Here is a 115343-nt window from a genome sequence, read left to right as displayed (position 1 = left end):
GAGCCAGTCGAGACCGACCGCACCCAGTCCGGCCGCGACGACGACCACCATTACGAAGACCGGCGCGACCACGATGTCGGAGGCCGACTGCACCCGCAGAATCGGCATCTTCATCCGATGTACGCTGCGCGCCAGCCCGTCGACCGCTTCCTGGAAGGCACTGTGCGCCTTACCCGCCTGACCGAACGCGCGCACTACCTGGATGCCGTCGACGAATTCGATGGCCGCCTCCTGGGTGCGCCGCTCCCAACGGTTGTATACCGCCATTCGATCGCGGCCATCCTGGTCGAGCATCCTGCTGAACAGCACCGCGTAGGCAATCAGCGGCAGCAGTAGCACCAGCGAAAGCCGCCAGTCGACGGAGAAGAGGTAGCCGAGGGTGACCAATGGCACGACGAGCGCGCCGACGAACTCCAGCCGCGCGTGCGCCACCAGGTAGTGCAGCGCCTCCACGTCATCCTGGAGGTACTTCTTCACCTCGGCCGAGGTGCGCTCGCCGAACCAGCCGAGCGGCACCCGGGTCAGCTTGCTCGCGAGCGCCCGCCGCACGGTCAGCTGATACCCCGCGTCGACCAGGTGTGACCAGGTCAGCGCGGTCGCCTGGAGCAGGCCGCGCAGCACGAGCACGAGGACCGCGATCGTGAGCAGCCGCCACACCCGATCGGTGTCGATCGGCGTCGCGAGCAGCTCGCGGCAGGCCTCGACGATCAGGATGAACGGCACCACCGCGCAGACGGAGGCGACCGCGAACACGATGCTCGCCGCGGTCAGTGCCCCCTGCACCGGCGCGAGAATTTCCTTGCGCGCCGCCGCCTCTTGTTTCTTCCCCGCCTTCGCCGCGGTACGCGGTTGCCGGTTCCCCGTCTCCGCCGCGGGCAGCGGCGCGACCTCCACCGTCATATGTTCTCGCCTCTCGACCCTCGTGGGCTGTCCAGCCGGAATCGGCCCTTCGCACACACAGAGGGCCGCGACAGTAGGTAAGGCTAACTTACTTTGGCGCCGGATGGCGGGGACGGTCAGCTCGGCATCGCCCTTCGGTGGCGCGCCCGGTCCCGGGGACGGCCGCGCGACGATCGTCGGCGCGCGACCACGTCGACTATTCCGCGCACCGAACACGGGCACGAATCGTCGGCCCACCGCACTGAAACATCGCCATTTAGTTCATCGGCGAAACCCATTCCGTATCCGCCGTTTTCGGCTTACCGACGAGGCAACGAAGCTTGTGTGAACGGCGAGCAATCCCACCGATGAGCACGCGCGAAGGTAACTAGTTTGCTCCATACCGAAGGCGACCGGACTTCACCGAATTCGTTGCGGTCGCGAATAACCCGATGCTGGAGTCGCGAAATGTTTGTCACTTCCATTATTTCGGCGATCACCGATTGTCGTACCGATCCCGGTGAACTGACCCGCGAACAAGCCCATCGCGCCATGCAGGTGCATCTCTACTGCAGCGTCGAGGTGTGCAAAGTGCGCCGCCGTGCCCGGCAGATTCTGGTCGAGGCCAGGCTGATGGTGCTGGACGAACGGGCCGAACCCTGAGATTCGCGCCGAGTGGAATCTACGTCACACCGCCCGCGTTGTTCAGAGGCATGACAACCACGGCATCCGATCGATCCGCAACGCCAGTCGTCGACCCCGACACCGAACTCGGCGCCAAGGTCGCCGAACGCCTCGAACGCGAACAAGTCATCTGGCTGACAACGGTCGGCTCCACCGGAACACCGCAACCCAACCCCGTCTGGTTCCAATGGCGCGACGGCGAATTCCTGCTGTTCAGCCAGGCCGACAAGCCCAAACTCCGCAACCTGACCCGCAACCCCCGGGTCTCGCTCAACCTCAACAGCACCGAGCACGGCGGTGAAGTCGCCATACTCACCGGAACAGCGCGCATCGATGAGAACGGTGCGAGCGCCGACGAAATCGCCGCGTACACCGAGAAATACAGCAGGGGCATGGTGGATATCTCGATGACGGCGGAACAGTTCTACGCCGAATACTCGGTCGCCGTGCGCATCACCCCCGATCGCCTGCGCGGTTTCTGAGGCAGCCCTGCCACGACAGCTCATCGGCGGCGACTAGGGTCGTTGCCGATGAGACGACGGCAGCAACCGCCGCTGCCGAAGCGGCACGGACTCGACCCAGCCCGGCTCCGGCTACCGGAGGACGGGCAGTGGGCGACCATTCGCGACCATCTGGTCGAGCGGCTGCCCAGGGTGCCCGCCGCCCGCATCGACGAACTGCTGCGCGACGGCGGCATCGTCGACCTGGCCGGACCGATCGCACCGGACGCGCCGTATGTCCCCGGCGGCGCGGTGTGGTTCCACCGCGACCTGCCCGACGAACAGATAGTGCCCTTCGAGATCACCATCGTGCACCGCGACGACGATCTGCTCGTCGTCGACAAACCGCACTTCCTCGCCACCATTCCGCGCGGACAGCACATACTGCAGACCGCGCTGGTGCGGCTGCGCCGCGAACTCGACCTGCCCGATCTCATCCCCGCGCACCGGCTCGACCGGGTGACCGCGGGCCTGGTGCTGTTCATCGTCAACCCTGCCCGCCGCGGCGCCTACCAGACGATGTTCCACAAGCGGACCGTGCGCAAGGAGTACGAGGCCATCGCGCCGTTCGATCCGGAGCTGACGCTGCAGCGCACCGTGCGCAGCCGGATCATCAAGGAAAAACATGTACTCGCCGCGCAGGAGGTGCCCGGCGAACCCAACGCGGAAACCGAGGTCGAACTGCTCGAACACCGCGACGGGCTCGGGCGCTATCGGCTGCGGCCGCACACCGGGCGCACCCATCAGCTGCGGCTGCATATGAACAGCCTCGGCATCCCGATCCTCGGTGACGACTTCTACCCGGTGCTCACCGACAAATCCGTGAACGACTACACACGGCCGCTGCAATTGCTTGCCGCGTCACTCGAATTCGTCGATCCGATCAGCCGCGAACCTCGGCGCTTCGAGACCACCCGCACCCTGCAGGCGTGGACCGACCACGCAGGGTGGGCAGGTTGACCACCAGGGGTGCGTTCTCGCGCGGGCGATAGCGGGCAAGACTGAAAAGGCGAACACCCCAGTAGACCGACCAGGAACGGGTACGCCGAGAACAATGAGCACAATCACGACAGCGCGCAGCGATTCGATGAGTGGTGGTCAGGCGATGGGTTGGCCGATCCGAGCCAACCACCCGTTACCGGCGGCGCCGATCCGTACACTGGGCCGGGTGCTTGCCCAGGACCCCATCGACCCGGCCCCGTCGCGCCCCAAATTCCACGCGTACCTCGATGTGGCCGTCGTCGTTGTCGTCCTGGCCGGCACCAATCTGATCGCCCACTTCACCACCGCGTGGGCCAGCATCGTCACCGTGCCGGTCGCGGCGCTCGTGCTGCTGGCACTGGTGCGCAGGCGCGGACTCGGCTGGTCGGAGCTGGGACTTTCGCCGCGACACTGGCGGCGCGGGACGCTGTACGCGCTCGCCGCGGTAGGCCTGGTGCTCGGCGTTGTCGCCATCGGCGCCGCATTGCCGATCACGCGGCCGTTCTTCCTCGCCGACCGGTACGCGACCATCTCCGGTGCGCTGATCGCCTCGATGATCGTGATCCCGCTGCAAACGGTGATTCCGGAGGAACTGGCGTTCCGCGGCGTTCTGCACGGCACGCTGGACCGCGCCTACGGCGCCCGCGGCGTATTCGCCGTCGGCTCGCTGCTTTTCGGACTGTGGCACGTGGCCTCGTCGCTCGGCCTCACCACCACCAATCGCGGACTCAGCGGATTCCTCGGCGGTGGCTCGCTCGGACAGATCCTCGGCATCATGCTCGCCGTGGTGGCCACCGCGGGCGCGGGCGTCATCTTCACCTGGCTGCGCCACCGCAGCGGCAGCCTGCTCGCACCGATCGCACTGCACTGGTCGATCAACGGTATGGGCGCCCTCGCCGCCGCCATCGTCTGGCACACCACTCTCTCCTGAGCGCAAACGCCTGATCGGCGCCCGGCAATTCATAGCTGAGCCCGAAATGTAGTGTCACAGAACACATTTCTGTCGGTGGCTCGTGCCAAGGTTGCGGTCATGTCGCCAAGCACCGAACACGAAGCACCGATCGAGCTCTTGCGCAACAACCCCGGACTCGCCGCAACACTGTTGTCCGGCACCCCTATCGACGTCCCCGCCGATGGCACCGCGAGCCGGTGGTCCGGCTTGCCGATGCCGTGGTCATCCTGCACGAGGGGGCGCGCAGACTAGCCGTGGTCGTCGAATCCCAAAGCGACCCGCCGCGTCCAGAGAAGCGCAGAGCGTGGGCCTCCTATGTCGCACTCGCCCATTCCGAACACTGTTGTGACGCAGTGCTGGTGGTCATCGCCCCGAATCGCAGCACCGCCCGCAGCTGCCGACAAACCGTTCGAACCGGCCACCCCGGCTTCAATCTCAACCCGATCGTCGTCGGCCCTGACTCCACGCCGGACCCCACCGACCCGGACCTCGCCTCACCTGAACTAACCGTCCTGGCCGCCCTAACCGGCGCACTCGACATGCGAGACCCGGACACTCAGCGCGAGGTTCTCGACACCATCCGCACAATCGACCCCGACCTGCGCTCCACGTACACTCACTTCATCCGCATAGCGACGCCAGCCGACGCCCTGCGCTCCCTGGAGGATCTCATGGCCAGCACCTTCAAAGACGAATTCATCGACTCCTTCATCAACAAGGGGCGAGAGGAAGGGCGCGCAATAGGCCGCGCGGAAGGGCGCAGCGAAGGAGAGGCGCGGTTCCTGATCCACGCGCTCACTAAACACGGCTTGGCAGTGTCCACCGAAGTACAAGAACGCATTACATCCTGCACCGATACCGAACAGCTCGCAGTGTGGTTCGACCGCGCGCTGACCGCCACCTCCATCGAGGAGGTGTTCAACGACTGATGACCTCCACTTTCGACGAGTTCACCGGCCCTGTCGTCGACAAAGCTCGAGCGGAAGCTTGGGAAATCGGCCACGCACAAGGCCAGCTCAAAGGCTGGCGGCGAGCATTGATGATCGTGCTCGAGGCACGCGGCTTGGCGGTGACCGATGAGGTGCGTGAGCGGATTTCATCGTGTACAGACATCGAGCGGATCGGGACCTGGACAGATCGGGCAGTCGAGATCGACTGGGTCGAGGCCGTGTTCGGCGAGTGAAATAGCAGCACCCAGGCCCGCCCACTCGGACGTTCCGGGTGGGCGGGTTCGGTTTGGTTGACGTGGTTGTTGGCGGTTGGCGTTGACCTCGGGGCTTGGGCGGTTTAGTCTCACTGCGATCACACATATGTTCGAGCAAACGTGCGTTCGAATTTGCGTGGCTGTTCGGGCGTGCAAGGGCTCGAGTGTGCTGAGCGCGGTACCACACTGCTCCAGGGAAGGCTCGCGATGGTCGACCGACAGTCGCACGGTAGTTCCGAGATCAGCGCGCTGGCGCAGCGGGTCGCGGTGGCGCGCGGGAAGCTGCCGCTGCAGCACGATGCGGCACTGTTCGAGGTGATGTCCGAGGCCGAGATCGAGGCGGAACGCGAACTCGCGGAATGGGTCAGGGCGCAGCGGCGCGGGCAGCGGCGGCGCGCGGTACGGGACGAACTCACCACGGAGCAGCGCGATCGCAAGTCGGCGGCCGCTATTCGACGGGCCGACGACGCCGACGCACGCTGGCATCGGCGGGCGCTGGCGGCGCGGCGGCGGGTGGCCAATCAGGATGCGCGGCTGGCGCAGCTGTATCGGCGTGCGGAATGGTCCTCGCGCGCGCTCATCGCGGTCGTGGTGCTCGGCATGGTGTGGGCCGGGGTGAACGTGCAGCACAATCTGGTGCCGAGCGGCGACATGTCCGATCCGCTGTACTGGCTGAGTTACGGCATCGAGGCGATGATCTCGATACCGATCATCACCATCATGGTGGTCACCACCACCGCCGCGCGCTGGGGCCGTGAGGTATCCCGCGGCAAGGTGATCTTCTTCGAAACCGCGTTGCTCGGCACCACCATCGCGCTCAACGCGGGCCCGCACCTGGCCGCGGGCGAACCGGGCCGGGCCGCCGAATACGCGATCGCACCGGTGATGGTCGGCGTGGTGATCTGGTTGCACGCCTGGGTTTCCGCACGATACGCGCTGCTCATCGATAGCGTCCCGATCGTCGACGACGCACCGGGCGTACTGACCGGCGAACTCGTCGACACACCACTGCCCACCCACCTCCCGGAGCCCGCCGACCGCCGAGAGCTCCTCGCCGCCAACCGAATCGACCCGGCCTCCGCCTTCTTCGCACCCGAAACCACGCAGCCGAGGCGCCCCGGCGACGGCACCATCCCGGTAGCCCGCTTCGAGCAGATGGAAACCGTTGTACACCACGCCCAACGAGTAACCCGGTCCACCAACGCCCCCATCACCTCACCGATCACGACCGTTGATTCCCCACGGCCACAACGCGATTCCGAGACACCGCCGGATGCGCCCGACACGGCGAGCGCGCTGACCCAACCGCACCGCGGCACCGCGGCCCCCTCCCCGATCGCGTCCGATTGGCACACCCCCACCGCAACCACCAACACGCGCGCCGCGCGGCCACACACAATGCCCGAAGCTCAGCCCAAGGCCGAATACCCAACGGATTCCGGCCACACCACTCGGACCACAAGCGGTCCGAGTTCGCTGAACCCCCATGCCGGGCCGCGGATCAACACTCACGCCACATCGCGAATCGATGCACGGCCGACGGACGACACCGTCGGCCAGCTCGAACTGCAGGTCGACACCGACACCAACGGCGCCGAGCACCTGACCACCGGCCCGGTTCGCACCACAACCGGAACCACCGAGGCGCCGACTGCCGAGTCCGACTCCACCACACGCGAATCCGCACACCCAGCGAATCCCCGGCCCAGGTCCGGCCCCGCTCCACAAGCGACAACCGAGCCCAGCGGCACCGCAATCGATACACCCACTCACCTGTCGTCGACGGCACGTACCGAGACGGACGAAACCCTCCGGGCGACAGCCGAGTTCACACACACCGTACGGGGCGGATCCACACACGCCCCGGCAGGAACCCTTCCCGAGGCGGACAAGACTCTCCGCGCCACGGCAAAGCCCACCCACGTCACGAACGACGAATCCACTCGACCGGCGGCAGCGAATCCAGAGACCGACGAAACTCTCAGGGCAACGGCTGAACCGATCCACACCGCGCACGACGAGCCCACCCGGCCAGCGGCCGCACAAACCGGGGACGACGAAACCCGCCGGGCCACCGCCGAATCGGCACCACCTCAACGCGGGACCCAGGAGACTCTGCGAGCAATGGCCGAGTTCACTCGCGCCGCGATCGATGAGTCCACACGCACCGCGAGCGCGGCTGCTCCGGTACGGACCGATAGGACACTGCGGGCGTTGGCCGAATCCACCCGCACCGCGAGCGACGACCCGGCACCCGTGGCCGCGACCGAGCGCCCGCTTCATGCGGCAGGCGAGTCGGTTCGGCGCGCGGTGCGGGAAACGACCGAATCGCAGGCGGAGACCGGTGCCGCGGACGCCATCCGCGCGGACACCGACGACACCCACCGCGCCACCCGCACGCTGCGCCCGGCGCCGGAGCCGATCGATGACGTGCCGGTGAACTTCTCGCCCGAGGATCTGCTCAGTGACGACGTGGAGGACAACGAGGTGTGGGCGGTGGCGCGGGTCATCGCGGGGCGGCGTCAGTCGCCGATGCCGGTGGAGCAGGTCGCGGAGATTCTGACGCTCGCCGACCAGTCGTGGTCCCCGGCCGGTATCGCGGGCGAGGTCGGGTTGGCGCGGGCCACCGTGGTGCAGATATTGGACGCCGCCAGGAAGGTTTATCGCCCGTACGCCGTCGGCTGACCGTTCTCACGACGCGCGCGACCAGCGCGGGGACATTATTCTGTCCCTCGAAACGGGAGCTGGGGAATCATGAGCCACAACGAGATCGGCCGACCGGATCAGGACGTGCCGCTACGACTGCTGTCGGATGAGTTCCACGACCTGATCGACGCCGCGCTGTTCGCGGTGCGCATGGTCGAAGAGGCATGGCCGATCCGCGATTTCGACGGACTGCTCGAAACGTGGATCCGCGAAACACTCGACTACGAGCGCGACTCGATCGTTTCCGCGGATTCGCAATTGGATGTGTCCGACGATGTGTCCACCGTGATCGCCTTGGCCTTTCATTACACCGAACTGCGCCGCGAACTGTTCTCCGATATGCACCACTACCGGCCGGAGCCGCCGTGGCGCCCGGTCGGCGATCCGTTCCGCCGCCAGTTCGCGGTGCGTGCGGCCTCGCAGGCGCGCGCGGCACAGCCGATGTTCGCGCTGCGGCAGATCAGTTCCGAACAGTGGGAATTCCTCGTCACCGCCGTCGATAAGCACTTGCCCGCGACGGTTTTCGCGCTGCGGATCACCGGCCATGAACCCGAGCACGGGCGAATCGCCGTCTGTTATCCGGACGAGCTCGCGATCCATCCGCTCTGGATAGACCAACTCTGTTATGGCTTCCACGCCCTCGGCTACACCGCGCACGTTTTCCCCGAATCACCGAGATAGGCCGAAGGCCGCCCCCGGATAAGTCCCAGGGACGGCCCTTTTCGTGTCGGCGGCACTCAGTTCACTGACGCACGTACTGCGGCTGCCACCGCGCGTACTGATCCGCGCCACCGCCGGACCCGTTCGGCTTCCGATCACCGTGCCCAGGCCACCATGCCCGGTGCCCCATCAGCGCGGTCACCGCGGGCGTGAAGAACATCGCCATGACGAAGGCCGCGATACCGATGCCGACCGAGATGGCGAACCCCATCTGTGTCAGGACGTTGTTGCCCGCCAGCATCATCGAGGCGAAGGTGCCCGCCAGGATGACGCCCGCCGCGGCGATGGTCGGGCCGGTATGCCGGAATGCCAGCGCGGCGGCCTGTTTCGGCTCGTTGCCCGCCCGCGATTCCTCACGCAACCGCGCGACCATCAGGATGTTGTAGTCCGTGCCGAGCGCGACGACGAACAGGTACATGATCACCGGCAGCGTGAAGATCAGCCCGGATTCGCCCTGGAGCCGCTGGAAGACCAGCACCGCACCGCCGAGTGTCGCCGCGAAGCCCAGGAATACCGAGGCCATCAGGTACCACGGCGCGACCAGGCTGCGCAGCAGCAGAGCGAGCACGATCATGATCAGGATCGCGGCCACCGGGAACACGATCGTGTAGTCGTGCGTCATCGCGTCCTGGAAGTCGGCGAATACCGCGGTCACCCCACCGACCACCGCGGTACTGCCCGCCGGTGCCGCCTGATGCGCGGCGTCGCGCAGCGGACCGCGCACCGTATCGATCGCGGCGTCGGATTCCGGCACCGAGTCCAGGGTGACCCGGAACCCCGCCACCACCTTGTCGCCGGACACCAGCGGTTCCGACACCTGCCCGACCCCCGCCACGGCGGCCAGCGCGCCGCGGAAAGTGGCGAGTTGCTCGCTGGTCAGCTCGTTCGGCGAGCGCAGCAGCACGTCGGTCGGCTGCGTGGTGCCCGCAGGCAGGCCCTTGAGCAGTTCCTTGCTGTAGACGGTGGATTCGGACGCCGACGAGGTGGAGCCCGAGCTGAGATCGAAGGTCGGGTTGAACCCGAACGCGAACACGCCGAGCGCCACGAGCAGGCCGCCCGATACCACCGCGAACGCACCGGGCCGCCGGCCGAGCGCGGCGCCGATCGCCGCGAACCGCGCACCCTTCGGCTCCGCCCGCCACGCCTTCGACGGCCAGAACACCTTGGTGCCCAACAGCGAAACGATCGCCGGGACCAGCGTGAGCCCCGCGAGCAGCGCCACCGCCACCGCGACGGCCAGTGCCGGGCCGAGCGCGCGGAACATACCGAGCGAGGACAGCACCAGCGCCATGAAGGCGATGATCACCGCGGCCGCGGCGGAGGTGATGGCCTCGCCGACCTTGGCGACCGCGCTGACCATGGCGGTCTTCGGATCCTCACCCGCGCGCAGCCGTTCCCGGTACCGGAACATCAGGAACAGGATGTAATCGGTGCCGACGCCGAACAGCACGACGAGCAGGATGGCGTTCACCGAGCTGTCGATCTGCAGGTCGAATGCCTTGGCCAGCATGGCGATCAGGCCGAAGACGGTGCTGGAGATCGCGCCGATGACGACGATGGGCAGCACCGCGATCACCGGACTGCGGAAGATGATCAGCAGTAGCGCGAGGATCAGCACGATGGTGGCGATCATGATGATCGCCATCCCCTTGGCGCTCGATTCCTGCTGATCGAGCAGCTGTGCCGCCTGACCCGTGACGCCCGCCTTCAGGCCGGTGCCGTCGACCTGCCTGTCCACCGCGGCGCGCAGCGCCTTGACCGCGTCGCCCTGGGTGGTGTCCTCCACGCTGGTCGCCTTGGTCATCTGCGCCGCGATGATCTGGATCAGCCGGTTGTCCGAGGGCGGGCCGGTCTGTAATCCGGTGACGTCCTTGATGTTCGCGTCGGTCAGCGTGGCGCCGATCGCCGCGATGGCCGCCGAATCACTCTCGGTGAGCGGCGCGCCGTCGGCGCGTTCGAAGACGACGATCGCCGCGGGCGCCGCACTCTGCGGAAAGGCCTTCTGCTGCAGCTCTATTGCCTGAACAGACTCGTAATGTGAAGGCAGGAAGGCGGATTGATCGGTGGTCGCGGTGAGTTTCGGCGCCGAGGCCACCACCGCGACGGCAATGAACAGCCACAGGCCGATCACTTTCCACGGGTGGTGCACGACCAGCGCGCCGAGTCGGGAAAACATTGGGGAATAAGTCCTTTCGAGGAGCAGTGCCCGCTCAGATGTCCAAGTCCTGCGTGCTCGGCTCTTCCATTAGGTAGACGAGGGGCCGGTAGATCCGCTCCGGAATTCGGTCGCGCAGTTCCTGGGGCGAGTCCGCGACCTCGAGGGTGAAATCGCCCCACTCCGGTGCGCGGTCGGCGAGACCGAGCCACTGCTTCCAGTCGGACCAGTCGGACCAGTCGACCTGTGCCGCATGGTCCTTCCACGAGGAGTGCTGCCGGTGCACCACGTACTTGCCCTTGCGGCTCAGGTAGACGCGGGTCAGATCGGTGCCCGCCTTGGTGTATTCGCGCTGCTCGCCGACCAGGCGACCAACGAAGCGCTGCTTACGCACGCCACCGGGGCCGACCTTGAGCACGATCTCGTGCAGGTCGCCGGCGTCGGCCTCGCCAACGCCCTGGTCGGTTGGCGCCTTACCGAGGTCGATGCCATCTCCCGACTGCTCGTCGACATCGGTGCTGCTCGGAAGGTTCGGATCATTAGTCATGAGCTTCTCGATTCATGAGTGAATGCGCATATAGGCATGGAACTACCAGCAGCGGGCCCCCTCTTCCGGTCCGCTGTCGCTCGGTAGATCTTCAGTTGTGCGGCAACCCGGGCAATCTCAGCGCCCGGCTTCTCCGTCGAGAACCACTATAAGTAGACGTATACGTATAGCGCAAGACCTGACTGGACCGGCCCCGACCACCTCTCGATTTACGGGTGCGCGGGCGGAGCCGTTCGAGCACGGCCGCCCAGACCGAGCAGCAGATAGATCAGGCCGACCGCACCGCCGGCGACGAATCCGCCGAGGTGCCCCTGCCATGACGCGAAGGGCGCGGAGATGACGAGCCAGACCACAAAGTAGATGAGCAGATTCCTGGCGTCCGCGCGTTCCATCCCCATCCGGCGGCTCAGCACGAAGTACGCGGCGGCCAGGCCGTAGATCGCACCGGATGCGCCGATCGCACTGGTGTCGGGCGCCAGCTGGTACACGAGTACACCGCCGCCGAGCGCGGAAAGCAGATACAGCAGCGCGAACCACACGCGCCCGAGCGCGGGCTCGAGCATCCGGCCGAACATGAACAGCCACATCATGTTGAACACGACGTGCAGGACACCGAACCCGGCCGACGGCTCCTGATGCAGGAAGCTACCGGTGATCAGCCGATACCACTCGCCCTGATCGATGCCGACCAGCTCGAAGCCGGGATGCGCCTTGCCGTCGTAGACGTAGAGCTGCCCATCCTTCATCAGCCCGCGCCCCAGCGTGCTGAATTGATCGACGATGCGCGGATAAGCGATCTCCGCGAGATAGACCAGCGCATTGACGGCGATGAGCACATACGTGACGATCGGCACCGCGGCACGCGACCGCACCTGATTCTCGGGATGCACCTTGTCCACTCCACTTTCGCCGATCGGTCCGCCATCCAGCCTAAATGGCGCTGTCGGCTTTGCCGCCCACAGCTCGCGCACGGCCGCAGCGAATGCGGAGGTACGCAGCGGAGGCTGATGATCAGTAGGATCGGCTCCCCGTGGGCACGGAACAGGCGCTGGCGGTAATCCCGGCGGGCACGGCGACGCTCTCGGACCGCCGAACCCAGCGGTCGTGGACGGTCGATCTCGCGCCGTACGAAATCGGCGCGTATCCCGTGACCCGGTCGCGGTACGCACAGGTCACCGGCCTCGCGCCGGGTAGCGCCAGTGATGCTCGGCTGCCCGCCGAGAGCGTGTCGTGGTTCGATGCCATCGAGTTCTGCAACGCCCTGTCCCGCGTCGAGGGATTGACGCCCGTCTACCGTCTCGACGCGGAGGTCGGGTGGGACACCTCGGCCGATGGATACCGGCTGCCGACCGAGGCGGAATGGGAATTCGCCTGCCGCGCAGGCACTACCGGACCGCGCTACGGGGAACTCGACGACATCGGTTGGCACCGTGGCAATTCGGGCGAGCGGGTGCACGAGGTCGGCGGCAAACTGCCGAATGCGTTCGGGCTCTACGACATGCTGGGCAATGTCTGGGAATGGTGCTGGGATATCTACGATCCCGAGGTCTACGGGTCCTATCGGGTGCTGCGCGGCGGCGGCTGGTTCGACGAGCGCTGGAGCTGTCGCGCGTCGGTGCGCCGCCGCTCGCACCCCACTCTCGCTCTCGACGACGTCGGCTTCCGCATCGCGCGCGGCACAGCGAATTATGCGGCCGACGCGTCGACCAGCTGAGCGGCGCTGCGGCGCTTGGCCGTTGCGGTGACCAGGAACGTCAGGCCGAGGCCCAGGCCGATACCGAGCAGGGCGGACGCGCCGAAACCCACCCGGTAGCCGCCGATATCGATGGCGATGCCCGCCATGGTGGCGCCGACGCCGTTACCGAGCGTCATCGCGGCGCCGTGCCAGCCCATCGCCTCGCCGCGGCCGCCCTCCGGCACGATCCGGCTCAGCTGATCGACGGAGGCGACAAGCGTTGGCGCACAGAACAACCCGGCGACGAATCCCGCCGCGCCGAGGAAGACCGGCCCGCTCGCGAACGCCATCGGAAGGGTGACGACACCGAGCCCGGCCAGCAGTACGAACGTCGAAATGCGCCGGTGCAGCGCACCGTAGATGAGACCACCGACCAGCGAACCGAGCCCCCAGAGCGCCAGGACCAGGCCGAGCCACGGCAGCGCGTCGAAATCCCTGAGCGCGGCAACGAAGGTCAGATCGCAGGCCGCGAGCACCGCGATGGCCATATTCGCGCCGACGCACAGCGCGACGAACTCCACCCGGAACCAACTGCGGCGCGATGCCGGACCCGCGGTGTCCTGGCCCGCGTCGGACCGCAGCGGCGGATCGAGCAGCCACACCAGCCCACCGGCGAGCACCAGGCACATCTGGATGGCGAACAGGACCATCGTCGTCGACCAGAGGGTGGCGGCGGCGACGCCGACCACCGGCCCGATCATGAACGACACCTCGACCGATACCGACTCCAAAGCGAGCGCGGACTGGCGGTTCTGTTCCGTCGACGCCGCGATGATGGCCTGGCGCACCACGGAGAACACCGGGATGTCGAAGATTCCGGCGATGGCGGCCAAGATGAGCAGCGGCACGTAGTCGACGAACGGCGCGATCGACCAGCAGACCGCACCGACCACGATGGACGGCAGGATCGTGCGCCGCAGCCCGAATCGGTCGAGCAACCTGCCCCGCCATGGACCGCTCGCCGCGATGCAGAGGGTGACCGCCGTGCTCAGCACACCCGCTTGCACATACGAACCGTGCAGGGTCTGCACCACATGCAAGGCCAGCAGCACCGATCCGGCGAAGAACGGAATCCGCACCAATATCCCGAGCAACAGCACATTTCGCACCGCCGAACTGGACAGCACCTCCCGATACGACCGCACCTACCGAGAATCCCATCCCCGGGCCACTCACCGCCAGCGATTAGTCCCATGAATCCATCGCAGGCCGAAATCCCCAGCGCGCCGCCACCTTTCACCCCCACACCCACTCCCGGACGGTCGATCATCAGGAACTGAGGTCACTCGCCTCTCGCACGATGCCGCCGTCAGTTCCTGATGATCATGCGTCCAGCTGCACTACGGCGTGTCGGATGGGTGTGTCGGGGCGATTCCGGCGCGGGCGAGCAGATAGGCGGTCAGCGGGAGGTAGTGCTCCGGGCGGAGTCCATCGTCGAGCGGGACGGTAACGGCGATCTTGCCCTCCGCGTGGCCCGCGAACAGCGCGGGATCGTTGCAGTCGGCGAAACCGACGGTCTCGATGCCCGCTTCGCCGGCGGCGCCCGCCCATCCGTGGTCGGCGATCACGAAATCCGGCCAGGCGCTGTCGAGTTCGCGCAGCATCACCTGCATCGGCTGCGGATCGTGGGTGTGCTCGAGGCGCCCGTCCTTACTCATCAGCGCGGCAACCCCTGAGGTGTAGGTGATTTCGCGATACTTGGGGCCCGACGAGCCCGGCACGTGATAGGACCACCCGGCGGCCGGGGTCAGCACCGCACAACCCGCCGCGCGCAGCCCGTCCTCGACCGCGCGGTAGACACCCATCAGCCGCTCCGGATGTCCGGTCGCCAGCAGCACCGTCGCCTGTCGCCGCGCCGCCGCCGCGATCCGATCAGCCATGGCATCGAGCGCGTCGAGGGTGCGATCGGGATCGATGGTGTCGATACCCCACGCGTGCCGCGGATCCGGATTCACCCCGCACAACCGCGCCATCATCGCCAAGGTCTCGTCGAACGTCCAATCCTTCAGCTTCAACCCGAATTGGTACCCAGGATCCTTGGCCACCATCCGCCGATAGTGCAGCAGATTCCCCTCACGCGGCGTCGCGACCTCCCCCGCGATCCGCACGCGTATCAGCTGCTCCCGCAGCGCTTCTCGCCGATCCGGACCATCCGATCGCAGTTCGTTCCCCACCACGACACCTCCACTTCGAACCGCGGGCCCCTCCGGACCCACACCCCACCCAACCAGACACTGCCCCACCCGGTCACCCACCGACTCCGTATCCCACCGATCCGATCGATCGCGCTCCGGCACAGGTAGTCACCGCGCCCGTCTAGTCCCTGGGCTTCGCGGGTGCGGATGTCGGCCCGCTGAAATACCGGTCCTATCCGACTGGGAGTGCGGCGCAGTTACCCACGAGCGCTTGGTTGTTGAAGCGGGCGGACAGGAAGCTCGCCGCTTCGGTGAGGAATGGGCGGACGGCCGCGGAGTGGTCCACTCCCTGGTATTCCGAGTACTGGATCGTGGCGCCGCGGCGGCAGTAGTCGCGGGCGAGGTCGCGGACATCGGCGGCCACCACCGTGCCGTCGCCGGTGCCGTCGGAGTTGCCGACGGCGAGCAGCAGCGGCGTGCGCGGTGTCGCGGTATGGCCCATGATCAACTGGCCGAGCAGTGCGTCGAGCGCGGGAACCGTTGTGTAGTCCTGGTATTCGGGGGCGAGCAGCTGCCGGATGCCGATCGGCGGGCGCAGGCCGCTCGGATTGCCGCAGTAATCGGCGGCCGCGCGGATGATCTGCGCGCCTTCCGCGGACAGGTACCGCATCAGATCCAGGCCGTCGGCGTGCGCCATCCCGAGCAGCACCCGCGGAATGAGTACGGAGCTGTCGGGATTGCCGTCCAGATAGGGCAGCAGATGTCCGGCGTTCACCGGAACACCGCCCGCGGCGGCGCCCGCGATGGTCAACTCGGGCGCGTAATCGGGCGCCAGCTCGGCGGCGAACTCGGTCGCGATGGCGCCACCGGAGTAGCCGATCATCCCGACCGGCGTGCTCGCGGGCAGATTCAGCGCCCGCTGCGCGGCACGGATACCGTCGAGCGTGCCGTATCCGGCCTCGCGACCGGCGCCGAAATCGAACGTCGGCCCTTCGTAATCGGACATCACCAGGGTGTATCCGGCCGCGAGCAGCGGCCCGATGATCGCGGCCTCCCCCGAATTCGACACGGTGTCCCGAATCGTGCGCGACGGGGTGCACGGCCAGCCCACCGAGTCGTAAGCCGCCTGGTACGACACGATTTTGGGAACCGGCGTCGGCTGTGCGGGCCGGACGATCGTCGCCACCGTCGCCGAGGCTTTCCCCCGCTCATTGGTGGTGCGGTACAGCACCTGCGTCGCATCGATCGGCGCCGACCCGGCCCGCGGGATCGACACCGTCCGCTGCCGTAGCACCGCTCCGGGCTCCACCCCGGCCAACGACCCGTCCGGCTGATAGAACGGATCGTCCGCCATCGCGATCGGCGGATCGAACACCTTGCGCGACTCCACCTGATCCGCCCGACCGCACCCGGCCACCACCAGGAGACCGACAATCAGGGCGCACCACTTCGAACCCCGCATCGCCATGAGCACCTCTCCACCAACACCGAACGGCCCTGCCTTCGAACCTAGCGCGGCGCGGACACGTATCCGCAACGACCATCCGCACCCCTTGGCACACGAGCGCCCGTGCCGCCCAGCATCTCGTGGACGACCCCGCCAGCATTCGGTACTCATCTGACCGCCTCCGGAAACGACGAAGGCCCGCTTCCCCATCCGGGGAGCGGGCCTTCGGTTTACGACTTGCCGCCGTGGAGCAGGCTTACTTGGCCTTCTCCAGGACCTCGACCAGACGCCAGCGCTTGGTGGCCGACAGCGGGCGGGTCTCCATCAGCTGAACGCGGTCGCCGATGCCGGCGATCTCGTTCTCGTCATGCGCCTTCACCTTGGAGGTGGTGCGGATGATCTTGCCGTAGAGCTTGTGCTTCACGCGGTCCTCGAGCTCGACCACGATCGTCTTCGTCATCTTGTCCGAGACAACGTAGCCGATCCGCACCTTGCGGCTGCCGCGCTGCTCTTCCACTTTCTCGCTCATGCCGCATCTCCCTTGCCAGCGGGTCCGGTGGCCAGGCCGAGCTCACGCTCGCGCATGACCGTGTAGATGCGCGCGATCTCGTGACGGACGACGCGCAGCCGACGGTTGTTGTCCAGCTGACCCGTCGCCATCTGGAAGCGCAGGTTGAACAGCTCTTCCTTCGACTCACGCAGGCGGCCGACGAGCTCTTCTTCGGTGAGCTCGCGGAGCTCTGCGGCCGGTGTTCCGGTAGCCATCAGAACTGCTCCTCCCTGGTCACGATCCTGCACTTCATCGGGAGCTTGTGCATCGCGCGGCGCAGGGCCTCACGAGCGGTCTCCTCATTGGGGTAAGACATTTCGAACATCACGCGACCGGGCTTGACGTTCGCGATCCACCACTCCGGCGAACCCTTACCGGAACCCATGCGGGTTTCGGCAGGCTTCTTGGTGAGCGGGCGATCCGGGTAGATGTTGATCCAGATCTTGCCGCCACGCTTGATGTGGCGGGTCATCGCGATACGCGCCGACTCGATCTGCCGGTTGGTCACGTACGCCGGCTCCAGCGCCTGGATGCCGTACTCGCCGAACGCCACCGAGGTGCCGCCCTTGGCCATGCCGGAACGACTCGGGTGATGCTGCTTGCGGTGCTTGACCTTGCGAGGCATCAGCATTGCGTCAGCCCTCCTGTGTCTCTGCCGGTGCCTCCGCCACAGCAGTGGCGGCGCGCCCGGCCTCGGTGCTGGTCGCCGTGGTGCCGGCGGAGCCGGACCGACGCGGGCGGCTCGGACGCTCGCGGCGCGGACGATCACGATCGCCTGCCGGAGCGGCCGCGGCGGTCAGCTCACGCTTACCACCGACGATGTCGCCCTTGTAGATCCAGACCTTCACGCCGATGCGACCGAAGGTGGTCTTGGCCTCGTAGAGGCCGTAGTCGATGTCCGCGCGCAGCGTGTGCAGCGGGACGCGACCCTCACGGTAGAACTCCGAGCGCGACATTTCGGCGCCACCGAGGCGGCCCGAGCACTGCACGCGGATGCCCTTGACGTTCGGCGAACGCATGGCCGACTGGATGGCCTTGCGCATCGCGCGACGGAACGCCACACGGTTGGACAGCTGCTCGGCCACACCCTGGGCGACGAGCTGCGCATCGGACTCGGGGTTCTTGACCTCGAGGATGTTCAGCTGCACCTGCTTGCCGGTGAGCTTCTCCAGCTCGGCGCGGATGCGGTCGGCCTCGGCGCCGCGGCGGCCGATCACGATGCCGGGACGCGCGGTGTGGATATCCACACGGACGCGATCACGGGTGCGCTCGATCTCGACCTTCGAGATGCCTGCCCGCTCCATGCCGGTGGCGAGGAGCTTGCGGATCTGGACGTCTTCCTTCACGTATTCCGCGTACTGCTTGTCCGCGTACCAACGCGACTTCCAGTCGGTGGTGATACCGAGGCGGAAGCCATGGGGATTGATCTTCTGTCCCATTTACTTTGCCCCTCCCTTCCGGCGGTTACGAGTGGATCCACCGGCGGTGGGGATGCTCTCGACCTCGATGGTGATGTGGCTGGTGCGCTTGCGGATGCGGAACGCACGGCCCTGGGCACGCGGCTGGAACCGCTTCAGGGTGGCACCCTCGTCGACGTAGGCCGTCGAGATGACCAGGGTGGCCGGGTTCAGGCCGAGGTTGTTCTCGGCGTTCGCCGCGGCGCTGGCCACGACCTTGGCAACCGGTTCGCTCGCGGCCTGGGGCGCGAACTTCAGGATCGCCAGGGCGTCCTCGACCCGCTTGCCGCGGACCAGGTCCACGACACGGCGAGCCTTCATCGGGGTCACGCGAACGTGCTTGGCCGTCGCGCGTGCAGTCTGATTCTGAGTCTCAGTCGTCATCGCCGCTTGCTCTTCCGGTCTTCCTTGACGTGGCTCTTGAACGTCCTGGTCGGCGCGAACTCACCGAGCTTGTGCCCAACCATGTTGTCCGAGACGAACACCGGCACATGCTTGCGACCGTCGTGGACGGCGAAGGTGTGGCCGATGAAATCGGGGATGATGGTCGAACGACGCGACCAGGTCTTGATGACCTGCTTCGTGCCCTTCTCGTTCTGCACGTCCACCTTCGCGAGGAGGTGGTCGTCGACGAACGGGCCCTTCTTGAGGCTGCGTGGCATTTCTTACCTCCTCCTTCAGCGCTTGTTCTTGCCGGACTTGCGGCGGCGGACGATGAGCTTGTCGCTCGGGCGGTTGGGCTTGCGGGTGCGGCCTTCCGGCTGACCCCACGGCGAGACCGGGTGGCGACCACCGGAGGTCTTGCCTTCACCACCACCGTGCGGGTGGTCGACCGGGTTCATCACGACACCACGGACCGTGGGGCGACGACCCTTCCAGCGCATACGGCCGGCCTTGCCCCAGTTGATGTTCGACTGCTCGGCGTTGCCGACCTCGCCGACGGTGGCGCGGCAGCGCACGTCGACGCGGCGGATTTCACCGGAGGGCATACGCAGCGTGGCGTAGGGGCCTTCCTTACCGAGCAGCTGGATGCTCATACCGGCCGAGCGGGCCAGCTTGGCGCCGCCGCCCGGACGCAGCTCCACCGCGTGGATGGTGGTACCCGTCGGGATGTTGCGCAGCGGCAGGTTGTTACCCGGCTTGATGTCGGCCGTGGGGCCGGACTCGATCGGGGTGCCCTGTGCGATGCCCTTGGGCGCGATGATGTATCGCTTCTCGCCGTCCACGAAGTGGAGCAGCGCGATGTTCGCGGTGCGGTTGGGGTCGTACTCGATGTGCGCGACCTTGGCCGGGATGCCGTCCTTGTCCAGTCGACGGAAGTCGATCAAACGGTAGGCACGCTTGTGGCCGCCACCGCGGTGACGAGTGGTGATACGACCGTGCGCGTTGCGGCCACCCTTGCTGTGCAGCGGGCGGATCAGCGACTTCTCGGGCGTCGACCGGGTGATCTCGGCGAAGTCGGAAACGCTGGAGCCACGACGGCCCGGCGTAGTCGGCTTGTACTTACGAATTGCCATGAGTTCTTCTCTACTTTCTGGATTCCCAGGCGCTTACGCGACCGGGCCTCCGAAGATCTCGATGGGCTTGCTGTCGGCCGAGATGGTCACGAGCGCGCGCTTGGTGTCCTTGCGCTTGCCGTAACCGAAGCGGGTCCGCTTGCGCTTGCCCTGACGGTTGGCGGTGTTGACGCTGGTGACCTTCACACCGAAGACCTTCTCGACGGCGATCTTGATCTGCGTCTTGTTGGAATCCGGGTGCACGATGAACGTGTAGGTGCCGTCTTCGATCAGTCCGTAGGACTTCTCCGAGATGACCGGCGCCAGCAGGATGTCGCGGGGGTCGGCGATCGTGGTCACTTGCTCTCCTCCTGTGCTGCCTCGGCGGGGCCGTGCACAAAGGTGTTCAAGGCCTCGACACTGAACACCACGTCGTCGCTGTTCAGGACGTCGTAGGTGTTGAGCTGGTCCGGTGCGATCGGCTGCACGTTCTGCAGGTTCGCCACGCTCTTCCACGCGGCCAGATCCGCGCGGCCGACGACGACCAGGAGCTTCTTGCGGTCCGAAATCTCGGCCAGGAAGTTCTTGGCGGTCTTGGTCGACGGGGTCTGCCCGCTGACCAGCTCGGTGATCACGTGGATGCGCTCGTTGCGCGCCCGGTCCGACAGGGCGCCACGCAGTGCGGCGGCCTTCATCTTCTTGGGGGTGCGCTGGCTGTAGTCACGCGGCTGCGGGCCGTGGACGGTGCCACCACCGGCGAACTGCGGCGCGCGGGTCGAGCCCTGACGGGCGCGGCCGGTGCCCTTCTGCCGGTACGGCTTCTTGCCACCACCGGACACCTCGCCACGAGTCTTCGTGGAGTGGGTGCCCTGGCGAGCGGCGGCCAGCTGCGCGATGACGACCTGGTGCATCAGCGCGATGTTGGCGGTCACGTCGAAGATCTCCGCGGGGAGTTCGACGGTGCCCTCGGTCTTGCCGCCCGGTGCCTTCACCGGCAGCGTCAGGTTGGCCTTTTTCTCGAGGCTGGTCATGCGTGCGCACCACCCTTCACGGCGCTCTTGACGATCACGACGTTGCCGCGACGACCCGGGATCGCTCCCTTGATCAGCAGCAGGCCGTTCTCGGCGTCGACCTTGTGAACCGAAAGGTTCTGCGTGGTGACGCGGTCGTTACCCATACGACCCGACATGCGCATGCCCTTGAACACGCGGCCGGGAGTGGCACAGCCACCGATGGAACCCGGGCGACGGTGCACAGCCTGCGCACCGTGCGAGGCGCCCTGACCGGCGAAGCCGTGACGCTTCATGGTGCCGGCGAAGCCCTTGCCCTTGCTGGTTCCGGTCACGTCGACGTAGGCGCCCTCTTCGAACACGTCGGCGTTGATCTCCTGGCCGACCTCGAAAGTGGACGCGTCGGCGACGCGGATCTCGGCGACGTGGCGGCGCGGGGTGACACCGGCCTTGGCGAACTGGCCGGAAGTCGGCTTGTTCACCTTGCGCGGGTCGATGGCGCCGAAAGCGACCTGGACGGCGCTGTAGCCGTCGCGCTCCACGGTGCGGATCTGGGTGATGACGTTCGGTCCGGCCTTGATGACGGTCACGGGAACGACGCGGTTCTTGTCGTCGAACACCTGGGTCATACCGAGCTTGGTGCCCAGGATGCCCGCCGCAGGCCTGTTCTTGTTATCAGTCATGATTCGAGTCCCCGTCACTGAATGTTGACGTCGACGCTGGCCGGGAGGTCGATGCGCATAAGCGCGTCAACCGTCTTCGGCGTGGGGTCGAGGATGTCGATCAGCCGCTTGTGCGTCCGCATCTCGAAGTGCTCGCGCGAGTCCTTGTACTTGTGCGGCGAACGGATGACGCAGTACACGTTCTTTTCAGTGGGCAACGGCACAGGGCCGACCACACGGGCACCGGTACGGGTCACCGTCTCGACGATCTTGCGAGCAGATGCGTCGATCGCCTCGTGGTCATAGGCCTTGAGCCTGATGCGGATCTTTTGTCCCGCCACGCTAAGTGTCCTTTTCTCCGCTTTCCTTCGTGATCCGGAAGCTGGCTTCCGTACCACCCTCATTTGCACAGCCCGAACACACGAAGACGTCTCTCGAATCGAGACCGCGACCGGGGCACGCCCGATCCTCGCCGCTGTTCATCTGTCATGGTTCTCCGGTCCACGCGGTCGGGCGTGTCGCCCGTCTGCTCATTCCTCGGCCCCGGATGAAATCCTTGTCAGGCCTGGAACGTCTGTCCCGGACGTACCCTCGCTGGAACTCCAGCCGGGTACTAGATGGGTACTGCTCGCCTCGCCGGTTCACGCCCTGTCTCATAGGAGATAGGCATGGCCCGTGGCAAGGCAACCCGAACAGTATGCCCGAAGGCCTCTGACACTTCAAATCCGCCCCCCGCTCCCCCGTCCGACCCGGCGATGTGGGCCGACACGACCGTCCGACGTGCGACTATGGCCTCGAACTTACTTTTGAGTAAGATACGGGCATGACGAAAGAGACCGCGACCTACCGCGGCTGGAAGAAGCTGCCGGACAACCGCCTGGGGCACACCCTGTTCTCGCTGGGCATGGTCGCGCGGGTGCCGTACTTCGGCACGGTGCTGCCGAGCGTGGTGCGGCTGGAGCCCGGACTGTGCGAGGTGACCTCGCCGAAGTGGTTCGGCATCCACAACCACCTCGGCACCTACCACGCGATCGCGGCGTGCAACCTGGCCGAGGTGGCGATGGGCATGCTCAGCGAGGCGACCGTGCCCGCGACGCATCGCTGGATTCCGAAGGCGATGAACGTGCAGTACCTGGCCAAGGCCGAGACCGGCCTGCGCGCGGTGGCCAAGCTGCCGGAGATCCCCGACTTCGCCGCGATCACCGAGGGGCAGGACCTGATCGTGCCGGTCTCGGTCTACGACAAGCACGGGCTCGAGGTCGTGCACGCCGACATCACCACCTGGGTGACCCCGAAATAACGTAGGACGTCGAATGTCGATGCGGCGCGGCGCGATACACCGCGCGGTTGGTTGCATCGGCACCGACCGACAGATTTGAATGCCTCTATGAAGAGTGCGGGCCGGGAATTCGATCTCTGCGTGGTCGGGTTGGGTCCGACGGGGCGGGCGCTCGCGCATCGGGCCGTGGCCGCCGGGCTGACCGTCGCCGCGGTCGATCCGCGCCCCGATCGCCTGTGGCATCCCACCTATTCCTGCTGGGTGGACGAACTGCCGCAGTGGTTACCGTCCAGCGCGATCGCCATCCGCATCGAATCGCCGACCGTGTGGACCAAGGCAGAGCACCGCATCGCGCGCCCCTACTGCGTGCTCTCCAAGCCCGGCCTGCACGCGGCACTGCCGCTGGACGACGCGACCGTGGTGACCGGACGGGCCGCCCGCGTCGACGCGCACGAGGTCGAGCTGACCGACGGGACAATCCTCACTGCCGCAACGGTTTTCGACACCCGCGGCCTGCCGGCGCTCGGGCAGCGGCGGGCGGCGAGCGCGCACGGCATCTTCGTCGACGAGCGGACCGCGGCACCGATGATCGCGGACGGTGAAGGGCTGCTGCTCGACTGGCGTCCCGAGAACGGCGCGGGCCCGGACGCACCACCGTCGTTCCTCTACGCGGTGCCGGTCGGCGACGGCACGGTGATCTTCGAGGAGACCAGCCTCGGCCTGCGCGCCGGTATGCCGCAGCACGAACTGCGCAGGCGAACGCTGAACCGGCTGGCCGCGCACGGCATCCGGCTCACCGGCGGCGAACCCACCGAGGCCGCGCACTACCCGCTCGATCAGCCGCCGCCGAAAAGCGGCATCGCGCGGCCGATTCCATTCGGCTCCCGCGGCGGCATGATGCACCCCTGCACCGGATACAGCGTCGCCGACTCGCTCGCCCTGGTCGATACCGCGCTCGCCGCCGTGCGGGACGGCCGTGACCCGATCGCCGAACTGTGGCCCGTACGCGCGCGATTGACCTATTGGATGCGGATGCGCGGCCTGTGGGGCCTCGGCAGGCTGACCACCGATCAGTCGATCGCCATGTTCGACGCCTTCTTCACCGAATCACCGCGCGGACAGCGCGCGCTGCTGTCCGCGCACGACGACTACACCGCGCTCGGCGCCGTGCTGTTCAACACCGTCGCGCACACCTGGCCGTTCCGGTGGCGCTTCGACCTGGTCGGCTGGACCAACCGGAACCGCTGGCTCGGCTACGACTTCGATCACGCGCCGGTTTCGGCGGCCCGCCGGTAGCCGCGCACCGCGGGCCAGGTGAACACGACGATCGCGGCGACGATCCACGCCAGCGTCTTCAGCAGCGGCTCGGCCACCGGACCGCCGTAGGACAGCCCGCGCATCGCCTCCACCGCACAGCTCATCGGCTGGTTGGCCACCACGTCCTGCAGCCAGATCGGATAGGCGACCTTGGGCACGAAGCCGGTGTTGAAGAACATCAGCAGTGTGTTCACCAAACCGACGACGTGCACGACCATGACGCCCTCGGACACCGTCGCCAGCGCGGTGACGAACACCGCGAACGCGGTGCCGAACAGCACCGGGATGCCGACCAGCGCGAGCGCGGCCAGCGGGCCCTGTTCGAACCGGAAGCCGATGGCGTAGCCGACCGCGAGGACGAACAGCGTGGTCACCAGCACGCGAATGGCCTCGGCGAGCACCCGCCCGGTCAGTCCGGCGGCACGGTGGATCGGCATGGTCCAGAATCGGCCGAGCAGTCCGGTGGCCTTCTCGGTTTTGAGTCCGAAGGCGCTCACCACCGCGCCGGTCATGGCCGCGATCAGCGTGATCATCGGGACGGTGCCGAAGACGCTTGGCTTACCGGTGGCCGCGGAGATCGAGTCGCCGAGCACGATGCGGAACATCAGCAGCGTCAGCGCCGGATAGAGCAGCGTCTGAATGGTGGTCGCCGGATCGCGCGCCCACACCATCAGCAGTCGTTTGCACTGCAGCATGCTGTGCAGGACCAGCGTGGACACCGCGCCCTCCGACCGGTGCCGCGCCACGGGCAGCGGTTCGTTGTCGGTGTAGGGGCGCTCCAGCGTCGCCTCGACAGAATTCATGACCGCCTCACGCTCGCCCAGATCGCCAGCGGCGTGAACACGACCGCGAGGCCGCACACCCACACCAGCGGCACCCACAACACCTGCCAGCTCACCCCGTCCGCGGCCATATCGCGCAGTGCGAAGGAGAACTGGGAGATCGGCTGATTGCGCACGAACGGCCGAATCCATTCCGGGAAGCTGCGTTCCGGGACGAAACCGCACGACATCATGCCGAAGATCAGGGTCGGCAGGGTGAGCGCCTGGCTCAAACCCTCCGGGCTCTTGGTGAGGCTGCCGAGCGCGTCGGCGCCGAGCGCGAGCACCGTGCCGATCGCCAGCGCGGAGACGCAGAACAACACCGCCTGACCCCAGCCCGCGACGAACCGGAAGCCGATCACGTGACCGAACGCGAGCGCCGCGATCAGCGAGGTGACCGAGCGGACCAACCCTGCCGCGATCCGCGAGGTCAGTGGCACCAGCGCGCCGATGGGCATGGTCTGCATCCGGGTGCTCAACCCGGTCAGCGCCTCGAACGCGGCGAGCTGCGCATTCGACATCATGGTGAACGACATGGTCTGCAGCACGATGATCGGCATGACGAACTGCGCGTAGTCGATGCCCTGGAACTTCATCACGAAGCGCAGCGGCAGATAGAAACCGAGCGTGAACACCAGCGGCGTGACGATCGCGACGATCAGCTCGCCCTTGGTCACCATCGTCCGGACGATCCGCGCGGTGAGCGCCTGCCACTGGGCGAAGGAGGACAGCTTGGAAACCGGCAGTTCGGCGAACAGCTTCGTCGCGTCGGCACCGGGAGCCAGGGAAGTACTCACTGCCCGCCACCCGAATGCCCGGTGATGGAAAGGAACACATCGTCGAGCGACGGCCTGCGCAGCGCGATATCGGCGAGATCGACGCCGGCGCTGTCGAGCCTGCGCAGCGCCTCGGTCAGTGTGACGGCGCCCTCCGGCGCCGGGATGGATAGGCGGTCGGACGAGTCGAGTTCGGCAATCACCGCGGCGGGCACCAGATCGCCGAGCGCGTAGGCGGCGGTGCGCACCTGCTTCGGATCCAGCGGCACCACCTCGCAGTAGCTGCCGCCGGTCTTCTCCTTGAGCTCGTCGGCGGTGCCCTCGGCGATCACCGTGCCCTTGTCGATGACGATGATGTTGTCGCTGAGCACATCGGCCTCTTCGAGGTACTGCGTGGTCAGCAGGACCGTGATGCCCTGGTTCTTCAACGCGGTCACCAGATCCCACACGCCCTGGCGGCTGCGCGGATCGAGTCCGGTGGTCGGCTCGTCGAGGAAGACCACCTCGGGCCGGACCACCAGGCCGCAGGCGATGTCGACGCGGCGGCGCATACCGCCCGAGTAGTGGCGCACTGCGCGGCGGCCCGCGCTGACCAGGTCGAACTCCTCGAGCAGGGTGTCGGCGCGCTTGCGGGCCGCCGACTTGCTCAGACCCATCAGGCGTCCGAACAGTTCCAGGTTCTCGCGACCGGAGAGGTTTTCGTCGAGCGCGGCGTATTGGCCGGTCATCATGATCGAGCGGCGCACGCCCGCCGGGTCGCGCAGCACGTCGTACCCCGCGACAACGGCGGTGCCGGAATCGGGACGCAGCAGGGTCGACAGGATCTTCACCATGGTCGTCTTGCCCGCACCGTTGGGGCCGAGGATGCCGAGCACGCTGGCCCGTTCGGCGCGGAAGCTCACGCCCTGCAACGCGTGCACGTCGCCGAACGACTTCCGGACATCCGCTACCCAGACCGCGGCGTCTGTCGCGTGCGAATCCGCTTGGTTCAAGCTCGGCATCAACAACTCTCCACTAGTGGCGTGATTGGGCGACCATGTGAGTGATCCGCGGCGCCTGGCGTGATGTTACCGGGCCACGGGTTTTCCACCGGGCTCGCGCACTGTACCCAGCTGAACGCCGACTAATTGTGTCCTTACTCACATTTCGCCCGCGGTATCGCTTCCACCTCGAAATAGCCGCTGGTCGACAAGCCCAGTGGCAGCGATGGGGCGGTGCCGGTGCCTTGTCGGGCCGCCGTGCCGACCATAGTCTGCTCTTCGGGGGACACACTCACTCGTCTGCGGCAGAGCGGCTTTCGCGAAAGCCGCCTGCGCTGGTTCGACATTCGAGAGGTGACCATGGCCGAATCGGCGCAGCCGCACCTGGCGGCGCATGCGGGAGGATCGGGCCGTCCGAACGTGCTCACCTCCTATGATCCGCGCACCGGCGAGATCGTCGGCAACTACGCCGTGATGGGCTCCAACGAGCTCAACCGCACTGTGCGCGCCGCGCGCTCGGCCGAAAAATGGTGGGCCGAACTAGGTTTCAGTGCGCGCAAGCGCTGGTTACTCGACTGGAAGCACAGCATCGCCCGCCGCGCAGGCGAATTGGTGGAGATCCTGTGCGAGGAAACCGGAAAACCGGAGGCGGACGCGGCGATCGAGGTAATGCTCGCGGTCGAGAACCTGGATTGGGCCGCGCGTAACGCGGGCAAGGCGCTGGACCGGCGCAGGCTCGGCTCCACCTGGCTGACCCGCAACCAGCGCGCGTCGGTGGGCTATCTGCCGCTCGGCGTCGTCGGCGTGGTCGGACCGTGGCACAACCCGGTGTTCACCCCGATGGGTTCGATCGCGTACGCGATGGCGGCGGGCAACGCGGTGGTCTTCAAACCGCATGAACTCACCACGGGTGTCGGGGTATGGCTGGCCGAGAGCTGGGCCAGGCTGGCCCCGAATCAGCCGGTGCTGCAAGTGGTTACCGGCGATTCCGGCACCGCGGCCACGCTCTGTCGCGGCCGGGTCGACAAGATCGCCTACGCCGGTTCCGACGCGGGCGCGCGCGAGGTCATCGCGCTGTGTGCGCAGACCATGACGCCGGTGGTGGTCGAGCGAAACGGCAAGGGCACCATGGTCGTTCACGTCGACGCCAAACTCGACGACGCCGCGGAGGCCGCGGTGTTCGGCGCGATGGCCAACGCGGGCCAGAACTCGACCGGCATCCAGCGCGCCTACGTCGCCGATTCGGTCTTCGACCGATTCCTGGAGCTGGTCATCGAGCAGGCGCGAAAGCTGCGGCCCGGCGCGGACAAACGCGCCTCCTACGGTCCGATGATCCTGGAGTCACAGGTCGACGTGGTGCGCAAACAGGTGCGCGATGCGCTGGCCCGCGGCGGCAAGGCGGTGGTCGGCGGGCTCGACTCGATCCGCGAACCCTATATCGAGCCGATCGTGCTCTCGGAGGTGCCCGAGGAGAGCCTGGCCGTCACCGGCGAGGCCATCGGGCCGGTGCTGATCGTGAACCGGGTGGCGAATATGGACGAGGCGGTACTCCGGATCAACGCGACCGGCAACGGCGTCGCGGTCTCGGTCTTCACCCGCGACGTGCACAGCGTCGAGGCGTTCGCCGAACAGCTGCGGGTCGGTGTCGTCACCATCAACTCCTCCACCGCCTACGCGGGCATTCCCGCGCTGCCGGTCGGCGGCGTCGGCGAATACGGCCAGGGGCACCACCACGGCGAGCAGGGATTCAAGGAGTTCAGCCGCACCCTGGCCATCGCGCGCAAGCGGTATCAAGCGCCGGTGAACCTGTCCACCTTCGACCGCCGCCCCCGTCACCTGCGCACCGCGACAACCATTTTCCGGCTCCGCCACGGACGCTGGGGCTGAATCGGCCCGCTTAGTCCAAGAACAAGCTCAGACCCAGTTCTCGATCCAGTACTTCCAGATGAGCGGGGCGTAGGCGGCCAGCGGCGGGACCTTGATATCGGTGCCCGCGAGCGCGGCGGTGGTGCGGCGGCAGTCGAACCAGCAGGTGAACTCGCTGTGCTCCAGCACATCCAGCGGCACTCCGACGCGCGGCAGCACCCAGCCCGCACCCGGCACCTTCAGCATCATGTCGAGGGTGCGCTTGGGCATCAGCTCCATCAGGTGCGGTGCGCCCGCCTCGTCGGCGAACAGGTTGAGCGCGTCCACCGCGCTCTGCCTGCGCGGGTCGACCAGGTGGTAGGTGGTGTTGGGTGAACCAGGCTGGTGGGCAAGATAATCCAGCGCGCGGGCGACGAAATCGACCGGCACCATATTGGTTTCGCCCAGCTTCGGCACCAGCACCGGAAGGATCCGCGGCAGCTGCGCGCCCATGCGCAGCAGCCGGAAGAAGTAGTAGGGGCCGTCGATTCGGTCGATCTCGCCGGTTCTCGAATGCCCGATGACGATCGACGGCCGATAGATGCGCCACGGCAGGGTCGCGTCGCGCACGATGCGCTCCGCCTCGAACTTGGCCCGCTGATACGGGGTGGCGAGCACCTGGCCGCGATCGAACATGTCCTCGGTGTAGAGGCCCTCGGAGGTGCCTGCCACCTCCACCGTCGAAACATGGTGCAGCATCCCGGCTTCCAGCGATTCAGCGACGTCGACCACGTGCCTGGTGCCGCCGCCGCGCTCGGTCAGGTCGTAGCCGGAGGCCAGATGGATGACATGGTCGATCGACCCGCGATGTTCGGCGAGCCAGCTCGCCTCGACACCGAGACCGGGCACACCGAGGTCGCCGCGGACCGGCCGCACCCGATCACCGCCCGCCCATTCGTGCGCGCAGCAGGTGAACCGGTCGGCCGAATCCGCGCCCGGCCGCACCAGCACATGGATGGTGCCCGGACGTTTGAGCAGCTCGGGGATGAGGAACCTACCGACGAACCCCGTCGCCCCGGTTACCAGGTAACTCATAGCCAGACAACATAATGGGTAGCGCGCGACATTACTCCCCCGCCTCACCGCAAACTTCGGGCCGGACCGAAACGGTCGGCGCCGATGGCCGGTGGGGCGTACGGACGAATCAGTCCGCGAAGATGGGCTTGCGCTTCGTGAGCATGGCGGCGGCGCCCTCGAAGAAGTCCGGGGAGCCCAAAAGTTCGGTCTGGCCCGCCTTTTCCGCCGCGAGGGCGGGCTCGAGGGCGGTCAGGGTGGCTTGATTGAGTGCCTTCTTGGTGAGTTCGAGGGCGCGGCGGGGGCCACTGGCGATTTTGGCGGCGGCGGCTTCGACCTTGGCGTCCAGCTCGTCGACGGGGACGACGGCGGTGAACAGTCCTGCCTGCTTGGCGGCGAGGGCGGGCAGACGCTCGCCGAGCAGGGCCATCTCGGCGGCGAGTGGACGGCCCGCGGCGGCGGCGACCATGGCCGCGGCGCCACCGTCGGGCATCAGGCCGATATTGATGAAGGCGAGCAGCAGGTAGGCGTCCTCGCTGGCGTAGACCAGATCGGCGGCCAGCGCCATGCCGACGGCGACGCCCGCGGCCGCGCCCCGCACTCGCGCGATAACCGGAATCGGCGCGTCCACAATGCTTTTCACCAGGCGGTTGGCCACATCCATGGTCATCTCGGCGGTGATGCCGCGCGCGGCCTCCTCGGGGGTGGCCGCCAGATCGGCGCCGGTGCAGAAGTCGCCGCCCTCACCGGTCAGCACGATCACGCGCACCGAGCGGTCCTCGGCGGCGGCGAGGAAGGTGTCGCCGAGCCCGACCATGGTGTCGTAATCGACCGCATTCTTGCGCTTGGGCTTCGTGATGGTGACCCGCAGCACCTTGCCGTCGCGAACGGCGGAGAAGCCCGCAGTACTCGTCGATGAATCGGGATTGCTCATCTGTGCTCCTGGTGTGCGGTTCGACGGGTCCCACGCGATGAATGGTGGTTAACTTTGCGAATTGTGGTTAACTTAGGTTGACTTGTCGGGCGCTGTCAACAAGCGGCGCCATCTCAGAACGGAGAGCTACATGGTCGCGGATCGCAGCGAGGTCCCCCTCGCTCCCGCGCGGCCTGATGCCGGCCAGTCGGTGCGGCGGCGTCCCAAGGATCGCAAGGTACAGATCATCAGGGCGGCCGCACGCGCGTTCAGCGAGCGCGGGTACTACCCGGTCGGCGTCGACGAGATCGCCGCCGAGGTCGGCATCTCGGGGCCCGCGCTGTATCGGCATTTCACCAACAAATACGCGCTGTTGGTCGCCGCCGCCGAAGAAGGCGCCAAACATCTCGTCGTCGTCGCCAAGGCCGCCGACGATCCTGCCGCGACACCCGAAAAGCGGCTCGACGCACTGATCAAGGCGATCGGCGAGCACACCGTCGAGATCAGGCGCGAAGCCGGGCTGTACCGCTGGGAGCGCCGGTATCTGGAGACCGAGGATCGGCTCCGCATCCGCAAGATCTACGACACGCTCAACGCGACCGTCGCCGCGCCGATCGCACTGCTGCGTCCCACCGCGCCGCCCGAGGATGTCGCGATGCTCGCGGCCTCGGTGCTCAGCACCATCGCCAGCGTCTCCGCGCATCGCACCGCGCTGTCCAGTTCGCGGTTGCAGCCGCTCCTGCACGACATGTGCTGGGCGGTGCTGCGCGCCGAGCTGCCGCCCGCACCGCCGCCGCCGGAACCGGGACCGGTCGTGCGCGGCCTTCCGGTCACCTCGAAGCGCGAACAGCTGCTCACCGAGGCGATCAGGATCTTCGGCAGGCAGGGCTATCACGAGGCGAGCATCGAGGAGATCGGCGCCGCGGTCGGCATCAACGCCTCCAGCGTCTACCGCTACTTCACCAGCAAATCCGATCTGCTCGCCGCGGCCTTCCACCGCACCGGCGACCGGGTGGCCGTCGCGATCACCGAGGCGCTCGCCGAGGCGACCAGCCGCGCCGACGCCGTCTCCCGGATCGCCGCACGCCAAGCCAGGCTGACCTTTTCGATGCCGGAGATCATGCCGGTCTACTACGCCGAGTTCAGCAACCTGCCGCAGGCCGAACAGCACAAGCTGCGCACCATCCAGCGCCAGAACGTGCTCGAGTGGGCCAACCTGCTCGACGGCGATCCGGTCGAGGCCCGCTTCCGCGTCCACGCCGCCATCGCCCAGGTAATCGACGTCGGCCGCCTCACCAAATTCGACGCGCGCCCCGAACAGGTCGCCCGTGTCCACGCCCTCATGCTCGCCGTCCTCCTCGGCCCACCCACAGCCTCGAACTGACACCGATCGAGCCGCCGCGCACGAGATCTACCGCGCGGCAGCACAATCCACGCGTAGCGGCACAACTCACGCGCGGCGGATCAGCACGCTGGCGCCATAAGACCCGCTATGTCGGCCGCGACGAGGTGTCGCCGAGCGCAGTCGAATGGCCCACTGTTACGGCGTGTCGGAGGGCCATTCGACTGCGCTCGCGGGGGGCGGGTCAGCCGGTGATGGTGAGGTAGATGAGGGCTACGTTGAGGACCGAGATGATGGCGGCCACCAGCCAGGCGAGGGCAGTGGTGACGCGGTGGTTGACGTCGGCGCCCATGAGTGCGCGGTCGCTGGTGAAGCGGACCAGCGGGATCAGGGCGAAGGGGATGCCGAAAGACAGGACCACCTGCGAAATGATCAGTGCGCGTGTGGGATCGATGCCCGCGGCCAGGATCGCCAGGGCGGGCACCAGGGTGATGACGCGGCGGACGAGCAGCGGGATGTGGCGGCGCAGCAGGCCCTGCATGATCATCGCGCCCGCGTAGGCGCCGACCGAGGTGGAGGCGAGGCCGGAGGCGAGCAGGCCGATGGCGAGCAGCAGGGCGGCGATCGGGCCGAGCGCATCGCCGACGGCGGCGTGCGCGTCCTCCAGCGTCTCGATTTCCTTGCCACGCAACGTATTGGCGGCCATCAGCAGCATGGCCATGTTGACGGTGCCCGCGAGCACCATGGCGATGCCGACGTCGTAGCGGGTGACGCGCAGCAGCCGGGTGCGCAACGGCCCGGCTTCCGGATGCCCGTGCCGGTCCCTGGCGAGGCCGGAATGCAGGTACACCGCGTGCGGCATGACGGTCGCGCCGATCATGGCGGCGGCGAGCAGCACGCTCTCGGTGCCGTCGAACTTCGGCAGCAGGCCGCCGATGGTGCCCGCGGCCGACGGCGGGGAGATCACCACGCTGGCCACGAAGCCGACGGCGATAATGGCGAGCAGCCCGATGATGACCCGCTCGAACGGCTTCTGGCCGCCCCGGTCCTGCACCAGCAGCAGACCCATCGACACGACACCGGTGATGACACCGCCGACAAGCAGCGGCAGCCCGAACAGCAGGTTGAGCGCGATCGCACCGCCCATCACCTCGGCCAGATCCGTTGCCATGGCGACGGTTTCGGCCTGCCCCCAGTAGGCGAGCCGGACCGGGCGGCTCGCCTTGTCCCGCACGGCTTCCGGCAGCGACATGCCGGTGACCAGGCCGAGCTTCGCGGACAGGAACTGCACGAGCCCGGCCATCACGTTGGCCATCACGATGACCCAGACGAGCAGATAGCCGAACTGCGCTCCCGCGCTGATATTCGAGGCGACATTGCCGGGGTCGACATAGGCGATGGCGGCCACGAACGCCGGGCCGAGCAACAAGCTCGCCGCCTTCGCCCGCTGGGTCGTTGATCTGGCGGACTCGGCCAAGCTCGTACTCACGAAACAAGATTTTACGGGTTCCCGAACTTTTTGGTTAGCCCTACCCCCAAAAAAAGAACCGCCCCGTCCGCACTCGAGGTGCGACCGGGGCGGTCGTTGGTTATCGTCCGGCTTATCCAACCAGGTCAGAGACCCAAGCCCTTGGCAAGGACCGGCCACGAGCTCTGGAACTCGTCGCGCCAGTAGCCCCACGAGTGGGTGCCCGACTCACGGAACTTGAAGGTGGCCGGGATGCCGAGCTGGCCCAGCTTGGTCTGCAGGTTGTGGGTGCAGAAGTTGGTGCCCGCCTCGATCACGCCGCCGATCAGGATCTGATTGGCCAGGCCGTAGGCGCCGGGCAGCGCGTACTGACCGTTCATCGTGTCGTACTGGCCGGGCAGGCCGTTGCCCGAGGAGATGTAGAGATCCATGCCGCGCAGGCCCTCGGCGTTCACATACGGATCGTTGGCCACCCAGTCGGGCGAACCCTGCGGGCCCCACATGTTGTCGGTGTTGCCGCCGCCCCAGGTCTCCACGGTGAGCTTCACGAATTCGGAGCCGACCGGATCACTGGTCTGCGCGCAGCCACTGTAGGCGGCGGCCGCCTTGAACAGGCCGGGCTTGGCGATCGGCAGCGCGAGCACGGTGGTGCCCGAGGTGGACAGGCCGGAGATCGCGTTCACGCCGTTGGTGCCGAGCGCGCCGTCGACCAGTGGCGGCAGCTCCTCGGTGAAGAAGGTCTTCCACTTGTTGCGGCCGAGCGTCGGATCGTCCTTGATCCAGTCGGTGTAGTAGCTCCACTTGCCGCCGACCGGCTGGATGACGTTGACGTTCTTGTCCGACAGGAACTTCAGCGCGTCGGTCTTGGCCTGCCACGAGGCGTCGTCCTCACCGCCGCCCGCACCGTTGAGCAGGTACAGGCTCGGGCGCGGCACCGAGGCGTCGGCCGGGCGCTGCACGTCGATGATGACCTTCTGGTCCATCGCCGCCGAGTACACGTACAGGCGGATGTTGCGCGAATCCTTGACCTCGGCCTTGGTGATGCGCGAACCGTCCGGCGCGGTGGGGTTGGCCAGCAGTGCCTTCGAGTCGATGATCGGATCGGCCGAGGCGGTGGTGGCGCCGGTTCCGGAGAAGACAGCCGCGAGCACTGCGGTTGCCGCGATCATCGCCCCGGCACGAGTGCCGCGACGCCGGGTGAGTCGACGCATAAAATTCACACCTTCGCTTCGTATCGAGATTTCGACTGCCGTACCCCCACGGGGAGTGCCGTGGCACCTCGCCCGACCATACGGGTTATGTAGTCGTCACAACAGGGGACACCGTTACTGCATCGTGGCCTGAATCATGCCTTAACCGCGCACCTCAGGCTACGGCCGCCCCTGTTCCCACGACCGATCCGGGCGCGCGGGACCGAGCAGTCCGGTGAGCCGGGGACCGATCTCGTTGAGCGCTTCCGGCGAGGTCATCTGGTCGTGCGCGGCCGTCGTCGAATGTTCGTTGACCGGTCCGTCGACGTAGGGCCGCCACTCGGCCGCGGCCCCGGCGTGACCTTGCGCACTGAAGTACTCCAGCTTGCCGCGGAACATCCCCGGCCGGTGTTCGGCGCTGAGCTCGGCGGAGCGGACGGCGCTGCGATAGGTCCTGCGCAACCGGTCAGGGGTGAGCACCGCCATCGCGGCCGGGATGCTGGCGTGCAGCGCGGCGAGCCCCTGCTCGCTCAGCTCACGCACGTCTCCGTCGCCGAGCAGGACGGCCGCTTCCACGGCACCGATACCGAGTTCGGCCAGTGCGGTGTGGATCACCGCGCGGAAATCGGTGATGTCGATACGCGGGCTGCTGTCCAGCATCACCAGCAGGGCCACCTCGTGTCCGTCGGCCTGCAGCTCGACGGCCACCGCGTGGGCGAGGACACCGCCGAGCGACCAGCCGAGCAGCCGATACGGCCCCTCCGGCTGCACCGAGCGGATCTCGGCGGCGTAGCGGCGTGCCATCCCAGCCAGCGAATCGGGCAGGTAGTTCTCCTCCGACAGCGCGGGCGACTGCAATCCGAGGATCGGCCGCTCCGGCGGCACGTATCGGGTGAGCGCGGCGTAGGTCCAGGACAGTCCGCCCATCGGATGCAGGCAGAACAGCGGTGCGGCGGGCTCGATTTCGTGCGGCACCCTGGTCCGGATCGGCAGCAGCACGCCGAGCGCGGAATTCGAGTCGAGGTCGTAATCGTGGCCTGCGGCCAGCGCCGCGAGTATCCGCTCGCTCATGGCCGCGACGGTGGCTTCGGTGAAGAACCACTGCACCCTGACCTCGGCGCCGGTGAGCAGGCGCAGTCTGCCCGTCGCGCGCGCCGCGGTCAGCGAGTTGCCGCCGAGGGCGAAGAAATCGGTATCCAGCCCCACCGTGGCCGCGTCGGCGCCGACCATCTCGGCGAACACCTCGGCGATGGTGCGCTCCAGCGGCGTGCCCGGCGCGCGGTACGGCCCGCTCGGATGTTCCGGACTCGAGCCGCGAACATCGTTGCGGCCCAGGTACTCCAGGGCGCCGTCGTGCCAGCGGACCAGATCACCGGTGCGGAAGGAGCGCGCACCTTCCCCGTGTGCGACGAAGCGGGTCGCGGTGAGCTCGGGATCGTCGAGGTAGCCGCGCGCCAATTGCGCACCGGCGACATACAGTTCGCCGACCGTGCCGGGCGGGACCTGGCGCAGCTGCCGGTCGAGCACGAAGACGCCGGTGTTGGCGGCGGGGGTGCCGATCGGAATCGACTCGGCCGCCACGGCATACGCCGGATAACCGGTGGCGACGGCCGTCTCCGCGCTGCCGTACCAGTTGATCAGCTCGGCGCCGGGCACCGCGACGGCGAAGGCCGCCGCGGACTCGCCGGACAGCGGCGCCCCCGTCGCGAACACCCGCCGCAGCGACGGGTACTCCCCCGCACCGTGCCCGAGGAACGCGTCGAGCATCGGCGGCGCGAAATGCACCGTGCTGACCCGGTATTCGCGGATCGTCCGGGCCAGGTAGGCCGGATCGCGATGCCCGTCCTGTTCGGCGAGCACGAGGGCGGCGCCGGTCTGCAAGGGCCAGAACAACTCCCACGCGGCGGCGCCGCAGCCGATCGGCGTGTGGTGCAGCACCACGTCACCGGCGCCGTGCGGATACATGCGCTGGGCCCAGCGGGCATGGTTGGCCAGCTGCCGATGGGTGAGCACGACACCGCCGGTGCCTCCCGAGGGGTAGCCGACATAGGCGACGCCGTCGGGGTGCACGGCGATGGTCCGCGGCGCGTTACCGTCGAGCGGCAGGTAGAGGGTGTCCACCGCGACCACCGGCGCGCCGGTTTCGGTGCCGAAATCGTCACGGGTGGTGGTCAATACGCATACCGGCGCGGCCGAGGACAGCACGTACTCGCTGCGCTCGGCGGGCTGGTCCGGATCGATCGGCACATAGCCGCCACCCGCGCGCAGCACCGCGTAGAGCGCGACCACCAGATCGATACCGCGCCGCATGGCAACGGCCACCAGTGATTCCGGGCCGACGCCCCACCGGGTCAGCTCGGCGGCGAGCGCGCCGGAGCGAGCGTCGAGATCGGCATAGCTCAGCACGGCGCCGCCGTGGCGCACCGCGGGCGCGTGCGGAGTGCGCGCCGCCTGCGCTACGAACAGCGACACCAGGGTCGCCCCATCGAGCAGCTGCGGCACCTCGGTGTCGTTGGCGGCGGCGAGCGCGGCGCGCTCGTCGGCCAGCAGCACATCGATATCGGCCACCCGCGCCTGGGGCCCGGTGACGAAGCGGTCGATGATCGCCGAAAGCCGTTGCGCGAGTGCGGCCGCCGTCGGCTCGTCGAACAGGTCGCGCAGGTATTTCAGCGAAACCCGCAGCTGGTTACCGAGCACGACGACCACGGTCAGCGGATAGTGGCTGCCCGAAATCGCGTCGAAGCCGGTGACCCGCATCCCGTCGACGGTGCCCGCCTTGGCCAGGCCGTCCCGGCCGACCGGGAACGATTCCAGGACGACGAGGGCGTCGAAAAGCCCTGTCATGCCGATGGTTTCCTGGATATCACCGACGCCGAGGTAGTGATGGTCGAGCAGGGCGGCCTGTTCGGCCTGCAGCTGGCGCAGCAGCCCGCCGAGCGTCTCGGTCGCGCCGAGACGCATCCGCACCGGGATCGCGTTGCGGAACAATCCGACCATGTCCTCGACGCCGTCCAGGCCGGGCGGCCTGCCGGAGACGGTGACGCCGAACACCACATCGTCGCGGCCGGTGCCACGCCCGATCAGCAGGCCGAGTGCCGCCTGCACGATGGTGTTCACCGTGACGCCGAGCCCGGCGGCGAGCCTGGTCAGCGCGGTGGTGGCGGCCTGCGTCAGCTCGAAGCCGATATCGCCGATGCCCGAGGTGATTTCACGGGCCGGATCGACCGTCGCGAGCGGCGTCGGCGCGGTGAGGCCGGCCAGCGCGGTGCGCCACGCCTGCCGGGCCGCGACGTCGTCCTGCGCCGCAAGCCAGGTCAGGTAGTCCCGATACGGCGCGACCCGCGGCAGCCTGCGCGAATGGCCGCCGAGCGCGTAGAGGGTGAGCAGATCCTTCATCAGCAGCGGCATCGACCAGCCGTCGAGCAGGACGCGATGGCTCGTCACGACGAGGCGGTAGGTTTCGCTCGCCGAGCGGATCAGCGCGAACCGCAGCAGCGGCGCCTTGCTCATATCGAAGTGCGCGGCCAGGTCGGCGGCGGCGAGCCGGTCGGTCTCGGCGGCGGCCTGCGCCGGGGCCAGCCTGCTCAGATCGACGAAACGCCAAGGCACCTGGAGCGAATCCTGGACCAGTGCGACGGTAGCGCCGTCGGCGGCGCCCGCGAAGGCCACCCGCAGGTTGTCGTGCCGGTCGAGCACGGACTGTGCGGCCGAACGCATCCGGCCGACATCCACCGTCCCGCCCAGATGCAGGACGAACTGGGTGGTGTAGACGTCGATCGACGATTCGGCGAGCAGTGCGTGGAACAGCATGCCCGCCTGCGGCGCCGTCACCGGCCACACGTCACGCAGGTTCGGATAAGTGCGGGCGAAGCGGTCGATATCGGACTGCCGCAGCCGCACCAACGGAAAATCCGACGGCGTGAAACCACCGGCATCCGGGCGCAGGCCGTGTTCGGCGAGCCCGCCGAGCGCCCGAATCCAGTGCTCGGCGAAGGTTTTCACGTCGTCGCCGGTGAATACCGCCGCGGCATAGTCGAATCGGGCGAGCAGGCCGTCGTCGGTGGCGTCGACGACCAGGTCGAGCAGCAGGTCGTCGACCGGTGCGTCGGTGTGCACCCGGGCCGGGCGCAGGTCGCGGTAGCGCAGCGCGAACCGGCCGAGGCCGTACCCGGCCAGCGTGTCGCCGGTCTCCCGATTCAGGTAGCGCAGGACGCCATAACCGACGCCGTGCGCCGGCACCGCCCGGTGCAACTCCTTGACCTGCGCCAGCGCCGCGCCAGCGGCGGGACCACCGAGTAGTGCGTCGGCGACGTCGATTCCGTTGAGCCGCAACGCGAGCGGGTAGTCGATGACGAAACCGCCGACCATGCTGTCCGCGTCGGCCTTGCTCGCCGCGCGGCCGTCCGCGCAGAGCCGGACCACCGAACCGACGGCGGCGGCGACCGTCTCACCCGCCGAGGTACGCAGCGCCAGCGCCACCGCGGTCAGCAGCACCTCGTCGACGGTGGCGTGATAGGCATGGGCCGCCTTGGCGACGGCCGCGGTGCCCTCGGTGGTGATGGCCAGTGAAACCCGGTTCCGCACAGCGAGATCGCGATCACCGGGCTCGGCGCTGTCGGCCGAGGCCTCGAGTGCCTGCTCCCACCACGGCATTTCGGCGAGGGTGGCCGGATCCTGCGCGCGGGCGGACAGTGCGCGGATCAGGTCGCCGAGCCCGGATTCCGGTGCGGCGGGCGCCGCGTGGCGGCCGCGATTCCACGCGGCGGTCAGCTGGTCGATGATGCTGCGCCAGGAAATGTCGTCCACCACAAGACCGTTCGCGACGACGATCAGCGTCGCGCGCGCCTCGGGCGCGCCGGTCAGCACGAAGTGGATATTGCGGCCCTCTTCGGGGTCGAGGGCGGCCGCCGCCGCGCGCACGACATCGTCGATGGGCAGCGTGGTCTCCCCGCGCTGCGGATCGAGGCGGCGGAAGGCGTGGCCGGTGCGCTCGGCCACGGCCGGGATGCGCAGCATCGGCGCCCGCCCCGCCGTCTCCAGCACCACCCACAGCATCGGATGGGTGGTGAGCACGGTGGCCACCGCCTCCTCGACCGCCTCGGCCGGGCAGGTCTCCGCGACATCGAGCGCGATGGCGCGCACCTCGACCTTGGCGGCGAGCAGCCGTGCGGCGTTCGGGGTCAGCGGCAGCTCACCGGATTCGTCACCCGGCGCGCCTTCGACGGTGGCGGCGCGGGCCAGCGCGGACACCGTGGCGGACTCGAAAACGTCGCGCGGCGTGAGCAGTACGCCGCGCTCACCCGCACGCGACACCAGCTGGATGGCGCCGAAGCTCTCGCCGCCGAGCGCGAAGAAGCCGTCGTCGAGGCCGACCCGGTCGGCGCCGACCAGCTCCCCGATCACCTCGGCGAGCACGGTTTCCACCTCGGACTGCGGTGCCCGATAGACGTGCGGCGGCTCGACGGTCGCGATCTCGCGGGGCACCTCGACCTGGGAGTCGTTGCGGCCGAGGAACTCCAGCGCGTGCTGCTCGCCCGCGCCGCGGCGCCAGCGCACCACGTCGCCGGTGCGGTACAGCCGCTCACCCGGCGCGCCGTACGGGTCGGCGACGAAGCGGGAGGCGGTCAGCGCGGGCCGCCCGTGGTAGCCGCGTGCCAGTTGGCTGCCGCCCAGATACAGTTCGCCCGCAACGCCTTCGGGCACCGGGCGCATCCTGGCGTCGAGCACCAGCGCGCGCATACCGCGAATCGGACCGCCGATCCCGGCCGGATCGCCCGGCCGCAGTGGGCCGGTCCGGTTGCTGACGACGGTGGCCTCGGTCGGGCCGTACACGAGATGGAACTGCCTGTCCGCCATCGGCGTCCACGCCGCGGCCAGCTCGGCGGAGACCGCCTCGCCGCCGACGACGATGACGCGCAAGCCCGACAGCGCGTGCGAATCAAGGCCGGACAGCGCCGACGCGGCGCAGAAGGCGTGCGTGACGCCCTCGATCCGGATCACCTCGATGAGCTCCGCGCCGCCGGAGATCGACGGCGGCGCGAGCACAAGCGCACCGGCGCCGCCGAGCGCGAGCAGCAGCTCGAGCACCGACGCGTCGAACGACGGCGAGGCGAAACCCAGTGCGCGCGTCGTTCGGTCGAGGCCGTAGCGCGCCACCTGCTCCGCGCAGAGGTTCGTCAGCCCCGCGTGGGTGATGACGACACCCACGGACGCGTCGGTGGCGCCGGAGACATAGCTGACGTAGGCGGCGTTCGCCGGGCGGATCGGGCCGCGCCGTTCGGCCAGCGTGAGCGGCCGGTCCGAGCGGGTGGCCACCTCGACGGTGAATTCCCGGTCGTCCAGCGCGACCCAGCCGCCGTCGGCCAGCTCGGGCAGATCGACGATCTCGCCCGCCGTCGTCACGCCGAGTGCCACACCGGAATCGGTGACCATCCGCGCGATCCGGTCCGCCGGGTAGGTCGGGTCGATCGGCAGGAAGGCGGCGCCGGTCTTGGCGACCGCCCACACCGCGAGCACCGATTCCACCGAGCGGCGCAGCGCGATCGCGACCAGCATGTCGGGGCCTGCGCCCCGGTCGACCAGTGCGCGCGCCAATTGCGAAGAGGCGGCGTCGAGTTCGGCGTAGCTGAAGGAGCGTCCGCCGACGATCAGCGCCGCGCCGCGCGGATTGGCGGCCGCTGCGGCGGTCATCAGCTCGGGCAGCGTGCGCGGCGGCACCGCGGGCCCGCCGGACCTGGCGATCAGGTCGGCATGCTCCGAATCGTCGAGTAGCTCCAGATCGCCGACCGCGGCGGCCGGATCGCGCACCACCTCGGCGAGCAGCCGCCGGAACCGGCGACCGAAATCGGCCACCGTCGGCTCGTCGAAAAGGTCACGGGCGTAATTGATTTCCACCGCGAGCCCGGCTTCGGCGCCGTCGCCGTCGCGCTGCTCGCGCAGGGTGAAACGCAGATCGAACTCGGCGGTGTGCGCGGCCGGATCGAGCGCGGCGACGCTGAGTCCGGGCAACTCGACACCGGTCGCGGCGCGATTCTCGAAGACGAGCGCCACCTGGAACAGTGGGTGCGCGCGCAGGGATCGCGCAGGCGCGAGCGCCTCGACCAGCCGCTCGAACGGCAGGTCCGCGTTGGCGAATGCCAGCAGATCGGTCCGCCGGTGCGCGGCGAGCAGCTCGGTGAAGCCGCGCTCGGGCCCGACCTGGGTGCGCAGCACGAGGGTGGTGCCGAACGCTCCGATCAGATCCACGAGTTCGGCCTCACCCCGGCCCGCGACGGGTGCGCCGATGACGATGTCCTCGGCGCCCGACATGCGGGCCAGGAAGACCGCGAGCGCGGTGTGCGCCACCATGAACATGGTTGCCTCGTGCCGGCGCGCGAGTTCGGCCAGCGCCGTGTGAATTCCGGCGTCGACGACGAAGGTCGAGGTACCGCCCGCGAAGGAACGCACCGGCGGACGCGGCCGGTCGGTAGGCAGGTTCAGCGTCTCGGGCAGTGCGGCCAGCGACTTCAGATACGACAGCCGTTGCCCGGCAGCCGATTCCGCATCGCTGTGCAGTTCACGCTGCCACAGCGCGAAATCGGCGTACTGCACCGGCAGCGGCGCCCAGGTCGGCGCCGTACCGCCGCAGCGGGCGGTGTAGGCGAGCATCAGATCGCGGATGAGCGGGCCGATCGACCAGCCGTCGGCGCTGATCCGGTGCGCGACGAACACCAGCACGTACTCGCCCGCCGCGACGCGGAAAAGCCTGGTGCGGAACGGAATCTCGCCGGTCACGTCGAATCCGGCCGCGACGATGCGGGCCACCTCGTGCGCGACCCGCTCCTCACCGATCTGCGCGGGCGCCAGCTCCACCGGCACCTCGTGCGGCGCGAGGACGCGCTGCACCGGCCCCTCCGGCGTGTGCGGATAGACGGTGCGCAGAATCTCGTGGCGGGCCACCAGGTCGGCGACGGCATCGCGCAGCGCGTCGGTGTCCAGGTCACCGGACAGCCGGATGGCCACCGGAAGGTTGTAGACCGCCGCATCGGTGTCGAACTGGTTGCGGAACCACATGCCGCGCTGCGCGAACGACAGCGGAAGCCGTTCAGGGCGGCGACGGACGGTCAGCGGCACGCGCCGGTGGCCGCCGGCGGACCGCTGGACCGCGCGAGCGAATCCCGCGACGGTTGGCGCCTCGAACAGCGCGCGCACCGGCACCTCGGCTGCCAGCGCGGCGCCGATGCGGGCGACCACCCGCATGGCGAGCAGCGAGTCACCGCCGAGGGCGAAGAAGTCGTCCTCGGCACCGGCCCTGGCCAGCCCGAGCACCTCGGCGTAGACCGCGGCGACGACCTCCTCGATCGGTGTCGACGGCGTGCGCAACCCGCTGGCCGGGAAATCGGGGGCGGGCAACGCCTTTCGATCCACCGCGCCGTCGGCCGTGCGCGGCAACTCGGAGACGATCACGAACGCGCTCGGCATCATGTGCGACGGCAGTCCGGCGGCAAGCGCCGCCTTCACCCGCAGCACATCCAGCTCGTCGTCCGAGGCCACCAGGTAGGCGATCAGGCGATCGCCGATACGCTGGTCGGACTCCGCGACCACGACGGCCTGCGCCACACCGGGCGCCACGAGCAGCACCGCCTCGATCTCGCCGAGTTCGACGCGCAAGCCGCGGATACGCACCTGCTGATCCGTGCGGCCGCGATAGACCAACTCGCCGTTGCCATTCCAGACCACCAGGTCACCGGTGCGGTACATCCTGGCGCCGGGCTCGAACGGGTTGGCCACGAAGCGTTCCGCGGTCAGATTCGACTGGACGAAGTAGCCGCGCGCCAATTGCGCACCGGAGACGTACAACTCGCCAGAGACGCCGACCGGAACCGGGCGCAACCGCGAATCCAGTACGTACACCCTGCTGTTCCACCCCGGAACGCCGATCGGCACCGGTGCCTGATCGGCATCGGTCACCGCGTGACCGGTGACGGAGACCGCCGCCTCGGCGGGACCGTACAGGTTGTGCAGCGCCACACCGGGATTCGCGGCGCGGAAGCGCTGCGCCGAAGCGGCCGAGAGCGTCTCGCCGATCGTCAGCACGCGCCGCAGCGGGCGCGGCCCGTCGGGCGCGGTGACGGAGTGCACGAGCGCGGCGTCCAGCGTGGACAGCACCGTATGCAGTGTGGTCACCGACTCCCGCTGCACCAGATCGTTCAAATAGGCCAGATCGCGGTGCCCGTCCGGGGTGGCGACGACGAGCCTGCCGCCGCAGGCGATCGCCGACCAGAACTCCCACACCGAAAGATCGACGGTCGGCGCGGTGCGCAACAGCACCGCGTCCTCGGCGGTCATCCCGAATTCGGCGGTCTTCCACAGCAGTTGGTTCACGATCGCCGCGTGCGGCACCGCGACGCCCTTCGGCCTGCCGGTCGAACCGGAGGTGAAGAGCACGTAGGCGGTATGCGCGGCGTTCAGCGGTGCGACCCGGTCGGCGTCGGTGATCGGGCTCGCGGACAGCGCCGCCCAATTCAGCTCCTCCAGCCGGACGACCGGCGCGGTATCGGTGACGAATGCCCTTGCACCATTGGTCAATACGCAGACCGGTGCCGCCGTCTCCAAGATGTAGGCCGTCCGCTCGGCGGCCTGATCCGGATCGACCGGCACATACGCGCCGCCCGCCCTGGCAACCGCGTACATCGCGATCACCAGATCGGCCGAGCGGCGCATGGCGAGCGCCACCCGCGACTCCGGGCCGACACCCCGCGACATCAAGAATCTGGCCAGCCGGTTCACCCGGCGATCCAGGTCGGCGTAGCGCACCGCCTCGCGGCCGCCGTCGGCGAGATCGGCGACCAGCGCCACCGCGTCCGGTGCCGCCGCGACCGCACGATCGAGCAGGGCGGCGAGGGTGGCGTCGGCATCCACCTGATGTGCGGTGTCGTTCCATGCCGCAAGCACATTGGCGCGCTCGGAGGCGCCGAGGATGTCGATGTCACCGACCGCGGTGGCCGGATCGACGGCAACGGCGCTCAGTATGCGCGACAGCCGCGCGGCGAAGCGCTGCACGGTCGCGGCGTCGAAAAGATCGGTGGCATAGGTGAGGAAGCCGCCGATGCCCGCGGGCGCACCGGCGCCGTCGTAGTTGTCCGCGACCGTGAGGTGCAGGTCGTAGGGCGAGACAGCAAGGTGGGCATCGACTCCCGCGATGGCGAGGCCGGGTAACCGCAGCGTTGGGCGCACCGCGTCCTGGAACGCCATGCCCACCTGGAACAGCGGGTGGTGCGCGGTCGAGCGGCGCGGGCCGAGTGCCGCGACCAGGTGCGCGAACGGGAGATCGGCGTTCGCGAAGGCGCGCAGATCGGTATCGCGCTGCCTGGCAAGGGCATCGGTGAACGCCTCGCCGCCGTCCACCCGGGTGCGCAGCACCACGACGTTGTCGAGCAGGCCGACGAGATCCTCGAATTCGGGTTCGTGCCTGCCGGTCACGGCGGCGCCGATGGCGATATCGGCCGCGCCGGACAGCCGGGCGAGCAGCACCGCGAGCGCGGTGTGCACGACGGTGAACAGTGTGGTGCCGTGCGCGCGGGCCAGCTCGACCAGCCCGGCGTGTGTTGTCGCGTCGATCCGTACGTCGACGCGCGCGCCCGCCGACGACGCCATCGCGGGGCGGGGCCGATCGGTGGGCAGGTCGAGTAGCTCCGGCAGGCCGGTGAGCTGCTCGCGCCAGAACGCGAGCTGCTGTGCCGCAAGCGATTCCGGCTCGACGAGCGCGCCGAGCTCCGCTTGCTGCCAGAGTGTGTAGTCGGCGTACTGGACGGGCAGCGGCTGCCAGCGCGGTGGGCCACCCGCCGTGCGCGCGGCGTAGGCGGCGAGTACATCGCGCACCAGCAGATCCATCGATGCCGTATCCGCGGCCACCCGGTGCACCACCATCGCGAGCACATACTCGGTCGGCGGACCGGAGGCCATATCGCCGATCTCGAGCACCATGGCCCTGATCGGCGCCTCGTCCGCCAGCCCGAACGGCAGCGCGGCCAGCCCGGCCACCTCGTCCGCGACCTCGGACGAAAGCACCTGCCGCTCTTCGACATCCAGCCGCACCAGATCCGCGGCCAGAATCACCTGCGCGGGCCCATCCGCCGCTTCCGGATAGACCGTCCGCAACACCTCGTGCCTGGCGACCACATCGTGCAGCGCGGCACGCAGCGCCGCCGCGTCGAGCACACCGTGCAGCCGCAACACGAACGACAAATGCTCCGCCGCCGACCCCGGCTCCCCCGCCGCGGGCCGATGGAACTGCTCGAGGAACCAGGTCCGCCGCTGCGCCGCCGACAACGGCAGCACCTCCGGCCGCTCGGCACTCCCCGGCTCGACAACCCGAGGCCGCCTGACAGGCACGCCGACCGGCTCCGCGACTCGGGCCGAATCAGCGCCTTGTCCGGCCCCCACACCGGCAGTCAGACGCACAGGCGGCAAGCCCGCCTCGTAGTCCGCGTCATCGGCCCCCAGGTCCGCCTCGGACCCTGCTCCGTCAACAGCGCCCGCCCCTGTCAACGCAGGCGCACCGGACCTGGCCGTGCCACGCCCAGCCTCGCGCACGTCCGCATCAGCGGCAGCCAGGCCAGGCACAGCCCAAGACCCCGTCACCTCGGACGCCGCTTCCGCCCCGGGCCCGGTCATAGCGGGCCCCGCTACTCGCGGCACCCCGGCCTCAGAGATCGGCACGGCCCAACTCGGCACGCCCGCGGCAGTTCCGGCAACCTCGGCCGTCTCCCCGGCAACACCAGGCCCGGTCATCCCGGATCCAGCAGCACCAGGCACCCACCCCTCGGCGTCTACTCCGGCCGAACCGCGCACCGCGACACCCTCTTCGGCCGCCACAGGCACCGCCGGACCGAACACACCCGTATCCGAGCCAACCGCGCCGGGCACGCCCATCGCGGATCCGACCGCTTCGGGTTCGGTCGCCCTGGTCATCGCCACACCGAACCCAGCGTCAGCCGGTTCAACCGCTCGAACCGTGGCAGCGTCGAGGTCGGCTCCAGCACGCGAAGCCTCATCGATCCCGGCCACTTCCGACGAGGCGGCGGCAGACTCGGCGGCACCACGCTCGATCACAGCAGACTCAGCCGGTTCGGGATCGCGCATCCATGGCGCATACGCGGTTGCCGCAGCGTCGTCGGCGTCGGGTACTCGTGGTTCAAACCCGGTGGACGCCGGTGCCGCGGGCACAGCAGCGCCGAGTATGGCTGAGCTCGCTGTGGGCGTGGCAGTTTCGGGCCGTTCGGACTCGGCCACGCGAGGAATGCGTCCGGCAGGCGCGGCCGCACCGGGCTCGGTTGTGCGAGGGGCGCGGCTGGTGGGCGTGGACGCACCGGTGGCCGTTGTTCGAGGCACGAAACCGGTGGAGGGCATGGCGGCGCCCGGCATCGCGGCACCACTCGTGGTCGAACCTGGTGTAGCCGAAGGTGTTTCGGCCATGGTGCGAGGAACGCGGCCGAGGGGCAGAGCCGTGTCGGGGCCGACAATTCGGTGCGGCAAGCCGACCGGAGCAGCTACGGAAGCACTGGGTGTGGCCACGCCGCTCGCAGTCGAACCGGGCGCGCTCACGTCGGGCATCGCCGTATCGAGTGCCGCCGCACCAGCGACGGCCGCAGCGGGCTCGGTTACCGGCGACGCCTCGGAATCAGCGGAATCCTCCGCGGATCCAGCCGAACCCGAAACAGCAGCAGCATCCGCAGCTTCGGGCACAGCCGCATAGGAAAGGCGCACGCCACGCGCAGGCGGATCAGCAGCGATCACAGCAGGCTCGGTCAACCGCAATGCCTCGGCACCGCCCAAGTCCTTCGCCGATGCAGCCGAATCCGAAACAGCCGCACCAACTTCCGCCGCGTCAGGCGCGGACGTGCGGGAAAGGCGTACGCCACGCACGGGCAGATCTGCGGCGGTCGCAGTGGGTTCAGTGAACTGAGGCGGAAGGGAAGCGGAGGGGGTTTCGGCCGGTGCGGCCGAACTCGGTACAGCTGCCGCAGGCTCTGCCGCTTCAGGGGCGGCTGTGTACGGGGGGCGCGCGGCGCGTACAGGAGAATCGGCGGCAGCCCTGGTGGGCAGGGCCACCTGGGGAAGCCCGGGATCGGAGGCCGGATTTTGCGGCACGGCCGAAGGTGTTGTGGGTGCGGCGGTTCCGGTTGCTTCGGGGTCGGCTGCGCGCCCAAGGCGCGCGAAAGGCGCAGGCAGATCGGCAGCGGTCGTGGCGGGTTCGGCTACCGGAGGCGGAACGGGGTCGGAGGCCGTTTCGGCGGACGATGCTGCCGGAGGCGATGGGGGCGCGGCGGTTTCGACAGGATCGGGCCCGTTCGGGTGCGGAATGTTCCCGCCGTGGAGTCGCGCTTCGCGCGCGGCTGTGTCGGATGCGGCTGTTGGAGGCACGATTCCGGTTGGCACAGCCGGGGACGTAACGGGGGTGGGTGCAGCGGAGTCGGGTGCCTCGGAGGCGGCCGGGTGCGGGGTGCTCGCGTTGGGCTTGGGGAAGGTGGCTGGAGGGAATGGTGGCGGGGTTGCGGGGACGACGGGCATGACCATCGTCGGCATCTCCGGCGGAGTGAAAAGGCTTGGGCGGCTTGTCGGTTGCGCCGCTGCGGGACCGGAGGTCGGGGTGGTGGCGCGGTCGAACCGGGGCGCCGGTGGGAGGTCCGGGGTTGGCGTGGCGCGATCGATCGGAGGCTCCGCGCCGATCGAGTCCCCGTCGTCGACCGGGGCTTCGCGATCGAGCGAGGGCTGCTCGTCGACCGGGGACTCAGGGGCGACCTGGTCCTGCTGGTCGTCGGAAGTCTCGGAGGTGAGCTGAATCTGCTGGTCAGCTGAGGTCTCGCGGGTGAGCTGAGCCTGCCGGTCAGCGAAGGTCTCGGGGGCGAGCTGAGCCTGCCGATCAGCGAACGTCCCGGCGGCGAGCTGCGTCTGCTGGTCAGCTGAGGTCTCGCGGGTGAGCTGAGCCTGCCGGTCAGCGAAGGTCTCGGGGGCGAGCTGAGCCTGCCGATCAGCGAACGTCCCGGCGGCGAGCTGCGTCTGCTGGTCAGCTGAGGTCTCGGAGGCGAGCTGAGACTGCCGGTCAGCTGAGGTCTCGCGGGTGAGCTGAGACTGCCGGTCAGCGAAGGTCTCGGGGGTGAGCTGAGGCTCCTGGGCGACGGAGACTTCAGCGGCGATCCAGGGCTCGCGGTCGATCGGGTCTTCCAGCGATGGCTCTTCGGAAGGGGTGCGGCCGTGGTAGTCGAGGATGCCGGTGCCGGTGGGGTTGGTGTGCCAGGCGGCCAGGTCGCCGGTGCGGAGCATGCGGGCGCCTGGTTCGAAGGGGTTGGCGAGGAAGCGGGTTGCGGTGCGGGCGGGGTGGCGGAGGTAGCCGTCGGCCAGTTGGGCGCCTGCGAGGTAGAGCTCGCCGGTGACGCCGGCGGGGACGGGGCGCAACCAGGAGTCGAGGACGTAGACGTGGGTGTTCCACTGGGGCTTGCCGATCGGCACCGGGTGGCCGGTCGCGGTGGCGCTCGACAAGTAGATTGCCGAAAGGGCGGTCTCCAAGGGGCCGTACAGGTTGTGCACGGTCGCCGCCGAGACGGCGCGCAGGGTGGTGAGTGTTTCCGGAGGCAGGACCGCACCGGTGACGAATACTTCGCGCAGCGAGGGGACGGCGCCCCTGGTGGTGTCGGCGGCGAAGTCCGCCAGGGCGGCGGGCGTGGTGCTGGTGACCGTGATCCGGTGTGCCGCAATGGTCGCGGCGATATCGGCGGGGGCATCGCTGGTGGCGACGACAAGTTTCGCGCCAGCGCGCAACGGCATGAGGTAGCCGAGCAGCGAGGCGGCGGAGGTCGCCGCGGTCTGCTGGAGAAACACCTCCCCCGGGCCGAGCGGGTACTTGGCGAGGATCCAGGCGATGTTGTTGTGCAGCGCCTGATGGGAGAGGGCAACGCCCTTGGGCCTGCCCGTGGCGCCCGCGGTGAAGCCGAGGTAGGCCGGATGCTGCGCGTGCAGCGGTCGCACTAGTTCGTCCCTGCGCACCGGATCGCCGGAAAAGGCCTGCGCGTCAACGGTGTCGATGGCCAGGGTGGCCAGGCCCGCGGGCAATGCCGTGCCACTCGCCGCGGTGGTGAGCACCAAAACCGGCCGGGCAGTGGCCAAGCGACGCTCATCGGGTTCATCGGGATCGAGCGCGACGATCGCACCACCCGCGGTCAGCACCGCGTACATGCCGACGACGAAGTCCACGGACCGCGGAATGGCAAGGCCGACCGCCGTTTCCGCGCCGACGCCACGGGAGATCAGGACCCGGGCGAGCCGATTGACCCGCTCGTCGAATTCTCGATACGTCAGCTCGACACCGTCGCCGACCACCGCGGTCGCGGCGGGATGCAGGGCGGCGAACCGCCGATACCCGTCGAGCAGCGGCTCGGGCACCACCCGGCGCTCGGTGTTGTTCCAGGCGATCAGGATTCGCGACCGCTCGGCGTAGGACAGCAGATCGATCGCGCCGACCTGCTGCTCCGGATCGGCGCCGACCGCGGCGAGCAGCCAGGTCAGCCGGAGCGCGAACTCGGCGATGGTCGACTTGTCGAACAGGTCCGTCGCGTAGGTGAGGGTCGCCGACAGCCCGCCGCGATCGCGCGGCACCACGGTCAACCGCAGGTCGGCGGCGAGTACCCCGCCGTCGAATTCCATAGCGGCGGCGGTCAATCCGGGCAGTTCGACCCGCGCCGGGTTCGGCGCCTGGAAGACGAGCTCCACCTGGAACAGCGGATGACGCGCCTGCGAGCGCACCGGATCGAGCAGCTCGACCACCCGCTCGAACGGCAGCTCGGCATGGGCGAACGCCGCGAGATCGGCCTCCTTGGCCGCCGCGAGCAGCGCGAGGAACGACGCGTGCTGGTCAATCGTGGTGCGCAGCACAAGCGTATTGACGAACGCGCCGATCAGGTCGTCGAGTTCGCCCTCGCCGCGGCCCGCCACCGGCGTGCCGATGGTGATGTCGTCGGTTCCGGCGAGCCTGCCCAGCAGGACCGCGAGCGCGCAGTGCACCACCATGAATTCCGAAGCGCCCGCACGCTGAGCCACCTCGGCCAGGCGCGCGTGCACATCGGCGCCGATCTCGAAGGTGTACCTGCGGCCGCGACCCGAACCGATATCGGGGCGCGGGCGGTCAGCGGGCAGTTCGAGCCGGTCCGGTATACCCGCCAAAGCCGTTCGCCAGTAGGCGATCTGGGCGGCGGCGAGCGAATCGGCGTCGTCCTCGGCGCCGAGCAGTTCGCGCTGCCACAGCGTGTAATCGGCGTACTGCACCGGCAGCGGCGCCATAGCGGGCTTGGCCCGGTTGCGCCGGGACAGGAAGGCGCGCAACAGGTCACGCACGAACGGCCGCACCGACGCGCCGTCGGCGGCGATGCCGTGCGCGACGATGGCGAGCATATGCCTGGTCGGCGCGAGCTCGACGAGCGCGATCCGTAGCGGCACCGCGGCGGCGACATCGAACTCCGCCAGCGCGAATCCGCGCAGCTGCTCGTCGAGTTCGAGCTCGTCGACGGATTGCGCCGTCAGCTCGGGCATCACCTGTTCGGCGGTCAGGATCAGCTGATGCCCGGCACCGTCACCGGCCGGGTAGACGGTGCGCAGTGTCTCGTGCCGTTCGATGACGTCGCCGAGCGCCGCCTGCAACGCCTCGATATCCAGCGCGCCCTTGAACCGGATCGCGAAGCAGACGTGGTGCGCCACCGACGCCTGATCGAATTGGTTCTGCGACCACATCCGTTGCTGCGCGGGCGATAACGGGATGATCTCCGGGCGCCGCGATAGCCCGAGCCCAGCGCCGGAGCCTTTCAGCGATTCGAGCCGCTCGGCCAGCCGCATCGGCGTCGGCGCCTCGAAGATCAGCCGGGCGGGCACCGGCGCGGAGATCGCGGCGCCGAGCTGGGTGGCCGCCTGGGTCGCGATCGCGGAATTGCCACCGGCGGAGAAGAAGTCGTCGTCCGCGCCGATCGGGTCCAGGCTGCCGAGCAGTTCGGCGAATACCTCGGCGACCAGCTGTTCGAGCGGTCCGACCGGTGGACGGAACGGCGTGGTGCGCAGTCGCGGCGTCGGCAGCGCGGCCCGATCGAGCTCGCCGTCCTCGGTCAGCGGAATCTCGTCGAGCACCATGATCGCGGTCGGCACCAGGTCGGCGGGCAGATGCCGGTCGAGGTAGGCGAACAGCTCCTGGGTGTCCACCGAGCGGCCCGGCGCCTCGTGCACATACGAGGCGAGAATCGTTGCCCCGCCGGTCTGTAGGTAGCCGATGGTCACCGCGAAGTCGATATCGTCGTGCGCGGTGAGCACCGCGTCGGTGGTAACCGGCGCATCGGACGGAATCGAGGCCTCTAGATCGAATTCACCGCCCGCCTCGAACTCACCGCCCGCCTCGAACTCGGTGGCAGACTCGAACTCCGCCGCGGCCCCGAGCTCGGACACACGCTCGAACGCCGCCATCGACTCGAAGTCGTCGGCGGATTCGAAATCCGCCGAATCCTCGAACACCACACCTGATTCGAAGTCATCGGCAGACTCGAATCCGCTGGACCCGAATCCGTCGGCGGAACCGTACGCCGCCGAATCCTCGAGCACCGCATCCGGCTCGAAGGCCGCATCCGACTCGAACTCATCGGCCGCCTCGACGGTGTCGGCACCGTCGAACTCCACCGCGGATTCGCCGACCTCGGGCGCACGCTCGAGTTCCACCACCGCCCTGACCTCGTACTCGGTCATCGGCGGTGAATCATTGCGCCCCAGGTACTCCAGCGCTCCCGAAGCCACCCGGCTCACCAGATCCCCGGTCCGGAACAGCCTGGCCCCGGTGGCGTCGAACGGATCGGCCACGAAATACGTGGCGGTCAGGCCGGGCCGAGACAGATATCCGCGTGCCAGCTGCGGCCCGCCGAGGTAGAGCTCGCCGACCATCGCGTCGAGCACCGGCGTCAGCGCACCGTCAAGCACGTATTCGGTGACACCGCGCACCGGCGCGCCGATGACCACCGGATCCTCCGGCGCCAACGGCCCACTCACGTGGGTCATCACGGTCGCCTCGGCAGGCCCGTAGGCCTGGAAGATCTCCCTGGTCCGCCCGTCCGAGACCGGAACGACCCAGCGGCGCAACAACTCCGGCGCGCCACCCGCGGCGCCGGTCACCACCACCCTGAGCTCGCCGAGCGGGCCCGGATCGACAGCGGCGAGTGCCGACGGTGCGAGCAGCGCGTGCGTGACCCCTTCGCGACGCAGCACCCCGGCCAGTTCGGCGCCACCGGCGACGGTCGGCGGCACCAGCACCATCGTCGCGGCGCCACCCAGCGCGAGCAGCAGCTCGAGCACCGAGGCGTCCAGCGCGGGCGAGGCGAAATGCAGGGTGCGCGAGTCGATGGCGACCCCGTACCGTTCGCGTTGCTCGTCGGAGAAGTTCGAGAGCCCGGCCTGGGTGACCACCACACCGTTCGTGGTTCCGGCCGGGTAGCGCACGTACGCCGGATGATCGGCGCGCAGCAGCCGTACCCGGTCGGCGTAGGTCACCGGGTCGGTCGGGTACCGCTCGAGTACGCGCCGCTGGTCCGCCGTATCGAGGACGACCCAGTCCAGCGCGGGCAGCTCGGGCGCCGTGTCGGCCACGCTCAGGCCGAGCACCGCGCCCGAATCCGCAAGCATGTACGCCACCCGCTCCGGCTGATCGGCCGGATCGATGGGCAGGAATGCCGCGCCCGCCTTGGCGATCGCCCACACCGCGACGACCGAGTGCACCGAGCGCGGGACGGCCACGGCCACCACATCTTCGGGCCCGACCCCGCGATCGATCAGCAACCAGGCAAGCCTGGTCGAGCGCTCATCGAGTTCGGCATAGCTCAGCTGCGATAATCGCGCCGACGCGTCGGCGAGCACCACCGCGACACCGCTCGGATTGGCCTCGACCGCGGCGACCAGCAACTGCGGAAGGGTACGCACGCGTTGCCGCTTGGTCCGGACCGGACGCACTCGCGCGGGCCGTGTCATGCCCGTACCGCCTGCCGCGCAACACTATTCCGAACTCGCGCCACCCGGAGCATGAAGCCGCCTCACCTGCCTATCGATCACATCAGCTACGCCGTGCCACACCAACGCGGTGATCGACCGGGTGGGTGCGCACTGTTACGGCGCGAGGATGTCCGCACGCGGTGCGCGGGCATCTATCCGGCGATCATGCACCATTCTGCGGGCGGATGACACATTTGACCTATCGGGGTGCAAACCGGGCAGGAACCGCGTCGCCTGCGCTATCGGTGGAACACGTTGTCCCCGTGTCGCGGTCGTGCCAGAATCGGGCCGTATATCTGCGGGTCGGGAAACTCGAACAACCTGGAGGGTTGATGCTTCGCACTGCTGGATTTCTTGGAGCCGCCGCGGCCGCGGCCATGATCTCGGTGCTCGCACCAGGGACCGCACATGCGGCGGTCGGCTCCGTCGCGGTCGGGCCCAAGTTCATCGTCAACCCGTCGGGTTGCGTCAACACCGAGGGCAGCTCGCTGCTGCCCTCGCCGCTCGGTAACTACACCGATCAGGTCGTCACCGTGTACACGGGCCGGGACTGCACCGGCACCGTCGCGCAGACCATCCAGCCCGATGGCATCGGTACCGCGGCGGCCGCGGGCAGCTTCTCCGTGAACTAACCGGTTCCTCCTGACGAAAAACGGCCGCGTGGCGAACTATTCGCCACGCGGCCGTTTTTGTCGGCACCGAGGAGCGCTAGCGCCGCAGGAACTCCTCGAGCAACGGACCGATGACCGCGAGCGCATCGGGCTGGGCCATCAGCTCGTGCCTGGTCGGCACCGGATGGTCGACCACCTCGGCCGCGTACGGCCGCCAGCGCGCGATGACATCGTGCGTGCGCCGGTCATCGGCCGCGGCGCGGAAGAACTGCACCGTGCCGTCGAACTCCTGCGGGACGTAGGTCTGGGTGAATTCGACCGACCGCATCGCGCTGGCGTAGATCCTGCGCATCCGGTCCTGGGTCAGCACGACCATTTCCGCCGGGATGACCTCGTGCAGCTTCACGAAGTCCTCTTCGCTCAGCTCGCCGATCTGCTCCGGATCGACACCTTCGATACCGAATTCGGCGAGCACCTCCCGGATGCTCTCACGGAACGAACCGAGTTCGAATCCGTAATCGCTGTCCATCAGGGCGAGCAGCCCGACCTCGCGCCCCGCCGCCCGCAGCTGCACCGCGACCTCGTGTGCGAGCAGACCGCCGAGCGACCAGCCGAGCACCTGGTACGGCCCCTCCGGCTGCACCGAGATGATCTCCTCGACATAACGTGCCGCCATCTCCTCCAGCGAGGCGGGCGGGTCGACATCTTCCGACAGCGCGGCGGCCTGCACGCCGTAGATGGGCTGTTCCGCATCGAGATAGCTGGTCAGCGGGCTGTAGCACCAGGAGAGGCCGATCATCGGGTGCATGCAGAACAGCGGCGCCCTGCTTCCCGTCGCGCGGATCGGCAGCAGCAGCCCGAGTGCGCTGTCGTTGCTGGAGTCGTAGTCGTGGCCGGATTCCAGTGCCTCGATGATCCGCTTCGAGATGCCGTCGACCGTGGAATCGAGGAAGAACCACTGCACGCGCAGCTGGGCTCCGGTCATCCGGCGCAGGCGGTGCACCGCCTGGCTGGCGACCAGGCTGGTACCGCCGAGTGCGAAGAAGTCGTCGTCGAGACCGACCCGCTCGACCCCGAGCACCTCGCTGAACACATCGGCGACCGCGCGCTGTAGCGGCCAGACCGGCGGCCGGTATGGGCGCGTGGTGAACTCGGGCACGGGCAATGCCTTGCGGTCGAGCTTTCCGCTCGCGTTCAGCGGCATTTCCGGCAGCGTCACGATCGTCGACGGCACCATGTACGCGGGCAGTCCGCGCCTGGCGTGCTCGCGCAGCGCTGTCTCGGCGACCGAGGCACCCGGCGCCGCGACGACATAGCCGACGAGGCGATCCGGTTCCGGCACCAGCACGACGGCCGCGTGCGCGACCGAATCGTGTTCCAGCAGCACCGATTCGATCTCGCCGAGCTCGATGCGCTGACCGCGCAGCTTGACCTGGAAATCGGCGCGGCCGAGGTATTCCAGTCCGCGATCACCGAGCCGGACCACGTCACCGGTGCGGTAGAGCCTGGCGCCGGGCTCGTACGGGTTGGCGACGAAGCGTTCGGCGGTGAGCGCGGGCGCGTCGAGATAGCCGCGCGCCAATTGCACACCGGCGACGTACAACTCGCCGACGGCGCCGACCGGCACCTGCCGCAGCTGACGGTCGAGCACGAACACCCTGGTGTTGGCCACCGGATCGCCGATCGGCGCCGCGGTGCGCACGTCGTCGGCACCGGTGCCCGCCGCGGTCACCACCGTGGCCTCGGCGGGGCCGTACCAGTTGTGCAGCTCACCCGACAGTGCCGCGTGGAACGCGGAAACCGTTGTGCCGCTGAGCGCCTCACCGGCCGCGAAGACCCGGCGCGGCAGGTCGGCGGGCAGCTCGCCCAGTTCCAGGTAGGCATCGAGCATCGATGGCACGAAGTGCACCGTGCTCACCGCTTCCCGCTCGATCACCGCGGCGAGGTAGTTCGGATCGCGATGCCCGTCCGGTTCGGCGATCACCACGCGCGCGCCGGTCTGCAACGGCCAGAACAACTCCCACGTCGAGATGTCGAAGGTGATCGGGGTCTTGTGCAGCACGACATCGTTCGCGTCGTGCGGATGGGTGAGCTGGGCCCAGCGGAACTGGTTCACCATCTGCCGGTGCGTGATCATCACGCCCTTCGGGCGCCCGGTGGAGCCCGAGGTGTAGATGACGTAGGCGACGTTGTCCGGGCGCGGCGCGGGCAGCGCGACCCGGCCGGTGATCGGCACCGGCGCCGTGGCTTCCAGCTCCTCGATATCGAGCACCGTTGTCGCGGTGTCGGTTTCGAAGCCGTCGGCGGCCGTGGTCAGCACGCACAGCGGCGCGGATCCGGTCAGCACGTAATCGTTGCGCTCCGCGGGATGATCCGGGTCGACCGGCACATAGGCCGCACCGGTTTCCAGCACCGCGTAGATCGCGACCACCAGCTCCAGCGAGCGCCGCATCGCGACGGCGACCCTGGTCTCCGGGCCGGCGCCGCGCCGCAGCAGTTGCCCGGCAAGGCGATTCGCCCGCGCACGCAGTTCCGCGTAGCTCAGCGTCTCGTCACCGAAGCTCACCGCCGACGCATGCGGAGTCCGCTCGACCTGCGCGTGGAACAGCGAGACGAGTGTCTCGTCGTCCAGCAATTCCGGTGTGACAGTGTCGTTCACCGCGGCGAGCTCGGCCTGTTCGGTATCGAGCAGCAGATCGAGCGCGGCGAGGCTGCGGCGCGGTGCGGCGACGAATTCGCCGATCAGCTTGCGCAGCCGGTCGGTAACCGCCTGTGCGGCCGCACCGTCGACGATCTCGCGCTGGTACAGCACCTTGACCCACAGCCGCGAATCCAGGTTCACCAGCACCGTCAGCGGGTAGTGGGTGAAGTTCACCGCCTGCAGGTTCGACACTGACATACCGTCGATGGTGCTGGCCTGCGCGATCCCCTCCGTGTCGATCGGATAGGACTCGAAGGCGATCAGCGAGTCGAACAGCGCGTCGACGCCGAGCGCGTGCTGGATCTCGGCCAGGCCGAGATAGTGCCGGTCCAGCAGTGCCGCCTGCTCGGATTGCAGGTGGCTCAGCATGTCTCGCACCGTCCACTGCGGCTCGAAGCGCACGCGCACCGGAATGGTGTTGACGAACAGGCCGATCATCTCGTCGATGCCGTCGAGCTGCGGCGGGCGGCCGGAGACGGCGGCGCCGAAGACCACGTCGTCGCGATCGGTGCCCGACGCGATCACCAGCCCCCACGCGGCCTGCACGATGGTGTTGACCGTGACACCGGTTTCGGCGGCGACCGCCGTCAGTGCCGCGGTCTGCTCCGGTGACAGGTCGAACTCGAGGGTGCCGATACCGTCCTGCCGTTGCGCGGGTTCGGCCAGCGCGGGTGCCAACGGTGTCGGCTCCAGGCCGGCGAGCGCCCCCGTCCACGCCGTGAGCGCACCCTCGTGATCCTGGCGCGACAGCCACGCGAGGTAGTCGCGATACGGCCGCACCCGCGGCAGCAGCGACGCATCACCGTTTGTCGCGTAGAGGACGAGCAGATCCTTCATCAGCAGCGGCATGGACCAGCCGTCGAGCAGGATGTGATGCGTGGTCAGCACCAGGTGGTTGACCCCGGATGTGGTGCGGTACACCGCGAATCGCACCAGCGGGGCGACCGAGGGATCGAACCGGCGCCGCTGATCGGCGGTGAGCAGCGCGGGCAGCTCCGCGTCCGGCACGTTCTCGACGAGCTGCCACGGCACCTGCACCGCGTCGGCGACCAACTGCACCGGCGTGCCGTCGGCGGCGGTGACGAAGGCGGTCCGCAGATTCGCGTGCCTGTCCAAAGCCGTTTGCGCGCAACGGTGCAACCGCGCCACATCGACGTCGCCGGACAGTTCGACCGCGAACTGCATGACGTAGTCGTCGACGTCCGAGGCGGCCTGCAGTTCGGTGAGGAACAGCAGACCCGACTGCAGCGGCGAGAGCGGCAGCGCGTCGACGAGACCGGGGCGCGTGCGCCGCCAGGTATCGAGCTCGGTCTGGGTGACCCGCACCAGCGGCACATCGGACGGGGTGAGCCCGCCCGCCGCCGGATCCTGTGCGTGCCCGGCGATCGCGCCGAGCGCGCTCACCCAGGTGTCGGCCAGCTCGCGCACGTCGGCCTCGTCGATCACCTCGGCGGCGTAGAGGAACGTGACGTTCATCAGGGGGCCGTCGGCCGAATCGTTGACGATGGCGTTGATATCGACGGTGGCGGCCGCCGCCATCGCCGGATCCAGGTCCGCCGCAACGGAACCCAGCTCACCGGTCGGCAGCCAGCCGACATCGGCCATGCCCTCCGGCACGCCGCCCGCGGAAACACGGCCGAGGTAGTTGAAGCTGATCTGGCCGGGATTGCCGGTCAGCTCGTCGGCGGCGTCGGCGTTGAGGTAGCGCAGCATGCCGTAGCCGATGCCCTTGTCCGGCACCGTGAGCAGCTGCTCCTTCACCGTCTTCAGCACCGCGGCGGTGGCGGCGCCGCCGTCGAAGGGCACCGTCGCGTCGATACCCGAAAGATCGAGCGCCACCGGGTAGATGCTGGTGAACCAGCCGACCGTGCGGGTCAGGTCGGCACCGGGCACGGTGTCTTCCTCGCGGCCGTGGCCCTCGAGCTTGATCCTGGTCGCGGGCGCATCGATGCCGCGCCCGGCGCGCCAGGCACGCACCGCCATGGCGAGCGCGGCGAGCAGGCCATCGTTGACACCGCCGCGATACAGCGCGGGGATCTTGTTCAGCATCGCGTCGGCGACGTCGACCGGCACCTGAATCGTGAACTGCCGCACCGTCGCATAGGTGTCGACGGCCGGATCCAGTGCGCGCGCACCGAGCAGCGGATCCGGCGTCGCCATCACCTGCTGCCAGTAACCGATTTCGCCGGTGCGCTCCACCGTGCCCGCGGCTTCGACGAGACCGTGCGCCCAGCGCCGGAACGAGGTGTTGACCGCGGGCAGCGCCACGTCCTGTCCCGCCGCGCGCTGCGCCGAGGCGACCGCGAAGTCTGGGATCAGGATGCGCCACGACACGCCGTCGATCACGAAGTGATGCGCGGCCATGGTGACCGCGTCGCGCGCGTCGGGGCGGCGCAGCCAGGTGAAGGCGAGCATTCTGCCGTTGATCGGATCCAGCGCGCCGAGCGCGGAATCCATTGCCTCGTTGGCGATTCGGTTCAGCTCGGCCTCGTCTACGCCCGCGGGCACGTCCACCTCGGTGACGAGGGTGCTCGCGTCGACGCCGCCGCGCGGCAGTGCCTCGAGCTGCCACTGTCCGTCGACCTGCCGCACCCGCGAGCGCAGCACGTCGTGGTGGTCGAGCACCGAGGTGATGGTGGCGAGCACGCCGTCACGGTCGATGCCGTCCGGCAGGCCGAGCACCATGGTCTGCGCGTACCTGGTGAAGACGCCGTCGGCGAGGTAGGCCGCGAGTACCGGGGTCAGCGGGATCTCGCCGACACCGCCGCCGGGCAGCTCGGCCAGCTCGATGGGCGCGAGATCGCCGCTGCTGACCGCGATCCTGGCCAATCCGGCGACGGTGCGCTGCTCGAACACATCGCGTGGGGTGAACACGATGCCCGCCGCCCTGGCCCGCGAGACCAGCTGGATGGACATGATGCTGTCGCCGCCGACCGCGAAGAAGGAGTCGTCGACGCCGACCTGCGGCAGGCCGAGTACCTGCGCGAACAGTTCCGCCAGACGGGATTCCAGCTCGCCGGCCGGAGCGCGGGTCGCGGTCGTCGCGTAGCTCGGCGCGGGCAGCGCGCGACGATCCAGTTTGCCGTTGGCGGTCAACGGAATCGCGTCGAGCACGACGAAGGCCGAGGGCACCATGTACTCGGGCACGAGCCTGCCCGTGCCATCGCGCCAGCGATCGTCGGTATTGCCCTCGGACGGACGATCGTTCACCTCGGACGGCACCACGTAGGCGGTGATCCGCGGATCGCCGGGGCGGTCCTCACGCACGATCACCGCCGCCTGGGCCACACCGGGCTGCGCGAGCACGGCCGCCTCGATCTCACCGAGCTCGATGCGGAAACCGCGCACCTTCACCTGATCGTCGGCGCGCCCGAGGTATTCGAGATTGCCCGCCGCGTTCCAGCGCGCCATGTCGCCGGAGCGGTACAGCCGGGAACCGGGCTCGCCGAACGGATTCGCCACGAACCGGTCCGCGGTGAGCGCGGGCCTGCCGAGATAGCCGCGGGCCAATTGCGCTCCCGCGACATAGATTTCACCCGGCGCGCCGACCTGGACCGGGCGCAGGCGCGCGTCGAGCAGGTAGGTGCGCAGACCGGGCACGGCACAGCCGATGACGCTGCCGTTGGCCGCCGCGGCGGCCTCGGTGTCCAGGGCACGGTAGGTGACGTGCACCGTGGTCTCGGTGATGCCGTACATGTTCACCAGGCGCGGCATCGCCTCGTCGTGGCGGGCGTACCAGTCCGCCAGGCGGCGCAGTTCGAGCGCCTCACCGCCGTACACGATGTAGCGCAGCGAAAGCGGTGCCGCGCTGTCCGGCGCGGCCCGATCCGCCTCGGCCAGTTGGTAGAACGCCGACGGCGTCTGGTTGAGCACCGTGACCCGTTCCCGGCGCAGCAGTTCCAGGAACTGCTCCGGCGAGCGCGAGGTGTGATAGTCGACGACGACCAGTGTGCCGCCGTAGAGCAGCGGACCCCACAGCTCCCACACCGAGAAGTCGAAGGCGTAGGAGTGGAACAGCGTCCACACATCGGTCTCGTCGAAACCGAACTGCGCCTGGGTGTTCGCGAACAGCTTCACCACGGTGCGGTGCGGGATCTGCACGCCCTTGGGACGTCCGGTGGAACCCGACGTGTAGATCACGTAGGCGATGTTGTCCGGCGTGAGCGCCGCGCGGCGCTCGGCGTCGGTGATCGGCGCCGCGTCGAGTTCGTCGAGCGCGAGCCGATCCAGTTCCAGCACAGGCAGTTCCGCGGGCAGCTCGATCTCGCGATCGGTGGTCGCGATGGCGCACACCGGGCGGGCGTCGTCGAGCATGTAGGCGATGCGGTCGGCCGGATAGGTCGGGTCGACCGGCAGATAGCCCGCACCGGAGCGCACCGTCGCGAGCAGCGCGACAACCAGGTCGGCCGACCGCGGCAGCGCGACGGCGACCAAGGTCTCCGGTCCCGCGCCCGCCTCGATCAGCTTGCGCGCCAATCGATTGGCACGCTCGTCGAGCTCACGATAGGTGATCCGCTCGGCGCCGAACACCACCGCGGTGCGGTCCGCGTTGGCCCGTGCCGCCGTGTCGAACAGCTCGACCAGGGTGGCGACCCGTCCGGTGTCCTGCCCCGCGGTGGTCCACGCGCCCAGGGTGGCGGCGCGCTCATCCTCGGTCAGCAGGTCGATATCGCCGACCGCGGAGTGCGGATCCGCGACGACGGCATGCAGGATGCGCCGGTAGCGATCGGCGAACGCGCGCACCGTCGACTCGTCGAAAAGGTCCGTGGCGTAGGTGAACCGGCCCATCAGGGTCAGCGAGCCATCCGCGGTCGGCACCTCGAACAGCGTCGCCGACAGGTCGAACTTCTCGATGGCCGCGTCGAAATCGACCATGGCGGCCCGCAATCCGGGCAGCTCGAACGAGCCGGACGGCAGGTTCTGGAAGGCGAGCGACACCTGGAACAGCGGCGAGCGCACTGTCGAGCGCTCGGGGGCGAGCACGTCGACGAGCCGCTCGAACGGCACATCGGCGTGCGCCAGCGCGGACAGGTCCGCTTCCCGTTGCCTGGCAAGCAGATCCAGGAACGATTCGCCCGGCGTGACCGTGCTCCGCAGCACGACGGTGTTGACGAACATGCCGATCAGATCGTCGAGCGCGGCATCACCGCGACCGGCCACCGGGGTGCCGATCGCCACGTCGTCGCTGCCCGAGCTGCGGGCGAGCAGCACGGCGAGCGCCGCGTGCACGACCATGAACAGCGTCGCGTTCGCGCCGCGCGCCAGCTCGGCCAGCCCTTGCCCGATCTCCGTATCGATCTCGAAATCGAAGGCGCCACCGCGGAAACTCGGCACCGCAGGCCGCGGCCGATCCGCGGGCAGGGTCGACTCCTCCGGCAGCCCGGACAGCGTGGTGCGCCAGAAGTCGACCTGGCGCGCGGCCAGCGACTCCGGATCGCTTTCCTCGCCGAGCACTTCGCGCTGCCAGAGCGCGAAGTCGGAGTACTGCACCGGCAGTGGCGTCCAGCCCGGTTCGATGCCCTGTGTGCGCGAGGCGTACGCGATCATCACGTCACGGGTCAGCGGGCCCATCGACCAGCCGTCGCCCGCGATGTGGTGCACGACGAACACCACGACCCACTCGTCGGGAAGGTCCGCGATGCGGAACAGCGCGACCCGCAGCGGTACCTCGGTCGCCACATCGAAACCGGCGGAAACGATCTCGGTGACCCGGTCGAGCAGATCCGCCTCGGCCACCTTCATCGGCAGCAGCTGCGGAATCGCCTGCGCGGCAGGCTCGACCACGTTCACCGGGCCCGCGTCCGTCTGCGGATAGAAGGTGCGCAGCACCTCGTGCCGCGTGACGACATCGGCAACAGCGCGGCGCAGCGCGGCCACGTCGAGCTGTCCAGTGAGCCGGACGGCGACCGGAATGTTGTACGCCGCCGAATCGGTGTCGAACTGGTTGAGGAACCACATCCGCTGCTGCGCGGGCGAGAGCGGCACCCGTGCCAGCTCGTCCTGGCCGGTCGTGCCGACCGCAGCGTGTGGCCGAGCCTCGAGCGCGGGCCGGGCCGCCCCACCGGACTGCGTCTCGATGCGGGCGGCAAGCGCCTCCACCGTCGACGCCTCGAATACCAGCCGCACCGGCACCTGGGTGTCCAGCGCGGCGCCGAGCCGTGCCATCACGCGGGTCGCGCTCAGCGAGTTGCCGCCGAGTGCGAAGAAATCGTCGTCCAGACCGATCCGCTTGACGCCGAGCACCTCGGCGAACGCGTCGGCAACGGCCTGCTCGGTGGTGTTCTCCGGCGCGCGAAACACGCCAGTCTCGAACACCGGCTCCGGCAACGCCTTCCGGTCGAGCTTGCCCGCACCGGTGAGCGGGATCTCGGCGAGCACCATGATCGCGCTCGGCACCATGTGCGCCGGAAGATGCTGGCGCGCATGGGCGGTCAGCGCGGCGGTGTCGACCGCGTGGCCCGGCGCGGGCCGCACGTAGGCGACCAGCGCGGTCGCGCCCGAGGCCAGGGTCCGGCCGAGGGTGACCGCGAAGTCGACGGTCTCGTGCGCAGCGAACGCCGCGTCGATCTCGCCGAGCTCGATGCGGAAACCGCGCACCTTCACCTGGAAGTCGTTGCGGCCCACGTATTCGATCTCGCCGCGCGGGGTCCAGCGCACGACGTCTCCGGTGCGGTACATGCGCACACCAGGCAGCCACGGGCAGGCAACAAAGCGCGCGGCGCTCAACTCGGGCAGGCCGTGGTAGCCACGTGCCAGCAACTCGCCGCCGACATACAGCTCACCCGCGACGCCAACTGGCACCGGATGCAGCCGCTCGTCGAGTACCCATTCGGTGACGCCGCGGATCGGCGCACCGATGGTGACCGGCTCACCCGGCATCATCGGGCCGCTGAGGTTCGGCATCACCGTGGCCTCGGTCGGGCCGTACGCGTTGAAGAATTCCCTCGTGCCACCGGTGACCGGAATCGCCCAGCGCCGCACCAGCTCCGGCGGGCACGCCTCGCCACCGGTGATAACCACACGCAGCTCGTCGAGGCCGTCCGGATCCACTGAGGCCAGTGCCGCGGGGGTGACGAAGGCATGGGTGACTCGCTCGCCCCGCAGCAGCGAGGCGAGTTCGCCGCCGCCGTAGATCGAGGTGGGCGCGATCACCATCGTCGCGGCGCCACCGAGCGCGAGCAGCAGCTCGAGCACCGAGGCATCGAACGACGGCGAGGCGAAATGCAATGTCCGCGAACCGCTGACGACGCCGTAACGCGACCGCTGCTCCTCGGTGAGGTTCGCCAGACCAGCGTGGGTGACGGTGACGCCCTTGGGTTTACCCGTCGAGCCCGAGGTGTAGATCACGTAGGCGGCGTCGGCCAGTCGTGCCGGACGGAGCCGATCGGCATCGGAAACCGCTGCCGCGCTGTGTCGTTCGACCTCCAGGCCGAAGGCGGGATTATCGAGCACCAGCCATTCGGTGGAATCCGGCAGGCCCTCCCGAGCGGCCGAAACGGTCACGCCGAGTAGTGCGGCGGAGTCGGACACCATGTGCTCGACCCGCTCGGCCGGATAGTTCGGGTCGACCGGCACGAAACCGGCGCCGGATTTGGCCACCGCCCACGCCGCCAGCACTGACTCGATCGAGCGCGGCACGGCCAGCGCGACCAGGCTACCAGGGCCCGCGCCCTTGGCAATCAGCTGACGCGCCAGACGCGAAGAGCGGGCATCCAATTCGGCATAGCTCAGCGAGCGCACGCCGTCGCGCAGCGCGACCGCCGACGGATCGACGGACACCGCCGCTGCCATCAGCTCCGGCAGCGTGCGCGCGGCGCTCGACGCGCCGCCGCGCATGCGCGTGAGCTCCGTGACCTCGGCGTCGGACAGCAGGCGCAGGTCACCCACCGGCGTCGCCGACGCGGTCACGATCTCACCGAGCAGCCGCACGAACCGTTCGGCGAAGCCGCGGATCGTCGACTCGTCGAAAAGATCATGGGCATAGGTCAATCGGGCACCCATCCCGGCATCGGCCGCGCCCTCGTTGATGATCATCGACAGGTCGAACCGCTCGATGCCGATATCGGCGTCGAGCGCGGCGAGGCGCAGGCCGGGCAGTTCGAAGCTGCCGGTCGGCAGGTTCTGGAACGACAGAGCCACCTGGAACAGCGGCGTGCGCCCTGTCGACCTGGTCGGGGCGAGCACGTCGACGAGTCGCTCGAACGGCAGGTCGGCGTGCGCGAACGCGGTCAGATCGATATCGCGCTGCCGCGCGAGCAGACCGGTGAACGGCTCGGCCGGATCGAGTTCGGTGCGCAACACGGCGGTGTTGATGAACATGCCGATCACGTCGTCGAGTTCGGCCTCGCCGCGACCGGCGACCGGGGCGCCGATGGCGACGTCGGTGCTGTTCGCCATCCGGGCGAGTAACACCGCGAGCGCGGTGTGCACCACCATGAACACCGAAGCGTTGGCGCCGCGCGCCAATTCGCGCAGACCGCGATGGATCTCCGCGTCGATGGTGAAATCGACCGCCCCGCCGCGGAAGGACTGCACGGCCGGACGCGGCCGGTCAAGCGGCAGCGTCGACTCCTCCGGCAGGTCGGCAAGCGCCGAGCGCCAGAACTCGATCTGTGTGGCAGCCAGCGACTCCGGATCGGCGTCGTCGCCGAGCAATTGGTGCTGCCACAGCGCGAAATCGGCGTACTGCACCGCGAGCGGCGCCCAGTTCGGCTCGTCGCCTTGGGCGCGAGCGACGTAGGCGGCCATGACATCCCGGGTCAGCGGGCCCATGGACCAGCCGTCGCCCGCGATGTGGTGCACCACGAAGACCAGCACATAGTCCTGGTCGCCGAGATCGAACAGCGCGACGCGCACCGGCACCTCGGCGGCGACGTCGAAGCCGGTGGACACCACCTCGGCGACCCGCTCGAACAGCTCGGCCTCGATGACCGCCACCGGATCGATGGCGGGTGTCGCCTGGGCCGTTGGCAGGATCACCTGGATCGGACCGTCCGCGCCCTGCGGGTAGACGGTGCGCAGGATCTCGTGCCTGGCAACGACATCCGCGGTCGCGGCGCGCAGCGCGGCGAGATCGAGCGCGCCGGTGAGCCGCACGGCAGCGGTGATGTTGTATGCGGCGGAGGCGGTATCGAACTGATTGAGGAACCACATCCGCTGCTGCGCGAGCGAGAGCGGCAGCTGCTCCGGGCGCGGCCCGGCCACCAGCGCGGGACGTGCCGCACCGGTGGACTGCGCCTCGACGCGGGCCGCGAGCCCGGCCACCGACGACGTCTCGAACAGCAGGCGCACCGGCACCTGGAGATCGAGCGCCTGGCCCAGGCGTGCGGCAACCCTGGTCGCACTCAGCGAGTTACCGCCGAGCGCGAAGAAATCATCGTCGCGACCGATCCGGTCGACGCCGAGCACCTCGGCGAAGACCTCGGCGACGCTCTCCTCGAGCGGCGTCGACGGCGCGGTGAACGCCTTGGCCTCGAACACCGGCGCGGGCAACGCCTTACGGTCCAGCTTGCCTGAGGTGTTGAGCGGGAACGCGTCGAGCATGAGCACCGTCGACGGCACCATGTAGGACGGCAGCAGCTCCGCGATGGCGGTGCGCAGTTCGGCGCCCTCCGGCGAAGCACCCGGTGCGGCAACGACATAGCCGACGAGCTGTTCCCCGGCCGGTCCCGCGGCGACCACCGCGACGGCCTGGCTGACCTGCGGCTGCGCCAGCAGCGCGGTCTCGATCTCACCGAGCTCGATGCGCTGACCGCGGAACTTCACCTGGAAGTCGATGCGGCCCAGGTAATCCAGCACATCCTCAGGGGTCCAGCGCACCAGGTCGCCCGTGCGGTACATGCGCGCGGAGGTGCCGAACGGGTTGGCGACGAAGCGATCCGACGTCAGATCCGGCCGACGCAGGTAACCGCGGGCCAGCTGGTCACCGGCCAGGTACAGCTCACCCACGACACCGCGCGGCACCGGCCGCAGGCGGGTATCGAGCACATAGACCTGTGAATTCCACTGCGGCACACCGATCGGCACCGAGGCGCCGGTGGTGTCTTCGGCGGTGGCCTCCCAGTATGTGATGGAGACCGCGGCCTCGGTCGGGCCGTACAGGTTGTGCAGCCCGGCATCGGAAACCGCCTTGAACGCGGCCACCGTCTCGGGCGGCAGCGCCTCACCGATGGCGAAGACGTGCCGCAGCGAGCTCAGCTGCTCGCGGCGCGCGTGCGCAGCGAACACCGTCAGCATCGACGGCACGAAATCGGTCACCGTGACCGACTGCGCCGCAATGGTTTCCGCCACGTACCCGGGATCGCGATGACCGTCCGGCGTGGCGACCACCAGGGTCGCGCCCGCCCGCAGCGGCATGAAGTAGCCCCACAGCGACACGTCGAACGTGGTCGCGGTCTTCTGCAAATAGACGTCGTCCTGGCCGAGCGGGTACTCCGCGAGCATCCACTCGGTCTGGTTGTGAATCGCACCGTGCGAGACCGCGACACCCTTCGGGCGACCGGTCGAACCCGACGTGAAGATCACGTACGCGGTATTGCTCTGGCTCAGCGGGCCGACGCGCTCGGCGTCGGCAACCTGCTCGGCACGGTATTCCGAGAGCTCCGCCCGATCGATCTCGATCACGGGAACAGCGACCGGTACCACGAAACCATCACGCGCCGTGGTCAACACACAGACAGGCTGAGCGACATCGAGGACATAGCCGATGCGCTCGGCCGGATGATCCGGATCCAGCGGCACGTACGCGCCACCCGCGGTCAGCACCGCGTACATCCCGACAACCAGGTCGAGCGACCGGCGAACCGCCAAGCCGACCAACGACTCCGGGCCGACACCCTGCGCGATCAAATGCCGCGCAAGACGATTCACCCGCGCATCGAACTCGGCATAGGTGAGCCGCTCGCCCTCATAGACGACGGCGACCGCGTCCGGGAAGGCGACCACCGCACGGCGATATCCGTCGAGCAGCAGCTCCGGCGCCACCGCGTGCGCGGTCGCGTTGCGGCCGGACACCAGCGCGTCCAGCTCACCGGCCGACAGCAGCTCGACATCACCGACGGCCGAATCCGGGTCGGCGACAACGGCATCGAGCAGACGGACGAACCGGCGCGCGAACCCGGCGACCGTGTCCTCGTCGAACAGGTCGACGGCGTAGGTGAACAGCGCCGACATCGGCCGATCGTCCTCGGCGGGCGGCGAAACCGTCAGCTGCAGATCGAATTTCGCGACCGCGCCATCGAAGCCGACCTCGTCCACCCGGATTCCGGGCAGCTCGAGGCTCGCGCGCTCGATGTTCTGGAAGAACAGCGCCACCTGGAACAGCGGGTGGTGCGAGGGCGCGCGGACCGGGTCGAGCACCTCGACGAGCCGCTCGAACGGCAGCTCGGCGTGGGAGAAGGCGGCCAGATCGGCCGCGCGCACCCGCGCGAGCAGTTCGGTGAAGGACTCGTCCGGTTCGACGACGGTGCGCAGCACCAGCGTGTTGACGAACATGCCGACCAGGTCGTCCAGCGCGGCCTCGCCACGACCGGCCACCGGCGAGCCGATCGCCACGTCCTCGGTGCCCGACAGGCGCGCGAGCAGCGCCGCGAAGGCGGCGTGCACGGCCATGAACACCGAGGCGTTGCGCTCACGCGCCAGCCGGACCAGCCCGGCATGGGTTTCGGCCGGAATGTCGAACGCCATGGTCCGGCCGAGGCCCGACGCGGTCTGCGGCCGCGGGCGATCCGCGGGCAGATCGATGCGCTCGGGCAGCCCGGACAGCGCCGACTGCCAGAACCCGATCTGCTTGGCCGCCAGCGACTCCGGATCGTCGTCCGCGCCGAGCAGCTGGTGCTGCCACAGCGTGAAGTCGGCGTACTGCACCGGCAGCGGCGCCCAGCCCGGCGCCGAATCCGAGGTCTGGGCCAGGTAGGCGATCATCAGGTCGCGCACCAGCGGCGCCACCGACGCGCCGTCGGCCGCGATGTGGTGCACGACGACGGCGACGACATGGACATCGTCGGCGAGCCGCAACACCGCGATACGCAACGGTACCTCGGCCGCCACGTCGAAACCGCGCAGCGCGAATTCGGTGACCCAGCCGGTCACTTCGGCCTCGGGCAGCGAAACCACGGTCAGCTCCGGCACCGCCGCGGGCGGCAGGATGCGCTGGTAGCCGACGCCGTCCACGGCCGGGTAGACCGTGCGCAGCACCTCGTGCCGCGCCACCACGTCACCGAGCGCGGACCGCAGCGCCGCGATATCGACGGCGCCGGTCAGCCGCACGGCGAACGGAATGTTGTTGGCGGGTGAGGACGTATCGAACTGGTTGAGGAACCACATCCGCTGCTGCGCCAGCGAGAGCGGCACCCGCTCCGGGCGCGGTCCGGCCACCAGCGCGGGACGATCGGCGCCGTCGGCGCCGGTCTCCACCCGGGTCGCCAGTGCGGCAACGGTCGATGCCTCGAACACCACGCGCACCGGCACGCGCGTATCCAGCGCCGCGCCGATCCGAGCGGCAACCTTGGTGGCGCTCAGCGAGTTACCGCCGAGTGCGAAGAAGTCGTCGTCACGGCCGACCCGGTCGAGGCCGAGCACATCGCCGAAGACGCCCGCGACGAGCTCCTCGATCGGCGTTGCCGGTGCGGTGAAGGTCTTGACCTCGAACACCGGCGCGGGCAACGCCTTACGGTCCAGCTTGCCCGAGGTGTTGAGCGGGAACGCGTCGAGCACCATCACCGTCGCGGGCACCATGTACGACGGCAGCGTGTCGGCGATGGCCGCACGCAATGCGGCCGGCTCCGGCGCATGTCCCGGTGCGGCGACGACATAGCCCGCCAGCTGCTCACCGGTCGGGCCCGCCGCAACGATGGCCGCCGCCTGGCTGACCGAAGGCAGGGCGAGCAGCGCGGTCTCGATCTCGCCGAGCTCGATGCGCTGACCACGGAACTTCACCTGGAAGTCGATACGGCCCAGGTAATCCAGTACGCCTTCAGCGGTCCACCGCACCAGGTCACCGGTGCGATACATCCGCGCACCCGCCGCCTCGAACGGGTTGGCCACGAACCGATCCGAGGTGAGATCGGGACGGCTCAGGTAACCGCGCGCCAGCTGATCACCGGCGAGATACAGCTCGCCGACGACGCCCTCGGGCACCGGCCGCAGCCTGTTGTCGAGGACGTACACCTGCGAATTCCACTGCGGCACACCGATCGGCACCGTCGCGGCGCCGTCCTGCGCCGGCCAGTAGGTGATCGACACCGCGGCCTCGGTCGGCCCGTACAGGTTGTGCAGACCCGCATCCGAGACGGCCGCGAACGCGGTCACCGTCTCCGGCGGCAGCGCCTCGCCGATGACGAACACGTGGCGCAGCGAGCCGAGCAGCTCCGCACGCGAATGGGCGGCGAAAACGGTGAGCATCGACGGCACGAAGTCGGTAACCGTAACCCGCTGAGCGGCAATTGTTTCCGCCACATACTCGGCATCACGATGACCATCCGGCGTGGCGACCACCAACGTCGCACCCGCACGCAACGGCATGAAATAGCCCCACAGCGACACATCGAACGTCGTCGCGGTCTTCTGCAGGTACACATCATCCGAGCCCATCGGGTACTCCGAGAGCATCCATGAGGTCTGGTTGTGAATCGCACCGTGCGAAACAGCGACGCCCTTCGGACGACCCGTCGAACCCGACGTGAAGATCACATACGCGGTATTCGCCGGGCTCACCGGCGCAACCAGCTCATCGGCACGCACCGGCTCGGCACCGAATCCGGACAGGTCGACGGTGTCGATCCGAATGGCGGGCACCGCACCGGGCACCACGAAACCGTCACGCGCCGTGGTCAATACACACACCGGGCGCGCCACATCGAGCACATAACCGATGCGCTCGGCCGGATGATCCGGATCCAGCGGCACGTACGCGCCACCCGCGGTCAGCACCGCGTACATCCCGACAACCAGGTCGAGCGACCGGCGAACCGCCAAGCCGACCAACGACTCCGGGCCGACACCCTGCGCGACCAAATGCCGCGCAAGACGATTCACCCGCGCATCGAACTCCGCGTAGCTCAGCTGCTCGCCCTCATAGACGACAGCGACCGCATCGGGGGTAGCGGCAGCCGCACGACGGTACCCGTCGAGCAACAGCTCCGGCGCCACGGCATGCGCGGTGTCATTGCGGCCGGACAGCAGCGCGGTCCGCTCACCGGCCGACAGCAGCTCCACATCGCCAACCGCGGCGACGGGATTCGCGGTCACCGCGTCGAGCAGGCGCACGAAGCGCTCGGCGAATTCGGCGACGGTGGCCTCGTCGAACAGATCCACCGCGTAGGTGAACATCGCCGACATCGCCTCGGACTCCTCCGTCGGCGAAACCGTCAGCTGCAGATCGAATTTCGCGAGCGCACCGTCGAAAGCCACCTCTTCGGCGACGAGTCCCGGCAGCTCGAGACGCGGGCGCTCCATGTTCTGGAAGAACAGCGCGACCTGGAACAGTGGGTGGTGCGAGGGTGCGCGCACCGGATCGAGCACCTCGACAAGGCGCTCGAACGGCATCTCGGCGTGCGAGAACGCGGCGAGGTCCGATTCCCTGACCCGCCCGAGCAGATCGGTGAAGGACTCACCCGGCTCGACGACCGTGCGCAGTACCAGCGTGTTGACGAACATGCCGACCAGATCGTCCAGTGCGGCCTCACCGCGACCGGCCACCGGCGAACCGATCGCCACATCGGCACTGCCCGACAACCGCGCGAGCAGTGCGGCGAAGGCCGCGTGCACGGCCATGAACACCGAGGCGTTGCGCTGTCTGGCCAGCTCCGCGATCCTCTGGTGGGTCGCCGCCGGAATGGTGAAGGTGTACAGCCTGCCGATACCGGAGGAGGTGGCGGGGCGCACCCGATCGGCGGGCAGGTCGATCCGCTCGGGCAGGCCGGCGAGTTCGGACTTCCAGAACTCGATCTGCCCGGCCGCCAGCGAATCCGGATCCGACTCGACGCCGAGCAGCTCCCGCTGCCACAGCGAGTAGTCCGCGTACTGGACCGGCAGCGGCGCCCATTCCGGTGCCGCGCCGCCACTTTCGGCGATGTAGGCGATCATCAGATCGCGCACCATCGGCGCGGTGGACGCGCCGTCCGCGGTGATGTGGTGCACGACAACGGCGATGACGTGGTCGTCCTCGGCGACCCGGAGCACGGCGATGCGCAGTGGCACCTCGGCCGCGACATCGAAACCGCGCAGCGCGAATCGGGTGACCCATCCGGTGACCGCATCCTCGGATACCGGAATCACGTTCAGCAGCGGCACGGCGGAGGCGGGCAGGATCTTCTGGTAACCGACACCGTCGACGGCCGGGTAGACCGTGCGCAGCGATTCGTGCCGCGCGACCACATCGGCGACGGCATGGCGCAGCGCATCGATATCGAGCGCGCCGGTCAGGCGCACCGCGAACGGAATGTTGTTGATCGGCGAGGCGGTATCGAACTGGTTGAGGAACCACATCCGCTGCTGGGCAAGCGAAAGCGGCACCCGTTCCGGACGCGGACCCGCGACGAGCTCGGGGCGCGGCGCACCGGCCGAGACGGCCTCGACCCTGGCAGCGAGCTCGACGACCGAGGGCGCCTCGAACAGATCGCGCACCCCGAGGCCGGCATCGAGGGCCGCGTTCACCCGCGCGATCACCCGGGTGGCGACGAGCGAATTACCGCCGAGCGCGAAGAAATCGTCATCGAGGCCGACGCGCTCGGCACCGAGCAGTTCGGCGAACACCGATGCGATCGCCGACTCCACCGGCGTGGTCGGCGCGCGGAACTCCCGCTCGCCGAGTACCTGCGGCGCGGGCAGCGCCCTGCGATCGAGCTTGCCGTTCGCGGTGAGCGGCAGCGTGTCGAGCACCACGATCACATCGGGAACCATGTAGCCGGTGAGGAATTCGGCGACGGCGGTGCGCAGTGCCGCGGGCTCGAGCTCGGCGCCGGTCTCCGCGACCGCGTAGCCGACGAGTCGATCACCGACGTGCTCGTCGGCGATGACGACGACGACCGCCTGGCTGACGCCCTTGCAGCGCAGCAGCGCCGACTCGATCTCACCGAGTTCGATACGGAAGCCACGCAATTGGACCTGCTGATCGCTGCGACCCGCGTACTCCAGGTTCGCGCGACCGCCGAATCCGGCCCAGCGGCCGATATCGCCGGTGCGATACATCCGGGAACCGGGCGCGCCGAACGGATTCGCGACGAACCTGACCGCGGCCAGACCAGGCCTGCCCAGATAGCCACGCGACAGCTGCGCACCGGCGACGTACATCTCGCCCGCGACGCCGACGGGTGCGGGATGCAGCCGATCGTTGAGCACATAGGTCCGCAGACCGGGCAGCGCACGGCCGATCACGCTGGCCGGGTTGTCCGCCAGCCGCTCGTCCAGCGCCAGATACGAGACGTGCACCGTTGTTTCGGTGATGCCGTACATGTTCACCAGCTGCGGCGACTCCGCGGGATGCCGGTCGTACCAGCGCTCCAGCTGCCGCAGATCCAGTTCCTCGCCACCGAAGACGACATAGCGCAGCGCGAATTCGCCCTCGTCGGCGGCACGATCGGCCTCGACCAGCTGATAGAACGCCGACGGCGTCTGGTTCAGTACGGTGACCTGTTCGCGAATCAGCAACTCGCGGAACTGTTCCGGCGAGCGCGAGGTCAGGTAGTCGACGACGACCACCGAGCCGCCGGTGGCGAGCGCGGCCCACAGCTCCCAGACAGAGAAGTCGAAGGCGAACGAGTGGAACAGCGTCCACACGTCGGTTTCGTCGAATTCGAAGTGCAGCTGGGTGTTCGCGAACAGCTGCACCACATTGCGATGCATCACACCGACGCCCTTGGGCACACCGGTCGAGCCGGAGGTGTAGATGACATAGGCCAGGTTGTCCGGCCGCAGTGGCGCGAGCCGGTCGGCGTCGGTGATCGGCGCGTCGACGAAACCGGCTGTCGCTTCGAGCAAGACGATCGGGATATCGCTGGCGGGCAGGTCTGCCATCCCGTCGGCGGTGGTCAGAATGCAGGCGGGCGTTGCGTCTTCGAGCATGAACGCCAGCCGCTGCGCCGGATAGGCGGTGTCGATCGGCAGGTATCCCGCCCCCGCGGTGAGCACACCGAGCAGCGCGACCGGCAGCGCCTCACTGCGTGCGACGGCAACCGCGACAAGCGATTCCGGGCCTGCGCCCTGCGCGATCAACGCGCGCGCCACCGAATTGGCCCGCCGCTGCAGCTCGGCGTAGGTGAGCGCGGTATTGCCGAAGCGCACCGCGACGGCGTTCGGCTGCCTGCGCACCTGGGTCGCGATGAAATCGACCAGTGTCACCTCCGGCACCGCGACGCCGTCGGTATTCCATTCGCGCAGTACGAGTTCCCGCTCACCCGGCGCGAGCAGATCGATATCGCCGAGCACCGCCGCCGAATCGGCCGCGATCGCGGCAAGGATCCGCTGGAACCGGTCGGCGAAATCGCGCACCGTCGGCTCGTCGAACAGATCGATGGCATAGCCGAAGGCCGCGGCGATGCCCTGCGCTTCGCCGTGCTCATCGGCCTTCTCGACCAGCTCGAGCTGCAGATCGAACTTCGCGGGCGGCGCGCCGAGATCGACGCCCGCCACCGTGAGCTCGGGCAGTTCCAGCCTGGTCTGCGCCATGTTCTGGAAGGTCAGCATCACCTGGAACAGCGGATTCCGCGCGGTCGAGCGGACCGGATCGAGCAGTTCGACAAGCCGCTCGAACGGCACATCGGCATGACCGAACGCGTCCACGTCGACCTGGCGCACCGCGCGAAGGAGCTCGTCGAAGGTGCTGTTCGGATCGATCTCGGTGCGCAACACCAGGGTGTTGACGAACATGCCGATCAGATCGTCGAGCGCCGCCTCACCACGACCAGCGACGGGCGTGCCCACCGCGATATCGCGGGTGCCGGACAGCCGGGCGAGCAGCGTGGCGAGTGCCGCGTGCACGACCATGAACAGCGTCGAATTGTGTTCCTGCGCGATACGCCCCAGTGCCGCGTGCACGTCGGCATCGATGTCGAAGCTCAGTATGCCGCCGCGGTTGGTCGCGACGGCGGGCCTGGCGCGATCGGCAGGCAGGTCGAGTTGTCCTGGCAGCGCGGCCAATTGGTCGCGCCAGTAGCCGATCTGCTTGGCGAGCAGCGAGTTCTCGTCGTCCTCGCTGCCGAGGGTTTCCCGCTGCCACAGCGTGTAGTCGGCGTATTGCACACTCAGCGCGGGCCATTCGGGCTGCCCGCCCCTGATCCGCTCGGAGTACGCGATCATCAGGTCGCGCGCGAGCGGACCCATCGAGACGCCGTCGCCCGCGATGTGGTGCACCACGCACACCAGCAGGTGCTCGGTGTCGCCGAGCTGGAACAGCCGCAGCCGCACCGGTGGCGCCGCGGTCACGTCGAAGCCGTCGACCACCGCGTCGGTGATCAGCTCGCGCAGTTCGCCCTCGGTCGCCGGTTCGACAGGCAGATCGGGTACCGAACCGGGCGCACCGACCGGCAGGATCAGCTGGAAGCCCTGGCCGTCCACGTCCGGATACCGTGTACGCAGCGATTCGTGGCGCGCGATCAGATCACCGACGGCGGCGCGCAGCGCGGTGATATCGAGCGTGCCCGAAAGCCGGACCGCCAGCGGAATGTTGTTGACCGCGCTGGCCTGATCGAATCGGTTCAGGAACCACATCCGCTGCTGGGCATACGACAGCGGGATGCGCTCGGGTCGCGGCATCGGCGCGAGCGCCCGCCCGGTCCGCACACCGGCGCGCTCCTCGACGAGCGCGGCGAGCCCGGACACCGAGGATGCCTCGAACAGCAGATGCACCGGGACCCGCGCGTCGAGCGCGGCACCGATCCGCGCGGCCGCCTGCGCGGCAAGCAGCGAGTTACCGCCGAGCTCGAAGAAATCGTCGTCCGCGCCGACCCGCTGCTCGGTATCGGCGCCCGACCACAGCACCGCGGCGAACACATCGGCGACAACCTGTTCGGTCGGTGTCGTCGGAGCGCGGAAATCCCTGGTGGTGAACACCGGTTCGGGCAGCGCCTTGCGATCGAGCTTGCCGACCGGGTTCAGCGGGATCTTGTCCAGCGTCATGATCGCCGCGGGAATCATGTACGCGGGCAACGACTCCCCGATATGGGCGAGCAGCGCGTCGGTATCGGCGACGGCGCCTTCCCGGGGCAGCACATAGGACACCAGCGCCGTGACGCCGGACGGCAGCGTCTTGCCGATGGTGACCGCGTAGTCGATATCCGGATGACTCGCCAGCGCGTTGTCGATCTCGCCGAGCTCGATGCGGAAGCCACGCACCTTCACCTGGAAGTCGGCGCGGCCCAGGTACTCGATGGTCCCGCCGTCGTCGGCGCGGCGCACCAGGTCACCGGTGCGATAGAGCCTGGCGCCCTCGGTGCCGAACGGGCTCGCGACGAAGCGCTCCGCGGTCAGCCCGGGACGGCCGAGGTAGCCCTGCGCGAGAGCCGGTCCGCCCAGATAGAGCTCACCCACGACACCCGCGGGCACCGGACGAAGGTGGTTGTCGAGGATGAAGGCGCCGAAGCCGGGCAGCGCGGCACCGATGCTCAACGGATCGCCGGCCGCCAGCGTCACGCTGGCCGCCAGGATGGTCGCCTCCGTCGGCCCGTAGGCGTTGACGAACACACGGTCGCCGGTGGCCCAGCGCGCGACCAGCTCGGGCCCGAACTTGTCGCCGGCCACCGCGACGAAGCGCAGCTCGTCCAACCCCTCCGGATCCACCGACTCCAGCGCGGCGGGCGTGATCAGCATGTGCGAGACCTGCTCGCGCCGCAGCAGCTCGGACAGCTCGACGCCGCCGAACACCGTATGCGGCGCGACGACGAGCCGCGCACCCGTCGAGAACGTGAGCACCAGCTCGAGCACCGACACGTCGAAGTTGGGCGAGCAGACGTGCAGGACCCGCGAATCCGGCGTCAGCCCGTAGTGCTCGCGTTCGGCGGTGACGAGCGCGGCCAGGCCGGTGTGGGTGACCACGACGCCCTTGGGGCGTCCCGTGGATCCCGAAGTGTAGATGATGTAGGCGGGGTGCCGCTCGTCGAGCGGCCGGACCCGGTCGGCGTAGGAGACGGGATGCGCGGGGCGGGCGGCGATGTGGTCGGCCTGAACCGGATCGTCGAGGACGACCCAATAAACGGAGTCGCCGAGCGCCGCTCGGTACGCCCCCGTGGTGAGCCCGAGCATGGCGCCCGAATCGCTCAGCATGTGCGCGATCCGCTCGGCGGGATAGGTCGGATCCACCGGGACATAGGCCGCACCGGTCTTCGCGACCGCCCAGACCGAAAGCACGGACTCGACGCTGCGCCCGATGCCGATCGCGACGACGTCACCCGGTCCGACACCGCGCTCGATCAGCTCACGGGCCAGCCGGGAGGATGCCTCGTCGAGCTCGCGATAGGTCAGCTCGCGCTGATCGGCCGGATCGCCGGTGGGATTGAACCGGATGGCGGGCGAATCGGCGGCGGACTCCACCGCGGCGGTGAGCAGCTGGCCGAGCAGGACCCCACTCGACCGACGACGACGGGTACCACGGGCGGAACGTCGGGCGGTATCCATTCGAGTACATTCACCTCTCGCGTCGAACCGGGCGCACGGCCAACGCCAACGTCAATCCCCCCAAATACTGACGTGCCGAGGCGGCCGCGCGGTCCGAGCAATTACACAGTGTAAGCGGGCAGCGGTGAGCCCCCCTCGAGGTGCCCAGCCACACTTGCTTCGATCGGTCCGCCCGGTCTGTTACATACGTTCCGAACGCGCAAGCGTTATACCGAACGGCTATTGATCGCTGATCTGCCCGATTTCGGTCAGCACGGCGCCGATTCGCGCGAGTGCGACACCCGTTGCCATGTGCCAGTGTGTGGTCGGCACCACATGACCGCGCACCGCACCCGTCACCGCATCCGCACAGGCCGATGCGCCGGTCATAACCAACCGCGCCGCGTCGCCTGTACGCCCGCCTGGAATCTGGTGCTCGCGCCGAGCCGCTCCAGCAGCCGCGCGGTGCGCCGCACCACGGTGCGCCGGGACATGCCGAGCCTGCGCGCGATGGTGTCGTCGGTGGCGCCGAGACCCATCAGCGTGAGGATCGCGCGATCGCGTTCGTCGAGCGCCTCCGCGGTGGGATTCACCGAAATCGGCGCGGCGAGCGACCACAGCACGTCGAAGGTCTTCACGAGCAGATCGAGAGCCGGCGAGCCGACGATGCGCAGACCCATCGGATCGGGGCGCCGCTCGTCGGCGTGCAGGACGAGGCTGGCGCGCTCGTCGTCGGCGATGATCAGTTTGAACGGCGGCTCGGGCAGCGTACGCGCCTGCGCGCCACTGGCATTCGTGGACAGCGCGTGGCGTAGTCGCTCCGCGTCCTGATAGATCGTGTCCTGGTACAGGGTTTGATACCGGATACCGTCGCCGATGCGGGATCGCTTGAGCAGGAACAGCTGTCGCTCGCGCTCCAGATCGCTCAGGTACGGCCCGCGTTCGACGACCTTGATGCTGGCGCGCGCCGCGGTCTGCATCTCCTCGAAATCGGCGAGCATTTCCAGCCGCTCGAAGACCGGCACCACCGCGCCGTTGCTGCGCGGCGAGCGGCGCACCGACCGGAAGGTCTCACTGAGTCGCGCTGCGGCCGAATGCATTTGATTGATCTCATGCTGCCTGCGCCTGGCTTCGGCCTCGGACAGCGATTCGGGCGCGTGCGCGTCCCATACGAATTCGCCGTCGGTGGTCGAAACCCGTACTGCCGCTTGCAGTTCGCAAAGCACGTCGAGGGACGCCGCGGCGGCCTCGGCCGAAACGCCCAGGTACTGCGCGATATCGGTCAGGCTCGACCGCGGATGATGCACCAGCACGGCGTAGGTGCGCCCGTGCGGTGATCCCTGCTCGAAAATATCGCCCAGCTCGGTCACCGCCTGAGCCTAACGACCGATAGGTGTCCCATGTGGCCGAGTTGTGTGCAGAATGTCCAGCCGGCCAGAAAATCTCTGTCCGGATGCCCGGTCAGTGCGCGGAAGGACCCCACTGCAGCGGCACGCCCTTGGCGGCAAGCCACGGCATCGGGTCGATCTTGTTACCCGCGCCGTCCCAGATCTCCAGGTGCAGGTGCGGCCCGGTCGAGTTGCCGCGGTTGCCGACGGTGGCGATGACATCGCCGCTGTTCACCCGCTGACCGGCCTGCACGAACATCTCGTTCACGTGGCCGTAGACCGCGGTGGTGCCGTCGTCCTGCAGTACCCGGACCCAGAGGCCGAAGCCGGAGGCCGGGCCCGCTTCGATCACGGTGCCATTGCTGACCGAGTGAATGGGGGCGCCGAGCTGATCGGCGAAATCGAGGCCGTAGTGGAATTCGCCCCAGCGGGAACCGAATCCGGAGCTGATCTCACCGGCGACCGGGCGCACCGCCGGTGCGGGCGGCGCGACCTGCTGCTGAATTCCCTTGAGCGCCTGCTCGGCCTGGGCCAGCGGGCCCGCGATCTCCGGCGGCAGGTTGGGAATGCCGAACGGTGCGGCGATCGGCGCGGCCACCGGAGTGGCGACGACCGGCGCCTCGGGCGCTTCCTCGACGACCGGGGCGGCGGCGGCCTTGGCCTCGGCGATATCGCCCACGTTGCCGGACAGCTTGATCGGGGCGATCGCGTCATCGGTGTGATGCGAACCCGGAAGCAGCGGTGCGGCATTGGCGATGGCCGGAACGAGCTGGGTGGCGGTGCCGATCAGTGCGCCGGTGGCGACCGCGACACCGGCCGCGATCTTCACGCGCTCGGCCGTGGCCGATTCGGCGCGGTGACGCTTCGGGCGGACCGTGACACCCGCGCCGACGAGACTCATGACGGTAACGGAACTGGGGCCTTCTCGGTGCTGCGGCAAAGCTTCGTCCTCGCGTCGTAACGGTCTGCTGGAGCCGGGCGATGTAACGATTCGGCATCCGTTGTGACGGGAACTCTACCCCGTCGTGACCATTCCGCAACCTTCTTCGAAAAAGGCCCAGGTAAGGACCATTACCATCGTCACATCCTGGACGTTGGACCTGTAATCATCGACGAATGATGCGTGACACTGAGGCCGTGCTACTCAACGAAATGCGCGTCCCGATCGTGCTGGCTCCGATGGCGGGCGGACCGTCCACTCCCGAACTGACCGCCGCCGTCACCGAGGCGGGCGGGCTCGGCCTGCTCGCCGCCGGCTACCTGAGCGCGGCCGACACCGCCGACCGGATCAAGGCCACCCGCGCGCTGACGACCGCGCCGTTCGGCGTGAACCTCTTCGTGCCGGGCCCCGCGACCCCGCCGGAGACGTTCGCCGCCTACCTCGCCGAACTGAGTGGCGAATTCACCGTCGGTGCACCGAAATTCGACACCGACGACTGGGACGCCAAGCTCGATCTGCTGGTCGCCGATCCGGTCGCGGTGGTCTCGTTCACCTTCGGCTGCCCCTCGGCCGCCGAGGTCGAGCGGCTGCACGCGGTCGGCTCCGAGGTCTGGGTGACCGTCACGAGCGCGGACGAGGCGCGCATCGCCGTCGCGGCGGGCGCCGATGTGCTGATCGCGCAGGGCGCGGAGGCGGGCGGGCATCGTGCGACCTTCGTCGACCGGGTCGCCGACGACGCGACCGATCCGCTCGGTCTGCTCGCCCTGCTGCAGGTGCTCACCGCCGCCGTCGACCGGCCGCTGGTGGCCACCGGCGGACTCACCACCGGCGCGGGCATCGCGGGTGCGCTCGCGGCGGGCGCGGCCGCCGTCCAACTCGGCACGGTGTTCCTGCGATGCCCGGAGGCGGGCACCAATGCGTTGCACCGCAACGCGATCGGCGACGCGACACCGACCATGCTCACCCGCGCGTTCACCGGCAGGCGCGCCCGCGGGCTGCGCAACCGGTTCATGACCGAGCACACGGCGACCGCACCCGCCGCATACCCCGAAATCCATTACGCGACAGCGCCGTTGCGCGCCGCCGCCCGCACCGAGGGCAATGCGGACGCGGTGAACCTGTGGGCGGGCCAAACCCACGAACTGGCGCGGGAGCTACCGGCGGGCGAACTGGTACGCACCTTGGCAACGGAGGCGAAAACCGCGCTGACCACTGCACTTTCGCGGCGAATCCAGGATTGTTGACAACGACTTTCGATTAGAATCGAGCTGCATCTCATCCCACGTCATGAGGAGAGCGCAATGTCCCTCGATGTTCCCGCCGCATTACTCGAACGTGCCGAACTAGGCGAGGTCGACGACGCCGATTTCGTCGAATGTGTTCGTACTTCGTTGCCCTACGCTTGGGAAGTCGTCAGCCGGGTGGCAGGCGATCTGCGCTCCGGCACCGCCGAATTCGCCGACAACGTCGTGCCGCCGCCGGATGAGGTCGCGCGCGGACAGCTGCTGCGCGCGATGGCCTCCGACGCCATCCGCGGCGGCCTCGAGCGCCACTTCGGCGTGAAGCTCGCCTTCCAGAACTGCCACCGGGTCGCGGCCTTCCCGCTGTCGGCCGTCGGCGGCGACACCTACGCCACGTTCATCGGCACCAGGGCCCAGCTGCTCAACCAGAGCCCAGAGCTGCGCAACTGCTGATCTAGATGGCATAACCCCGGCGCGGCAACGGATTTCGTGCCGCGCCGGGTACGCGTGTGATCAGCGCCCGATCGGCGTTCGATCAGGCCAGCGTGGTGACGGCCAGCTCGCCGTCGGCGTACTGGGCGCGCAGGCGCTTCTTGTCGAACTTGCCGACGCTGGTCTTCGGCACCTCCGCGATGAACGTCCACCGTTCCGGCAGTTGCCATTTCGCGACCTTGTCGGTCAGGAATTCGCGCAGCTCTTCGGGTTTCGCTTCCGCGCCATCGTGCAGCACGATCGCGACCAGCGGACGCTCGTCCCACTTCTCGTCCGGCACACCGATCACCGCCGCCTCGGCGACCGCGGGATGGCTCATCACGGCGTTCTCCAGATCCACCGAGGAGATCCACTCGCCGCCGGACTTGATCACATCCTTGGACCGGTCGACCAGGGTCAGATAGCCCTCGTGGGAAATCTTGCCGACATCACCGGTGCGCAGCCAGCCGTCGTCGAACTTGTCCGGATCGACCGCGGAGCCGTCCGGCGAGTAGTAGGAGCCGGTGATCCACGGCCCGCGCACTTCCACCTCGCCGAGCGACTCTCCGTCGTTCGGCACGATGCTGCCGTCGTCGGCGACCAGGCGCGCCTGCACACCGGCCGGGAAGCGGCCCTGCGTGATCCGATAGGCCCACTCGTCCTCGCCGGTCACCCCGGCGGGCGGATGCGCGACGCTGCCGAGCGGCGAGGTCTCGGTCATCCCCCAGGCGTGCAGCACGCGCACGCCGTGCTGTTCCTGGAACGCGCGCATCATCGACGGCGGCACCGCGGACCCGCCGACCACGACCGAGCGCAGGTGCGTGATGTCCTGCGGCTTCGCGGCCAGCGCGGCGAGCACGCCACCCCAAATGGTCGGGACGGCGGCGGCGAAGCTCGGCTTCTGCGCGGCCATGCACTCCAGCAGCGGGCCCGGCTGCAGGAACCGGTCCGGCATGAGCAGGCTCGCGCCCGCCATCAGCGCGGCGTAGGGCAAACCCCAGGCATTCGCGTGGAAGAGCGGCACGATGGCGAGGATGGTGTCGGTGCCGACCGGGCCGAGGCCGTTCGGCGAGCCGACCTGCATCGAGTGCAGCCAGTTCGAACGGTGCGAGTACACGACGCCCTTCGGGTCGCCGGTGGTGCCCGAGGTGTAGCACATGGCCGCGGCGGAGCGTTCGTCGATCACCGGGAAGTCGTAGGTATCCGACTGCGCGGCAAGCAATTCGGTGTAGGAGTGCACCTGCACGCCCTCGGGCGCGGTCAGCGCGGCGGCGTCGCCGTTGGCCACGATGACGTGGCGCACCGTCTTCAGGTTCGGCAGGTACTGGGCGAACATCGGCACCAGGCTGCCGTCCACGATGACGACCTGATCCTCGGCATGATTGGCCACGTAGACAAGCTGATCCGGGAACAGCCTGATGTTCAGCGCGTGCAGCACCGCACCCATGGCGGGCACGGCGATGTAGGCGACCAGGTGCTCGTTGTTGTTCCACATGAACGTGGCGACGCGATCACCGATCCCGATGCCCAACCCGCGCAGCGCATTCGCCAGCCGCGCCGATTCCTTGCCCATCTCGCGGTAGGTCATGGTGCGCACGCCGGTACCGGTCCAGGTGGACACGGTGGCATCGCCGACGAACGTCGATGCGTAGCGCAGCAACGTGGCGAGCGAAAGCTGCTCGTCCTGCATGGTGCTCAACATCGCCAAACTCCTTCTTCTACGGTGACTTTCGCTCAGAAAGCCAAATCTTGTGCGGACACCTTCGGTGTCTCCGCGGTGATGCCGTACAGCAGCCCGACCCACCGGATCAGCTCGGGATACAGAATCGGTTTGCCGCTGGTGAGCACGGCGACCGACAGCGCGCGCTCCGGATCCGCCCACGCGGCGTTGTTGGTGAAGCCGAGATGCCCGAAGGCGCGCCGCGTGTCGGGGCCGTAGAGGCTGACCACCCGGCCGCCGAGCATCGGGCCGTATCCGAAGCCGAAGTTCATGCCGAGGGACAGGTCGGGCTCGATCCGCGACTGCGGGACAAGTGCCGCCGCGATGGTCTCCGGCCGCATCACCCGGTGGCCGTCCAATTCACCGCCGCGGCGGAAGATCTCGTAGAACCGGGAGAACTCGCTCGCGGTGCTGACGATGTTCGCCGCCGGCGCGATGATGCTCAAATAGGCGGGGTCGTTGCCGTTTTCGACGGCCTCGGCGAACGGCACGCCGAGTAGTCGCTCCATCGCGGTGGACAGCGGCGGCAGCACCGGGAGCCCGGTGACGTAGTTCCGTGCCAGCAGGCCGAGATCTTCCCGTGCCACACCGTAATTGGTCCATCGGAAACGCAGGGGGCGCAGGATCTCCTCGTCGAGCACCGTGCGGATGTCCTTGCCGGTGACCCGGTGCACCACCTCGCCGAGGATGAAACCGCCCGACAGTGCGTGATAGGACTGGAACCGGCCAGGCGCCGTCGACGGATGCACCGCGCACAGGTTGCGCACCAACAGTTCCCGATCGGCGACGGCCTCGAGCCGCAGCGCCTCGCGCGGCAGTCCGGCGACCCCGGAACGATGCGAGAGTACCTGACCGATGGTGATGGATTCCTTACCGTGGCAACCGTATTCGGGGATGTAGCGGGCCACCGGGGCGTCCAGCTCCACCAGGCCGCGGTCGACGAGCTGATGGATGACGAAGGACGTCACGCCCTTGGCGGCCGAGTAGGTGACGAATGGCGTGCTCGTGGTGACGGGCACCTTGGGTGCGTCCGCGTCGTCGTCGGGGCCGTTGCCGCTGGCGTGACCGAGGGCGCGATCGAAGACCACCGCACCGTGCCTGCGGATACACACCTGGATCGCCGGGTGCACGCCGCTGCGGTAGACCAGCTGCATCCGCCGCCAGATCCGCTCCGCGTACTCGGCGGGCAGGCCCACTTCGCCGGGATCGACCTCCGCGCCGATGGTCGCGACGGACTCGATGTCCTCCGGGATCCGGCACTTGCGGACCAGGTCGGGGACCAGCGGCAGATTCCGTACGCGGGTGAGCATCCTTCAGCAACCACCGACCATGAGCCACATCACATCGGCGATGCTACCCAACGGTAGGGGGCCGCGACGCCGGGTGCCGGAATCTCGCAGTCGTCCGATGAGACGGCGAGCGCCCTCAGTAATCGCAGGTCAGGTTGGTTCCGATGCCGACTCGCCGTCGCACGACCGATCACGCGCGTTATGCCGTCGCCCCGTGCGTCGGATAGGCGTGCACCAACGCCGAGGTCAACTTGGGCACCGCATGCGTCAGGGCGTGCTCGGCGTCGTGCGCCAGATGATGTGCGTCTGCCAGCGAAATACTCGGCGGCACATCGAGTTCCACATCGGCGTGCAGCCGGTGCCCGATCCAGCGCATGCGCAGGCTGCGCACGCCGAGCACGCCAGGCTCCGCGGCCAGTGCCCGCTCGGCGGTGTGCACCAGCCCGGGATCGACGCCGTCCATCAGCCTGCGCAGCACGTCGCGTACCGCCGTCCACAACACCGCGAGGATCGCGACCGTGATCAGCAGCCCGACGATCGCATCGGCCAGTGGGAAGCCGAGCGCGACGCCCGCCGCGCCCGCCAGCACGGCCAGCGAGGCGAATCCATCGGTGCGCGCGTGCAGCCCGTCCGCGACCAGCGCCGCCGACCCGATCCGCCGACCGACCCGAATCCGATGCAGCGCCACCGTCTCGTTCCCGAGGAACCCGACCAGCCCCGCCGCCGCGACCAACCCGAGATGCTCGATCGGCACCGGCTCGACCAGCCTTAGCACCGCCTCGTACCCCGCGACCAGCGCCGACAACGCGATCATCCCGACAACGAACAACCCCGCCAGATCCTCGGCCCGCCCGAACCCGTAGGTATACCGCCGAGTCGCGGCCCGCCGCCCCAGCGCGAACGCGATCCACAGCGGCACCGCCGTCAACGCGTCGGAGAAGTTGTGAATCGTGTCCGCCGCCAACGCCACCGACCCCGACGCGACCACCACGACCACCTGCAGCGCCGCCGTAATCGCCAGCACCACCAGACTGATCTTCACCGCCCGAATCCCCACGGCACTGGCCTCCAACGCATCATCCACGCTGTCGGCGGCGTCATGACTGTGCGGCACAAAGATCTCCCGCAACACCCCGCGCAACCCACCCGGATGCTCATGGCCGTGCGAGTGCCGCGCACCACTCACATGGCGGTGCGCATGCCGCTCACCACCCGAATATTGGTGTGCGCGGTGATCGTCTGCGCCGCCCCCACGGGAAACGCCGTGTTCAGCAGTTCTTTTCGAGTGAGTCATTCGCCTGCCGCCTCGTGATGCCTGGCAATTTCGCGCACCCCCGCGTCACCTCGATGGTGCGCCGGCACGCCGGGACCGGCGTGCTCGGCGTTGTAGACCGCATCGAGCACCAATTGCCGAACGTGATCGTTCTCCAGGCTGTAGAAGATCGTCGTCCCCGCCCGCCGCGTCCGCACCAGCCGCGCCATCCGCAACTTCGCCAGATGCTGCGACACCGAGGTAGCCGGTTTCCCCACACAACCAGCCAGATCGTTCACCGAGAGCTCCCGATCCACCAGCGCCCACAACACCCGCACCCGCGTCGCATCGGCCAGCATCCGAAACACCTCGACAACCAGCCCCACCTGGTCCTCATCGAGCGCAGCAGGCATTCCCTGACTATCTGCATTCATACGCAGATAATAGAACAACACCCCCGCCATCCGATACCCCCACCAGCCCCAGCCGTCGAGCGCAGTCAAATGGCCCCTGTTCACGGCGTGTCGCAGGGCCATTCGACTGCGCTCGACGGATCTTCATCTCGAGAACGGCACCACAGCCAGATGACTCGGCCGGAAGCCCAGACATGCACCCGACTCGACTTCCAAGCGGGGACGGCACCCAACGCGCCCAGCACTGCCCAGGTAAACCCCTTGCCGCCGCGCCCTTTCAGGCAGCAACACACGAGGCGGCCAAGCCCGTACACAGCGCACCGTCGAGCGCAGTCAGATGGTGGCCGGTTACGGCGTGTCGCACCGCCATTCGACTGTGCTCGACAACCCTCACGGCGTGTCACACTGCGACACAACAGGGTTCAAGGTCACCGTGCCCGCGCAACGCAGCCACGGACAGGATGGGGTTGGGGATGGTGTGTGGGTGGGATGTGGTGGGCCAGAAGGAAGTTCATCATGGCGCGTTGGAGGGGGAGGCCGTGGCGAGATTGCATCAGGAGGCCGCCGCCTATGTGGTCCGGGCCGATGGGGGTGTGGAATTGGGCCAGTTCGCGGGTGGCGGTGCGATAGTGCTCGACGGTGGTGGGGACGGGGGTGGCGGTCGCGGTGATGGCGGTAGGGGTTTCGGGGAGGTCGGGGGCGCCGGCGCGACGGTTGGCGGCCAGCCACTGGAGGAGGTTGGTGCGGCCGATGGGGTACAGGCTGGTTTGGTCGGCCAGGTCCTGGAGGAAAAATGCGGGGATCGGGCGGGCGCGTGGGCCCATTGCCTCGATAATCGACACACCGCTCAGGTCGGCACCGAAAGTGTTGGGATTCAGGCCGTATGGGGCGCCCGCCATCGGCGCGATGGCCGCGAACAGGTCCGGATAGGTAGCGGCCATGACCGTCGACATGGCGCCGCCCGCGGAGTATCCGCCGACATAGACCCGGGATCGGTCGAGCCCGAATTCCGCGGCCAGCGAGCTCGCGAGGTCGGCGATGATCGACGGCTCCCCTTGTCCGCGTTGCTGATTCGCCGGATCGAACCAGTTCCAGCAATAGCGTTCGCTGGCCGATTCCGGCTGGATGGGGTACGCGAGCACGAAGCCGAGTTCGTCGGCGATCTCGGTCAGCGAGAATCCGGTGTCCGCCAGCTGCGCCCATGGATCGGTGCAACCGTGCAGGTAGATCATGAGCGGCTTACCCGCCGGATCACCCGGCGGCACATGCAGGAAGTACTGGCGGCTCCCCGCCGCGTTGCCGAATTCGCGCTCGCTGACCCGCGCGGCGTCGGCCCGGCCCGGCATCAGTGGCTGAACGCTCACGACAAGCACCGCCAGCATGACCACGACCAGCCGACCGGGCGAAATCCACCGCATCCGGCTCACGCTACGTGGCACGCGACCAGGCAACATCCACCTTGCGGCGTAACTGTTCCTGTGCCGGACGCCAGCACGCGGTAGAACTGGGGCATGCCTGTTGATCGGATGCTGCCAACGCCGGAGGCCCGGGACCTGATCGAGCTGACCCGCGATATCGCGGACAAGGTGCTCGAACCCCGGGTCGTCGAATGTGAGAAGACCGGGACCTTTCCGGACGGCGTCTTCCCCGCGCTCGGCGCGGCCGGGCTGCTGAGCCTGCCGTATCCGGAGGAGTTCGGCGGCGGCGCACAGCCGTACGAGGTGTATCTGCAGGTGCTCGAGGAGCTGGCCAGCCGGTGGGCCGCGGTCGCGGTGGCGGTGAGCGTGCACAGCCTGTCCTGCCACCCGCTGTTCACCTTCGGCACCGGCGAGCAGCAGGAGCGCTGGCTGGCGGACATGCTTTCCGGCGAAACCATCGGCGCCTACAGCCTTTCCGAGCCACACGCCGGTTCGGACGCGGCCGCGTTGCGCTGCCGTGCGACGAAAGTCGATGGCGGCTACCGGATCACCGGTGCGAAAGCATGGATCACCAACGGCGGCAAGGCCGATTTCTACACCCTGTTCGCCAGGACCGGCGAGGGCTCGCGCGGCATCTCCTGTTTCCTCGTCCCCCGCGACACCGAGGGCCTGAGCTTCGGCAAGCCGGAGGAGAAGATGGGCCTGCGCGGCATCCCGACCACCACCGCCGCCTACGACGACGCGTTCCTGCCCACCGAACGCCTGATCGGCGAAGAGGGACAGGGCCTTTCGATCGCCTTCAGCGCGCTCGACTCCGGCCGCCTCGGCATCGCCGCTGTCGCGACCGGCCTGGCCCAGCGCGCGCTCGACGACGCCGTCGCCTACGCCAAGGAGCGAGAAGCGTTCGGCCGCCACATCATCGACCATCAGGGCCTCGGCTTCCTGCTCGCCGATATGGCCGCCGCGGTCGATTCGGCCCGCGCCACCTATCTCGACGCCGCCCGCCGCCGCGATGCCGGACTCCCCTATTCGCGCCAGGCCAGCGTGGCGAAGCTGGTCGCCACCGACGCGGCCATGAAGGTCACCACCGACGCCGTCCAGGTCTTCGGCGGGTACGGCTACACCCAGGACTTCCCGGTCGAGCGCTACATGCGCGAGGCCAAGGTCATGCAGATCTTCGAGGGCACCAACCAGATCCAGCGTCTGGTCATCGCCAGGCAGCTGGCGGGCTAGGCATGGCCGAAAATGCCGATTTCTTGTCCCCCGATCTCTCCTGAGCTGGGGGTTCGCCACCCTAGAGTCGAGCCATGACATCGCCGTCCATCATCATCATCGGCGCCGGGTTCGCCGGTCTCGGCCTGGCGCTGGAACTGCGGCGCGCCGGGCTGGACAACTTCACCATCCTGGAGAAGGCTGCCGACCTCGGCGGCGTCTGGCGGGAGAACACCTATCCCGGCGCGGCGTGCGATGTGCCGTCTCCGCTGTACTCGTGGTCGTTCGAGCCGAAATCCGATTGGCCGCTGCGCTTTTCGGAGCAGGGCGCGATCCACGCCTACATGCGCGAGGTCGCCGGGAAGTACGACCTAGAGCGCTTCATCCGGTTCGGCACCGAGGTGACCGACGCCGAATTCGACGAGCGGACCGGGCGCTGGACCATCACCACCGCCGACGGCGGCAATCTGGTCGCCGACCTGCTCGTGCCCGCCGTCGGCCAGCTGTCCCGGCCCGCCATGCCGAACATCCCCGGCATCGACACCTTCACCGGCCCCGCCTTCCACTCCGCGGAATGGGACCACGACGTCGACCTGACCGGTAAGCGGATCGCCTGCATCGGCACGGGAGCCAGTGCGATCCAATACATTCCGCGCATCCAGCCCGAGGCCGCGCACCTGACGCTGTTCCAGCGCTCGGCCGCCTGGGTACTGCCCAAGCCCGATGTCGCCTACAGCGCCGCGCACCACGCGCTGTTCAAATACTTCCCGCCGAGCAGGCTCGCCGAGCGCTTCGCGGTCTGGTCGTTCTTCGAGGTCATGGCACTCGCGCTGACCGACATACCCGCCATCAAGACACCGGTGATCGCACTGGCCGATCGGCACCGCGCCAAGCAGATCGCCGACCCCGAATTGCTGCGCAAGCTGACCCCCGATTACGCGGCGGGCTGTAAGCGCGGCCTGTTCTCCAACGACTACTTCCCCGCGCTGACCCAGCCCAATGTCACCGTCGAGACCACCGCCATCGAGGCGATCACCCCGACCGGCGTCAGAACCGCCGACGGTGTCGAGCACCAGGTCGACGTGATCATCTACGGCACCGGCTTCAAAGGCACGGAATTCCTTGCGCCCATGAACATTTACGGCCTCGGCGGCCGCAAGCTCGCCGACGTCTGGGGCGACGAAGGGGCACGCGCCTACCTCGGGCTCTCGGTGCCGAACTTCCCGAACCTGTTCATGATGTACGGCCCGAACACCAACGTCGGCTCCGGCTCGATCATCTACATGCTCGAATCGCAGGCGCGCTACATCCGCCAGGTCGTCGAATACCTCACCGACCGCCCTGGCCGTTCGCTGGCCGCGCTCGACAGCGCCGAGCAGCGCTGGGACGCCTGGTTGCAGCACCGGCTGAAGGACACACCGTGGAACTTCTGCTCGAGCTGGTACCGCAACGCCGCGGGCCGGATCACCAACAACTGGCCCGGCGCCACCGTCCTCTACCGGTGGAAGACGAAGACGTTCCGGCCCGGCGATTACGAGCAGGCGCAGGCGACCCGGCCACTGTCGTCAGTGGGCTGAACGCTCGGCTTCCGAGGTCCCGGCCGCGACGCAACTAGTGTGGACACTGTTCGAGTCCCCCAAAGGGAAGAGGTGCGAGCAGTGTTGTGGCTATTGATCCTCGTGGTCGTCGCGGTAGTTGCCGGTTTCGTCGTCGTGCAGTCCAGGCAGCGCAAACAGCGCGCCGAGCTGACGCTCGCGGACGCGCTCGCGGACGCCAGGCAGGTCAACGAGCGGCTCGGCGGCCAGGTGTACAACCTCGCAGGCAGCAACGACGCGGCCAAGCAGGCGCTGGTCGACGCGTCCGAACGGCATCTCGCGGCGGGGTCGCAACTCGATCAGGCCCGCACCCCCGCGCAGGCGCGGCTGGCGAAGCAGACCGCGCTGGAGGGGCTGTATTACATCAGAGCGGCGCGCTCGGCGATGGGCATGGATCCCGGACCCGAAGTGCCCGCGCTCGACGGGCAGAACTCGGCCGGCAAGGTCAGCGAGGACCGCGTCATCGACTACGACGGCAGGCAGATCTCGGCCTCGCCGAACCCGTCGTCGGCCACACCGAACTACTACCCGGGCGGGCGGGTCGCGGGACGCCCGGTGCCCGCGGGCTGGTACTCCGAACCGTGGTGGAAGCCCGCACTGATCGGCGGCGCATGGGGACTCGGATCGGCGCTACTGTTCTCCTCACTGTTCGCTGGCATGAACGGGGTGAACTACGACGTGCAAGGTTTCGAGACCGGGTACGGCGACGGCTATCAGGACGGATTGAACGCCGCGGACAACGCGGGATACGACACCGGCGGCGACAACGCCTACGACCCGGGCTACGACAACAGCGGGTACGACGCCGGAAGTTACGACAGCGGCGGCTTCGACGGCGGCGGCTTCGACGGCGGCGGCGGTTTCGACGGCGGTTTCTAGCCCCCCACCCCCACGATGCGGCCCCCGAGCCCACCACCCGGTAGACTCCCCACCGTCCCGGTGGGCACCCAACGCCCACCAACGCCCTCGTAGCTCAGGGGATAGAGCACGGCTCTCCTAAAGCCGGTGTCGCAGGTTCGAATCCTGCCGAGGGCACAACAACTTTCGCGATTCACTCGGATTCCATGGTCAGTGTGTGGTCAGTGGCCGCCTCATGCTGACCACGCGCCGCCCGAGCCTGCACGTCCAGCTTGACCGCTACCTCCACCAGATCGCTGGGGAAGAACGCGGCGTAGTGCTTGAGCGTCGTGGCCGGAGATTCGTGGCCGAGCATCTTGGATACCGCCACCACGGACGCACCCGCCTGGATCGCCAGACTCGCCGCAGTATCGCGGAGATTGTGCGGGGTGATATCCAGCGCCAGCCGCTCCACTGCATCATCGAACACGTCGCGGCGGAAGTTGCGATTCCGAAGCGGGGTTTTGCGCTGCGACGGGAACACCAGGTCTCTCGTCCCGAGCTCTGCGACGTAGGGCGCCAACTCCTCCACAAGAACCGCAGCCAGCGGCACCGTCCGCGACTGATGTGTCTTGACCGGACCGATTTCCCCAGTTTCAGCTACCAGAGCCTTGGTGACCCGGACCGTCTGCCGTCCAAGGTCGAAATCTGACCGCAACAGCGCCGCCAGCTCACCCCACCGCAACCCCGCGTAGCCGCCCGTCAGGACCAACAGCCGATCGCGGTCACGCTCCCCCACCTCATCGGCCAAGCTCCACAGCTCCTCGTGGGTGAGCGAATGCGGCTCATTGCCATGGACAGTCGGCAGCTTGATGTCCTTGGTCGGATCCCGGTTGATCGCACCGTCTCGCATCGCGAACCGCACGATTTGCCGAAACACTCCACCAGCCGCCCGCGCAGTCGAATCGCTCTGCTCACGAGACAGCTTGCCGATCCATTCTTCGAACTCCGAGGGCCGAATACTCACCAGCGGACGACGACCGAAAGCGCCGTTGATCTGACTTGCTACCAGCCCCTTAACCTTGCGCTCAGTCGCAGCCCCCTTCTTCGATCGCGCCTTGAGCCAGGTTTCGCCCCAATGCTTCACCGACTGCGACCCGAGCGACGGATCCGCCCAAGTCCCCGACGCCAACTGTTCGTACTGGCGGCGCTCCCAGTCCTCAGCGACCTTCTTCCGGGCAAACGTCTGCCCCGCGACGTATTGGCCACGATGAAAAATCTTCACCCGGTAGGACTTCACACCAGTACCGGATACACGCGTCTGAATCGACATCAGGCAACCGCCCTTTCCCGCTGTTCGATGAGCCACGCCTCAACATCAGGCGCCGAGTACCGAAGCCGATTGCCGAGCAGGAACGCCCGCGGCCCCTTGCCTTCGATCCGCCACTTTCGGAGCACGGCCACCGAGACGGTCAGCCGCTCGGCCACCTGATCGATTCGCAGTAGTTCGCCCACTTCCCGAACCTCGACCGCAACAGCCCTTACCGGACTTCGCTGAACCATTTCCGCCACCTATCACTCACGCCGCGTCCTGAATTGCCGAAGCTTCTTGCGCCCCAGGTGGTTCAGCTGCCAGCCGAACTCTGAGGTATTCCGCGCGCCAGGCGGTACGTTTGGCGATCGCGCCCATGATCAGGTGTTCACGCAGTGGCCGGGACGTGTCGCCGGGCTCGACCGGTGTCACCTTCAGGTGTGAGGTGTCCGGCTTTTCGATCCCCGCGTCGGCGAGGAGTTGCCGAACAAATTCGGCGCGGTCGGCCTTGTGGTCGGGCAGGGTCTTGTTGCTCCACCGGCGGGAGACCAGCACGCGACGGCCGGGCAGGCCGAGGGTGTCTCGGCGGTGTGCTTTGCCTCTACACCGGCCGGGGACGGTCTTGTCGCTGGCGCCCTGGGGCACGATGCCGTATTCCAGCCACACCGCGCACCGGGGTGAGCAGGGCACGTGCTGGAGCTCGGCATGCAACCGGTCGTAGTGCTCGGCGGCGCGATCCGATTGCGGTTCAACGATTTCCGCGATGGACTTTACCAGGTACTTGGTGATGTAGCCGATGGTCCGGCCGGCCTTTTCGGTTCCGGCGAGTACGCCTTTGATGTGCTTGCGGTCCATCTGCTCGCCGAACCGCACCACGTGCGCCGGTTCCAGATCGTCGACCTGGTCCAGGATGTCGAGAGCGTCATCCCAGTAGGTCAATGCCTGCCCGGTGTCAGGGTCGACAAAGGTGCCCTTTTGGTGGTCCCAGATCGGCTGGAAATCGCCGCCGTACATACGGTTTTCGGGATCGAACCGCGGCGACCACACCTGGTGGTAGGTCGCTGCGGTCACGAGCTTGAGCAGCTCGCGGGAGATCGCACCGCGGATCAGGATGTGCAGGTGCGGGGCGCCGCGCTTCTGGGGTTCGACGGTGGCGAAGTACTGCACGTCCCGACCGACCGCGCGGCGCAGGTTCTGTATCCAGCGGTCGATCAGCTTGGAGAAGAACACGCAGTCGCGTGCTTGGGCCGGGTAGTCGTAGGTGTCCGGGTTCGCCGGGGAGCCGTCCGAGCACGGCAGCCCTTTGGCGTCGGTGGCGCCGTCGCGATTGATGCGCCCGTAGCCGGGCATGGTGAGCGTGACGAACATCGAGGGCTGGAACTTGCCCGCGAACACCGCGCCGACCGTGGTTTTGGTGACCTTGCGGCGTGGCAGGTTCGGCACGTCCTGACGGCGTCGGGTGGAGCGTCGGCGCCGATCCTTGGCTACGGCATCCAGGGCTGGGAGACGGCCACGCAGGCCGGTTTCTCGTAGCTCCCGATCCAGCTCGGTCACCAGGTCCCGGATCGCGTCGGCGAGCTCGTCATCACCTGCTTGATTCGCGGTGCGGTATTGGTCGGCGAGATCGGCTCTGGCGGTGAGTAGTTCGACCTGGGCTGTGGTTGGGTCCTGTTTGTCGGCGTCGGGTTCGGTGTTCATGTGCCAGCCTTCGCGGCATTGTGCGATCCGCAGCAGCCGGTTGGCCTTGGCACAGGCCGGGCACGCCGATTCGATCGTGGACTTGCACGGGGCGCCTTCGTAGGTGACGGTGCCGGTGCGCGGGTCTTCCACGCGCATCGGGATCGGCCGGCGGCACACGTCGTACTGTTCGGCGGCGGCCTGGGCGACCTCGTGCAGGTCGGGTAGGGCGCGGCGCTGAGCCGCGGTCGCTCCCATCTGGGGCTTGTCGGTGGTTTCGTTCATCAGGCAGCGCCCTTTCTCCAGCGAGGCGTGTCTATGCGGGGTACTGCGATGGGGTGGGCGAGTGAATCTGATTGGCGCATAACCAGTTCCATCACCCCGGGGGCGACGACGACGGCCCGGCAGTCCAGGGCGCCGAAGGTGTGCGCGATGCGTGAGACGCGGTTTTCGTAGTCCTCGGGGCAGTGGCCGGGCAGCATCTTGACCCGCAGCCGGTCGACGGCCTCAGCGATTTCGACACCCAGCAGTCGTGGAACGAATACCGCGTCGTCGCGAACGAGGGTCAGCCCGCATGCCTCGATCCGGCGATCCCATAGGCGCCGGTAGCGCCACCAGATCAGGAACCGGGTGCGTGCCCGCGAGGTGATCCACCGCTCGAAGGTCTCCGGGCTCCCTTGTCGCCAGAGCACCATCCCCGCGATGAACACCCCGACCACCGCGACACCGAACCGCCAATCCAGCCACACACCCACCGCAACCGCGGCGCCGATCGGGACCGAGATCATCGGGAACAGCAGCGCCCACCACACACTCACCGCGACTGTCTTCACGATTGCGACCACGACAGCGGTGGCGATCTTCTCGAACACCGCGTCGATCTCGGTTCTTGACTGTGTGCCGGTTGTTTTCGTCATGGTCGTTTCCCCTTCTCGGGTAGGTCGAAGGCGAGTTGGGTCGGTTGCTCACGCTCACCGATCCAGGTTCGCCACATATCACTGTCCGAATTGCGGTACACCACAACAACTTTCGAATGAGACGCACCGGCGTCGACCTTGCAGAGATAGATCATTGCGTCCGCAACTGTCCTGGCGTGGGGCAGAGGGCGGATGACTCGACCGACCATCACGCCCCACTGCACCCGGTTGTTCACGGTCACGCCGCCCAGTCCCCGTCATCGAGACCGTCGTCCCAGCCGGGAACATCGCCGGTTTCGGCGAGCAGGTGCACCGCGATGGAAATCGGGTCCATCCCAGCTCGTTCGAACTGGCAGCGCCGACGCGACCGGACATGGATCGCGGCGTCGATGTCCTCGCGATCGAACCGACGAGCAGTGTGGCGGGTGTTGGTGCGTGCGTTCATGATTGGGCCTCGATTTCGGGGATACCGCACTCTGTGCAGCTGCGAGAGCGGGTGAGTTTGCCCAGCGGCCACACCGTGGTCTGCCAGGTGTCGGGGTAGGTGTGTCCGTACTGAAGGCAATGCAGGGTGGCGATACAGCCGTCGCAGAGGATGCGGTCGCCGTCGTAGACCCACCCGACAGTTGCGGAGTGGGCGCTGAAGTAGGCGATGGCCTGGGCAATGGAGTGGAAACAGATGCTCTCGTTGTCTTTTTCGCTGTAGTGGTCTCCGCAGCCGTCGCAGTAGACGACGACGTGTTCTTCGATCACGAATCCCGCTTTCATCGCGGACCACCCTCTTGCGGGTTCGGCAGCCAGCGTCGGGGGTAGAGCTGACGTGGGTAGACAGTGGCGTAGAGGGCTACTTCGGTCGGGGAGAGACCGGAGTAGCTTTCGTCCTCTCGGATGTCGAACCCGATCTCGGCCAGCAGCTTCACGACCTCATCGACCTTGCTGCGCGACCCGTAAAGCCGCATATCCACCGCCGATGCGGGAATCGCACGCATGTTGTCGTTCATGCCGCCACCCCGCTCAGGCTGCCGTCGTCGTCGCCGAGGTCGTCGGGGTCGAAGTCGCTGTAATCGGTTGTCGGACCGGCGATTTCGGGTGCTGGTGAGTAGGCGTCGACGATGGCGTCTGCGGCAGTGTCGTCGACCCAGAACGCGCGGACCCGCACGAACTCGGTGCTGCCGTCCTCACCCACATACCCGACACCTGGTGTCTGGTCAGAGATTTCATGGCAGCGAGCGCCACGGTCCTTCGCGCCTTGGCCGTGGACCATGGCGTTTTGGGTCGGTTCGTCCAGGCGCAGGCCGATACGGACCGGGAACAGTTGCCGGTTGGGCATCGTCTCCTTGGACGGGTCCTGCAACGCCGCGACCACTGACACCGCCGCCGCGCGCCCCTTCGACAGGAGCAGCCCGGTCAGGCGCCGGAACTCCTCCTGTTCGTTGCGGTCGGCATAGGACGACAGCGCCGCGGCCTCATCGATGATGATCAGAATCAGCGGTTCATCGATGGTCGGGACCAGCTTGCGGATACCGGCCGCACGCATCCGCACCAGCCGCTCGTCCATGAGCTCCACGGCTTCGCGCAGCATCGCGAGAATGCTGGCGGTATCCACGGTGAACCGGACGAACAACCGGTTCTCACCACGCCCGAACTCCGCACCGCCTTTCGGGTCCGCCACCCAGACATCGACCAGGCCGGTTTTGATCGCCGGGCCGACCCCACGCAGGATCGACCACAGCACCGAGCCCTTGCCCGAGCCCATCGCACCGGCGAGAAGGATGTGGACGTAGAGGATTTTCAGCAGCCACAAGGCGCCGTACTCGGTGATCCCGACCGGGACCGCCTCCAGGTCCACCTCGTTGTGAACCGCTTTCGGCGACGTTGCCGGGGCGGCGAGGGTGTCGAACACTCTCACCTGGAGACGGACCCAGCTCGGCTCGGGTGACAGCGCTGTCACCTTCGGCACCTGGAAGTAGGTGGCGAACTGGGCCAGGATGTCGTCGTTGTTCCAGTCCTTGGGTTTCTGGCCGCCGAGCATCATCACGTCGATGTGCAGCCCGGATTCGTCGTAGTCGTAGCCGTCCACGTGCGGGAAGCCGTCGTTGCGTGAACCGAGTCCGAGGGCTTCGAACATCAGGTTGGTTTGCATCGGATCAGCCAGAATCGTGACCGCCGTGCGCAATTCGGCCGGCGCCTGCGCGGCGATGTCCTGCGCCGTGATCGGGCGGGCACCTGCTCCTGAATGCCGCATCCACCACATACCGGCCGCGCCGATGAACGCGCTACCAGCCACTACCAGCTCAGTTGCGACCATGTCACTGCCCTGCCTCAGCCTCGAGCAGAGCAACCAACGCGTCATCGCACTCTGAGCAATTACACCGATCACCGGTGACATCGCGGAACGGAATCGATGGCAGGTCAGCGCCTTCGAGGATGCGGCCCTCATTGACCGCCGCCGCCAGCAACTGCGCCAGCTCTGCCACCGCATCCAGGTTCATGACCAGCAACGGCATCCTGCCGCCCGCGTGATGCCCACCCAGGGTCAGCCACACCAACCCCGCATGCTCACCCTCGGTCACGTACCGGACACCAGGCGAACCATGACCACTCACACGGGTATCTGCAAGCTCGAACGACACATGACGCTGCGGAACCGACGACACCCAGTAGCCCTCGGCCCGGACCATCTCACTCGACGACATCACTGAACCCCCTGAGCCGCAAGGGAGGTCGCGCAGAACATGACGCATCCGTCCGGCCGGGCCGGAGTCCGGGGAATCTCTCCCGCCGACTCACGCCCCACGGTGAGCAGCAGCGCCGCGGGCAGAACCACCATCACTGCCAGTACGAACACCGCGACCCATCCCGGGCGCCTCAGAGCGATGGTGATCATGACGCCACCGCCTTCACCAGATCGACCCGAGCGGATTGCTGATCGGCGATCGCATCGGCGATACCCGCATCGAGCAGCCCGCGCAGCGCCACGGCTTGGGACAGGTCGAGCTGCATGAAGCAGCTGGTGCCGAACCTCACGAACACTTTCTTGCCGTAGAAGTGGACCTCGAACGAGACGGCATGCGCCGCCATGCTCACCAGCACGTCATCGTTTCGGCCGGTTCTATGGACCGGGTAGTACCTGTTGGACATGAGAACTCCTTGTCAGGAAACCGTGAGCGGCAGCGCTTCTTGCACCGGCCGTACAGGGCGAATAGGGCGCACCGGCACGACAGCCGGGCGAATCTTGGGCGCAACCGCCACCGGCTCAGCGACTGGAGCAGCCGCGGGCACCTCGGTCGGCGGTTCATCGGGGACTGCGACAGTTGGGGCGGCCTCTTCGGCTACGGCCGGAGTTGGACACGAATCCTGTTGGGCCGCACGAAATAGCACAGCCAGACCGTGGGTATCGGCCAGTAGGGAGATGGGGGCGATCGCAGCCACCAGCGCCGACGCCCACCAAGGCAATTCGCGTCCGGCGGCGACCGCGTGCAACGAGTTGCCGACCACCGACACGACCGCGCCGACGACCAGCACCCATAGGAACCATTGCCGCTCACGGGACTTCGCCAGCACCAGCACACCCAAGGTGGCTTGGATGATGGTGCCGTCCACGATCACCGGGAACAACCAGGCATCTTTCGCGGGGATATGAGCCAGGATCGCGAGATCCCGCAGCGTCGCGAACGACAGCCGAAACGCCGCCGCCCCGACACCCACGATGATGACAACGGCGGACCAGCGCGCTAACCGCATCCCCGCCGACCGGTCCGCCGTATTCATCACGCCGCCTTAGCGTTGGACGGGCGAGCGGCACCCGGATCGGCCGGCGGCACCTTGGCGCCGGAGGTGTCGCCCACGATGCCGGTTGCGCGGTACTGGTAGCCGAGGTACTTGAACTCGCCCTGTCCCATGACCTTCGGCTCGGCGGTCAAGCCTTCGAGCTCGATCATCCGCATGCCGGTTCCGGCAACGATCTCCTCGCTGGCCGGAACCGGCTGAACCTCCGCGACGAAGATGATCTCGAAGCTGGCCCGCTTCGCCTTCTCCTCGTGCGGATCGGTCACCGTCGCCTTCCACAACGGCAGACCCGTACCCTGCCCCTCCCGATCCAGATCGAACATGCCCTCCGGCGCCGCATTCGGATTCGGGTTGTACTTCGTCATCCGCGTGATCTCCCCGAGCAACACCAGCCTCTGCGGGAACGCCGAACCGAACCGGATCGGGAACTGATAGCCCCTCTTAATCGCCATGGCTTCTAACTCCTCTGTGTCACTTCGCGTTTCGCACATCCAGGTTTGGTGTGAGGCGATGCACAACTAGAATCTCGCGACATATAGGGACGTAAAAACCGACAATCAGGGACATTTAGGGACGTTTAGAGGTAGGATGGGGCTATGTCGAACGAACGACTCCGGGGCACGCTTGCAGCTGCGAATCTCACCAAGAACGGGCTGGCCGAGCTGGTAGGAGTGAGCGCCAAGAGCGTCGAGCGATGGATCACCCAAGATCGGTGTCCGCATCCAGCGATTCGACTGAAAGTCGCTCGAGCCCTAAATCAGGAAGAGACCTACCTCTGGCCGGAACTGCTGACCGGTACCAGGGCGGCCAACGCTTCCCTGTCCGAGTTCGTTCAGATTTGGCCGACGCGATCCGAAGTTCCGCACGACATCTGGCGTTCGCTCATGAGGCAGACCACCACCGCTATCCAAGTGCTGGTCTATGCGGGTGGCTTCCTCGTCGAATCGCTCGACTTCGTCAATGTCGTTCGCTTGAAGGCGCTTTCAGGTGTCGAAGTGCGGATCTTGCTCGGAGACAGCGAGTCCGAGGCCGTGCGGGCCCGCTCTCGCGAAGAAGGTCTTCCATCCTTGCCGCAGCGGTGCCGATCCACGCTCGAATACCTCTCGGAAGTAACAGACCTTCCGAACGTCTCCGTTCGGACGCACCACACCCCTCTGTACAACAGCATCTACCGATTCGACGACTCGATGCTGGTCAACACCCACAGCTACGGGGCCTACGCTGCAAAGTCCCCAGTTCAGCACCTCCAGCGAGTACCGGGCGGCCACCTGTTCAGCTACTACCTCGACTCGTTCGAGGCCGTCTGGGCAACGGGACGACCGGCAGTATCCTGACTCGCATGGGACGCCGTATCGACTACCACCACGACCCCGACGCGCCAGCTGCGAACAGTGTTCGGCCAAGTGCGGGTGCGTTCATCACGCGTGATGACACCGTGCTTCTGATTTGTCGGACCGACAACGGCAACTGGTCAATGCCGGGTGGCGCGCACGACCCGGGCGAATCCCTGAGTCGGACAGCTGTTCGTGAGGCGCAGGAGGAAACCGGTGTCGATGTCGAACTGACTGGCATAGTCGGCATTTTCACCGACCCTGATCACGTAATTCACTACACTAGCAATGACGAAGTCCGTCAGGAGTTTACGATCATCTATCGCGCCAATCCTATTGGCGGACAACCCACTACGAGCGATGAAAGCAGTCGCGTCGAATGGGTTCCCATCGATAAAATTCCCTCGCTGAAGATGGATCCGAGCCAACGAAAGCGGATCGAGTGGGCCTTGTCGTCCAGTGAACCTTATATCGACCCTGCCACACGTTGAACAGCAGCTTGCAACAAAGGTGCTGAGCGATCAATCGCTGTCCGCACGACGTTTCCAACCTCGTATCGTGCACGGATATCCGCTAGCCGCTCCTCGAACGTCAACGTCTCCCCGGACGGCCCGGTCGTCATGTCGGCCCACCATACGAAGTCGCTGGCCGTATCGATCCTCGGCACACGAGCCAGTTCGAACCGCCTGAACATGGCGACGTCCAGTCCGCGAGCTTCGGCCTCGACCAGCGCCGCCGAATGAAACGCGACAATGTGGCACACAGCGCGCGAATATCCGCGCTTCTCCAATAGAACTGCGCCGTCAATGGGATGAAACCCTATGATCGGATAGCCGTATCCGACATCGTGCAGGTATGCCGACGTAATCGTGTCGGCACGCAAATGATCGGGAAGAAATTCCGCGACACTCTCGACCTTCCGACCAACCTCCATCGAATGCGCGCGACGAGATTCTGTCAGCGGCGACAACAAGTCGACAATTTCGGAATTCACGACGCCGATCCTACGCGAGCCGCATCTTCGACAACCTTCGTCGCCCCAACCTGTCCAGTATCCGGCCCCTGACGTCCCTCGCTTGATGGCTTTGCCCCACGCTCGATGCCAAATTATGCTGCGCCCGAACATAATCGGTGGTTGAGCCTCGCTTCGCACCCTTTGCTCCGGCACCCGCAGTCACCAGTATGACCGAGCCGCACGAGACGCCCCGCGATTGACGAAAAGCCAGGTTGGAACCTCCCTGACCAGCGGGAGCGGGCTAGCATACGAGATGCTAAGCACCTACACTTGAGGTCGTCACGCGAGTGATGCTGGGGTGGGACGCCGTCAGACCGACGCCCCACCGGTGGGTTACTTAGCCCGCAGCCAGCGGACCAGCACGAGCGCTCCGGCGATTACGGCAACTCCCGCAAAGATGATGCCGTAATCGACCGGAGCCTCTTGCTTTTTCCGGCGATGTTTCGCCATCCCCACCACCTCCCTCCTGGGGCCGCGCTGGTGGACCACTCAGCGCCCCCTCGGTGGGAGGTGTCATCACCGTACGCCAGGTCGCCGATCGGAACCGTTGGAACGCAGCCGATTCCGCAACCGGGCCGAGGTCACGAATGATGCCTGATCAGGATTCGTGACATTCGCCGTCCCCGACTTCCGTTCGCGCCCACCGTTCACCGGTTGTTGCCGAATTCCGCCATACAGGATCAAGAGCGCCTGCGGCGGCGCATGCGCGCCGCCGCCGCGCTACGACGCGCGGCGCGGTTCCCTGAACGGCGGTCACCGCGGCGCGTCGGCGCGTCGGCGGCACGCTTGCGCCCGCAATGTCGCTCCAGGACATGTCTGGTCACCTCCGCAATCAATCGGATAGTGCTGAGCACGTCGTGTGCCGTACCCGACGTACCTCCCGCAGCCGATCACGCATCCGCCGGCCTCTGCCCGGTCATCTGGCTGTGGTTGCCTTAACCGACTCCGAGCAACACCGTCGGTCACCACCTGCATGGGCGCCGCGGATCGAGCCATGTGCCGTAGTCACCGAACAGGATTCGCACAGTCCACGACGCAGGCAGCACGCTCGACGGCACTCACCAGGGTTCCTCTCCGGCCGCACCGATCTGACCTGGACAAGCCCTACCACACCACCGGGGAACTCCGAAGGGCGCTCCTGACGTCGCGTCACTACGTGATGGCATTCGCCACCCTTCTCCGCACCCCGGCAGCGCGGTAGCCCCACGGGTAGGCCAGACCGCCACAACCGGAGAGGAACCCCACACGATGACCACCGCCGAGCCCGCCATCTGCCACTACCTCAACTGCACCAACCCCGCCATCGGCTTCGAATGGGGCACCCTCTCCCAACCCCGCCGCAAGATGCCCATCTGCGCCGACTGCCGACGCCGCACCCGCCGCAACGAACGCATCGCCCGCGCCGCCGGGTACTGACCGCCACGGGTGACAACGACGTCACCCCTTCACCCCCCGCCACCGACAACGACGTCGGCAGGGTCGCCAACGAAGCCGACCCGCAGGCGAGAACACCAGTCCCACAACGCCATTCACGCCGATTACGGTCCCAGCCTCCCCATACGCCGATTGTCCCGAGCAGTCGCCCGAACCTGTCAACCCACGCTTCGCTCTTCGGGGTTGACAGGCCCGACCGACTGAGGAGATGGCAAGTATGAGGAAGCGGGGAGAGGAGCAGTCGATGTGAGCAGCTGTCAGAATGTCCGCAGGCCATAGGTCCAACCTGTGACATGACTCAGCTGGAGTCGCAGATAGTCAAACTTGACATTCCGGCCGCCAATATGACAAGTCGTATCCTCAAGGTGAATAAAACACGTGGTCAGAACACCTTGATGGATACCGTCGTCCTCAGCAGACTTTCGCAGTCCATCGGCAACGAAGCCGTACATGTTCTGCCCCAGCTCATCTGCATACTTCCGCACCTCCTCATTGGGATCCAGCGCGGTCGCTTCGCGCAACTTGGTGGCTGCAACATCGAAGAACTTCTCGCCCGGCACAATTGTTCCAGCGGCAATTCCCCACGGCATGAACAACGTGACCCCGACGCCGATGTAGCGGGATTGATCAACCAGGGTCTGAAGCGGTCCGTCAGGCAACTGATGCCAGCCGGCAGTCAGGTTGAAGTCTGGGAGCTCCGCTGGCGTGTGGCCGCCGGAGGCAGAAGAGTCATTACTGATAGCCATATCATCTAGTCGTGATGCATCTCACAATTTGTTACTACTGTGAGCGCCGAGGGTGCCTTTGGTCGGAAGCTGGCAGCGACCACCGGTGTCACGACGATGTCACAAGTGCCGCGAACCAAGCCGAACGACGGCGTACTGAACCGCCAGTTCGTCAGACCTTGCGGACCGACCAGAAACCCCCAAAACCGGCACGGGCCTGCCTCCGGGGCAGAAGCGCCGTGGTCAGTGTCTGGTCAGTGACCACGGCATCCCGCGTCACCATCCGTATCACCGGAGATCAGCATATAGCCAGGTCAAATCCCTTGTGAGCCAATCTATCTAGGCGACGGAACGAACTCCTAAAGCCGGTGTCGCAGGTTCGAATCCTGCCGAGGGCACTATATGCATGGGAACAGCATGCGTGGTGTCGCAACCACCCGCGTTTCCGTCCGGTTGGGCGCAATCAGCGGCGCGGGCTACTGCACGATGCGCTACGCGGTTCACAATCCCCAGGGATTGGCCGGTGATCGTGACACGGTAGTGGGCGCTGTGCTGGATCTTGTTGTATCGGACTTCGAGCCGGAACGCGTCGAAGAGTTGGCGGGCCAGCTCGATCGAGCCCACCCAACACTCGACCGTCGCAACCCACGCAACCGCCGCGCCCAGCGCACACCACAACCGCCCACCCGAGGCGCTCGACCGCTTCACTGGTCGGATCCGTTGCGGCACCCGAGATAGCCTGTAGTCCATACCGGTTCGCGAATACATGCTGATCGACGTAGCGCCGTCGGGCAGTGCGCGATGACGTGGCACCGCCACGGTGCCTTGCAGCGACTCTCACGAGATATCTTGACGCGGAACCAAATCCACCGCGACGGCGAGATCGCGCTACAGGTACTCTGAGTCCCGACGTTGACATGACGGCGCTCAGGGGGTGGCTGCATGATGTACAGCAGGCTGGATTCAGCTCGGGGATAATAGATTTCGCGCCCAGGAACGACGTCAGATGCCGAGTATCGAGAAGCGCTTCGCTGAGCTCACCCGAGCTGTGCCGATCCCTTCTCCGTGGAACCTCCACGAATACATCGACGCTGTATCTTTGCATCGTGCGCGCCCGATCACGTTGTCGCCCATGGACACATCGATGTCGGCCGGTACTGGTTGCGGCACAGGCAGCGGTTTATGGATCGCCCGCCGCGACGACGACATCATCGTCTACGACCGCCGGACCTCGAGTTGGCACGCCCAGCACATCGTTCTGCACGAGATAGGTCATATGCTCTTGGAACACGACCGACTCCCGACTGTTCAGGCCGACCTGGCGACCACGACGGTGGGGCTGCTGTTGCCGTCGCTGTCGCCGGAGACGATCCAGCACGTTCTGGGCCGCGACGCCTACAGCACCCGTATGGAACGCGAAGCCGAAACGTTCGCCGATTGGGCGATGGTGCACGCGACTACACCGCGGCGACCGAAATCTCCGTTGCGGGGGACGTTCTTCCGAGATCTTCGCCGATGATCTCACCAATACCCGCCTATATCGCGCTGCCTGCGATCGTCATCGTCACCACGATCACCGTCGCTCGCTGGGCGGTTCTGCGCGAATCCACAGTTGACCGACTCATCAACCGCTCGCTGACCTGGGCCGTCGTGGGCATGCTGCTGCATGAACGGGCGGTGGCGCCCACGATCGCCAGTCTGCTGCACCAGTTGTCGCTCGGCGCCATCTTGTTCACCCTCGCCGGGATTTTCGGTCTGGCGCAGCTATGGCGCGGGGCCGACCCGGAGACCACCTGGCAGCGGCAACGACGTTACGACGCCGCCATCGCGGTTGTGCTCGGGCTCGTCCTCGGCGCAGGCACTCCCGCGCGCAGCCGAAGCATGCTCATCGATCAGGCGCTCGGCTGGCCTTCGGTCGTGTTCTGGGCTGTCTTCGGGACTCCGCTCGCGGTGTGCGCGGTGCTGATCCTGCGGTTGGGTATCCGGGAGTTCCGCACCGAAGACCTCAGCATCCGCGAAAGACTCGTGTTCTACGCGATTTTCGCCGCTGCGGGCGGGCTACTCGTCGACGCGGTCGCCGGGCCGCTGGTCGCCGCGTTCCACACCGTCACCGGAATCCCGTCGCCGGATCCGCAGATGATCCGCAAGGCTGCCACCTTTTTCGCCTCGGCCCTGACCGCGTCGATGATCACCGCGATCCCCCTGATCGCCCACATCCTGTCCCGCCTGGGATGGGATCAGACCGGACGCACTTGCCGACGGCTACGGCCATTGTGGCGTGATCTCACCGACGCATCCCGTGACATCAGGTTGTACACGGCCGCAGAACTCACCCGCACCGATCCCGCGGTACGGCTTCACCGCATGACCGTTGAAATCCGTGATGCGCTAATGCAATTGAGGCCCTACGTGCCCGCGGATATCGATCCCCGCCTCCACTGCCGCGACTGTGGCGCGGTGGGCGAATACGCACTGCGCATCGCGCACGCGCTCGACGCCAAACAGCGAGGCGCGCAACCGGAACCAACAACAACCCAGTCCGTGAGCAGCACAGCGTCCACGATCGCCGACCTGGACTCGGAACTGCGAAACCTGCTCGAGTTGGCCCGCGACTGGCCGCACGCGCAGGCCCGCGTCGCCTCAGCCCGGTCTGCACTAATGTTGCGCCCGCACCGCCCCAGCAAGGAGCAATCCCGTTGACCCACGTGTCGGACCGCCCCGTCGAGCAGTTGCCCCACCCTCCGTTTCGGCTGCCGTTCCTCGGCGACGTGCTCACCATCAACCCGGCGAAACCGACCCAGGCGTCCATGCGTGATGCCCGCCGCTACGGGCCGATCTTCGAACGCCTCATCGTCACCTACCCCATCGTCATCGTCACCGGCCCCGAGCTGATCACCGAGATCAACAACGAGGAGCATTGGACCAAGAACGTCGGGGTCCTGTTCAAGTTGATGCGCCCCATCGCCCGCGACGGCCTGTTCACCGCCTACAACCACGAACCGAACTGGTCCAAAGCACACAACATCCTCAGCTCCGCGTTCACCCAAGAAGCGATGCGCAGCTACCACCAGACCATGGCCGACACCGTCTCCGACCTGATCGAGTACTGGTCGGCACGCGAAGGCCAATGGATCGACATCGCCGACAGCACCAACAGATTCACTCTCGAAGTCATCGGCCGCGCCGGCTTCAGCTACAGCTTCGACTCCTTCACCCGCACCGACGAACACCCCTTCGTCACCGCGATGAGCCGAGGACTGCGCCACATCAACCGCAACGCCAACCTCCCACCATTCCTGCACAACCTCCCCCGCCACCGCGCCGAACAGCATCGCCGCGACATCGCCTTCGCACAAAACCTAGTCGACGACGTCATCGCCGCCCGCCGCCGCGACGACCCCGACAGCACCCGCGACCTGCTTGGGCTGATGCTCAACCGCACCGATCCCGCCACCGGCGACAAACTCGACGAGATCAACATCCGCCACCAGATCCTTACCTTTCTCGTCGCTGGACACGAAACCTCAGCCGGTGCACTGGCTTTCGCTCTGTACTTCCTGGCGAATCACCCCGACATCGCCGCTGAAGCACGTGCGGAAATCGACGAACGCTGGCCCGAACGCGGCCACGCCGACATCGGCTACAACGACGTCAGCAAACTGCGCTACCTACGCCGCGTCGTCGACGAAACCCTGCGGCTGTGGCCCATCGCCCCCGGCTACTTCCGGGAAGCCAAACACGACCTCACTATCGGCGATGGCCGATACGCCTTCAAGAAAGGCGATTGGGTATTCGTGCTCACCCTCCAAGCCCACCGCGATCCGGTATGGGGACCCGACCACGACGAATTCGACCCCGACCACTTCCTGCCCGAGAACCTGCGCAAACTCGGCACCTACGTCTACAAACCCTTCGGCACCGGCGAACGCGCCTGCATCGGAAGACAATTCGCCTACCACGAGATTTTGCTCGCGCTCGCCCACATCGTCCACACATTCACCTTCGAACCCCAACCCGGCTACACACTCGAAGTCCGCGAACAGATCACCCTCAAACCCAAAGGATTCCGCCTCAAGCTCCACCCCAGGACGTGACCCCGACGAACACAACTCGCCGAGGTATCGAAAGCGCGCGGTGATCGCGATCTCGTAGTCGCGGGGCTCGGTTTGTCGAGTTCAAGGATAGGGGGTATTGATGGGCCGGAATGTTCACGGACAGTGGATTTTTGGTTATTTCAGGCCGCCTGATTCCTTGTGAGCCATTCGGACTCTACTTCATTCGGTGTCCGGTAGCCGAGCGCCGAATGCAGTCGGATCTGGTTGTACCGCAACTCTATATAGCGGGCGATGTCTTCCGTCACCGCCGTTCCGATACAGGACCACCACCTACAGCGCTCGACAACCACTCATCAACGACAATCGAGGCATGACCACCGGGGGATCCACCAGCGGCAGGCCAAAAGGCCTCAGTCTCGACATCATTCACTGGCACCTCACTCGAGAGGACTCCCAACGCACAGCGATATCAATGCGTGCCGGTGCGATACTGAGCACGAACGCACTTGTCGTCGCAGGCACAGCACTGGCCCAGCTCGAACGATCGCTCAGCCTTGGTCCCGATGACGGCATCCATGAAAACATCGGGATACCAATGCTTTTCGAGAACCGTACTGGGCTGTGAACACCCTGCCGAGGTAGACAATGACTACCCACTCGACAGCAGTGTAGCCGCACCAGATTCACTGGCCCCCAAGATGACTGACCCAATTGCCGACGACACGGCGAAGAAGGGCGGCAGATTTGGAGAATGACAACGTGTTGATGACCATCGACCGCGTGGATGTCCTCCCGACACGGCCGCAATGGATCTTTGTGACGGGTGCCGCCTCGAGTGACTACCCGATATGGATGAACGAGACGGTGATCGTCCGAAGCAGCGGGGAGGAACGTCCAGCGGTCGTCAGATCGATCGAATTCCATTCACGGCCAGGGAAACCACGATCCTGCTCGATCACGATCTGGAGGCACTCGCCGTTCCCGGTGCAACGATCCTTCGATCACCACCGCTGTGAGTCACGCCGATCTTGTCAGATCGTTCACCGCAGGGTGAGTGGGTTCCTGGATTGGGTGTGGGTCAATTTGGCTGGATTCCGGACAAAATAGAGACCGGTGATGAGCTCGCCGTCGACGCCGATGGCGAGGATGCCGTCGAACTCGCCGTCGAAATAGACTGCCAGCGCCGCGTTTCCATTGACGGTCACCGGTTCGCAGGTCGGCGTCACGGCCTTCTTGCCGAGTCCGCCGGTGACGAAGCGAACCACCTTGTCGGCGCCGGCGATCGGCCGGACTGCGGCTCGTTTGGCCCCGCCACCGTCGCTGATGAGGACGACATCGGGGGCGAGGACGGCGAGCAGCAGCTGCGGGTCGCCGGTTTCGAGAGCGCGCCGCACCGATTCCGTCACTGTGCGGGCCGTGTCTGCCGAGACCGTCCGGTGTGGGCGGCGAACAGCGATGTGGCGACGGGCGCGGTGTGCGATCTGACGGACCGTCGCGGCGGGCCTGCCGACCGCGTCGGCGATCTCGTCATAGCCGAGGTCGAACGCCTCACGCAGGACGTACACCGCGCGCTCGGTCGGCGTGAGTGTGTCGAGGACGAACATCAGCGCCATCGACAGGCTTTCCGCGAGCTCGAGATCGTGGGCGGCATCCGGCGCGGTCAACAGCGGTTCGGGCAGCCACGGTCCGACATAGGTTTCCCCGCGGCGCTTGCTCGTTCGCAAATGATCGAGTGCGAGACGAGTGACGGTCCGCACCAGGTAGGCGCGTACGTCGTTGACCTGGCCGAGGTCGACCGTGTGCCAGCGCAGCCACGCCTCCTGCAGCACATCCTCGGAATCGGCTGCGGTTCCGAGCATTTCGTATGCGACGGTGAACAGCAGGCCGCGATGGGCGAGGAACGCTTCGGTCGCCTGGCGGGCGCTGGCGGGCGGCCTGCCAGGCTCGGATGTCACGCTCATGGAGTTGGTCCCGTACTAGGCGACCGGAACCGCGGCGTTCTGGCGTTCGGCCAGAATGGCGGGGCGGTACTTGCCGTCCTTGAACCAGTGGTGCGAGCCGGGCTTGGCCGCCTCGGTCAGCATGTGCGTGATGCCTGCCGAGCAGGCGAATTCCTTGAGCTTGCGGCCGATCGATCCGCTGGCGTAGATCCGGGTTCCCGTCTCGTTCTTACGCCCGATCTGGTAGATCCCGGCGTTGCGGCCGAAGCTCAGGCACATCGCAGGGAACGACATGTCGATCGGCGTAGCCGCTTCGCCGGCAATCCGGTGCAACAGGGTGTCGGCGGCGTGCGCGCCAAGGCTGTACGCGCTGTAGGCGCTCATCCGGAACGGCAGCTGAGAGGGTGCCGACGAATCCCCGGCGGCGACGATGCGCTCGTCATCAATGCTGGTCAGTGTCTCGTCAGTGAGCATTCGACCGGCCGCGTCCGTGCTGAGTCCGCTCCGGAGAGCCAGGTCGGGGACGCTGAAGCCGGCCGACCAGACGGTGACCGCACTGTCCAGGATGCGACCGTCGGCCAGTTCGACGGCCTCCGCGTGCACTGCGGTCACGACGGCATCAGCCCCTTCGAGGACGGTGACGCCCAACTTGGCCAGGTATTTGTGGGCGGTCCGACGCGCCTTGGGGTGCAGGTAGGGCACCAGAGCGCCGCCGCAGACGAGAGTGACCACGCGCCCCTCCTCGGCCAGCTCGGCGGCGGTCTCGACTCCGGCCGGCCCGCCACCGATCACTGTCACCGGGGCCGACGTCGGCGTGTCCAACAGCAGCGACCGCAACCGCTGCGCTGCCTCCAAAGTCGCGACAGGGTGGGCGAATTCGGCGGCACCCGGTACCGAGGGTGCGGCATTGCCACTGCCGACCGCGTAGACCAGGTAGTCGTAGACGATCGAATCACCGTCGTCGAGCAGCACTGTGCGCGCGGGGGCGTCGATGCGTGCCACGCTGCCGATCACCAGCCGGACCTTCTCGGAGAGGACGTCGATGTATTCGACGACGCCCTCGTGGGTTCCACCGGCGACCTGGTGCATGCGCAACCGGGGCACGAAGACTCGACGCGGATTGATCATCGTGATGTGTGCGTCGGTGTTCTTGGTCAGGCGGTTGGCCGCCATCACACCGGCGTAACCCCCACCGATGACGACGATTTCGTGCTTGGCGTTCATGTTCACGGCTCCTTGTGTCGATCTGCCACCGGGGCGATCTCTCGGCGACACAGCAACCTTCGCGTGAACGCGGCAACCGAACAACGTAAGCTTCGTGCACCGATTGATAACACTGGAGTTATGTGTGGAGCTACGCGATATCGAGATCTTCCTGACCCTGGCCGAGGAGCTGCACTTCGGCCATACCGCGGAGCGGCTGCACGTTTCCCAAGCCCGGGTGAGTCAGGCCATCCGCAAACAAGAACGCCGCATCGGCACCGCGCTTTTCGAACGGACGAGTCGCAGCGTGCGATTGACTCCGGTCGGGCGGCGACTGCGCGAAGATCTCCAGCAGGTCCACGATTTGCTCCAAGCAGCGCTCGCCCGTGCCGAAGCCGCCGGATTGAGCGCGGACCAGTCGCTGCGGATCGGCGTTTTCGGGCACGCGGGACACGAACTTCGGCCGCTGATCGACACGTTCCACACGCGATATCCGGGGTGCGGCATCACCTTTGGTGAGATCAACGGCGTCGACCCGTTCACCGCACTGCGCGACGGCAGGCACGACATCAACGTGCTGTGGCTGCCCGTGCTCGAGCCCGACATCACCGTCGGCCCGACCGTGCTCACCGGCCGCCGCCTACTCGCTGTGGCCACCGGCCATCCGCTGGCCGAACGCGGCAGCGCTTCCCTCGAAGACCTCGCCGATTACCGTGTTGCCGATTTCGGTCAAGACGCTCCCGAATACTGGGTGTCGTCGATGGTGCCGACTCGCACGCCGCAGGGGCGTCGCATCCCGCGCGGCCCGCTCGCCAGGACCTTCCACGAGATTGTCTCCCTGGTGGCGTCCGGGCAGTGCGTTCACCCGCTCGGCGAGATCGCGGCACGTTACAACACCCCACCCGGCATCGTCTTCCTGCCGATGCCCGACGCCCCGGAACTACAGTGGGCACTCACCTGGCGCACTACCGCCGACAATGCGGCCATCCGCGCGATGGCTCGCACTGCCGCCGAGTTCGGGCCAATCCAGCTATGAAGACGTACCAACGTCCATAGGGTGAGCGGCTGTCGCCACTCGCCCCTATTGCGTTCCGTTGGAACAGCCGATGGCCTGCTAGCGCTTGTTGCTGCTCAGGGCGAAATCAGCTTCGATGACTAACCTGCCAACAAGAAGATGCTGGTCGGCACTGTTTCCATCCTTATCGTGCCCCACCGAGGGCACAGTCGGGGAGCTTCATTTCCGCAGGTCAGCCGTGTTCCCCGAATCGCAAGGGAATCAGCGGGAAGACAAAACCTCAGGTCATGTGTCGCAGGTTCGCACCATACGGGGGTTGCTGTCAGCTAGCACTCCAGGTCAGAGCACCTTTTCGGAGGCTCGAAAACCGGTCCGAACCGCCGAGCAGCAGCAGTGCGCTTCTCTGCGTGCAGGAAGCGCACATGCTGCGGTCGTCGAGTCAGTATTGGGGTTGCCACAGGAAAAGGACGTTGCCCCAAGGGTCTTCGATGGTGGCGACCTTGACCGCGCCGGCGAGTTTGACCGGGTGTGCGACCTCGCCGCCGTTCTTCTCGACCTCGGCGAGCGTTGCGTCGATGTCGTCGGTGCCGATGAACGGGACAGGCGTGCCGGTCTTCCAGAATTTGGCCATGTCGCCGGATTGCGGGTTGCCTTCCCACATGAGGCCGACTTGGCTGCCGCCGTCGCCGGTGCCGAAGATGGGGTAGCCGGGTAGGTCGACATCGACTTTCCAGCCGAATGTCTGCGTGTAGAAGCGTTGAGCGGCCTCGTGGCCGTCCTTCGGGACGGTGATGTCGACGAGGTTGAACGGGTGTGACTTGGTCATGACATTTTTCCTTTCACGGGGTGCGGGCGTATTTGGCCATCGAGCTGGCGGCGAGGGCGGCACTGTCGTTGACGCCGATGACGTAGCCGTCGGGGTCGCGGAAGTAGAAGAGGCGTTGTCCACTGCCGTCGGTGGCCATCGGTTTGACGATCGGGGTGTGGCGGGCGACGTGCTCGTACATGGCGTCGATGTCGTCGACGGCGAGGTAGAGCATGCCGTGCAGGCCGGGTGCGGTGCCCGCCAGGACCGGCTGGTATTCCCGCAGTTCGCTGCTGCGGTAGAGCATGGCGCAGAACTGGCCGCGGAAGAGCAGGAGATGCAGGTCGTGGCCGGGATAGGCGGGGCTGGAGTCGATGTCGAAGCCCAGCGATCGGTAGAAGCTCATGCTTGCCGCCGGGTCGGCGACGCCGAGGCAGGGAATGAACGCCATCGATTTCCTCCTTAGGGGATGGGGATGGTGAGCTGGCGGAGGGCGAAGCGGGCGCCGAAGGGGTCGTCGAGGATGGCCCACCAGCCGATGCCGGGCATCTCGTCCTTGTCGAGCTTGATCGTGCAGCCCAGTGCGGCAAGCTTTTTCAGAGAGTCGTCGATGTCGTCGGTGTCGATGAGGACCATCGGTTTGCCGATCTCGTAGAACTCCGCACCGCCCGCCAGGTAGTTGGTGCCTTCGGCGATCTGCTGCAGGCCCAGGCAGGTGCCGTTGGCCGAGCGCAGCACGTGGTAGTGGTTGTCGTCTTCGAAGATCGGCTCCCAGCCGAAGGCTTGCCGGTAGAAGTCGCGGGCCTTGTCGACCGCGCCGGGACCGTAGTTGAAGTCGACGAGTCCGATCGAGTAGTTCGGCATGGCGCTCTCCGTTCGTTGGGAAAGTGGTTGGGGTAGTTCAGCTCTGAGTCCAGGGGCCGTCGAGGGGGAAATGGCCCGGCGTGATCGCGATGAGATCGCGTACGCGGTCGGTGCGTCCGTCGGCGTCGAAGCGCACGACGTTGCATCCGGCGATGGTGGCCTTGCCGCGTTCGGGGTGCACGCAGGTGACCCAGTATTCGGCGTAGGCGCGGTCACCCTCGACGAGGACGATCTCCAGGCGCACTTCCGGGTACTCGCTGTCCTCGTACCGGGCGAGCATCTGCCGAATTGCCTTGCGGCCCCGTTTGATTCCTTGGAACGGTACGTAGTGCACGCAGTCTTCGGAGTACAGCTGGGCCATCGCGTCCATATCACCGGCGCGCCATGCTCGCGCGTACCTCTCGGCCCATTCTTCGGCCACGGCATGCATGTCGGTGGTCATGACAACTCCCTTCGGAGTAGTGGCGACCGATGGATGGAGCAACGGTCCATCCAGGCCATCTTGTTGTACATTAGTACTGTACTAATTCACCTCGCAGACGGCAAGCGAATTTCTAGCAATCCAGATCCGCGCCCATGAACGACCGACGAAACACCCGGAGAGTGTGATGACGGAGAAACCGGCTCGACGCCGTCGCGATCCCGAGGCCAGGATCGAGGAGATCACCTCGGCCACCGAGCGAGTGATCGCAGTTCACGGCGTCGAGGGGCTGACCCACCGTGCGGTCGCCGAGGAGGCGAGTATCCCGCTGGGCGCCACCACATATCACTTCGCCACGAAAGATGACTTGATCTTCACGGCGCTGCGGCGGTCGGTCGAGCGGTTCGCCGACTACCTCGACGACTGGACCGCGCGACACCCAGACCTCACGATCGACCAGCTGATCATGGCGCTCACCGATGCCTTGCACGCGAGTCTGGACGGCGGGCACGACCAGCAGGTGCTGGAGTCCGAGCTGTATCTGGCCGCGCTACGCCGCCCGCGATTGCGCCCGCTGGCCGATCGCTACATCGCGCTGAGCCACGACACCATCGCGCGCTATACCGATCCGGTCACCGCCACCGCGGCGGCCGCCGCGATCAGCGGGTTGAGCCTGCGCGCGACGGCCAGATCGCAGCCGACCACCCGCGCCGAGATCGAGGACATCCTGCGCCGCATCCTCACCCCCAATCCCCTACTGCAGTCGGACGATCGAGACACGGAGAGGAGGACACAGTGAACCGCAAACGATTGGCAATCAACAGGACCGCACGCCGCCTGGTTGTGGCGGCCGTGCTCGCGGCAGCGCTCGTGGCCGCGACATTGCTTGTCCGGCCGTTCGGTCACCAGCAACGGACAGCGGGCTCGACCGACGCCATGTCCGCCCCGATATTCCCGCGGCGCTGCACCATGCGCAATCGCTGGGCGGCAAGGTCGTGCAACCCGAAACGTCGATCGCGACCGGCAGGTCGTTCGCGATGTTCGCCGACCCGGCGGGCAACACCATCGGGCTCACCCTGGCGACCGGTCAGCCCGCGGCACCGATCTCGTTCTCCGGAAAGCCGAATCCTGTGACCCTGGTGGCCATCTCGACTCCCGATGTACCGGGCACCCGGCGCTTCTACGAGCAGATGTTCGGTCTGCGGCTGAAGGAAGAATCGCAGACCCGCGACATCGACGAGACGCTGCGGGAAGTGACGCGGACCAGCGGGAAGACCTTCCAGCACAGGACCCCCTT

Annotated in this window: 84 protein-coding genes, 1 tRNA gene and 1 pseudogene (2 of these 86 cut by a window edge); 30 read left to right on the top strand and 56 right to left on the bottom strand. The window is 67.6% G+C overall.

Annotation, left to right across the window (positions count from 1 at the left end; all coding sequences use genetic code 11):
- Positions 1 to 900, bottom strand: partial view of an ABC transporter ATP-binding protein gene (locus ACIG5A_RS17540; RefSeq protein WP_397241236.1) — the 5' portion only. Its footprint begins 954 nt before the window's first position; the window shows 900 of its 1854 coding nt (coding positions 1–900); it begins with the start codon at positions 898 to 900; its stop codon lies beyond the left edge, outside the window.
- A gap of 447 nt (positions 901 to 1347) precedes the next feature.
- Between ACIG5A_RS17540 and ACIG5A_RS17535 the strand changes: the two genes are divergently transcribed.
- The 8 genes from ACIG5A_RS17535 (at position 1348) to ACIG5A_RS17500 (ending at position 8587) form a co-directional block, all read left to right on the top strand.
- The gene (locus tag ACIG5A_RS17535) at positions 1348 to 1542 is read left to right on the top strand and encodes a hypothetical protein (protein WP_397241235.1); all 195 of its coding nucleotides are present in this window, start codon (positions 1348 to 1350) and stop codon (positions 1540 to 1542) included.
- Between the two features lie 50 nt (positions 1543 to 1592).
- Complete coding sequence (locus ACIG5A_RS17530; protein ID WP_397241234.1) at positions 1593 to 2045, top strand: TIGR03667 family PPOX class F420-dependent oxidoreductase; 453 nt, start codon at positions 1593 to 1595, stop codon at positions 2043 to 2045.
- A 48-nt stretch (positions 2046 to 2093) separates the two neighbouring features.
- On the top strand, positions 2094 to 3023 hold the full coding sequence (locus tag ACIG5A_RS17525; RefSeq protein ID WP_397241233.1) for an RluA family pseudouridine synthase: 930 nt from the start codon (positions 2094 to 2096) through the stop codon (positions 3021 to 3023).
- 94 nt (positions 3024 to 3117) lie between these two features.
- Positions 3118 to 3975: a lysostaphin resistance A-like protein gene (locus tag ACIG5A_RS17520; RefSeq protein WP_397241232.1), complete on the top strand. Its 858-nt coding sequence runs from the start codon at positions 3118 to 3120 to the stop codon at positions 3973 to 3975.
- Positions 3976 to 4193: 218 nt separating this feature from the next.
- Complete coding sequence (locus tag ACIG5A_RS17515) at positions 4194 to 4925, top strand: hypothetical protein (RefSeq protein ID WP_397241231.1); 732 nt, start codon at positions 4194 to 4196, stop codon at positions 4923 to 4925.
- Positions 4925 to 5179, top strand: coding sequence for a hypothetical protein (locus tag ACIG5A_RS17510; protein WP_397241230.1), 255 nt, complete (start codon positions 4925 to 4927; stop codon positions 5177 to 5179). The genes ACIG5A_RS17515 and ACIG5A_RS17510 overlap by 1 nt, the downstream gene beginning before the upstream one ends.
- Before the next feature lie 228 nt (positions 5180 to 5407).
- On the top strand, positions 5408 to 7885 hold the full coding sequence (locus ACIG5A_RS17505) for a hypothetical protein (protein ID WP_397241229.1): 2478 nt from the start codon (positions 5408 to 5410) through the stop codon (positions 7883 to 7885).
- A gap of 69 nt (positions 7886 to 7954) precedes the next feature.
- On the top strand, positions 7955 to 8587 hold the full coding sequence (locus ACIG5A_RS17500; RefSeq protein WP_397241228.1) for a hypothetical protein: 633 nt from the start codon (positions 7955 to 7957) through the stop codon (positions 8585 to 8587).
- A gap of 61 nt (positions 8588 to 8648) precedes the next feature.
- On the opposite strand, the gene ACIG5A_RS17495 is transcribed toward ACIG5A_RS17500, so the two are convergent.
- The 3 genes from ACIG5A_RS17495 to ACIG5A_RS17485 form a co-directional block, all read right to left on the bottom strand.
- A complete protein-coding gene (locus ACIG5A_RS17495; protein WP_397241227.1) occupies positions 8649 to 10802 on the bottom strand; it encodes an MMPL family transporter in 2154 nt (717 codons plus the stop codon).
- A 34-nt stretch (positions 10803 to 10836) separates the two neighbouring features.
- A complete protein-coding gene (locus tag ACIG5A_RS17490) occupies positions 10837 to 11328 on the bottom strand; it encodes an EXLDI protein (RefSeq protein WP_397241226.1) in 492 nt (163 codons plus the stop codon).
- A 209-nt stretch (positions 11329 to 11537) separates the two neighbouring features.
- On the bottom strand, positions 11538 to 12299 hold the full coding sequence (locus tag ACIG5A_RS17485; protein WP_397241225.1) for a rhomboid family intramembrane serine protease: 762 nt from the start codon (positions 12297 to 12299) through the stop codon (positions 11538 to 11540).
- A 77-nt stretch (positions 12300 to 12376) separates the two neighbouring features.
- Between ACIG5A_RS17485 and ACIG5A_RS17480 the strand changes: the two genes are divergently transcribed.
- Positions 12377 to 13042: a formylglycine-generating enzyme family protein gene (locus tag ACIG5A_RS17480; protein WP_397241842.1), complete on the top strand. Its 666-nt coding sequence runs from the start codon at positions 12377 to 12379 to the stop codon at positions 13040 to 13042.
- Here the strand turns inward: ACIG5A_RS17480 and ACIG5A_RS17475 are convergent.
- The 14 genes from ACIG5A_RS17475 to rpsJ form a co-directional block, all read right to left on the bottom strand.
- Positions 13015 to 14208, bottom strand: coding sequence for an MFS transporter (locus tag ACIG5A_RS17475; protein WP_397241224.1), 1194 nt, complete (start codon positions 14206 to 14208; stop codon positions 13015 to 13017). The two genes, ACIG5A_RS17480 and ACIG5A_RS17475, sit on opposite strands and share 28 nt — an antisense overlap.
- Positions 14209 to 14403: 195 nt before the next feature.
- Positions 14404 to 15237 carry a phosphatase gene (locus tag ACIG5A_RS17470; RefSeq protein ID WP_397241223.1) on the bottom strand — a complete coding sequence of 278 codons (834 nt, stop codon included), beginning with the start codon at positions 15235 to 15237 and terminating at the stop codon, positions 14404 to 14406.
- Between the two features lie 193 nt (positions 15238 to 15430).
- Complete coding sequence (locus ACIG5A_RS17465; RefSeq protein ID WP_397241222.1) at positions 15431 to 16666, bottom strand: lipase family protein; 1236 nt, start codon at positions 16664 to 16666, stop codon at positions 15431 to 15433.
- A 235-nt stretch (positions 16667 to 16901) separates the two neighbouring features.
- The gene (rpsQ, locus tag ACIG5A_RS17460) at positions 16902 to 17174 is read right to left on the bottom strand and encodes a 30S ribosomal protein S17 (protein ID WP_397241221.1); all 273 of its coding nucleotides are present in this window, start codon (positions 17172 to 17174) and stop codon (positions 16902 to 16904) included.
- Positions 17171 to 17410 carry a 50S ribosomal protein L29 gene (gene rpmC, locus ACIG5A_RS17455; protein ID WP_397241220.1) on the bottom strand — a complete coding sequence of 80 codons (240 nt, stop codon included), beginning with the start codon at positions 17408 to 17410 and terminating at the stop codon, positions 17171 to 17173. Before rpmC ends, rpsQ begins: the two co-directional genes overlap by 4 nt.
- On the bottom strand, positions 17410 to 17826 hold the full coding sequence (gene rplP, locus ACIG5A_RS17450; RefSeq protein WP_397241219.1) for a 50S ribosomal protein L16: 417 nt from the start codon (positions 17824 to 17826) through the stop codon (positions 17410 to 17412). The genes rpmC and rplP overlap by 1 nt, the downstream gene beginning before the upstream one ends.
- Positions 17827 to 17830: 4 nt before the next feature.
- On the bottom strand, positions 17831 to 18634 hold the full coding sequence (rpsC, locus tag ACIG5A_RS17445; protein ID WP_397241218.1) for a 30S ribosomal protein S3: 804 nt from the start codon (positions 18632 to 18634) through the stop codon (positions 17831 to 17833).
- Positions 18635 to 19036: a 50S ribosomal protein L22 gene (gene rplV, locus ACIG5A_RS17440; RefSeq protein ID WP_397241217.1), complete on the bottom strand. Its 402-nt coding sequence runs from the start codon at positions 19034 to 19036 to the stop codon at positions 18635 to 18637.
- Positions 19033 to 19314: a 30S ribosomal protein S19 gene (gene rpsS, locus ACIG5A_RS17435; protein WP_039795442.1), complete on the bottom strand. Its 282-nt coding sequence runs from the start codon at positions 19312 to 19314 to the stop codon at positions 19033 to 19035. Before rpsS ends, rplV begins: the two co-directional genes overlap by 4 nt.
- Before the next feature lie 15 nt (positions 19315 to 19329).
- The gene (gene rplB, locus ACIG5A_RS17430) at positions 19330 to 20169 is read right to left on the bottom strand and encodes a 50S ribosomal protein L2 (RefSeq protein WP_397241216.1); all 840 of its coding nucleotides are present in this window, start codon (positions 20167 to 20169) and stop codon (positions 19330 to 19332) included.
- 33 nt (positions 20170 to 20202) lie between these two features.
- Complete coding sequence (gene rplW / locus ACIG5A_RS17425; RefSeq protein WP_397241215.1) at positions 20203 to 20508, bottom strand: 50S ribosomal protein L23; 306 nt, start codon at positions 20506 to 20508, stop codon at positions 20203 to 20205.
- Positions 20505 to 21179 carry a 50S ribosomal protein L4 gene (rplD, locus tag ACIG5A_RS17420; RefSeq protein ID WP_397241214.1) on the bottom strand — a complete coding sequence of 225 codons (675 nt, stop codon included), beginning with the start codon at positions 21177 to 21179 and terminating at the stop codon, positions 20505 to 20507. The genes rplW and rplD overlap by 4 nt, the downstream gene beginning before the upstream one ends.
- Entirely contained in the window at positions 21176 to 21841 is a 666-nt protein-coding gene (gene rplC, locus ACIG5A_RS17415) for a 50S ribosomal protein L3 (RefSeq protein WP_397241213.1), read from the bottom strand. Before rplC ends, rplD begins: the two co-directional genes overlap by 4 nt.
- A gap of 14 nt (positions 21842 to 21855) precedes the next feature.
- A complete protein-coding gene (gene rpsJ / locus ACIG5A_RS17410) occupies positions 21856 to 22161 on the bottom strand; it encodes a 30S ribosomal protein S10 (protein WP_003938093.1) in 306 nt (101 codons plus the stop codon).
- A 482-nt stretch (positions 22162 to 22643) separates the two neighbouring features.
- On the opposite strand from rpsJ, the gene ACIG5A_RS17405 reads away from it, so the two are divergent.
- Both ACIG5A_RS17405 and ACIG5A_RS17400 read left to right on the top strand, forming a co-directional pair.
- Positions 22644 to 23120 (top strand): hotdog fold domain-containing protein, encoded by a 477-nt coding sequence (locus ACIG5A_RS17405; RefSeq protein WP_397241212.1) that lies wholly within the window; start codon positions 22644 to 22646, stop codon positions 23118 to 23120.
- Positions 23121 to 23207: 87 nt separating this feature from the next.
- A complete protein-coding gene (locus ACIG5A_RS17400; protein WP_397241211.1) occupies positions 23208 to 24395 on the top strand; it encodes a lycopene cyclase family protein in 1188 nt (395 codons plus the stop codon).
- On the opposite strand, the gene ACIG5A_RS17395 is transcribed toward ACIG5A_RS17400, so the two are convergent.
- From ACIG5A_RS17395 to ACIG5A_RS17385, 3 genes are read right to left on the bottom strand one after another with little or no spacing between them, the layout of a single operon-like run.
- Positions 24365 to 25219 carry an ABC transporter permease gene (locus ACIG5A_RS17395; protein ID WP_397241210.1) on the bottom strand — a complete coding sequence of 285 codons (855 nt, stop codon included), beginning with the start codon at positions 25217 to 25219 and terminating at the stop codon, positions 24365 to 24367. The two genes, ACIG5A_RS17400 and ACIG5A_RS17395, sit on opposite strands and share 31 nt — an antisense overlap.
- On the bottom strand, positions 25216 to 26034 hold the full coding sequence (locus ACIG5A_RS17390) for an ABC transporter permease (protein ID WP_397241209.1): 819 nt from the start codon (positions 26032 to 26034) through the stop codon (positions 25216 to 25218). Before ACIG5A_RS17390 ends, ACIG5A_RS17395 begins: the two co-directional genes overlap by 4 nt.
- Positions 26031 to 27014 carry an ATP-binding cassette domain-containing protein gene (locus tag ACIG5A_RS17385; protein ID WP_397241208.1) on the bottom strand — a complete coding sequence of 328 codons (984 nt, stop codon included), beginning with the start codon at positions 27012 to 27014 and terminating at the stop codon, positions 26031 to 26033. The genes ACIG5A_RS17390 and ACIG5A_RS17385 overlap by 4 nt, the downstream gene beginning before the upstream one ends.
- Before the next feature lie 339 nt (positions 27015 to 27353).
- Here ACIG5A_RS17385 and ACIG5A_RS17380 point away from each other — a divergent pair, with 339 nt between their 5' ends.
- Entirely contained in the window at positions 27354 to 28880 is a 1527-nt protein-coding gene (locus ACIG5A_RS17380) for an aldehyde dehydrogenase family protein (RefSeq protein WP_397241840.1), read from the top strand.
- 27 nt (positions 28881 to 28907) lie between these two features.
- Here the strand turns inward: ACIG5A_RS17380 and ACIG5A_RS17375 are convergent, their stop codons facing one another.
- Both ACIG5A_RS17375 and ACIG5A_RS17370 read right to left on the bottom strand, forming a co-directional pair.
- The gene (locus ACIG5A_RS17375) at positions 28908 to 29933 is read right to left on the bottom strand and encodes an SDR family oxidoreductase (protein ID WP_397241207.1); all 1026 of its coding nucleotides are present in this window, start codon (positions 29931 to 29933) and stop codon (positions 28908 to 28910) included.
- A 109-nt stretch (positions 29934 to 30042) separates the two neighbouring features.
- The gene (locus ACIG5A_RS17370) at positions 30043 to 30846 is read right to left on the bottom strand and encodes an enoyl-CoA hydratase-related protein (RefSeq protein ID WP_397241206.1); all 804 of its coding nucleotides are present in this window, start codon (positions 30844 to 30846) and stop codon (positions 30043 to 30045) included.
- A 130-nt stretch (positions 30847 to 30976) separates the two neighbouring features.
- On the opposite strand from ACIG5A_RS17370, the gene ACIG5A_RS17365 reads away from it, so the two are divergent.
- On the top strand, positions 30977 to 32209 hold the full coding sequence (locus tag ACIG5A_RS17365; RefSeq protein ID WP_397241205.1) for a TetR/AcrR family transcriptional regulator: 1233 nt from the start codon (positions 30977 to 30979) through the stop codon (positions 32207 to 32209).
- Positions 32210 to 32411: 202 nt separating this feature from the next.
- Here ACIG5A_RS17365 and ACIG5A_RS17360 read toward each other — a convergent pair whose 3' ends face one another.
- From ACIG5A_RS17360 to ACIG5A_RS17350, 3 genes are all read right to left on the bottom strand, one after another.
- Positions 32412 to 33644 carry an Nramp family divalent metal transporter gene (locus ACIG5A_RS17360; RefSeq protein WP_397241838.1) on the bottom strand — a complete coding sequence of 411 codons (1233 nt, stop codon included), beginning with the start codon at positions 33642 to 33644 and terminating at the stop codon, positions 32412 to 32414.
- A 137-nt stretch (positions 33645 to 33781) separates the two neighbouring features.
- Positions 33782 to 34804, bottom strand: coding sequence for an alpha/beta hydrolase (locus tag ACIG5A_RS17355; RefSeq protein ID WP_397241836.1), 1023 nt, complete (start codon positions 34802 to 34804; stop codon positions 33782 to 33784).
- A gap of 201 nt (positions 34805 to 35005) precedes the next feature.
- Complete coding sequence (locus ACIG5A_RS17350) at positions 35006 to 53800, bottom strand: amino acid adenylation domain-containing protein (RefSeq protein ID WP_397241204.1); 18795 nt, start codon at positions 53798 to 53800, stop codon at positions 35006 to 35008.
- A gap of 401 nt (positions 53801 to 54201) precedes the next feature.
- Between ACIG5A_RS17350 and ACIG5A_RS17345 the strand changes: the two genes are divergently transcribed.
- On the top strand, positions 54202 to 54501 hold the full coding sequence (locus tag ACIG5A_RS17345; protein ID WP_397241203.1) for a hypothetical protein: 300 nt from the start codon (positions 54202 to 54204) through the stop codon (positions 54499 to 54501).
- Positions 54502 to 54577: 76 nt separating this feature from the next.
- Here the strand turns inward: ACIG5A_RS17345 and ACIG5A_RS17340 are convergent.
- From ACIG5A_RS17340 to ACIG5A_RS17325, 4 genes and pseudogenes are all read right to left on the bottom strand, one after another.
- A pseudogene (locus tag ACIG5A_RS17340) lies at positions 54578 to 77788 on the bottom strand (non-ribosomal peptide synthase/polyketide synthase); the annotation flags it as partial.
- Positions 77789 to 78007: 219 nt separating this feature from the next.
- Positions 78008 to 78157, bottom strand: a complete 150-nt coding sequence (locus tag ACIG5A_RS17335; RefSeq protein ID WP_397241202.1) for a hypothetical protein — start codon at positions 78155 to 78157, stop codon at positions 78008 to 78010.
- Positions 78154 to 79137 carry a DNA-binding response regulator gene (locus ACIG5A_RS17330; RefSeq protein WP_397241201.1) on the bottom strand — a complete coding sequence of 328 codons (984 nt, stop codon included), beginning with the start codon at positions 79135 to 79137 and terminating at the stop codon, positions 78154 to 78156. The genes ACIG5A_RS17335 and ACIG5A_RS17330 overlap by 4 nt, the downstream gene beginning before the upstream one ends.
- Positions 79138 to 79228: 91 nt before the next feature.
- Positions 79229 to 80056 carry a M23 family metallopeptidase gene (locus tag ACIG5A_RS17325; protein WP_397241200.1) on the bottom strand — a complete coding sequence of 276 codons (828 nt, stop codon included), beginning with the start codon at positions 80054 to 80056 and terminating at the stop codon, positions 79229 to 79231.
- Between the two features lie 218 nt (positions 80057 to 80274).
- On the opposite strand from ACIG5A_RS17325, the gene ACIG5A_RS17320 reads away from it, so the two are divergent.
- Together ACIG5A_RS17320 and ACIG5A_RS17315 are read left to right on the top strand one after the other, a co-directional pair.
- Positions 80275 to 81339, top strand: a complete 1065-nt coding sequence (locus ACIG5A_RS17320; protein ID WP_397241834.1) for a nitronate monooxygenase — start codon at positions 80275 to 80277, stop codon at positions 81337 to 81339.
- A 57-nt stretch (positions 81340 to 81396) separates the two neighbouring features.
- Entirely contained in the window at positions 81397 to 81789 is a 393-nt protein-coding gene (locus ACIG5A_RS17315) for an SCO5389 family protein (protein WP_397241199.1), read from the top strand.
- Between the two features lie 82 nt (positions 81790 to 81871).
- Here ACIG5A_RS17315 and ACIG5A_RS17310 read toward each other — a convergent pair whose 3' ends face one another.
- From ACIG5A_RS17310 to ACIG5A_RS17290, 5 genes are all read right to left on the bottom strand, one after another.
- Positions 81872 to 83509 (bottom strand): long-chain fatty acid--CoA ligase, encoded by a 1638-nt coding sequence (locus ACIG5A_RS17310; RefSeq protein WP_397241198.1) that lies wholly within the window; start codon positions 83507 to 83509, stop codon positions 81872 to 81874.
- A gap of 32 nt (positions 83510 to 83541) precedes the next feature.
- On the bottom strand, positions 83542 to 84837 hold the full coding sequence (locus tag ACIG5A_RS17305; RefSeq protein WP_397241197.1) for a serine hydrolase domain-containing protein: 1296 nt from the start codon (positions 84835 to 84837) through the stop codon (positions 83542 to 83544).
- Positions 84838 to 85015: 178 nt separating this feature from the next.
- Positions 85016 to 86110 carry a cation diffusion facilitator family transporter gene (locus ACIG5A_RS17300; RefSeq protein ID WP_397241196.1) on the bottom strand — a complete coding sequence of 365 codons (1095 nt, stop codon included), beginning with the start codon at positions 86108 to 86110 and terminating at the stop codon, positions 85016 to 85018.
- Positions 86107 to 86502 (bottom strand): ArsR/SmtB family transcription factor, encoded by a 396-nt coding sequence (locus ACIG5A_RS17295; protein WP_397241832.1) that lies wholly within the window; start codon positions 86500 to 86502, stop codon positions 86107 to 86109. The genes ACIG5A_RS17300 and ACIG5A_RS17295 overlap by 4 nt, the downstream gene beginning before the upstream one ends.
- 407 nt (positions 86503 to 86909) lie before the next feature.
- The gene (locus tag ACIG5A_RS17290) at positions 86910 to 87899 is read right to left on the bottom strand and encodes an alpha/beta hydrolase family esterase (RefSeq protein ID WP_397241195.1); all 990 of its coding nucleotides are present in this window, start codon (positions 87897 to 87899) and stop codon (positions 86910 to 86912) included.
- Positions 87900 to 87992: 93 nt separating this feature from the next.
- On the opposite strand from ACIG5A_RS17290, the gene ACIG5A_RS17285 reads away from it, so the two are divergent.
- From ACIG5A_RS17285 to ACIG5A_RS17270, 4 genes are all read left to right on the top strand, one after another.
- A complete protein-coding gene (locus ACIG5A_RS17285) occupies positions 87993 to 89132 on the top strand; it encodes an acyl-CoA dehydrogenase family protein (protein ID WP_397241194.1) in 1140 nt (379 codons plus the stop codon).
- Between the two features lie 74 nt (positions 89133 to 89206).
- Positions 89207 to 90688, top strand: coding sequence for a flavin-containing monooxygenase (locus ACIG5A_RS17280; protein ID WP_397241193.1), 1482 nt, complete (start codon positions 89207 to 89209; stop codon positions 90686 to 90688).
- A 72-nt stretch (positions 90689 to 90760) separates the two neighbouring features.
- The gene (locus tag ACIG5A_RS17275; protein WP_397241192.1) at positions 90761 to 91585 is read left to right on the top strand and encodes a DUF1542 domain-containing protein; all 825 of its coding nucleotides are present in this window, start codon (positions 90761 to 90763) and stop codon (positions 91583 to 91585) included.
- Positions 91586 to 91668: 83 nt separating this feature from the next.
- Positions 91669 to 91741, top strand: a tRNA-Arg gene (locus ACIG5A_RS17270).
- A gap of 16 nt (positions 91742 to 91757) precedes the next feature.
- Here ACIG5A_RS17270 and ACIG5A_RS17265 read toward each other — a convergent pair.
- From ACIG5A_RS17265 to ACIG5A_RS17205, 13 genes are all read right to left on the bottom strand, one after another.
- A complete protein-coding gene (locus ACIG5A_RS17265) occupies positions 91758 to 92876 on the bottom strand; it encodes a tyrosine-type recombinase/integrase (RefSeq protein ID WP_397241191.1) in 1119 nt (372 codons plus the stop codon).
- On the bottom strand, positions 92876 to 93058 hold the full coding sequence (locus ACIG5A_RS17260; RefSeq protein ID WP_397241190.1) for a helix-turn-helix transcriptional regulator: 183 nt from the start codon (positions 93056 to 93058) through the stop codon (positions 92876 to 92878). The genes ACIG5A_RS17265 and ACIG5A_RS17260 overlap by 1 nt, the downstream gene beginning before the upstream one ends.
- A gap of 64 nt (positions 93059 to 93122) precedes the next feature.
- Complete coding sequence (locus ACIG5A_RS17255; RefSeq protein ID WP_397241189.1) at positions 93123 to 94817, bottom strand: replication initiator; 1695 nt, start codon at positions 94815 to 94817, stop codon at positions 93123 to 93125.
- A complete protein-coding gene (locus ACIG5A_RS17250; protein ID WP_397241188.1) occupies positions 94817 to 95449 on the bottom strand; it encodes a hypothetical protein in 633 nt (210 codons plus the stop codon). The genes ACIG5A_RS17255 and ACIG5A_RS17250 overlap by 1 nt, the downstream gene beginning before the upstream one ends.
- Positions 95446 to 95691 (bottom strand): hypothetical protein, encoded by a 246-nt coding sequence (locus ACIG5A_RS17245; RefSeq protein WP_397241187.1) that lies wholly within the window; start codon positions 95689 to 95691, stop codon positions 95446 to 95448. The genes ACIG5A_RS17250 and ACIG5A_RS17245 overlap by 4 nt, the downstream gene beginning before the upstream one ends.
- Before the next feature lie 199 nt (positions 95692 to 95890).
- Positions 95891 to 96217: a hypothetical protein gene (locus ACIG5A_RS17240; protein WP_397241186.1), complete on the bottom strand. Its 327-nt coding sequence runs from the start codon at positions 96215 to 96217 to the stop codon at positions 95891 to 95893.
- Positions 96214 to 96450, bottom strand: coding sequence for a hypothetical protein (locus ACIG5A_RS17235; protein ID WP_397241185.1), 237 nt, complete (start codon positions 96448 to 96450; stop codon positions 96214 to 96216). Before ACIG5A_RS17235 ends, ACIG5A_RS17240 begins: the two co-directional genes overlap by 4 nt.
- Positions 96447 to 97757: an FtsK/SpoIIIE domain-containing protein gene (locus ACIG5A_RS17230; RefSeq protein ID WP_397241184.1), complete on the bottom strand. Its 1311-nt coding sequence runs from the start codon at positions 97755 to 97757 to the stop codon at positions 96447 to 96449. Before ACIG5A_RS17230 ends, ACIG5A_RS17235 begins: the two co-directional genes overlap by 4 nt.
- Position 97758: 1 nt before the next feature.
- Positions 97759 to 98145: a hypothetical protein gene (locus ACIG5A_RS17225; RefSeq protein ID WP_397241183.1), complete on the bottom strand. Its 387-nt coding sequence runs from the start codon at positions 98143 to 98145 to the stop codon at positions 97759 to 97761.
- Positions 98145 to 98336, bottom strand: coding sequence for a hypothetical protein (locus ACIG5A_RS17220; protein ID WP_397241182.1), 192 nt, complete (start codon positions 98334 to 98336; stop codon positions 98145 to 98147). Before ACIG5A_RS17220 ends, ACIG5A_RS17225 begins: the two co-directional genes overlap by 1 nt.
- Positions 98333 to 98590 (bottom strand): hypothetical protein, encoded by a 258-nt coding sequence (locus ACIG5A_RS17215; protein WP_397241181.1) that lies wholly within the window; start codon positions 98588 to 98590, stop codon positions 98333 to 98335. The genes ACIG5A_RS17220 and ACIG5A_RS17215 overlap by 4 nt, the downstream gene beginning before the upstream one ends.
- A 12-nt stretch (positions 98591 to 98602) precedes the next feature.
- Positions 98603 to 99220: a DUF2637 domain-containing protein gene (locus ACIG5A_RS17210; RefSeq protein ID WP_397241180.1), complete on the bottom strand. Its 618-nt coding sequence runs from the start codon at positions 99218 to 99220 to the stop codon at positions 98603 to 98605.
- The gene (locus tag ACIG5A_RS17205) at positions 99220 to 99690 is read right to left on the bottom strand and encodes a hypothetical protein (protein WP_397241179.1); all 471 of its coding nucleotides are present in this window, start codon (positions 99688 to 99690) and stop codon (positions 99220 to 99222) included. The genes ACIG5A_RS17210 and ACIG5A_RS17205 overlap by 1 nt, the downstream gene beginning before the upstream one ends.
- 144 nt (positions 99691 to 99834) lie before the next feature.
- Between ACIG5A_RS17205 and ACIG5A_RS17200 the strand changes: the two genes are divergently transcribed.
- Both ACIG5A_RS17200 and ACIG5A_RS17195 read left to right on the top strand, forming a co-directional pair.
- The gene (locus ACIG5A_RS17200; protein ID WP_397241178.1) at positions 99835 to 100572 is read left to right on the top strand and encodes a helix-turn-helix domain-containing protein; all 738 of its coding nucleotides are present in this window, start codon (positions 99835 to 99837) and stop codon (positions 100570 to 100572) included.
- Between the two features lie 5 nt (positions 100573 to 100577).
- On the top strand, positions 100578 to 101060 hold the full coding sequence (locus ACIG5A_RS17195) for an NUDIX hydrolase (RefSeq protein WP_397241177.1): 483 nt from the start codon (positions 100578 to 100580) through the stop codon (positions 101058 to 101060).
- Here ACIG5A_RS17195 and ACIG5A_RS17190 read toward each other — a convergent pair.
- Positions 101036 to 101563, bottom strand: coding sequence for an HD domain-containing protein (locus ACIG5A_RS17190; protein ID WP_397241176.1), 528 nt, complete (start codon positions 101561 to 101563; stop codon positions 101036 to 101038). The two genes, ACIG5A_RS17195 and ACIG5A_RS17190, sit on opposite strands and share 25 nt — an antisense overlap.
- Before the next feature lie 1269 nt (positions 101564 to 102832).
- Here ACIG5A_RS17190 and ACIG5A_RS17185 point away from each other — a divergent pair.
- Positions 102833 to 103000, top strand: a complete 168-nt coding sequence (locus ACIG5A_RS17185) for a hypothetical protein (protein WP_397241175.1) — start codon at positions 102833 to 102835, stop codon at positions 102998 to 103000.
- Positions 103001 to 103275: 275 nt separating this feature from the next.
- Here ACIG5A_RS17185 and ACIG5A_RS17180 read toward each other — a convergent pair whose 3' ends face one another.
- Positions 103276 to 103764, bottom strand: a complete 489-nt coding sequence (locus ACIG5A_RS17180) for a hypothetical protein (protein ID WP_397241174.1) — start codon at positions 103762 to 103764, stop codon at positions 103276 to 103278.
- Positions 103765 to 104749: 985 nt separating this feature from the next.
- Here ACIG5A_RS17180 and ACIG5A_RS17175 point away from each other — a divergent pair.
- The 4 genes from ACIG5A_RS17175 (at position 104750) to ACIG5A_RS17160 (ending at position 108423) form a co-directional block, all read left to right on the top strand.
- Complete coding sequence (locus tag ACIG5A_RS17175; protein WP_397241173.1) at positions 104750 to 105262, top strand: hypothetical protein; 513 nt, start codon at positions 104750 to 104752, stop codon at positions 105260 to 105262.
- The gene (locus ACIG5A_RS17170) at positions 105259 to 106443 is read left to right on the top strand and encodes an MAB_1171c family putative transporter (protein WP_397241172.1); all 1185 of its coding nucleotides are present in this window, start codon (positions 105259 to 105261) and stop codon (positions 106441 to 106443) included. Before ACIG5A_RS17175 ends, ACIG5A_RS17170 begins: the two co-directional genes overlap by 4 nt.
- 5 nt (positions 106444 to 106448) lie before the next feature.
- Positions 106449 to 107837 (top strand): cytochrome P450, encoded by a 1389-nt coding sequence (locus ACIG5A_RS17165; protein WP_397241830.1) that lies wholly within the window; start codon positions 106449 to 106451, stop codon positions 107835 to 107837.
- A gap of 331 nt (positions 107838 to 108168) precedes the next feature.
- On the top strand, positions 108169 to 108423 hold the full coding sequence (locus ACIG5A_RS17160; RefSeq protein ID WP_397241171.1) for a hypothetical protein: 255 nt from the start codon (positions 108169 to 108171) through the stop codon (positions 108421 to 108423).
- A 415-nt stretch (positions 108424 to 108838) separates the two neighbouring features.
- Here ACIG5A_RS17160 and ACIG5A_RS17155 read toward each other — a convergent pair whose 3' ends face one another.
- Both ACIG5A_RS17155 and ACIG5A_RS17150 read right to left on the bottom strand, forming a co-directional pair.
- Positions 108839 to 109759 carry an RNA polymerase sigma-70 factor gene (locus ACIG5A_RS17155; protein ID WP_397241170.1) on the bottom strand — a complete coding sequence of 307 codons (921 nt, stop codon included), beginning with the start codon at positions 109757 to 109759 and terminating at the stop codon, positions 108839 to 108841.
- A 15-nt stretch (positions 109760 to 109774) separates the two neighbouring features.
- The gene (locus ACIG5A_RS17150; RefSeq protein WP_397241169.1) at positions 109775 to 110962 is read right to left on the bottom strand and encodes an NAD(P)/FAD-dependent oxidoreductase; all 1188 of its coding nucleotides are present in this window, start codon (positions 110960 to 110962) and stop codon (positions 109775 to 109777) included.
- A gap of 94 nt (positions 110963 to 111056) precedes the next feature.
- Here ACIG5A_RS17150 and ACIG5A_RS17145 point away from each other — a divergent pair, with 94 nt between their 5' ends.
- Complete coding sequence (locus tag ACIG5A_RS17145; protein ID WP_397241168.1) at positions 111057 to 111977, top strand: LysR family transcriptional regulator; 921 nt, start codon at positions 111057 to 111059, stop codon at positions 111975 to 111977.
- 418 nt (positions 111978 to 112395) lie between these two features.
- On the opposite strand, the gene ACIG5A_RS17140 is transcribed toward ACIG5A_RS17145, so the two are convergent.
- The 4 genes from ACIG5A_RS17140 to ACIG5A_RS17125 are packed head-to-tail and all read right to left on the bottom strand — an operon-like array spanning position 112396 to position 114067.
- Entirely contained in the window at positions 112396 to 112782 is a 387-nt protein-coding gene (locus ACIG5A_RS17140; protein WP_397241167.1) for a VOC family protein, read from the bottom strand.
- Positions 112783 to 112795: 13 nt separating this feature from the next.
- Complete coding sequence (locus tag ACIG5A_RS17135; RefSeq protein ID WP_397241166.1) at positions 112796 to 113212, bottom strand: VOC family protein; 417 nt, start codon at positions 113210 to 113212, stop codon at positions 112796 to 112798.
- Positions 113213 to 113223: 11 nt separating this feature from the next.
- Entirely contained in the window at positions 113224 to 113625 is a 402-nt protein-coding gene (locus tag ACIG5A_RS17130; RefSeq protein ID WP_397241165.1) for a VOC family protein, read from the bottom strand.
- Between the two features lie 37 nt (positions 113626 to 113662).
- Complete coding sequence (locus ACIG5A_RS17125; RefSeq protein ID WP_397241164.1) at positions 113663 to 114067, bottom strand: nuclear transport factor 2 family protein; 405 nt, start codon at positions 114065 to 114067, stop codon at positions 113663 to 113665.
- Between the two features lie 166 nt (positions 114068 to 114233).
- On the opposite strand from ACIG5A_RS17125, the gene ACIG5A_RS17120 reads away from it, so the two are divergent.
- Entirely contained in the window at positions 114234 to 114845 is a 612-nt protein-coding gene (locus ACIG5A_RS17120; protein WP_397241163.1) for a TetR/AcrR family transcriptional regulator, read from the top strand.
- A 196-nt stretch (positions 114846 to 115041) separates the two neighbouring features.
- Positions 115042 to 115343, top strand: partial view of a VOC family protein gene (locus ACIG5A_RS17115; protein WP_397241162.1) — the 5' portion only. 73 nt of this gene lie beyond the right edge of the window; 302 of the gene's 375 nt are visible here — the first part of the coding sequence; the start codon lies at positions 115042 to 115044; its stop codon lies off the right edge, out of view.

It is taken from the genome of Nocardia sp. NPDC052566, from assembly GCF_044547285.1.
Lineage (GTDB): Bacteria > Actinomycetota > Actinomycetes > Mycobacteriales > Mycobacteriaceae > Nocardia.
Note: the sequence above shows the minus strand (reverse complement) of the source record. Positions and strands in the feature narration are given on the sequence as shown.

Coding starts and splice junctions, on each gene's coding strand:
- ACIG5A_RS17535 (WP_397241235.1), top strand. CDS start 1,348: ATGTTTGTCACTTCCATTATTTCGGCGATCACCGATTGTCGTACCGAT.
- ACIG5A_RS17530 (WP_397241234.1), top strand. CDS start 1,593: ATGACAACCACGGCATCCGATCGATCCGCAACGCCAGTCGTCGACCCC.
- ACIG5A_RS17525 (WP_397241233.1), top strand. CDS start 2,094: ATGAGACGACGGCAGCAACCGCCGCTGCCGAAGCGGCACGGACTCGAC.
- ACIG5A_RS17520 (WP_397241232.1), top strand. CDS start 3,118: ATGAGCACAATCACGACAGCGCGCAGCGATTCGATGAGTGGTGGTCAG.
- ACIG5A_RS17510 (WP_397241230.1), top strand. CDS start 4,925: ATGACCTCCACTTTCGACGAGTTCACCGGCCCTGTCGTCGACAAAGCT.
- ACIG5A_RS17505 (WP_397241229.1), top strand. CDS start 5,408: ATGGTCGACCGACAGTCGCACGGTAGTTCCGAGATCAGCGCGCTGGCG.
- ACIG5A_RS17500 (WP_397241228.1), top strand. CDS start 7,955: ATGAGCCACAACGAGATCGGCCGACCGGATCAGGACGTGCCGCTACGA.
- ACIG5A_RS17495 (WP_397241227.1), bottom strand. CDS start 10,802: ATGTTTTCCCGACTCGGCGCGCTGGTCGTGCACCACCCGTGGAAAGTG.
- ACIG5A_RS17490 (WP_397241226.1), bottom strand. CDS start 11,328: ATGACTAATGATCCGAACCTTCCGAGCAGCACCGATGTCGACGAGCAG.
- ACIG5A_RS17465 (WP_397241222.1), bottom strand. CDS start 16,666: ATGGCGATGCGGGGTTCGAAGTGGTGCGCCCTGATTGTCGGTCTCCTG.
- rpsQ (WP_397241221.1), bottom strand. CDS start 17,174: ATGAGCGAGAAAGTGGAAGAGCAGCGCGGCAGCCGCAAGGTGCGGATC.
- rpmC (WP_397241220.1), bottom strand. CDS start 17,410: ATGGCTACCGGAACACCGGCCGCAGAGCTCCGCGAGCTCACCGAAGAA.
- rplP (WP_397241219.1), bottom strand. CDS start 17,826: ATGCTGATGCCTCGCAAGGTCAAGCACCGCAAGCAGCATCACCCGAGT.
- rpsC (WP_397241218.1), bottom strand. CDS start 18,634: ATGGGACAGAAGATCAATCCCCATGGCTTCCGCCTCGGTATCACCACC.
- rplV (WP_397241217.1), bottom strand. CDS start 19,036: ATGACGACTGAGACTCAGAATCAGACTGCACGCGCGACGGCCAAGCAC.
- rpsS (WP_039795442.1), bottom strand. CDS start 19,314: ATGCCACGCAGCCTCAAGAAGGGCCCGTTCGTCGACGACCACCTCCTC.
- rplB (WP_397241216.1), bottom strand. CDS start 20,169: ATGGCAATTCGTAAGTACAAGCCGACTACGCCGGGCCGTCGTGGCTCC.
- rplD (WP_397241214.1), bottom strand. CDS start 21,179: ATGACCAGCCTCGAGAAAAAGGCCAACCTGACGCTGCCGGTGAAGGCA.
- rplC (WP_397241213.1), bottom strand. CDS start 21,841: ATGACTGATAACAAGAACAGGCCTGCGGCGGGCATCCTGGGCACCAAG.
- ACIG5A_RS17405 (WP_397241212.1), top strand. CDS start 22,644: ATGACGAAAGAGACCGCGACCTACCGCGGCTGGAAGAAGCTGCCGGAC.
- ACIG5A_RS17400 (WP_397241211.1), top strand. CDS start 23,208: ATGAAGAGTGCGGGCCGGGAATTCGATCTCTGCGTGGTCGGGTTGGGT.
- ACIG5A_RS17395 (WP_397241210.1), bottom strand. CDS start 25,219: ATGAATTCTGTCGAGGCGACGCTGGAGCGCCCCTACACCGACAACGAA.
- ACIG5A_RS17385 (WP_397241208.1), bottom strand. CDS start 27,014: ATGCCGAGCTTGAACCAAGCGGATTCGCACGCGACAGACGCCGCGGTC.
- ACIG5A_RS17380 (WP_397241840.1), top strand. CDS start 27,354: ATGGCCGAATCGGCGCAGCCGCACCTGGCGGCGCATGCGGGAGGATCG.
- ACIG5A_RS17375 (WP_397241207.1), bottom strand. CDS start 29,933: ATGAGTTACCTGGTAACCGGGGCGACGGGGTTCGTCGGTAGGTTCCTC.
- ACIG5A_RS17370 (WP_397241206.1), bottom strand. CDS start 30,846: ATGAGCAATCCCGATTCATCGACGAGTACTGCGGGCTTCTCCGCCGTT.
- ACIG5A_RS17365 (WP_397241205.1), top strand. CDS start 30,977: ATGGTCGCGGATCGCAGCGAGGTCCCCCTCGCTCCCGCGCGGCCTGAT.
- ACIG5A_RS17355 (WP_397241836.1), bottom strand. CDS start 34,804: ATGATCGCGGCAACCGCAGTGCTCGCGGCTGTCTTCTCCGGAACCGGC.
- ACIG5A_RS17345 (WP_397241203.1), top strand. CDS start 54,202: ATGCTTCGCACTGCTGGATTTCTTGGAGCCGCCGCGGCCGCGGCCATG.
- ACIG5A_RS17335 (WP_397241202.1), bottom strand. CDS start 78,157: ATGACCGGCGCATCGGCCTGTGCGGATGCGGTGACGGGTGCGGTGCGC.
- ACIG5A_RS17325 (WP_397241200.1), bottom strand. CDS start 80,056: ATGAGTCTCGTCGGCGCGGGTGTCACGGTCCGCCCGAAGCGTCACCGC.
- ACIG5A_RS17320 (WP_397241834.1), top strand. CDS start 80,275: ATGCGTGACACTGAGGCCGTGCTACTCAACGAAATGCGCGTCCCGATC.
- ACIG5A_RS17315 (WP_397241199.1), top strand. CDS start 81,397: ATGTCCCTCGATGTTCCCGCCGCATTACTCGAACGTGCCGAACTAGGC.
- ACIG5A_RS17310 (WP_397241198.1), bottom strand. CDS start 83,509: ATGTTGAGCACCATGCAGGACGAGCAGCTTTCGCTCGCCACGTTGCTG.
- ACIG5A_RS17305 (WP_397241197.1), bottom strand. CDS start 84,837: ATGCTCACCCGCGTACGGAATCTGCCGCTGGTCCCCGACCTGGTCCGC.
- ACIG5A_RS17300 (WP_397241196.1), bottom strand. CDS start 86,110: ATGACTCACTCGAAAAGAACTGCTGAACACGGCGTTTCCCGTGGGGGC.
- ACIG5A_RS17295 (WP_397241832.1), bottom strand. CDS start 86,502: ATGAATGCAGATAGTCAGGGAATGCCTGCTGCGCTCGATGAGGACCAG.
- ACIG5A_RS17290 (WP_397241195.1), bottom strand. CDS start 87,899: ATGCGGTGGATTTCGCCCGGTCGGCTGGTCGTGGTCATGCTGGCGGTG.
- ACIG5A_RS17285 (WP_397241194.1), top strand. CDS start 87,993: ATGCCTGTTGATCGGATGCTGCCAACGCCGGAGGCCCGGGACCTGATC.
- ACIG5A_RS17280 (WP_397241193.1), top strand. CDS start 89,207: ATGACATCGCCGTCCATCATCATCATCGGCGCCGGGTTCGCCGGTCTC.
- ACIG5A_RS17265 (WP_397241191.1), bottom strand. CDS start 92,876: ATGTCGATTCAGACGCGTGTATCCGGTACTGGTGTGAAGTCCTACCGG.
- ACIG5A_RS17255 (WP_397241189.1), bottom strand. CDS start 94,817: ATGAACGAAACCACCGACAAGCCCCAGATGGGAGCGACCGCGGCTCAG.
- ACIG5A_RS17250 (WP_397241188.1), bottom strand. CDS start 95,449: ATGACGAAAACAACCGGCACACAGTCAAGAACCGAGATCGACGCGGTG.
- ACIG5A_RS17240 (WP_397241186.1), bottom strand. CDS start 96,217: ATGAAAGCGGGATTCGTGATCGAAGAACACGTCGTCGTCTACTGCGAC.
- ACIG5A_RS17235 (WP_397241185.1), bottom strand. CDS start 96,450: ATGAACGACAACATGCGTGCGATTCCCGCATCGGCGGTGGATATGCGG.
- ACIG5A_RS17230 (WP_397241184.1), bottom strand. CDS start 97,757: ATGGTCGCAACTGAGCTGGTAGTGGCTGGTAGCGCGTTCATCGGCGCG.
- ACIG5A_RS17225 (WP_397241183.1), bottom strand. CDS start 98,145: ATGTCGTCGAGTGAGATGGTCCGGGCCGAGGGCTACTGGGTGTCGTCG.
- ACIG5A_RS17220 (WP_397241182.1), bottom strand. CDS start 98,336: ATGATCACCATCGCTCTGAGGCGCCCGGGATGGGTCGCGGTGTTCGTA.
- ACIG5A_RS17215 (WP_397241181.1), bottom strand. CDS start 98,590: ATGTCCAACAGGTACTACCCGGTCCATAGAACCGGCCGAAACGATGAC.
- ACIG5A_RS17210 (WP_397241180.1), bottom strand. CDS start 99,220: ATGAATACGGCGGACCGGTCGGCGGGGATGCGGTTAGCGCGCTGGTCC.
- ACIG5A_RS17205 (WP_397241179.1), bottom strand. CDS start 99,690: ATGGCGATTAAGAGGGGCTATCAGTTCCCGATCCGGTTCGGTTCGGCG.
- ACIG5A_RS17200 (WP_397241178.1), top strand. CDS start 99,835: ATGTCGAACGAACGACTCCGGGGCACGCTTGCAGCTGCGAATCTCACC.
- ACIG5A_RS17195 (WP_397241177.1), top strand. CDS start 100,578: ATGGGACGCCGTATCGACTACCACCACGACCCCGACGCGCCAGCTGCG.
- ACIG5A_RS17185 (WP_397241175.1), top strand. CDS start 102,833: ATGACCACCGCCGAGCCCGCCATCTGCCACTACCTCAACTGCACCAAC.
- ACIG5A_RS17180 (WP_397241174.1), bottom strand. CDS start 103,764: ATGGCTATCAGTAATGACTCTTCTGCCTCCGGCGGCCACACGCCAGCG.
- ACIG5A_RS17175 (WP_397241173.1), top strand. CDS start 104,750: ATGCCGAGTATCGAGAAGCGCTTCGCTGAGCTCACCCGAGCTGTGCCG.
- ACIG5A_RS17170 (WP_397241172.1), top strand. CDS start 105,259: ATGATCTCACCAATACCCGCCTATATCGCGCTGCCTGCGATCGTCATC.
- ACIG5A_RS17160 (WP_397241171.1), top strand. CDS start 108,169: ATGACCACCGGGGGATCCACCAGCGGCAGGCCAAAAGGCCTCAGTCTC.
- ACIG5A_RS17155 (WP_397241170.1), bottom strand. CDS start 109,759: ATGAGCGTGACATCCGAGCCTGGCAGGCCGCCCGCCAGCGCCCGCCAG.
- ACIG5A_RS17150 (WP_397241169.1), bottom strand. CDS start 110,962: ATGAACGCCAAGCACGAAATCGTCGTCATCGGTGGGGGTTACGCCGGT.
- ACIG5A_RS17140 (WP_397241167.1), bottom strand. CDS start 112,782: ATGACCAAGTCACACCCGTTCAACCTCGTCGACATCACCGTCCCGAAG.
- ACIG5A_RS17135 (WP_397241166.1), bottom strand. CDS start 113,212: ATGGCGTTCATTCCCTGCCTCGGCGTCGCCGACCCGGCGGCAAGCATG.
- ACIG5A_RS17130 (WP_397241165.1), bottom strand. CDS start 113,625: ATGCCGAACTACTCGATCGGACTCGTCGACTTCAACTACGGTCCCGGC.
- ACIG5A_RS17125 (WP_397241164.1), bottom strand. CDS start 114,067: ATGACCACCGACATGCATGCCGTGGCCGAAGAATGGGCCGAGAGGTAC.
- ACIG5A_RS17120 (WP_397241163.1), top strand. CDS start 114,234: ATGACGGAGAAACCGGCTCGACGCCGTCGCGATCCCGAGGCCAGGATC.